Genomic DNA, 115343 nt, shown 5'->3' on the forward strand with positions numbered 1-115343 from the left:
GATGGATCAGGCGCAGCGCACCCGCCAGTTCCCGGGCGGCGGCCTTGGCCTCGACCTGATGTTTGCCGTCGGCCTTGTTCACCGCGACCAGATCGGCGAGTTCGAGCACACCCTTCTTGATGCCTTGCAGCTGATCACCGGTCCGGGCCAGGGTCAGGAAGCAGAAGACGTCGACCATGTTCGCGACCGTGACCTCCGACTGACCCACCCCGACGGTCTCGACCAGGATCACGTCGTAGCCCGCCGCCTCGAGCAGCGCGATGGTCTCCCGCGTCGCCTTGGCGACGCCGCCGAGCGTGCCCGCGGTGGGCGAAGGCCGGATATAGGCGTCGCGTTCCACCGACAATCGCGCCATCCTGGTCTTGTCGCCGAGGATGGAGCCACCGGTCCGGGTCGAGGACGGGTCGACCGCGAGCACCGCGACCCGGTGGCCCTGCCCGATCAGGTACATGCCGAGCGCGTCGATGAAGGTCGACTTGCCGACGCCCGGAACGCCCGTGATGCCGACGCGGTTGGAGGGCGCGCCCCCGGCGCCCGCCTCCGGCGAAACCTTCAGCAGCAGTTGCTGCGCCAGCGCCCGGTGATCGGCCCTGGTGGACTCCACCAACGTGATCGCCCGCGCCAGGGCGGCCCGCTCGTTGGCGCGGACCGCCGCGGCGAGGGCGTCGACGTCGATCGTGCGGCGCGCGGCCGCCTTCGGGGTGGCGCGCGCCGCGGAACCGGCTTCGCTCATTCCGTCGCGGCGGAATCCGTGGCGCCGCTGCCGAGTTCGTGACCGAGTTCGGCGCCGAGCTTCTTCAGCAGGTCGATCGCCGCGTCCGCGATCACCGTGCCGGGCGGGAAGATCGCCGCGGCGCCCGCCTGGTAGAGCTCCTCGAAGTCACCGGGCGGGATCACGCCGCCGACGATGACCATGATGTCGGGGCGTCCGACATCGGCCAGTGCCTGCCGCAGGGCGGGCACCAGCGTGAGGTGGCCCGCCGCCAGCGACGACACCCCGACGACGTGGACGTCGTTGTCGGCCGCCTGCTGCGCCACCTCTTCCGGGGTCTGGAACAGCGGGCCCACGTCGACGTCGAAGCCGAGGTCGGCGAAGGCCGTGGCGATCACCTTCTGTCCCCGGTCGTGGCCGTCCTGGCCCATCTTCGCGACGAGGATGCGCGGCCTGCGGCCCTCGGCCTCGGCGAATTCCTCGACCAGCTCGCTCGCCTCGGTGATGTTGGTGACCTTTCCTGCCTCGTCGCGGTACACGCCGGAGAGCGTACGGATTTCGGCCTGGTGCCGTCCGTACACCTGCTCCAGCGCATCGGAGATCTCGCCGACGGTGGCCTTGGCTCGTGCCGCGTCGATCGCCAGCGCGAGCAGGTTGTTCGCCATGCCGCCCTCGGAGGAGGCCGCGGCACGGGTCAATTCGGCCAGTGCCCGCCGCACGGCGTCGGGATCGCGCTCGGCCCGCAGCCGCCGCAGCTTCTCGATCTGCTCGGCGCGCACCCGCGAGTTCTCGACCTTGAGGACCTCGACCTGCTGGTCCTCTTCGACCTGGTACTTGTTGACGCCGATCACCGGCTGCTGGCCGGTGTCGATGCGCGCCTGGGTACGCGCGGCGGCCTCCTCGATACGCAGCTTCGGGATGCCCTCGCCGATCGCCTGCGCCATGCCGCCGTGCGCCTCCACCTCCGCGATATGCGCGCGGGCGCGGTTGGCCAGCTGGTGGGTGAGCCACTCGACGTAATACGAACCGCCCCACGGGTCGATCGGGCGGGTGGTGTTGGACTCCTGCTGGATCAACAGCTGGGTGTTGCGGGCGATGCGGGCGGAGAAGTCCGTCGGCAGCGCCAGCGCCTCGTCGAGCGCGTTGGTGTGCAGCGACTGGGTGTGCCCCTGGGTGGCGGCCATCGCCTCGATGCAGGTGCGCGCGACGTTGTTGTAGGCGTCCTGCGCGGTGAGCGACCAGCCGGAGGTCTGCGAATGGGTACGCAGCGACAGCGATTTCGCGCTCTTCGGGTTGAACTTCGCGACCAGCTCGCTCCACAGCAGGCGCCCGGCGCGCAGCTTGGCGACCTCCATGAAGAAGTTCATGCCGATGGCCCAGAAGAACGACAGGCGTGGCGCGAACTTGTCGACCTCCATGCCCGCGTCGATGCCCGCGCGGATGTACTCGACACCGTCGGCGAGGGTATAGGCCAGCTCCAGGTCGGCGGTCGCGCCCGCCTCCTGGATGTGGTAGCCGGAGATGGAGATCGAGTTGAACTTCGGCATCTTCGCGCTGGTGTAGGCGAAGATGTCGGAGATGATCCGCATCGAGGGCTTGGGCGGGTAGATGTAGGTGTTGCGGACCATGAACTCCTTCAGAATGTCGTTCTGAATGGTTCCGGCCAGCTGCTCGGGCGCCACACCCTGCTCCTCGGCGGCGACGACGTACAGCGCCAGGATCGGCAGCACGGCGCCGTTCATCGTCATCGAGACGCTGACCTGGTCCAGCGGGATGTGGTCGAACAGCTGGCGCATGTCCAGGATCGAGTCGATCGCGACGCCGGCCATGCCGACGTCACCTTGCACGCGCGGGTGATCGGAGTCGTAGCCGCGGTGGGTCGCCAGATCGAACGCGACCGAGAGGCCTTTCTGGCCCGCCTGCAGATTGCGCCGGTAGAAGGCGTTCGAATCCGCGGCGGTGGAGAAGCCCGCGTACTGGCGGATGGTCCACGGCTGGTTTACGTACATCGTGGGGTACGGCCCGCGCACGAACGGCGCGACGCCGGGCACGCTGTCGAGTGGATACCCTTCGGCGGCAACGGCGTCCCGGTCGGCTTTGGTGAACACCGGCGGCACATCGATGCCTTCGGGCGTCGACCACACCAGTTGCTCGGGTGCGTACCGGTTGGCCACCGCTGCCGCGCGCACGTACTCCGTCACCTGCGCCGCGTCCACCGCGGCGGGCTCCGGCGCGCGCTCGGCCAGCGGCACCTCGGCGAAACTGCCGATCACGTGTTTGATCTCACGAGTAGTCATCAGGCTCCCACCTTCTCCAGCAGGCCGGACAGCGCGGCTACGGCGTCGATGCGCGCGGCGAGGAATCCGTCCGGGCGCCGCGCGTCGTCGAGGTCGGCGACGGCCTTCGCCGAACCCGCCAGCAGCACCGTTCCCACGCCCGCGGCACGCAATTGCTCCACCGCCGCACCGGCTTCGGATCCGTAGCGCGTATCCGACCCGCACAGGACCGCGATCGGCGCCCTGGCTTCGGTGGCCGCGGCGGCGATGCCGTCCACCGCGAGCGGCCCGGGGTTGATCGACTCGATGCCGCCGGAGGCCAGCAGGTTCGCGATGAAGGTGACCCGCACGTTGTGTTCCGCCACCGAACCGAGCGGCACCAGTAGCGCTTTCGGCCGCGCGCCGTGTCCGGCGAGGTAGGCGTCGGAGCGGTCGCGCAACCGCTCGAACGCGGCGCCGTAGCGAGCGACCCGGCCCGCCTGCCGCGCCGCCTCGGACAACGGCTGTTCGGCCAGGTTCGGGAATTCGTTCACGCCGGTGACGGCGGTCTTGCGGTGCGCGACATCGGCATCGCGGGCGTCCTTCGTCGCGGCGACGCGCTCGGCGAGCAGACCGGACTCCAGCGCGGCGAGGTAACCACCGGCCGCCTCGATCTCCTGGAGGAACTCCCACGCCTTCGCCGCCAGCGCGGCAGTGAGGTCCTCGACGTACCAGGAGCCCGCACCCGGGTCGAGCACGTGGCCGAGATGCGATTCCTCGAGCAGCAGCAACTGGGTGTTGCGAGCCATCCGGTCGGCGAACGACTTCGAGACGCCCAGCTCACCGAGCGGCAGGGCGGAGTCGAACGGCAGCACGGTCACCGTGTCGGCGCCGCCGATGCCCGCGCCGAACGCGGCGAGGGTGGTGCGCAGAATGTTCACCCAGGGATCGCGCCGGCTCATCATCGCGGCCGAGGTGACCGCGTGTTGCGGCGCGCCGCCGAAATCCGGTGCACCACAGACCTGCGCGACCCGCGCCCAGAGCTGCCTGGCGGCACGGAGCTTCGCGATGGTCGCGAACTGATCGTCGGTGGCCGCGAACCGGAACTCCAACTGTTCCAGCGCGTCGGCGACGTCGACGCTCTCGGTCAGCGCCCGCAGATAGGCCAGGCCCGCGGCGACGGCCGCGCCCAGTTCCTGCGCGTCGGAGGCGCCCGCGTCGTGGAAGACGGTGCCGTCCACGGTGATCGCGCGAACCGTTTCCGGCCGTCCGGCGGCCCGGCCGGCCAGCGCGACGGCCTCGGCGAGACCGATATCGGGAAGGTCGGCGAAGCGGCTGGTCAAGGGTGCGGCGCCGAGGGAGACGCGGATGTCCTCGCGAGCGGGCGCGGCGTAGCCGTCGAGCACCGCGAACACCTGGGCCGCCGCGTCCGCGACGTCACCGCCCGCGTCCAGCGTGAGGGGGGCCAATTCGAACAGCAGGCCGTTCAGCGTGGTCGGCAGATCCGCCACCGGCACGCCACGCTCGCCCACGCCGAGCCAGATCGCGCTGATCCCGTTCTCCAGCGCGGCCAGGATCTCCCGGTTGGCCGCCGCGGCGTCGCGCTGGGCGAACTGCGCGCTGACGAACCAGCCGCGGTGTACATCCCGGGTGGCGTCGCGGCCGCGAACGAAGGGGAAAGTTCCCGGCAGGGGCTGCTCGGGCAACTCGTCGCGCCGGGTGTAGAGCGGGGCGACGGTCAGCCCGTCGTAGGTGGTCTCGTCGAGCAGCCGCTCGGGCTCCTCGGGAAGTTCGCCGACATCGACGCGGCGAGCCTTGGCCAGCACCCCGGCAACGCCCTTGCGCCACGCAGCGTATTCGGGCACCGGATCGGCCCCGGAATCTGAAGCAATCGGCATAGCTTGCTGTTCCTCTTCCTCAACACGGGCGCACCGGCAGTGTGCGCCCGATACCCTCACATTCGCCCAGCTCAGCGACTACTTCGGTTAACGGGCATTCGTCCCGCTCCTCTGATGCTAGCGGGCGGATTCCCAGCCGGTTGATCCTGCCCGCCACTACCAACCGGTAACCTGTCGCGGATGACCAGGCTGCTCCGGGACCCGCGTATCGTCGCGCTGATCGTCGGCACGGTGGCGTTGTTCGGCGCGGCCCTGCTGGTTCCGCTGCCGTCGCCCCGTCAGGTGCAGGATTGGGCGACGTCCGTCGGCCCCGTCTTTCCGCTGCTGTTCTTCCTGGTCCACGCCTTGGTGACGGTGGCGCCGATCCCACGCACCGTCTTCACCGTGAGCGCCGGACTGCTGTTCGGCCCGCTGCTGGGCATCACACTGGCGGTGGGGGCGACGACCGTCAGCGCGGTACTGGCGATCCTGCTCGTGCGCGCGCTCGATCGCGATCAGGTGGCCGCCCGGCTCACCCACCCCGCGGTGCGCGCGATCGATGAACGTCTCGCACGCCGGGGCTGGCTGGCGGTGGGCTCGCTGCGGCTCATCGCGGCGGTGCCGTTCTCGGTGATCAACTATTGCTGCGGGTTGTCGTCGATCCGGTTCTGGCCCTATCTGCTCGCCACGGTGCTCGGCGTACTGCCCGGCACCATCGGGACCGTCATCCTCGGTGACGCGCTCACCGGGACGACCCATCCGGCGATGCTGGCGCTGTCCGGCGTCTGCCTCGCCGTCGGTCTGGGCGGTTTGGTCGTGGACGCGCGATGGAAGACAGAGTCACCTGCGCCGACTCCCGCCGCCGAGCCCGTCCCGGCCGCCGACTAGGCCCGTGCTCAGTCCGCCGCCAATTCCACCGGTACAGCGATCACGTCCACCATGGCCCCGTTGCGCAGCACGGTGACGGGCAGTTGCACACCGATCGCCTCGGCGAACAGCTGTCGCTGGATGCCCTGGGCGTCACGCACTTGCGACCGCGCCACGCTCAGCACCAGATCACCGCGGCGCAGCCCGGCCTGTTCGGCGGGGCCGCCGCGGACCACCTCGACGATGCGCACTCCGGCGGCCTGCCCGGTGCGCGCGGCGACCGGCTCGGGCAGCGGCGCGGGCACGCCGACCAAGCCGAGGTAGGCGCGCCGGACGCGTCCCTCGGCGTGCAGCGTGCCGATGATCCGGCGCGTCGTCGCGTTGATCGGGATGGCCAGGCCGAGCCCGATGCCCGCGACCGCGGTATTGATGCCGACCACCCGCCCTGCCGAATCCGACAGGGCGCCACCGGAATTACCGGGGTTCAGCGCGGCGTCGGTCTGGATCACGTCCTCGATCACCCGCCCGGCGCGGCGAGACGCCACCGGAACCGCGCGCCCGAGCGCGCTCACCACGCCCGCCGTCACCGAACCCGCCAGGCCGAGCGGGCTGCCGACCGCCACCACCAGCTGACCGACCACCAATCGGTCGGCGTCCCCGAGCGGCACCGCGCCCGGCGCACCATCGCGAGCGCGCAGCACGGCCAGATCCGACAGCGGATCCACCCCGACCACTTCGAACCGGGATTCCACTCCGTCGGCGAAGACCACCTCTCCCCCGCTCGCCACGCCGACGACGTGCGCATTCGTCAGCAGGAATCCGTCGTCGGTGAAGACCACCGCCGATCCGCTCCCCCGCCTGGTCCGCACGCTGGCCACGTGCGGGGTCACCGACGCCGCCACCGCGATCACGGTGCGGGAGTAGGCATCCATCGCGGCGTTGTCCACGCCGACCACCACCCTGTTTGCCGGAATTGCACTCCTGACGTCCAGGATCCCCCCGCGGTGTGGACGACGCACCGTGTTCGCCGCAGGCGCAAACCCGACTGCGGCCTGCCGGGCGTGTCGCCGAATGCGCCGCGGCCCGCAGGTTACGCCGAGGGCACCCGGTCGAGGAAGCCGTGCACATTCGTGATCCGGCCGTCGGCGCCGAGGGTGATCACGTCCGAGCCCGCGACCGGGGCGCTGCCATCGGCCGTCGAGACCAGCTCCCAGGAGAACCGGGCGATGTCGTGGTGGCCGTCGACCTCGCCCACACGGCGGAACTCGAAGCCGGGGAACTGCGCCTGCGCTCCTCCGATGGCCGCCGCCAGCTGGGCGTGCCCGCTCACCTCCGCGAGCGGATCGGTGTATCCGCCGTCCTCGGCCCAAGCGGCCGCGACCGCCGCGGCCCTGGCTTGCTCGTCGGCGGCATTCCACGCGGCGAAGTATCGATCGACCGCTTCTTCGTAGCGCGACATGATGACTCCTCCTGTGCGGTAATGGTTTACAGTCACCGATCCGGGGTTCTCCGATCGGCTGACCCCAACCTTGCCGTGCCGCGCGCCTCGCGTCGATTACGCGCGAGGTAATGATCGCCGGAAACGAAGCGGTCGCCACGCGGGCGGGGATTCAGCGCAGTAGGCCCTTCTTCCTCAGGTACGCCAAGGGGATCACCGCGGCCATCAGCGCCAGCACCGCGGTGACCAAAAAACCTAACTGCCAGGAGATTTCGGAGATGCCGGTGAGATGCACGGCGTAGCAGCCCGCGATCAGCGTGGGCGGCAGGAAAGCCGCGGTGACGACGGTGCACGCCCTGAGGACCTCGTTCTGACGCGCGCCCAGCCAGGTCGTCACGGACTGCTGGAGGTAGCGGGCCTTGTCGGATTCGACGCCCGCGTGCTCCTTCACCCCGTCGATATCGGCGAGCAGGAGGCCGATGGAATGGTTCAGCTTCCCGTGGCCGGACCCGGCGTCGGCCATCAGGTGGCGCGCGGTGCGGGCCAGTTGCAGCTGGGTCTCGCGGGTGCGCGCGATTATGCGCGCGGTCGCGTCCAGCCGTGACATGGCTTCGCGCAGGTCAGCGATGTCGGTGCCGCTTCGATCATGGCGTTCGGGCGCCTGCTCGATCTCCTCGTGCATCGCCTCCAGCGCGTCGCCGGCGTGGTGGAGCACCCGCTCCGACGCCTCGTTCAGCGCCCACAGCAGCGCGTACATCACCCCGTGCGCGGAGCCGGCGAGTTCCGGGCTGCGGCGCATTTTCGCGACCGCCTTGTCGAAGGGGACGAAATGCTCGGACGGCTGGAGCGTCACGAGGAATTCACCGCCCAAGGCGAAGACGATCGTCGCGTGTTCGATCGTCTCGCCGCGCTGGTAGCAGGCGACCACCGGGAAATAGAGGAAGTTGTCGGACTCCCAGACCTGCCTGCGGGCGACGGTGAAGTCGATCCCCAGCCGTTCGCGGAGCACGGCAGCGGTGTCGGCGTCGTCGGCGGCGAGTGGAATCCAGTGCTGCTGGAGCACTTCGGTGTCGAAGTGGTCGGCGGTCACGGCGCTGAGAAAGGTCGTCATCGACTACCGCTGCCCGGGGAAGAAGCGCAGGAGCGAGGCCGCCTGCTGCGGACGCTCCGGTTTCCGTGACCGAGGCGATGTTTCGGCTTTCTCGAGCAATGTGGCCATAGCGGGGACTCCAATACTTACTATCGTGCGGGGCTGGCACGCCCCTCCGGGACAGAGGACGCGCGCACGGGGCGGGCAGCGTCGAGCCACGACGAACCCCGTCGCGCCGTGGACGAAGGACCAGCGCATCGGCCGGACGCGCACGCGCCGCCGTTACGCGTCGAAGAGCTGACGAAGGTGGAATGCGATGCCGCGTCGGACGATCGGGGCGCCGTTGCCCGCCCGCCGATCGCGTACAGATCAACGACGCGGCGGCGCAACCCGTTTCTCGAGGGCGGCCCGGCTGTAGACGTCGATACTGTCAACCGGCATCTGCCGCTCACCTCGCTTCGTTGGTCGACCGGCGCACGAATTGCGCCATCCATCATTAGAAACCCGCCTATCGGGGTACGTCAATCAGTTGCGCAAGTATTCGACAACGCGCCACCCGGTGGAAATCCAACGGCCGGATGACGGCCAGGACAGGGGTTTTCGGTCCTGCGCCGCACCGGCCGGTCCGGTGGCGACCGCGCGGTTGCACAGCCGGACACGGCCGTGTCACCCTACCGACAGCTATGGAGGCGGACGTGACCGAGCACAGCGAGCCGCCGGGCCCCATCCCGGAAGGCCGATTACAAGACGCCGCAGCGGTTTTCGGCATGCTCGCGGCCACCGCGCGCCTGCAGATACTCTGGCTGCTCGCGCAAGGCGAGCGCGACGTCGGCAGCCTCGCCGCCGCCATCGGCCACTCCGTACCCGCCGTGAGCCAGCATCTGGCCAAACTCAAACTCGCCGGGCTGGTCCGCGCCCACAAAGACGGCAGGCGTCAGGTCTACGCCATCGCCGACCCCGACATCGCCGACCTCGTCCGTCTGGCCTTCCGACACCACCGCGCGCATCACGACTGACCCGGCGTCACTCCCTCCACCCCGTAGTCGCGAGCGGGCGCGGGGATGACCTTGCCCCCACCGCACGCAACCGCCAGACGTCATCGCGCGGGTACATCCCGTCCGGCACCAACGTCCGTTCTTCGGTGGCCGTGTCCGACGTCGCGCGCGTGACAGCGCCACCCTCGACTCGAACCGCACGGCATCACCGAACAGTCGGCGCCGAAAGGGGCGCACCCCTACCGGTTCTCGGGCCCTAGTGGTTCCGGTAGTACTCGGCCAGGGCGTCGAACGCGGCTTTGGGCTCCCACGGGAGATCCGGGTAGGTATCGCCGCTGCGGTCCTCGAAGACTTTGACCACGCCGTAGCTGGCCAGGTCCAAGTCGTCGCGCGGGTCGCCGTCCGGGCGGTGCACGTGGTCGTAGAGCGCGAGGACGAACACGAACGCGCTGTCGACGCCCTCGGCGTCGAAGACCTCCAGCAGCTCGCGCAGATATTTCGCCTGTCCGGCCTCGTCGCGGGCGTACTCCCCGTTCAATCGGATCGGTCCGCGGATGTCGTCGTATTCGACGATCTCGAGCCCGTGCGCGCCGAGATCGCCCGCGCCCGCGAAGGTCGACGCACCGAACTCGGTGATCGCGAGCGGCTTTCCCGACGCGACGAGCGTGCGGACGCCGTCGCCGAATCGGTCGGCGACCTCGGCCGTGCGATACAGGTCCACCGACACGATGTCGAAAGCGGTCCAGTCCACGCGCTCCAGCGGGATGGACGCGTAGGTGATCCGGCCACCGAAGCGCGCCCGGACAACAGCTACGGCCTTGTCGAGGAAGTCGTTCACACGCCTGCCCGCCTCGACGACCCGCTCTCCCAGGTCATGTGGCCGGCTGGTCAGCGAGTGCACGCGCTCGTCGAGGCTGTCGCCGGGGAGGAACCCCTTGTGCATCAAGCTCAGTTCGGCGCCGGTCACGAACACCACTTCGGCGCCCTGCCGTCGAATCCGCTCCGCCCGCTCGGCGCAGTCCGCGAACAGGGTGAGCATCTCCTCGATTGTCGATTCGAGAGGGTACGGCGAGAACCATATTTCGAGACCCAGCTCGGCCGCACATGCCGCGGCGAGTTCCAGCCGCGCGGGATCGCCTCCGATGATCCGCACCGCGTTGCAGTGCAGATCGTCGCGAATGATACGCAGCTCGCGTGCCACGATTTCAGGGTCGAAATGCCGGCGGGAGATTCGCCCGTCGCGGATGAAGCCGGTCTCGTAGCTGATGCCCTTGGCGCGCACAGGCACCGTCCTTTCATCTCCAATAGAGTACGTAGAGTACCTTAAAGGGGTTGCGCGCGCGGAGCAAGCACGGTCTCGGAACGTAGGATCGGCACCGACTGCGAAGAGGAGGCATGGTGGACGATGCGGCGCGGCAGCCGGGCGCCGGACAGACGCGCAGGCGCGGACCCGCCCTCGAAGAGGCGATTCTGCGGTCCGCGGTGGCCGAACTCGTCGAATCCGGTTACGCCGCACTGACCATGGACAAGGTCGCCGCCCGCGCCGGGACCAACAAGAACGCCATCTACCGGCGCTGGCCGAACCGCCTGGCCCTCGGCATCGCCGCCTACCGGCAGCTGGCCAGGACGACGCCTCCACCCGATACCGGAAACCTGCGCGAGGACGCGCTCGAGCTGCTGCGCCGGGTCAACCGCCACTGGAGTTCGCCCTCGGGCGCGATCCTGCGTGAACTCATCGCCGCTTCCGGTGGCGCGTCGGAACTCCTCGCACAGCTGCCGGACCAGTCCGGCGATGCCGCCGCGGCCCCCTGGCTCACCCTACTGGGCCGCGCGGTGGCCCGGGGAGAAGCCGCACCCGAAGCGCTGCACCCCCGGGTCGCCACCGTGGCCCTGGTCCTGCTCCGCAACGAATTCGTCGTGCGCGGAGCCCCGACCGCACCCGATGACGTTCTGGTCGACATCGTGGACGAGGTCTACTTGCCGCTGATCCGCCGGCGCGATCCCGCCACACCGGCGGACGCCACTCGTCCACCAGAGCGTTGCTGAAGTGGTCGCCCGTCCAGCTCGAGTACTCGGCATCGGGCCGGTTCGGCGCGACGAACGCCCGTGCCGCGTTTCCGCGCAGCTGGCGGGCAGGTTCGCCGTTCGCGCAGGACAGCGAACCGATGAGTAGCTTTTCGCCTACTTCCGGCGCCCCGTCGCGGGCGCACCCACCGAACCCGCCAGTAGGGTTGACCACGACGTTGCCAGGCCTAATGCTCTTGTTTGGCCGAACAACTCGAAACCGGACATTCGAACGATCCTCATCGTCGTAGCGCCGAGTTGTGGCGGCGACGACGCCGGTGCGGACCTGCTCCGGTGTGCAGAACTCGAGGGGAGATTCGCGTGACCTACCGCCTGACCGATATCGATTGCGTGAGTGCGCGGGGGCACTCCGCGCTAGGGGGAACCCTGGCGATACAGGCGGTCTGGCGTTACGACCGTCCGGTCGACACGGCGGCGCTGGAGCGTTTCCACGAGGCACTGCGGCACGGCAGGCTGGGCAGAGCGGTCGCGCCCGCGATGATCCCGGCCGCCGGGGACCGGTGGACCACCCGCACCGAGTTCAGCCCGCTCGAGGTCGCGCAAGCGCCCATCCCCGCGGGCGATCTGGAAGCCTGGATCGCCGAGCAGGGGCATGCCGAGTTGCGCACCTTCGGCGGACCCGCGTGGCGGCTGGCGGCGACCCACCTCGACAACGGGGGAAGCGCGGTGTCACTGCTTGTTTCGCACACCCTCGCGGACGGCCAGGCGTTCTGCGCGGCGGTCATGGACGCGGTCGCGGACAAGCGGCTCGAGCTGGCGTACCGTAGCGACGAATTCGGTCGGATGCGTCTGCTGGCCGGTGATCTTCGCGATGCCGCGCGGCGAGCCCGGTCGTTGCCGTCGGCTGCCGTTCTGGCGTTGCGGTTGGCCGTGACCGGGCGGGGCGGCAAGACCGGGCCTACCGACGAAGACGCGCGGGACTTCCGCCTGCCGACGGTCACCGCGACGGTCCCGGCGCAGCTCTGGCATGCGGCGGCACGCGGCCGGGGCGGCACCGGCACCACCTTGGCGGTGGCGATGATGGCGTCCGTCGCCACCACGATCGGCCGCACCGACGACGAGGGCCGGGTTCGCATGATGATGCCGGTCAGCACCCGCACCGCCGACGATCTTCGTACGAACGCGCTGACCTCCATCGCCTTCGAGGTGGATATGCGCGACGGCGAACCGGCCGACCTCGCCCCGCTGCGCGCGGTGATGAAAGAACAGCTCAGCGCGGCCACGGCCGGCGGACCGGATGTCCCACCGCTGGTCCCGGTCGCGGTGGCGCTGCCGCGCGGCCGCTACGCGGTGCTGGCGCGGCAAGCCGCCACCGACGCCATCTCGACGGTGTGTTCCAGCCTCGGCAAGCTCGACTCCGAGATCCTCCGCATCGACGGCCGCCCGGCCTCGGCGATGATGCTCGGCCTGGTCAATCAGAGCTTGAACTCGCGGACCGTCGTGACCGAACGCGGCGGCAATCTGTACGTCGCGCTGGTCGAAACCGGGGAAAAGATCACGCTACGCGTCATGGGTTTCCACCCGCCGACCCTCCTGGACGCCGAGCGGCTCACCGAGCTGGTGCGGGCCGCGCTCGCCGAGTACGAGCTCTCGGCGACCTTCTGGTAGCGGCGGGGGTAGCCTGCCGCCCCAGCGGCTCCATGCGGTCGCTTGTCACCGTGATGTGGCACGATCTGGTGAGTGACCAGCAGACCCGCCGCGACGCAGCACCTGCACGATCTCGCGCGGCTGCGCCGCGTCCGCGACCGCATCGACCGGGAGTACGCGCAGCCGCTGGACGTGGAGGCGCTCGCGCGCGACGCGCACATGTCGGCCGGGCACCTCAGCCGCCAGTTCCGGCTCGCCTACGGCGAGTCGCCGTACGCCTATCTGATGACGCGGCGCATCGAACGCGCGATGTCGCTGCTGCGCCGGGGCGACCTCAGCGTCACCGAGGTCTGTTTCGCGGTCGGCTGTTCGTCGCTGGGCACCTTCAGCACGCGCTTCACCGAGCTGGTCGGCGTGCCGCCCAGCGTCTACCGGCGCGACGCCGCGCGCACGACGGCGGGGATTCCCTCGTGTGTCGCGAAACAGGTGACCAGACCGATCAGGAATCGAGAAGCGCCGGTTACCGAGCCGCAATTAGCCTGACTGCCATGGACATCACCATTCACGCGAGCTTCCTGCCGCACGACGATCCGGACGCGGCCCTCGCCTTCTACCGTGACCTTCTCGGCTTCGAGGTGCGCAACGACGTCGGATACGAAGGGATGCGCTGGCTCACGGTCGGCCCCGTCGACCAGCCGGGCACGTCCATCGTTCTGCACCCTCCGGGCGCCGACCCGGGCATCACCGATGACGAGCGCCGCACCATCACCGAGATGATGGCCAAGGGCACCTATGGCGGCATCCTTCTGGCTACCAAAGATCTCGACAGCGCTTTCGAGCGGCTGGTGGCCGGGGACGCGGAGATCGTCCAGGAGCCGACCGAGCAGCCGTACGGGGTCCGCGACTGCGCCGTCCGCGATCCCGCGGGCAACCTGATCCGCATCCAGCAACTGCGCTGAGCCGCCCGGCGCGCGGCCGTGCCCCGCGCGATGGCCACCGTCGCACCGAGCAGCACGTCATCCGTGACGAACACGTCCGCGTGCCTGCGACTCGGTGGGCGGTGCGTCGGCTTCGGAGCCGCCACCCACGACAGCCGCCTCAGGACCGGTCCGCCCCGGAGACGGCCGCGACCCGCCGCTGGTCCGACGTCTCGGACCGGGCGCATCGACAAACACTCAGACGGATCGGTCCACCTGGTTGAATCGAGCCAGGCGACGCCGACCCCGGGCCGCGCAGACGGCCCCGCCCGACAAAGGGAGACACGATGAGCACGGCCACGACGACGGACACGCGGTCGCCCGCGCCGCACGCTGCCGACAGCCACGATCTGATCCGCGTGCACGGCGCGCGCGAGAACAACTTGAAGGATGTCAGCATCGAGATCCCGAAGCGGCGGCTGACGGTGTTCACCGGCGTCTCCGGCTCGGGCAAGAGCTCCCTGGTGTTCAGCACCATCGCCGCGGAGTCGCAGCGGCTGATCAACGAGACCTACAGCGCCTTCGTCCAGGGCTTCATGCCGACGCTGGCCCGGCCCGATGTCGACGTGCTCGAAGGGCTGACCACCGCGATCATCGTCGACCAGCAACGCATGGGTTCGGACCCGCGCTCCACGGTCGGCACCGCCACCGATGCCAACGCCATGCTGCGCATCCTCTTCAGCCGGCTCGGGAAGCCGCACATCGGCTCGCCGCAGGCGTACTCCTTCAACGTCGCCTCGATCAGCGGAGCGGGCGCGGTCACGACCGAGCGCGCCGGGAAGACCGTGAAGGAGCGCCGCAGCTTCAGCATCACCGGCGGCATGTGCCCACGGTGCGAAGGCAGGGGCTCGGTGTCCGATATCGACCTCACGCAGCTCTACGACGATTCCAAGTCGCTCACCGAGGGCGCGTTCACCATTCCCGGCTGGAAGTCCGACAGCTTCTGGACGGTGCGGGTCTACGCGGAGTCGGGCTTCGTCGACCCGAACAAGCCGATCCGCAAGTACACCAAGAAGGAGATGCAGGACTTCCTGTACAAAGAGCCGACCAAGGTGAAGGTCGAGGGCGTCAACCTCACCTATGAGGGGCTGATCCCCAAGATCCAGAAAACGTTCCTGGCCAAGGACCGGGAGGCGATGCAGCCGCACATCCGCGCCTTCGTGGACCGGGCGGTCACCTTCACCACCTGCCCCGAGTGCGACGGCACCCGGCTGAGCGAGGCGGCTCGATCATCGAAGATCAAGGGGATCAGCATCGCCGACGCTTGCGCGATGCAGATCAGCGACCTGGCCGAATGGGTCGGCGGCCTGGACGAGCCGTCGGTGGCGCCGCTGCTGGGCGCGCTGCGGCACACCCTCGACTCGTTCGTGGAGATCGGGCTGGGCTACCTCTCGCTGGACCGGCCCTCGGGCACGCTGTCGGGCGGTGAGGCCCAGCGCACCAAGATGATTCGCCACCTCGGATCCTCGCTCACCGACGTCACCTACGTCTTCGACGAGCCGACCATCGGCCTGCACCCCCACGACATCCAGCGGATGAACGATCTACTGCTGCGGCTGCGCGACAAGGGCAACACGGTGCTCGTCGTGGAGCACAAGCCGGAGGCGATCGCTATCGCCGATCACGTCGTCGACCTCGGCCCCGGTGCCGGTGCGGCGGGCGGCACCGTCTGCTTCGAGGGCAGCATCGAAGGGCTGCGGGCCAGCGGAACGGTCACCGGCCGCCATTTCGACGACCGGGCGTCCCTCAAGGAGACAGTGCGCGAACCCACGGGCGCGCTGGAGATCCGCGGCGCGAAGGCGAACAACCTGCGTGACGTCGATGTCGACATCCCGCTGGGAGTGCTGGTCGCGGTCACCGGTGTGGCCGGGTCCGGCAAGAGCTCGCTGCTGCACGGGTCCATTCCCGCGGGCGAGGGCGTGGTGTCGGTGGACCAGGCGCCCATCCGTGGCTCGCGGCGCAGCAACCCGGCGACCTACACCGGACTGCTCGACCCGATCCGCAAGGCGTTCGCGAAGGCCAACGGCGTGAAGCCGGCGCTGTTCAGCGCCAACTCCGAGGGAGCCTGCCCCACCTGCAACGGCGCGGGCGTCGTCTACACCGACCTGGCGATGATGGCCGGTGTCGCCATTCCCTGTGAGGAGTGCGAGGGCAAGCGGTACCAGGCGTCGGTGCTGGAATATCACCTCGGCGGCCGGGACATCAGCGAGGTGCTCGCGATGTCGGTGCTCGAGGCCCAGGAGTTCTTCGGCGACGGTGCGGCGCGCACGCCGGCCGCGCACGCCATCCTCGCCAGGCTCGCCGACGTCGGGCTGGGCTACCTCAGCCTCGGCCAGCCGCTCACCACGCTGTCCGGCGGCGAGCGGCAGCGGCTGAAGCTGGCCACCCACATGGCCGACAAGGGCGGCGTCTACATCCTCGACGAGCCGACCACCGGCCTGCACCTCGCCGATGTCGAGCAGCTGCTGAGCCTGCTCGACCGGCTCGTCGACTCCGGCAAGTCGGTCATCGTCATCGAACATCATCAGGCGGTCATGGCGCATGCCGACTGGATCGTCGACCTCGGCCCCGGTGCCGGACACGACGGCGGCCGGGTCGTCTTCGAGGGCACTCCCGCCGACCTCGTCGCCGCCCGCTCCACCCTGACCGGCGAACATCTCGCGGCCTACGTGGGCGCCTGAGCGGGGTTCGCGCGGGGCGACCGTGTACGCACCCTCAGCGGCCACGAGTCGTCTCGCGGACCGTCAGTTCCAGTTGTCGATCTTGACGTCGTAGGGCTCCGGCGCGCCTTTCCCGGTTTCGATCAGCGACTTCGGACTCAGCAGAAAGACCGCACGCGCTTGCCCGGATCGAACTCGGCGACCCTCATGTCGAATCCACCGGCGCCTTCGCGCGGTCACACCGAGCGCGCCGTGCTACCGAATGCCGTTATCGGCCAGTGGGATACCAGGACAGCAGGCGCAAGTTCAGTTGGCACGGTCGGTGCCCGAACATGCGCGGGCGGCCTCGGCCGGCGCTCGTCAGGAGACACCCGCCAGGCACGCCAGCGACACCGCCGTGACACCCTGCCGTACCTGCTCAGCGGTACCGGGGTGGGTGTAATAGTCGACCCAGAACAGGTCGGCGCCGCGGCGGACCACAGCCGAACCGTACGCCGTACCGCGCTCGCCCTCGGCGCTGTAGGCGCTGCACGCCTCGTCCCCGAGGGCACCATCGCTGTGCAACTGCCCGGCCGCCGCGGTGCCTCGACAGGAGGTGGCCAGAGCGGCCCCGGCTCGCTCGGCGCCGGAGTCCCACCCCACCTGGCCGTAACGCAGCACGCGCACGTCCAGGAGGCCGTACGCGTCGGAGCCGGAAGGACGGCTATCCGCGGTCCGGTAAGAGCATGCGGCGTCCGGTCCGGAGGAGTAGCTGCCCCCGGGAGAGGGAACGCCGTCGGGCACCAATTGCTCGAACAGAGCGGGTCCGATCGCCGCGCAGAGGTCGGCCGGGGCGGCGGCGGGTGGATGGGCTCGTTCGACTCGAGCCTGAATGGCCAGGGACGCGGCGAATCCCAGGACGACAAGGATCCCGACGGTCAACGGCAACAGACAGCCCCGCCGGCGGCCTGCTGTGAGCATCGGATTCTCCATCGTCGGTCGGGTACGCGCCAGTGCTGGTTCGGAGACCGGCCGCCGTCACGAGAATAGCCACGCACACGGGCTCAGTGCAGATCCGGTCGGCGACGCCTTCGGGCACACCCTTCTCTGCGCCCGGTGATCGTGCCGCCGATGTCCGCCGGCCTGCCAACCGGTGGCACTGCGGCGGAGAAGAATCCAGGTGTATCCACGAATTCCGTTGCGGGCCCGCGTTGAGCCGATCTCGCCGCCTTCAGGCTCGATGACCGGCAATACGATGTCCGCACTCGCTGCTCTGCACAGGCTTGCCGCAGAACGCCTTTCTCGACCGGACAGCCGCCGGGATCACCCGACCTGATCCGGGATCGCCGGACTGGGTGTCACCGTGCGGTCGTCGCCGGCGAGAGTGAAGGTGATCACGACCGGACCGCCGGAGGGACAGCAGTTCGCGTCGCGACCCTCCAGCCACCGGTACTGCACTCGCACATCGCGGTCGCCCGAACCGACCACCGTCGTGTAGGACGTCGCTTTCGCCGTCGCGGTGCCGAGATAGCCGTCGTGATCGAAGAACAGCACGTGCCAAGGGGAACTCGCCGTTCCGCCGGGTGTCGCGGCCAGTACCCACAGCAGTTCGGGGCAAGCTCCCGCGGACGCGTCGGTGGCACTGTCGACGACGTACGGCGTGCCGCCCGGCGCCGGCCCGAGCGAGGTCATCGCGCGGGCGACCACACTCGACCCGGGATCGACGCATCGCCCATTTCCGCTGGCAGCAGGGAGTTTCGAGGGCGGGGCCTCGGTAGTGGTGGCACCGCCGCGCGCGGGCGTCGTCCGAGTGGCCTCGACGGTGGACCGGCCGGGTTCGCTCGTTCCGGTGGCCGGCGCACCCGATTCGCCCTGACAACCCGCGACAGCCACGCTCACCGCGATCGCCGTCACCACCGCACCGATGATCGTCTTCATTCGCCTCCCTTTCGAATTCCCGACAACTGGAAGTCGGTATCGCACGCACGCCGTTACATCCGCGATTTTCCGGGCATGTGTTCGGCATGATCACCATCTCTGCCCGGTCCCGGAGGCCACTTGCCGACGAATGCTGCGCGGCACCGTGTTCGGCGAGGTCTGCGCGGTGATCGGTAGTGTCGACCGGGTGAGTAGCTGGGTGCGCCGGAAGTTCCAAGGTATCGGACGAATCGATCGAGCGATCGGCGGCGCGGTCGCCGAACTGCCTGCTTCGACGGTCGACCGAGGGCTGCTGCGGATCACCAACAGCGCCGATTTCAGCGGGCTGTGGCTGTTCATCGCGACGCTGCTCGCCACCCGCCAGGGCGCACCCCGGCGAGCCGCGCTGCGCGGTGTCGTCTCCCTCGCCGGAGCCAGTCTCGTCGTCAACGTCGGCCTCAAGTCGCTCATCGCACGGCGCAGGCCGGCCGCCGAGCTCCTTCCGGTGCACCGGCGACTCACTCCCGCCCCCACGTCCTCCTCGTTCCCTTCGGGACACAGCGCCTGCGCCGCGGCGTTCGCCACCGCCGTGGCCCTGGAAAGTCCGCGGACCGCACTGGTCGTCGCCCCGCTGGCCGCCACCGTCGCGTACTCGCGGGTGCACACCGGCGTGCACTGGGGTTCGGATGTGCTCGTCGGCGCGGCCGTCGGTTCCGGTGTCGCACTGGCCACAAGGCGCTGGTGGCCGGTGCGTGAATCCGACGAGGCGCAAGCCCGCCCGGTCCGCGAGGTACCCACCCTGGTGGAGGGCAAAGGCCTTGTGGTCATGGTGAATCCGATTTCGGGCGATCCGAATTACGATCCCACCGATGACGTCGCGGCAGCGCTGCCCGCCGCCACCGTGCTGCGCACCCGACCCGATCTGGACTGTGCCGAACAACTCGAACAGGCCATCGCCGAGCACGGTGAACCGGTGCTGGCGGTCGGCGTCGCCGGCGGTGACGGCACCGTGGCCGCCGTGGCCGCGGTCGCGTTGCGCCACGAGTTGCCCTTGGTCGTCATCCCCACCGGCACGCTCAACCACTTCGCCCGCGACCTCGGCGTCTACGACCTGCGCGAGGTGATCGACGCCACCGGCGTCGGCGAGGCGGTCGCGGTCGACATCGCGAGCGTCGAATGCGAGGACGAAACCGGTACGCGCACCAGGCATCTGATCAACACGGCCAGCCTCGGCGCCTATCCTGACCTGGTGCAACTGCGCGAGAAGTGGCAGCCGCGCTGGGGTAAGTGGCCTGCCTTCGCCGCCGCGCTCGTGGTCACCCTGCGCCGGGCCGAGCCGATCGAGATCTGCCTGGACGGGCGCTGGCAGCGGGTGTGGTTCCTGTTCGTCGGCAACGGTCCCTATCACCCGCACGGCGCCGTGCCCGCTTTCCGCGGCCGGCTCGACGCGGGGCTGCTCGACGTGCGCTGGCTGCGCGCCGATCTGCGGTGGTCGCGCACCCGCGCCGTGCTGGCGCTGCTACTTTCGGCGATCGGCCACAGCAAGGTATACGGCGAGCGTCAGTTGCCCGAACTCTTCGTGCAGCTGCCCACTCCGGAGGCGCTGGCCACCGATGGTGAGGTGGTCGGCAAAGCCTCCCGCCTGCACTTCGCCATCGCGGGTCAGCTCGCGGCCTACCGCCGGGACGAATCCAATCCGCTCTGGGCCGACCGCAGTCGCCCCCACCACCGCCGGGCACCCTGGGTTCGCGACATATTCCGGGCCCGCAGGCCGTTTCAGCGACGAGCGGGCGAAGACTGAGCAACGGGTCCTGGGGTGGGTGGCGACCGCAATTCGCTCCCTGCCCCACGCCGGACCCGCCGGGGATGTCTACTCCGACAACGAAGTTGCCGGGCGAGATGACGGGCCGTGACCAGGCGGATATCGCGTGGTCGGCGGCTACTTCATGAAGCGCAGCAAGCCGAGGTTCGGCTCGAGCGCGCCGTCCTGGCCCAGGGACAGGAAATCCGCCTCGACCGCGGCCCGTTCCAGCGCCCCCGCGCGCACCGCGTGGTACCGCACGACCGACCAGAGGAAGACATCGAGGTCGTCGAAACGGGTCTCTCCTTCGACGACTTCCTCCTCGTGGAACCAGATCGCGATCTGCCCGTTGGTGAGCACCACGTACAGGTTGCCGCCGCCGTCCGCGCCGATCGAGTACACGTCGTCGTCGGTGAGCTCGGTCTCGTAGTCGGAATCCCGGATCGCGCAGTCGTTTCCGGCGAAGTCGAAACCGTAGGACCAAGAATGGATGTCCAGGAACTGCGGCATCCGCCCGGATCGCACCCGTCGATCGAAAGCCGCGAGCGCCGCCGCGTTCGAGGGCGCCAACCGTTCGAGGAAGGGTGCCACTGGCCGGGTCTGTTCCGGCACGGTGACCGGCGGCCGATCGGCGAACCATCGCGCCAGGTCGGCGTCCAAGTCTCGCTCGGCGTAACCGGCCAAGTCGTCACGGGTAACTGTCACCGCCGAATCCTAGAAGCCGCCGACGACATTCGCCGAGCCGCCGACTTCGGGTCCGAGACGTTTTCCGTCCTACCTGGCGGTCCGGCAACGGGCAAGGCGCGGCACCCGGCGCACCTCGGGTTAAGCTGCTGCACCTATGGCACTCAGCGCGACACTGCACAACTTCGCCGTCCACTTGGCCGACGTCGATCGCGGCGTCTATCAGGAGTTGGAGTTGCGGGTGGCGCGTCACCCGTCGGAATCCGCGGAGTTCATGCTGACGCGCGTGCTGGCCTACTGCCTCGAGTACGAGGAGGGCATCGCGTTCAGTGACGGCGGGGTCTCCTCGACCGACGAGCCCGCGGTGCTGGTCCGCGACCTCACCGGGCGCGTCATCGCGTGGATCGAAGTCGGCGCACCGGACGCGGAGCGGCTGCACCGGGGCAGCAAACTGGCCGAACGCGTCGCCGTCTACACCCATCGCGATCCGGTCAAGGTGCTGTCGCAACTTACCGGCAAACGCATCCATCGCGCCGAGGCCATACCGCTCTACAGCTTCGACCGCGACTTCATCGATGCCGCCGTCGCCGCCGTCGAACGGCGCAACACCGTCACCCTGTCGGTCACCGAGCGCCTGCTGTACCTGGACCTCAACGGCACCGGCCTGAGCACCTCGGTCGACGAGCACCGGCTCCCGTGATCTTCCGGCCGACTCATCTGATCCGGCGTTCGCACTCCTCGAACTCGGTTCCCGCTTGGACACAGTCGTAGAGGCCGCTCTGCCTGTCGCCACTGGTGGGAGGCTCGCCGCACAGCATCCCGCAGCGCTGGTAGTTCGGGACGGCGGTGCCGTCGGGCCAGTGGCAGGCATCGCTGTCGCAGGTGTAGCCGCGCGTGTTGGGGTCGCGCGGGATCGGGTCTCGGCTGTAGGACCATACGAACGCGTCGGTGCCCTGCACCTGTGTGCAGTAGACGGTCCGCCCGTCGGCGAGGTGGCCGACCGCGCCGGGATCCTGGCAATAGTCGTTCAACGTGACGGTTGAGCCATCCGGCGCTCCGGCCGGCCCGCTACCGGACGGCAACGGTGCGGCCGCGGAGGTCGCGAACATCGCCGCCAGGAACGTCCCTCCGCCCACAACGCCCAGCAGAACTCGGCGCGCCACCCCCCGCTCACCTGGTCGAAACATGCTTCCCTCCCTTCCTCGAGGCCCAGCAGGCTACCGGACTATACGCTCCTCCCCCGCTAGCTGCCGCACAAGTGGAACACCACCGAGACCCATACATTTCGCCGCGGCCATGTGCGGGGCGATCGTCCGTCGAGGACGATCAGAACAGGAAATACCGCTGCGCCATGGGCAACTCCGTGGCGGGTTCTTCGCGCCAGACCTCGCCGTCGATGCGAACGGTGAAGGTGTCGGGCTCGACCTCGATTCGCGGCATGGCGTCGTTGTGCGGCAGGTCCGTCTTGGTCACGCCGCGCACGTTGCGGACCGGCACCAGCTCGCGCTGGACCCGCAACCGGTCGGCGAGGCCGTCCTCGATCGCCTGCTCGGAGACGAAATGCAGCGAGGTGGCGGCGGCGGTCGCCGGGGCGGCGCCGAACATGGGGCGCGGCAACACCGGCTGCGGGGTCGGGATGGAGGCGTTGGCGTCGCCCATCGCGGCCCAGGCGATCGCGCCGCCCTTGAGCACGGCGTGTGGGCGGACGCCGAAGAACGCGGGCTCCCAGAGCACGAGGTCGGCGAGCTTGCCGACTTCGACCGAGCCGATCTCGTGGTCCAGGCCGTGCGCGACGGCCGGGCAGATGGTGTATTTCGCGACGTAGCGCCGCACCCGGGCGTTGTCGGCCGCGCCGTCGCCCGGCAGGGCGCCGCGGCGGCGTTTCATGACGTGCGCGGTCTGCCAGGTGCGCAGCACGACCTCGCCGATGCGGCCCATGGCCTGCGAGTCGCTGCCGATCATCGAGATGGCGCCGAGATCGTGCAGCAGATCCTCCGCCGCGATGGTGGACGGGCGGATGCGGCTCTCGGCGAAGGCCAGATCCTCCGGGATCGACGCGCTCAGGTGGTGGCAGACCATCAGCATGTCCAAGTGCTCGTCGAGGGTGTTGACGGTGTGCGGACGCGTCGGGTTGGTCGAGCTGGGCAGCACGTTGGGGTGGGCGGCGACGGTGATGATGTCGGGCGCGTGCCCGCCGCCCGCGCCCTCGGTGTGGTAGGCGTGGATGCCGCGCCCGGCGATCGCCGCCAGGGTGTCCTCGACGAAACCCGCCTCGTTCAAGGTGTCCGAGTGCAGCGCCACCTGCACCCCCGCGGCGTCGGCCACCCTGAGGCAGGCATCGATCGCGGCGGGCGTGGAGCCCCAGTCCTCATGCAGCTTGAATCCCGATGCCCCGCCGCGCAATTGCTCCCACATGGCCTCGGCGCTCACGGTGTTGCCCTTGCCGAGCAGCACGATGTTCAGCGGCCAGGCGTCGGTGGCCTCGAGCATGCGCGCGAGATGCCACGCGCCCGGCGTCACGGTGGTCGCCTTGCTGCCCTCCGCCGGACCGGTGCCCCCGCCGATGAGGGTGGTGATCCCACCGCCGAGCGCCTCCTCCATCAGCTGCGGGCAGATGAAGTGCACGTGACAGTCGATCGCGCCCGCCGTCAGGATGCGGCCGTTGCCCGCGATGATCTCGGTGGACGGGCCGACGACCAGGTCCGGGTGCACGCCGGTCATGGTGTCGGGGTTGCCCGCCTTGCCGATCGCGCTGATCCGCCCGTCGCGAATACCGACGTCGGCCTTGATGATTCCCCAATGATCGATGATCACCACACCCGTGATCACCGTGTCGGGAGCGCCCTCGGCGCGCGTCGCGCGGGACTGGCCCATGGATTCGCGCAGTACCTTGCCGCCGCCGAACACGGCCTCGTCGCCCGCGCGCCCCGGTCCCCCGCTGCGGTCCTCGGTGATCTCGATCAGCAGATCGGTGTCGGCCAATCTGATCCGGTCGCCCGTCGTCGGCCCGAACAGTTCGGCGTACCGCGCCCGGCTCAGCTCACTCATCGCGTCCTACCTCCTGAGCCCGCGCACTCGGGGCACACGCGCTAGTCATCCAGACGGCCCGGCGGGGTCGGGCTGATGCCGTGGACTTCACGGGCGCCGCCCAGCGGCACGAGCCATACGCGTTGCCCGAGACCGGGTTCGAAGCGCACCGCGGTCCCGGCCGGGATATCGAGACGATGGCCGTGCGCGGCCGCCCGGTCGAACTCCAGCGCCGCGTTCGCCTGCGGGAAGTGCACATGGCTGCCGACCTGCACCGGCCGGTCACCGGTATTGATCACGTCCAGTTCGAGGCGCCGCGCACCGGCGTTCAGTTCGATGACGCCCTCGGCGCAGAAATACTCGCCGGGGATCACGCCGGGCCTCGGTCCGGCTCGAGGCCGCTCGGGTATCGCATACGGCCGCCTAGCCGATCGGGTGGTGCACGGTGACGAGCTTCGTGCCGTCCGGGAAGGTCGCCTCGACCTGGACGTCGGGGATCATCTCCGGCACACCTTCCATCACGTCGTCGCGGGTGAGAACCGTCCGCCCCGAGGACATCAGTTCGGCGACGGTGCGGCCGTCGCGCGCGCCTTCCAGCACGTGGTCGGTGATCAGCGCCACCGCCTCGGGATGGTTCAGCTTGAGCCCGCGCGCCTGCCTGCGCCGGGCCAGCTCCGCGGCGTAGCTGAGCAGCAGGCGCTCCTGCTCGTGCGGTGACAGTCGCATCCGGGCTCCTCACCGGTTCGCAGGGGCGGGTGACGGCCATTCTGGCACGCCCGTTCCGCCCTCGCCGGAGGAGCGCTCAGGAACGGTGCGGCAGATTCTGCAATCGCACCTGACCGCGGGCCACGGTGCGCCCCTGCTCGTCGGTGATGACGACCTGCCACAGCTGCTGGAGCCTGCCGCGATGCACCGGCGTCGCTTCGCCGAACAGCGTGCCCTCGCGGACCGCGCGCAGGAAATCGGTGTTGTTGTTCACGCCGACCACCGTGCCCTGGTCGCCGAGCCAGACGCCGCCCGCGATGCTGGCGAGCGTCTCGATGACGGTGCAGTACACGCCGCCGTTCTGAATGCCCGCGGGCTGGTAGAGATGCGGCTTGACGACCCACTCGCCGCACACGCGGTCGGGACTCAGCTCGGTGTAGCGCAGGCCGATCAGGTCGGCGAAGGTGCCTTCGCTGTAGGCGTTCATCTGCTCGGGCGTGACATCCGCCAGCGAGCCGACCTGCGAGGTTTCCTGCTGTGTCATGTATTCACTGTCGCACAGCGTCCGCTCCCCGCCGTCGCGGCCTCACGTCGGGTCCGCACAGGTGCCGGCCTCCGTGCCCCACACCCGAGGTCGGCTACCAGTGCGGCCTCACCCGCCCGCCAGCGTGACCGTCCGGCCGTTCAGCGGCTGGGTCGGCCGGTTGCTGTGCGCGAACAGCGTCCGGTATCGGTCGACGTCGTCCGGAGTCACCGTGACCGGACTGCCGAGCACCGTCCACGGGACGCCCTCGCTGCACGGCGGCGTGGTGAGCGAACCCTGATAGCGGTATTGGTCGGTGGCGGCAGGCAGCATGGAACGCAGGTCGATCGGGCCCGGCACGACGGTGTCGGCGTCCGCCGCCCGCGGCGCGACCGAGAGGATCGGCGCGAAGGCCGACGGTCCCGGCGCCGCGCGCAGCAGCACACCGAGTACGGCCACCCCGCCCGTCGCGCTCTTGTGCACGAAGTGCGCTTCCATCGCGGTGCCCACCCCGTCCACGGTGTGCTCGCTCGGCAGGTGGAAATGGAATTGCGTGAGCTCGAACGGCACGCCGTCGACCACGATGCGATTTCCGTTGCCCGCGGGGAGATTCGCCTGCACGGTGTGGCCGGTGTTGCGCAGCGTCACCGCGGACGTCGAGTGGTAGTCGACGGTGGTGTGCTCGTGCGGCTCGAGCCGGGCGTGGCCGGGCAGGTCGACGGGTGACTGCTGATGGCCGCTCTTGCAGGTGACGAAGTCCCGGTCCAGGTCGGCCCAGTGGTCGGGGCCCTCGGCGTCGTAATCCCAGTGCGGCGCGGCGTGCGGGGAGGATTCGCTCGACAGCTGCTCGCCGGAGCCGCAGGCGGGAATCACGAGTACCGCGACGGCGGACAGCACCGCTGCGATGGGACGGGATGGTGTATTGGTGGGCAAGCTGACAACCCCTCGAACTTCCGGAGAGCCACCGTGAACCCGGCGAGAGGGCAAGCGGGCATCATCGACGGCTCGGAGCCGGCGCGCGACGCTGCGCACCGATGATCGCGACACGGCACCGGGCCGAATCCACGGCGCGGCGGTGACCCACCGAGGACGACCGGACGACGAATACCCTTGCTGTGCAGCGGGTTCTACGTTCGTGTCGGCGTCAGACTAGATCCGGGAGGGGGCGGCACGCCAGAGCGGGCGACGTAGTTCACAGGAAGACAGAGCGGCGGGCCCCACCGGAAGTGGAGCCCGCCGCGGCAAGGGATCGGGGGTCACCGCAGCCCTCGGGACTCGCACGCGATCCATACGCCGCGTTCGAGTATAGGTCAGGCTTACCTAACCAAGCAAGACCCGGTTCGCCGCACGGGGAGCCCGCGCTCGGCCATCGCCGCCAGCAGTCCCTGCCCACGCCGGGCACCGGTGAGGGAATCGGTCCGCGCGAGATCGGGAACGTAAGTCGAAGCGCCCGCTACCGATTCACCGACGAGAGACCAGAACCGCCGGGCACTCAAACCGGAGCAGCGGGTCATGTTCTGCTGGACGACGGTCAGCGCGGACGCGCAGCGATGCGCGAGCCAGACGTACATCGCTTCCGCGCACGGCAGCGTGACCACACCGGGGGCGCCCGCCAGCGGGTCACCGTCGATCACGCGAATAGTGGTGTCCGACAAGCCCGCCCAGTCGATTCCGCCATCGTTGTCGGTATGGATCCAGAGGTTCTCCAGCCCAGGATCCCACGCCCGGCCCTCCGCGACGAGCAATGCGACCACTCGCCCGGCGATCGCGTGGATCAGGGCCGTCGCCACCACTTCCGCCGCGATGTCGGCGCTGATCATCTCCGCCGCGTGCCGCCGGTACATGAGGTCGACGCGCCCTTCACGCACGCCGTCCGCCAGCTGCCACCAGCGCCGTTTCCCCTGTTCCGCGATCGCGGCCACGGCGTAGACCCGCGGATGCTCCGGTTGCAGCGCGCGAAGCCGGGCACCGGCGCGTCCGAACGCCGTCGTCGAGCGATGTGGCGTGGTGATGAGCTCGGTCATCGAACCTCCTCGGGGATCGGCTCCGTCGCGCGGCGCGGCGGACACTCGGCCATGCCCGTCTGTAGCGAAAGATAGGTTAGGCTTACCAGACCTAGCAACCGTATCGCTGATTTCAGGAGCAGCTCGTCGCCGTGACCCCCCTTGCCACCGTGAGGCGGCGACGTCTTTCCGGACTTCTCGTCTCGACCGTTCTGCTACTGCTCGCCGTGCTCGCCGGCGTCGCGGTCGGCGCCCGTTCGCTCGCGCCGGGGACCGTGTACGACGCCGTGCACCACGCACTCACCTGCCCCGGCGGGCCCTTCGCCTGCGCAGCCGGTTCCACCGAGGAGCAGATCGTGCGCGGCCTGCGTCTACCCCGCACCGCGCTGGCGCTGGTCTGTGGCTCGGCCCTGGGTATCGCGGGCGCGCTCATCCAGGGCTACACCCGCAATCCGCTCGCCGACGCCGGATTACTCGGACTCAACGCGGGCGCGGCGTTTCTCGCCGCGCTGAGCACGTATCTGTTCGCCTTCAGCGCACCGGAGCAATACATCTGGTTCGCCTTCGCCGGAGCGCTGATCGCCGGCGTGGTGGTGTTCGCGACCTCGTCGGTGGGCGGCGGCAAGGCGAGCCCGCTGAGCCTGGTACTCGGGGGCGCCGCGGTCACCGCGTTCCTGCAGGCGATGACGAACGCCGTCGTGCTGTTCGACGCCTCCGCGCTGGACACCTACCGGTTCTGGGTGATCGGCACGGTCGCGGGCCGCGACGCCGCGGTGTTCTGGCAGGTGCTGCCGTTCCTGGCGGCGGGCATGCTGCTGGCGGTGCTGGCGGCGCCGGGACTGAACGTCCTGGGCTTGGGCGACGACGTCGCGCGCGGACTCGGCGTGCACGTCGGCCGCAGCCGTGCGCTCGGCCTCGCGTCGGTCGTGCTGCTCACGGGCGCCGCGACGGCGGCGGTCGGTCCGATCGCCTTCCTCGGCCTGGTCGTCCCGCATCTGGCACGCGCGGTCACCGGGCCGGACAATCGCTGGCTGATCCCCTATTCCGGGCTGTTCGGCGCGTTGCTGCTGCTGAGCGCCGACGTGGCGGGCCGTCTGGTGGCCCGGCCGGGCGAGCTGGAGGTCGGGGTGATGCTGGCCGTGGTCGGCGTGCCGTTCTTCCTCGCGTTCGTGCGTCGGCGAAAGTTGGTGAATCTGTGACGGTCTCGCCGCGAACCACGAGCGCGCGTCCCGCCCTGCGCGTCGGCCCGGTGTCGGCGGTGCTGCGACCGCGGATGGTGCTGGTCGTCGCGGTCCTGATCGCGCTGGCGCTCGGGCTCTTCTGCCTGGAGATCGCGGTGGGCGAATCCCATCTGCCGCTCGGGCGCGTGCTGGACGTGCTCACCGGCGGCGGCACCAGAGCACAGCGGTTCATCGTGCTCGAATCGCGGCTGCCGCGCGCGCTCACCGCGCTCGTGGTCGGCCTCGCGCTCGGGCTCGCGGGCGCGATCACCCAGTCCATCCTGCACAATCCGCTGGCCGCGCCGGACATGCTCGGCATCACCTCCGGCGCGAGCCTGGGCGCTGTCGCCGTGCTGGTCGGCACCGGCGGCGCGAGCACCGGACTGGCCGCTTCGGTTGGTGCGCCGCTGGCCGCGCTCGCCGGCGGTCTGCTCACCGCCGTCGCCATCTACCTGCTCGCCTGGGGCCGCACCGCCACCGGCGGGTACGGCGCCACCGGGCTGCGGCTGGTGCTGATCGGCGTCGGGATGAACGCCCTGCTGACTGCGGGGATCAGCTGGCTGCTCACCCGCGCCAGCCTGGGGGACGCCCAGCGCGCGCAGCTGTGGCTGAACGGATCGCTCAACGCGGCCGACTCGGCGCACTTGGCGCCCGCCGCGATCGCCGCGGGCGTCGCCGCCGTCGTCGCGCTCGCCTCCGCCCGCACCCTCGCCGCGTTGCGCCTCGGCTCCGACACCACACGTGCACTGGGAGTGCGCATCCAGACGCAGCAGGCCATCCTGATCGGGGCTGCCGTGGTGGCCGCCTCGGTGGCGACCGCCGCCGTCGGGCCGGTCGGCTTCGTCGCCCTCGCCGCGCCGCAGATCGCACGGCGCCTGCTGCGCACCCCGGGCGAGCCGCTCGTCGGCTCCGCCGTCGTGGGCGCCATCCTGGTGGTCGGCGCGGATGTCGCCGCGCGCACGCTGTTTCCGGTCGAGCTGCCCGTCGGCGTCGTGACCGCGGCATTCGGCGGACCGTTCCTGCTGTACCTGCTCGTGCGTATGAACCGGAAGGCAACGCTGTCATGACGATCGCAGACATCACCACCCCAGAAGCCACGAGGCGGGCGAGCGCTCCGGGGCACCGGCTCGGCGCCGAGCAGGTCACTCTCGGGTACGGCGACCGGGTGATCGTCGACGGGCTGAGCCTGACCATCACCCCCGGTGTGGTCACGACCGTGATCGGACCCAACGGTTGCGGAAAGTCCACCGTGCTGCGTTCGCTGGGCCGTCTGCTGCGCCCCCGAGAAGGCCGAGTCGTCTTGGACGGCAAAGCCATTTCGACGATGAAGACCAAGGATGTGGCTCGCGTCGTCGGCATGCTGCCGCAGTCGCCGGTCGCGCCGGAGGGACTCACCGTCGCCGATCTGGTCGCCCGCGGACGCCACCCGCACCAGTCCTGGTTCCGGCAGTGGTCGGGGACGGACGAAACCGAGGTGACGACCGCGCTGGAACAAACCGGTATCGCCGACCTCGCCGACCGCGCGCTCGACGAGTTGTCCGGCGGGCAGCGCCAGCGCGCCTGGATCTCGATGGCGCTGGCCCAGGGCACCGACATCCTGCTGCTCGACGAGCCGACCACGTATCTGGATCTGGCGCACTCCATCGAGGTGCTCGATCTGGTGGACCGGTTGCACGCCGATCTCGGGCGCACCGTCGTCATGGTGCTGCACGATCTCAATCTCGCGATCCGCTACAGCGACCAGTTGGTCGTCATGCGCGACGGGCGCGTCGTCGCCGCGGGAGCACCGGGCGAGGTGATATCGGTCGAGCTGCTGCGCGCGGTGTTCGATCTGGACGCGACGGTGCTGGAGGACCCGGTGTCGGGCCGCCCGATGATCGTGCCGATCGGGGCGCGGCATGTGCGCGGAAAGGTCGGCGGACCCGCCGACACGGGGGGCGAATCGGCGCCCTATGAGAAATGACACACCAGCTATTTCACGGTTACGACACCCTGTAGTACGCATCGGCGTCGTTGAGTACCTAAAATTGTGGGATGGCAGGTCTTGGTGAACTCGAGAAAGCGGTCATGGACCAGTTGTGGTCGGCCGACGAACCACAAACGGTCCGGCAGGTGCACGAGGCGCTCGCCGCACGCCGCGAGCTCGCGTACACCACGGTGATGACCGTGCTGCAACGCCTCGCGAAGAAGAACCTCGTGGTGCAGCGGCGCGACGACCGCGCGCACCGGTACGCGCCCGTGCACACCCGGGACGAACTCGTGGCCAGTCTGATGGTCGACGCCCTGCAGCAGGCCGACGCGGCGGGCAGCCGCGCCGCCGCGCTGGTGCACTTCGTGGAGCAGGTCGGCAAGGACGAGGCTGCCGCCTTGCGCGAAGCACTCGCTAAGCTCGAAGCTACCGAGGACGAGGACTCGGCGCCGCCGCCGCAGTAGACTCCTCGGGCGCCCTGGCCCCACAACGCAGTGAGCTGAGTCGATGAACGCAACCGCGCCGGTCTTCGCCGGACTCGCATTGCTTCTCGCGGGGCCTGCCCCGGCCTTGCTCAGCCGGGCGACCTGGACATACCGGACGCCCCGCGCCGCGCTGGTGCTCTGGCAGGCCATCGCGCTCGCCGCCGTGCTCAGCGCCTTCGGCTCCGGGCTGGCCATCGCCGCCGAACTGCTCGTGCCCGGCCCCGACGGTCGCCCGACCACCGCGCCGACCCGGGAGATCGACGCGCTCGGCCTGCCGCTGTGGCTGGCCTACGTGTTCGTCTTCGCGCTCACCCTGCTGGTCGGCGCCCGGCTGATCTACGCGGTCATCCGGGTCGGCGTGCATACCCGCAGGCGGCGGGCGCGCCACCGCATGCTCGTGGATCTGCTCGACCAGAGCGGTCCGCACCGGCGCGCGGCCGACATCCGGGTACTGGCCGCGACCGAGCCCATCGCGTACTGCCTGCCCGGTCTGCGCCAGCGCGTCGTGCTCAGCGAGGGCACCCTGACCAATCTCGCCGACGCCGAGGTCACCGCCATCGTGAGCCACGAACGCTCGCACCTGCGGGCCAGGCACGATCTCGTACTGGAGGCGTTCACGGCGGTGCACGAGGCATTCCCGAGGGTGGTGCGCAGCAAGGCCGCGCTCGGTTCGGTCAAACTGCTCATCGAACTGCTCGCCGACGACTCGGCGGTCAAGGTCACCGGCCCGAAGCCGCTGGCCCGCGCCCTCGTCGCGTGCGCGAAATCCACCGCGCCGCAAGGCGCGCTCGCCGCGGGCGGCCCGACCACGCTCATCCGCATCCAGCGACTCAGCGAGCGGATCGGTGACATCCGCATCGCCACGGCCGCCTACCTCGGCTCGGCCGCAATACTGGTGGTGCCGACCCAGGCCGTGGCCGTACCCTGGCTCGTGGAACTGAGCCGCCTGTTCCACAGCTGACTCCCCGGCACGTATCCTGGAAACTCGGCCCGCCTCCGGTCGGCCGCACCCTCTCGCTCCACCCGGCGCGCGTCATAGCCCGCGCCCAGCGCGGTGAACCGCATCGTGCACCGCTCTTCACCCCACCGAACAGCGCGTTCCGCTGGCACGCGCCGTGCGACGAAAGGCACATCCACCTCGTGACCCCCTCGACCACCGTCGCCGCGGCGCCCACCGCGACCTTCGCGGAACTGGGCCTGCCCGCCGTGCTCATACAGGCACTGCGACGCGACGGCATCGAGACGCCGTTCCCGATCCAGGCCGCCACGGCGCCGGACGTCCTGGCAGGCAAGGACGTACTCGGCCGCGGGCCGACCGGTTCCGGAAAGACCTTGGCCTTCGGCCTCCCGATGCTCGCCCGCTTGATGGGCGCTTCGGCCAAACCGGGCCGCCCACGCGGACTCGTGCTGGTGCCGACCCGCGAACTGGCCGCGCAGATCGAGCGAGCGCTCGACGAACCGGCGCTCGCGCTCGGCCTGCGGGTGGCCTCGGTGGTCGGCGGTGCCCCGATCAAGCGTCAAGCCGACCGGCTCGCCCGCGGCGTCGATCTGCTCATCGCCACGCCGGGCCGACTCGCCGACCTCATCGCGCAAGGGTCCGCCGACCTGTCCGAGGTGCTGATCACCGCCCTGGACGAGGCCGACCACATGGCCGACATGGGCTTCCTGCCGCAGGTGACCAAGCTGCTGGACCGCACGCCGCGCGACGGCCAGCGCCTGCTGTTCTCCGCCACGCTGGACGGCGAAGTGGACAAACTGGTCAAGCGCTACCTGCGCGCCCCGGTCACGCACTCCACCGCGCCACCGTCGGCGGCGGTCAGCACGATGTCACACCATCTGCTGTTCGTCGGTGACAAAGTGGCCAAACGGACGGTCGCCACCGAGATCGCCGCACGCGACGGGCTGACCATCATGTTCGTCCGCACCAAGCACGGCGCCGACCGGCTCGCCAAGCAGCTGCGCGGCGCGGGTATCCCGGCGGGCGTGCTGCACGGCGGCAAGGCGCAGAACAACCGCACCCGCACCCTCGCCGCGTTCGCCGACGGTTCGGTGCCGGTACTGGTCACCACCGACGTCGCGGCGCGCGGCATCCACGTGGACGGGATCTCCCTCGTCGTGCACGTCGATCCCCCGCCGGAGCCGAAGGCTTACCTGCACCGGGCCGGGCGCACCGCCCGCGCGGGCGAGGACGGCGTGGTCGTCACGCTGGTGATGGACGAAGAGCGCCGCGACGTCGAGACGATGGCCCGCAAGGCGGGCGTCGACGTCGACGGGGTCGTGGTCCGCCCCGGCGACCGCACGCTGATCGAGATCACCGGCGCCCGCAAGCCATCCGGTATTCCGATCGCGGCGGCGGCCGCACCCGTGGCCGCCCCTGCCGCGGCCTCCGCGAAACCCGCTCGGCGCAAGCCGGGCAGGCGCGGTGAGCAGACGGCGTCCGCCGGCCGTGGCGCCGGTGCGGCGAAGCAATCCGGGAGCCGGTCGGCCGCCGGGACGGGGCGTGGCGGCGAAGCGGTCACCGCGCCCGCGCGCCGCCGAGGCACCGCGAAGGTGACCGCGAGCAACCCCGTGGGGCGCGGCGCGGGCTCGGCCAAGGGCACTGCCACCCGCAATTCCGGCGCGACAAGCGGGTTCTCCGGCCGCACCGCGGCTTCCGCGTCCGGCGACACGGCGGGCCGGACGCGGCGACGCGCCGTGCGAGCCCAGCAGTCTCCCGCGAGAGGCAATCGCACAGCAAACTAGTTGGGTGTCGACTCATCCGGCCGCCGCCGTTCTCTGCGCACTGCTCGCCGCACTGCTGTTCGCGGTGGCCGCCGTCGCGCAGCAGAGCGCGGCGTCCGTGGTGCCGGAGAGCGAGTCCCTGATCCGCTCGCTGCTGCGCACTCCCCGCTGGTGGGGCGGCGTCGTCGGCGACGCGGGCGGATACGCCATGCAGGTCGCCGCGCTCGCCTTGGGCGCGGTCCTGCTGGTGCAGCCGATCCTGGTGAGCGCGCTGGTGTTCGCGCTGCCGCTGTCGGCCCGGCTGAACGACCGTCGCGTGGCGCCGCGCACGTGGGCGACCGCGCTCGCGCTGACCGCCGCACTGGCCTGCTTCGTGCTCGTCGGCGATCCGACCGAGGGAAATATCAATGCGCCGCTGCGACACTGGGTCCTGCCGCTGGGTCTTCTGGTCGGCCTGATCGCCGCCGCCACCGCCGCTGGGATCGCCGCGCGCAGGCCCACGTGGCGCGCGCTGCTGCTCGGCGCCGCGAGCGGCTCGCTCTACGGGCTGGCCGCCGCACTCACCGACTACGTCACCGGTCTGTTCGAACACGGTCTCGCGGACGTGCTCGGCGGCTGGCAGACCTGGGCGCTGATCGCGGCCGGCGTCACCGGCGTCTATCTGCAGCAGCGCGCCTATCAAGTCGGGCCGCTGACCGCTTCGCTGCCCGCCGTCTCGGTCGCCGAGCCACTGGCCGCCGCGTTCATCGGCATCGCCGTGCTCGACGAGCGGTTGCGTGCGGACACCGCCGGACTGTTGGTCACCGCGGGCGCGGTGCTGGTCATGGTGGCCACCACCATCGCGCTGTCCCGCTCCGAAGCCACCGTTTGAAACCGCGCCGGCCCACACGAAAGACACCGGCCGGGGTCCGGAAACGTGCCGCCCCACGAGCCAGGGCATCGCTACGAAGCGGCCACGTCCTACCCCGCCCGATTCCTCTCCCCAGCGTTCGCCCGAGATCGCCGGGAAATGCGGCAGCACCTCCGGGAGAACGGCGCGCTGCGGTCGGCGCGCGGATATCATCGGTCGAGTGCGCTTTCTCCCCGGCCATCAGCCGCCGTACGACCTGACCTACGACGACATCTTCCTCGTCCCGAACCGGACGGACGTCGCGTCGCGCTTCGATGTCGATCTCTCGACGTCCGACGGGTCGGGCACCACCATCCCGATCGTCGTGGCCAACATGACCGCGGTCGCCGGGCGCAGAATGGCCGAGACGGTGGCCCGGCGCGGCGGTATCGTCGTGCTTCCGCAGGACCTGCCGATCACCGCGGCCGCCGACACCATCGCGTTCGTCAAGAGCCGCTCGCTCACCGCCGACACCCCCGTCACCCTCGACCTCGACCGCTCGGTCTCCGAGGCGGTCGCCCTGATGCACAAGCGTGCGCACGGCGCGGTCGTGGTGGTCGACGGCGGACGGCCGGTCGGCGTGGTGACCGAGGCCGCCTGCGCCGACGTCGATCGCTTCGCCCGGCTCCGTGAGGTCGCGGCCACCGATTTCGTGCGTGCCCCCGCGAGCACCACCCCGCGCGACCTGTTCGACCTGCTGCACGCCGAGCACGCCGATTTCGCCGTGCTCACCGCCGAGGACGGCACCCTGGCCGGGGTGCTGACCCGCACCGGCGCCCTGCGCGCTGGCATCTACCAGCCCGCCGTCGACGCCGCGGGCAGGCTGCGCGTCGCGGCCGCGGTAGGCATCAACGGCGATGTGGCCGCGAAGGCCAAGTCCCTCGTGGATTCGGGCGCCGACCTGCTCGTCATCGACACCGCCCACGGCCACCAGGCCAAGATGCTCGAAACGCTCTCCGCCGTGCGCGATCTCGGGCTCGGCGTCCCGCTGGCGGCGGGCAACGTCGTCTCCGCCGAGGGCACTCGGGATCTCGCGGAGGCGGGCGCGGACATCGTCAAGGTCGGTGTCGGGCCCGGCGCCATGTGCACCACCCGGATGATGACCGGCGTCGGCCGCCCGCAGTTCTCCGCGGTGGCCGAATGCTCCACCGCCGCCCGGGAACTCGGCGTGCACGTCTGGGCCGACGGCGGCGTGCGCCATCCCCGCGACGTGGCGCTCGCGCTGGCCGCGGGGGCGTCCAACGTGATGATCGGCTCCTGGTTCGCAGGCACCTACGAGTCCCCCGGTGACCTGCGCGTCGATCGCGACGGCAACGCCTACAAGGAGAGCTTCGGCATGGCCTCCAAGCGGGCCGTCGCCGCCCGCACCGCCTCCGACAGCGAATTCGACCGGGCGCGTAAGGCGCTGTTCGAAGAAGGCATCTCCAGTTCCCGGATGCGGTTGGACCCCGAGCGCCCCGGCGTCGAGGACCTCCTCGACCACATCTGCTCGGGCGTGCGCAGCGCGTGCACCTACGCGGGCGCGCGAACGCTCGCCGAATTCCACGAGAAGGCCGTACTCGGCGTGCAGTCCGCCGCCGGGTTCGCCGAAGGCCGCCCGCTGCCCGGCGGTTGGTGAGCGCCGACACGCGTATCGCACCGGCACCGGCCCACGACGCTTCGCGCGTGGGCCGGTAGCATGGTGGTTGCCGGACACCGGCACCACGACACATTCGCGAAAGGATCCAGTTGTCACCCGCGTCCGAGGGCGCCGCACAGGAGGGCTCCTCTACCGAGCCGGGTGACCGACCCGGCGTCCTCCTCCCCGCAGTAGTCCCATTCCGCCAAGGCCGTCTCGCAGCACCGTGCAGGTGGTGCTGACGATGTCCATCGCGCTCACCGCGCTCAGCCTGATCGGGTTCATCGCACTCACCGCGGGCACGGCCCTGTTCGTCGCCGCGGAATTCTCCCTCACCGCGCTCGAGCGCAGCACCGTCGAGGCGCACGCCCGCACCGGCGACGTCCGCGCCCGCATGGTCCGCAAGGCGCATCGCACCCTGTCGTTCCAGCTGTCGGGCGCCCAGCTCGGCATCACCATCACCACGCTGATCACCGGGTACATCGCCGAGCCGGTGCTGGCCAGGCTGCTGAATCCGCTGTTCACCGCCGCCGGGCTGAGCGAAGCCGCCGCGAGCGGTATCGCCCTGACGCTGGCGCTGATCCTGGCCACCTCGCTGTCGATGATCTACGGCGAGCTGGTGCCCAAGAACATCGCCATCGCCAAGTCACTGGGCACCGCCCGCGTCACGGCCGGACCGATGATCGCCTTCTCGGTGGTGTTCAAGTGGATGATCCATTTCCTCAACGGCACCGCCAACTGGGTCGTGCGCAGGCTCGGCGTCGAACCCGCCGAGGAGTTGCGCTCGGCCCGCTCGCCGCAGGAACTCGGCTCCCTGGTGCGCACCTCCGCCCTGCGCGGCGCGCTCGACCAGCCCACCGCCCAGGTGATGGACCGTTCCCTGCAGTTCGGCGAGCGCAGCGCCGAGGAACTGATGACCCCCCGGGTGAAGATCGAAGCCTTGGACAAGGACGACACCATCGCCGACCTGATCGACGCGGCAGGCCGCACCGGCTACTCGCGCTTTCCGGTGATCGACGGCGACCTCGACAACACCCTCGGCTTCGTGCACGTCAAGCAGGCCTTCACCCGCCCGGTGCACGCGCGCAGGACGATCCCCCTGTACCGGCTCGCCCAGCCGGTCCCGATCGTGCCGGCCAGCTTGGACGGCGACGAGGTGCTCGAACGCGTCCGCGCCGACGGCATGCAGGTCGCCCTCGTCGTGGACGAGTACGGCGGCACCGCCGGCATGGTCACCATGGAGGACATCATCGAGGAGATCCTCGGTGACGTCCGCGACGAGCACGACGAGGAGGAGCGCGACGTGCGGCGCGTCTCCGACGGCTGGGACTGCTCGGGCCTGCTGCGCATCGACGAGGTCTCCCGGGCCACCGGATACGACGCCCCCGAGGGGGAGTACGAGACGCTGGGCGGCCTCGTGCTGACCAGGCTCGGTCGCATCCCGGTGACGGGTGACGAGGTCGTGTTGCCGAATCCTCGCTCGCAGCAGTGGACGACGGCCGACAGCCCCGACGCGGGCGGCTGGATCGCGCGGGTGGAGCGCATGGACGGACGGCGCATCGACCGGGTCCGGCTGATCCCGGTCGACGCCGACGCCCTCGCGACCAAGGAGCACAGCCATGGGTGACCTGCTCGGCGTCCTGCTCACCGTGGTGCTGCTGGGTGGCAACGCCTTCTTCGTCGCCGCCGAGTTCGCGCTCATCTCCGCCCGCCGCGACCGATTGGAAGCGCTCGCCGCGCAGGGCAAGCGCAACGCGAACACCGTCATCCGGGCGGGCGAGAACCTCTCGATGATGCTCGCGGCCGCGCAGCTGGGCATCACCATCTGCTCGATCCTGCTCGGCCGCGTCGGCGAACCCGCCGTCGCCCACCTGCTCGAAGGTCCGTTCGAGCTGCTCGGCCTGCCCGAACAGCTGCTGCACCCGGTGGCGTTCGCCCTCGCGCTGGCCATCGTGGTCATCCTGCACATCCTGTTCGGCGAGATGATCCCGAAGAACATCGCGCTGGCCGGACCGGAACGCAGCGCGCTGTTGCTGGTACCGCTGCACCTGATGTGGCTGCGGCTGGCCCGCCCGCTCATCGCGCTGTACAACCTGGCCGCCAATCTGTCGCTGCGCGTGCTGCGGATCGAGCCGAAGGACGAGCTCGAGGCCACCGTCTCGACGGTCGAACTGGCCGAGATGATCGGTGAGTCCCGCTCCGAGGGGCTGCTCGACGAGGAAGAGCACCGCCGGCTCACCCAGGCCCTCGGCACCAGCGACCGCGTGGTCGCCGACGTGATGGTGCCTCGGGACGCGACCCGATCGATCCCTCTGCGCGGTAACGGGACCACGCTCGGGGACATCGAGTCCGCCGTCGCCGAGACCGGCTTCTCCCGCTTCCCGGTGCGGGCGAACGACGGCTCACTGGTCGGGTACCTGCACGTCAAGGATGTGCTGGACAAGGTCGCCGACGAGAGCGCCGGTCCGGGGACGCCGATCCCGCGCACCGACATCCGCCCGCTGCCGACCGTCGGCATGAAGACCACGCTCTACGAGGCGCTCGCCCGGCTGCGCCGCACCAACAGCCATCTCGGCCGCGTGGTCGACGACCGGGGCAACACCACCGGGATCGTCGCCCTGGAGGACTTGGTCGAGGAGTTCGTCGGAACCGTCCGAGACGGAACGCACCGGGTGGGCGAATGACGATCGGCATCACCGGCTCGCGCGAGGTGCGGTGAGCATGCGGGTGTTGTCCGGTGCGCGGTGGCGGGCGTCCGCCGCCGCGCACCGGGCCCGGCTGGACGATCTGGTCGGGCCCTATCTCGAGCGGCGGGCACAAGGGTCCTCGCACCCGGTGATCGACTTCTTGTTCACCTACTACGGACACAAACCCGCCCAATTACGGCGGTGGCATCCGGGATACGGCATCGGCTTGGCGGATGCCGCCGAGTACGACGGTGCCCGTGGGTATCACCGTGCCGACGAAGCGACCGACTCGACTACCGGCGATCCCGCCGGGCGGAACGTCTACACGGCCGATCCCGCATACCTGGTCAAACGCAGGGACACCGTCGCGTTCGTCGCGAAACTGCTGCGCGCCACCGCGTCCCGCCCCGCCCAGCTGTCCTGTTTCGGCCTGCACGAATGGGCCATGGTGTATCGGACCGACGATATCCGCCACCAGAAGGTGCCGCTGCGGCTCGGGCGCGTGGGCACCGACGCGGTGGTCGACTCGATGTCGCTGCGGTGCACGCATTTCGACGCCTACCGCTTCTTCACCCCGGACGCCGTCGGCCGCAATGCCGAGCTGCTCACCCGCGACGACCAGATCCACCGCGAACAGCCGGGCTGTCTGCACGCGAACATGGATCTGTACAAGTGGGGCTTCAAGCTGGTCCCGCTGATCCCTTCGGAGTTGTTGCTGGATTGCTTCGAGTCGGCTTGCGCCGCACGCGAACTCGACATGCGCGCCAGCCCCTACGACCTGTTTGAGTTCGGCTACGACCCGGTGCGCATCGAGACGCCCGCCGGACGAGCCGAGTACGTCCGCGCCCAGTCCGCGTTGGCCGAACGCGCCGCCGAACTGCGCCGAACCTTTCTGAGCGTCTGCGACGAATTGCTGGCATCCGCCGCTGTCGCAGACGAGTGCTCGGAATCGATCCACCCGCGCTGACGCCGCCGCAGCCCAACGGAAAACTTCCCGGATCCGTGCGGATTCGACGAAACCCTCCTCGGAAGTTACCGCGGATTACTACCATTCACTCAGTTCAGTGCTGACTGTCCCAGTCACTCTGGTAGCCAAACTCGACGACGAAGTTGGGGGGTCGCGACGATGCGCCCACTGGCCAGGCTGTGCCGTGCCAAAACGCTCGCTCTGCTCACCATCGGCATGGTCACGGCCGTGCTGCTGCCCGCGAGCGCCGCGGCCGATCCACCTTCGGAGATCCGGAACGCCGTCCAGGAGTTCCTCGACGTCGGGCGCACCTCGGTGCCCCGCGCCGACTGCGGACCGGGCGCCGCACCCGAGAACGGCCTGCAAGGCGACGTCACCGCCGCCGACCGCGACAGTGGGCGCAGTACGCAGGGCTACCGATGCAATATCTCGTTCGTCGGCGGCTATGCGGGCCGCGGTGCGGGCATCACCTCCACCAGCTTCGAGCACTGCGCCTATCTCGGCTCGTTCTTTCCCGGCGACCTGATCGGCGAGGCGCGCGGCGTCCAGGTGCTCGACGTGTCCGATCCGGCGCATCCGCGCCCGACCATGACGCTGACCGAGCCCGCCATGCTCGCGGGCACCTGGGAGAGCCTCAAGGTCAACACCGAGCGCAAACTGCTGGTCGGTACGGGTGTGCCGGTCGGTGAGGGCGTGGGCTATCTGTCGGTCTACGACGTCTCCGATTGCGCGCATCCGCGACTGCTCAATCCCGGCCCTGGGACGAATCTGCTGATGCCGCTGCCGATCACCACGCACGAAGGCGGCTTCTCCCCCGACGGCAACACGTACTGGGCCTCGGGGATCGCGCCCGGATTCGTCAGCGCCGTCGACCTGACCGATCCGGCGAACCCGCACGTCGTCTGGCAGGGACTGACCGGCATCGAGGCACACGGCTTCGGCATCAGCCCCGACGGCAACCGGATGTATATCTCCGCGCTCGGCGGCTTCACCGTCCTCGACATCAGCGCGGTGCAGCGCCGCGACCCGAACCCGCAGGTGCACCACCTCGGCCGGACGTTCTGGACGGACGGCTGGGCGACCCAGCACAGTGTCCCGGTCAGCTACGACGGCAAACCCTACCTCTACACCGTCGACGAGGGCGGTTCCGGCGGCGTCAAACTCATCGACATCTCCGACGAGACCGCGCCCGAGGTGGTCGGCAAGATCAAGCTCGAGATCAACCTGCCCCAGCATCTCGACAGCAATATCGGCTCCTCCATGGGCGGTTCCGCCTTCGCCTACGAATCGCACTACTGCGCCGCGGACCGGCAGGCGAACCCGACCGCCCTGGCCTGCGGGTGGATCTCCTCGGGCATCCGGGTCTTCGACATCCGCGATCCCTACGCCATCCGCGAGATCGCCTACTACAACCCGCCCGCCCGCACCGGGCAGAACCTGAGCCTGTGGAACTCGCCGCACGCGCTCGCCTCGATCATCGGCGTTCCGCTGATGAGCGCGCCGTCGGCGCTGCGCGCCGTGCTGGAGGGAGAGTTCGATCCGCTGGATGCCACCACCGCGCGCACCGGCCGGCTCGCCTTCGGCGACGTGTCCACCGACTGGTGTCTCTCTCCGCCGGAATGGCGCGGCACGCAACTCTACGTCGCGTGCTCGGACAACGGTTTCATGGTGCTGCAACTGGACGACGACGTGTATTCGCCACCGCCGGACCAGCACTCGATCGTCGGGTCGTAGCGATGCGGCACTGGACGCGCGTCGCGGCCTTGGCGTCGGCGGCCTTCGCGCTGCTCGTGCTCGGAGCCGCGCTGCGCCCCGTGATCTTTCCGGAAGGCCGGTCCGCGACACCGATTCTCACCGACGTGGAGATCGGCTTCGTCCAGGACATGACCACCCATCACCAGCAAGCGCTGCTCATGGTGCAGCGGCTGGATCGCTCGGTCGATCCGGCGATCGCCCGGCTGGCCGAGCAGCTCGACCGCACCCAGCGCCTGGAGATCGGCACCATGCTCGGGTGGCTGCGCCTGGCGGACGCGGCCCCCGGCTCTGCGCATCCGATGGCGTGGATGCACAGCGCGGACGCGTCAGCGCATCGGCATCCGACAGCGCACAGGGCCGCCGCGCCACCCATGCCGGGGATGGCGAGCGCGGCGGAATTGGACACCTTGGCGTCGGCGCGTGGCCGCGACGCGGAAATCCTGTTCCTGCAGTTGATGCTTCGCCATCACCACGGCGGCATCGCGATGGCCGAGGCCGCCGACGGTCTGCTGCGTTCCGGGCCGGTCAAGGAGATCGCCCGGTCCATGATCCACGGTCAGGGTCAGGAAGCGGGGGTGATGGGCATGCTGCTCGCCCAGCGCGGGGCTCCGGTACTGCCGTGACCGTCGGTCACGACGCCACATGCAACCCGAAACCGGTCGCCCCCCGCGCCTCACGCCCCGGCTCGAGACGCAGGCTCCGGTCGTAGTCGCCCCCGGCTTGCGGGCGGTACCGAATCGGCTCCAGCCGCGCCAGCTCCGACATCCGCTGCCGCAGGTCGAGCGCGACGTCGCCGAAACGCGGGGAGTCCAGCCGGATGGTGTCGTGCACCAGGAACGGCCGCAGTACGTCCATTCCGGTGTAATACAGGATGCCGTGGTGGATCGGGAACAGCAGATCCTCGACCGGGCCGTTGATCCCGCGATCGGAGTACGACGGCTGCTTGCCCCCGACCGCGACCACGAGCATCGCACGCCTGCCCGCCAGGACGCCCGCCCCGTACCTGGGCACCGCCTCACCCCCGGCACCATAGGCGAACCCGCAGGTGAGAACCCGATCCACCCAGCCCTTCATGATCGCGGGCATGCCGAACCACCAGAGCGGGAAGTGCAGCACGACAGCGTCGGCCCACAGCAGTTTCTCCTGCTCGGCGCGGATGTCGGGGCTCAGCGTCCCGTCACGGTAGGCCACGCCCGAGGCCAGCATGAAGTTGGCCTCCTCGACCGCACCGAAATCCTCGGTGTCGGCCGCGGCCTTCCAGCCCATCGCGTAGAGGTCGGTAACCCGCACGTCGTGCCCGTCCGCCCGCAATTGCCGCACGGCCACGTCTTTGAGCGCACCGGTGAGTGAATCCGGCTTCGGGTGCGCGTACACGATCAGTACGTTCATTCCGGCTTTCGTCACATCCCGGCGCAACAGCGTTCGGAACAGCGGATATTCCGCCATCCCCTCGACCTGCGCGGACGCGCGGCGGCAGACGGACTGCCGCGATGGTGTGGAATGTCCCGGCGGGAAAGACGTCGAGCAAATGCGCATAGGCCCTGCGCACACGGTTTCGACCAGGGGGCGAGGCACCCGGTCGGCCTCGGCGAGTTCCCCCGATCAGCACATTTTCGAGCGGGCGGCGGGCGAGATCGACGGCGTGTGCCCGGATCACGCGGCGCGCCGGAACGGCTGGCTCGTAGGTGATCGGCAAGATCATCCTCGCCGGCGGCGTGACAGGTTGCCCGGAGACCATCCGGCGACGCCGGGACGGTATGGTCGGCTGAGCCGGGTCATGATCGTCGGCCGGGAGAGGTTGGGCAGCGGATGATTCGGACAGATGCGTTCACGGTGCCGGGTCACGTGCGTGGCTATCCGGGAGTGGCGTTCGGCGGCTACGTGGCGGGCCTGCTCGCCGCAGCGAGCGGCGCCGCGCAGGTGCGCGTCGACTTCCGGCGCGCGGTTTCCGTGAATTCCCCCGTTGTGCTGGCCGCCGACGGCTCGGGCGGCGCGTCGCTCACCGATCAGGAGGGCACGGTGCTCGCCGAGGCGTCCGAGTCGATGGTTACGGTGACGCCGCGCCCCGCGCCCGCTTGGGCGGAGGCACGGGCGGCGACCGCGACCGCCGACGTGCTGCGCAAGATGAGCCACTGCTACGGCTGCGGAGCCGCTTGCGCACCAGGGCGAGGCTTGCGCCTGTCGCCCTGGGCCATGCCCACGCACGACATGGTCGCCGCCGCCTGGACACCCGATCCCCTGCTCGGCGGACCCGGCGGCTTCCTCTCCACCGAAAACGTCTGGGCCGCACTGGATTGCCCCGGCGGCTGGGCCGCGATGGCCCTGCGTGACCTGCGCCCGGGAGCGGTCACCGCCGCCCTCACCGCCACCCGGTTCGAACCGGTTCGCGCAGGCGATCCCTACCTCTCCTACGGCTGGCCGATCTCCGCGAACGGCCGGAAACACACCGTCGGCGTGGCATTGGCCCGCACCGACGGCACGCTCTGCGCCCTCGCCGAAGCCCTCTGGATCGAGCCCCGCCAGCCGCTGCCGTTCGAATGGTGATCCACCCCACCCGGACCTGTCGGTGGCTATCGGTAACGTCCGCGCCATGCCCTCGTCGGTACACGAAGTCCTCATCGAATTGGTCCGCCGCAGACCAACTTTGGTCGCCGAACTGCTCACTTCCACGCTCGGCCTGGCACTTCCCGAGTTCGATCATGCCCGCGTCGACTCCGGCGACCTACCGGACATCGAGCCGACCGGGTATCGCGCGGACCTGGTCGTCACCCTCACCGACGCCGACGTCCCGGTTCTCGGCATCGTCGTGGAGGTGCAACTACAGCGCGACGACGACAAGGCCTGGAGCTGGCCCGTCTATCTGACGACCCTGCGCGCTCGCCTGCGCTGCCTTGTCCCGCTCGTCGTCGTGTGCCCGAACGAACGTGCCGCGGGGCACTGCCGCCGCCCGATCACCGTCGCGCCCGGGTTCACCCTGTCGCCGATGGTCCTCAGCCCGGCCGACGTGCCGGTGGTCAGCGACACCCACACCGCGCACGAGCGCCCCGACCTGGCCGCCCTGTCCGCCATCGCCCACCGCAACGACCCCGAGCGCGACTCGATTCTCACCGCCCTCGCCGCGACAGCACACGACTCCGCGGACGGCAAAAGGTACATTGACCTGGTACTGGCCGCACTGCCGAAAGCAGCGGCCCGGCACTTCCTGGAGATGCTGATGACGACCGACACGTCCCCGTACTACAGCCAGTACTTCAAGCAGCTGTACGCCGACGGCATGGCCGAAGGCGAAGCCATCGGCCATGCCAAGGGCGAGGCCAAGGGCGAGGCCAAGGCGTTGCTCACCATGCTCGGTGCCCGCGGACTCGCCGTTCCCGCGGTACTCACCGCCGAGATCGAGGCCTGCACCGATCATGCGCGCCTCACAGAATGGATCACCCGTGCCGCGACGGCGAGCGCGCTCGAGGAGATCTTCGGCGACCGGACTCAGTGAGTGTCGACGAAGCGGTACCACTGGCCGTCGAAAGCGGAGTACTCGATGCCGTTGGTGGCGGGCGGGCCGAGGTGTGGTGGGGTGGCCGGGTCGCGGAAGAAAGCGAAGCCTTCCGAATCCGAGTCGCCCGCCTGGGTGTAGAACAGGCAGCCGCCGTCACGGGGCGTGACGAAGGTGATGGTGTAGACGCCGAGGCGGGTGCGCTGGCCGGGGTGGGCACAGTCGACGGCTTGGTCTTCGAGGATGCCGCGAGACAACCGCCAGCCGGTGTCCTCCGGGACGTCGTAGAGCGTCAGCGCCACCAGGACGCCGATCAGCACGGGCGAGGCGAGGCTGTAGAAGAAGGCCCGGTAGCGCAGCAGGCCGAGCAGCCCGAACAGGACGGCGATTCCGCCGAGCACGCCGAGAACCACCCACAGCACGACGAGGGTGGGAAACGTTCCCTCCGCGGCGAGTTGCCAGAACAGCGCCGCGCAGCAGAGCGCGACCAGGGCGGTCAGCAGCCCCATCCACAGCACGAACCAACGAGGAATACGCGACCGTGTGCGCACGGAGCCTGCGGAGTTCACGTGTTCAAGATACGAGGGGCGGGGGCTTCGCGCGCGGGATCGGTGCCGAAATCGTCCGGCCCCCCTGACGATCCCCATGACGGGGAAGCCGCTTCGAGCGCGAAAATAGCCCGCCGCACCGGTGCACGTCCAATTCGAGCATCCGCGCGGAAGAGTTGCCGCGGTGCGGTGCGGCCGTGTCCACCGAATTCGGACAGCCGATGCTTACCGCGGCGGCGGGCAGCGGGATCCTCAGTGTGAAAACAAACATTCCGGAACGTTTTCCGATTCCGTCCCGAACCGGAAAGTCCCCCGGCCAGCGCTAGCTGACCAGGGGATTCGCTACTCGAAACAGATCGTGCACCGCACGCTCACAGCGGCGGGAAGCCCGCCGATCCGGTGGCCATCCAATTCCAGAACATCGCCGCGCGATTGGCGAGCAATGCCACGATGTCGAGCACAACGCTTCCCATGAATCTTCCTCACAAATCGAACGATCTCGTGCGGCACCCAGGGTAACGGACCGATAAACGGAAGTCGAAACTCCGACCGCCGCGAAAGCGCGAATCCCCCCGGCCGCCGGGGCCGCGGGGATTCGCGACAGGTGGGACTGGACACAGGCCAGCGCCTCGGCCTCACGGCGACGGCGATGCAGGATCGGTTCGGTGTAGCCTCATGAGCCTGTTTCCTCGCCTGACCTGCGGTTTAACACAGCTTCAATCTCCCATTCGGTCGGCCCGGTAGGCGCCGATGAGGGCGACGTCTCCGCTCACGGGATATTCCAGAACGTAAGGGCGGCCGTCGATCTCGCTGGTCTACTTACCCGCGGTGAGTTGGGTGCCGACGCCGGTGGGGCAGAAGAACGCGCCGATACCCGCACCCGCCGCCCGGATGCGCTCGGCGAGGTTGCCCTGTGGCACGACCTCGAGTTCGATCTGTCCGGCTCGGTAGAGGCTGTCGAAGACCCACGAGTCGGACTGGCGCAGGAACGAGCAGATCATCTTACGCACGCGCTTGGCTGCCAACAGCGCGGCAAGGCCGGTGTCGCCGTTGCCGGCGTTGTTCGACACCACGGTCAGATCGGTGGCGCCCTGGTCGATGAGCGCTTCGATGAGTTGCACGGGCATGCCCGCCATGCCGAAACCGCCGATCAGAACGGTGCTGCCGTCGGCGATTCCGGCGACCGCCTCGGCGGTCGTCTCGCAGATGTCCGCCATCACCGCACCTCCCGCATGTTCTCGAGCACGACCGCCAGTTCCTGACCGACACCGATGCAGATCGCGGCAACACCCCACCGCTGCCCGGACTCGACGAGACGGTGCGCCAAAGTGCCCACGATCCGCGCGCCCGAAGCGCCCAGCGGATGCCCGATCGCGATGATACTGCGTGCACGCAGGCGACCCGTCGACCCCTTCCGCCACGGTCACCACCGCGAGCCGGCGGCCGGTGCCGTCCTGGATCTCGACATCGTGGTGGTCCTCGGCCCAGTCATCACCGACAAACAGCAAACCGCATCACTCCCGTCCGATCACCGACCAGAACAACAGGTTCCGCAGCCTGCGGAAGGATCGCGGCCTAATTGCTCCAGTGCTCACACCGCTGCCGGTGGACACGCCACCCCATCAACGCTCCTGCCTCCCGGCCACCGGTGGGGGCACGGTCTGACCACAGAGATCAAATCCTCAGGCGGTGAATCTGGTAATCACTCACCGGCGGCTACAGGCACCGAGTCTGCCTCGAACAACTACTCGGCAGAACCCATTAGGCGGTGGCAGTTGTCGCCGACGGGGTTTCCTGAAGAGGGTTGTGAGATCTGCTGGGGTGCAACGTCGGTACTCGGGCACCGCGGGCAGGATCGAGAACCGCGAGATCGGGGTGTTCCTGGCCTACGCGTCGGTGCACGGGCATGCGCTGATAATCGTTTGCCCGCAACAGCAGCGGCGCCCGTGGCGCCCTACGACTCTCGCTACTGGGCTGTTCCGGATGGCCACCCGCCGCGACGACCCGGTGGCCGCCCGCGCCGACCGGGTCGAACGCACGGACGTGCTGATCGGCGAGTTGCTGGCTGGGTCGTGGCAGCAGCTGTCGGTCGGCGCCGGCGCACACGGTTCCCGCGAATACGACTGGGCACACCGGCAGATCGACGACGCCTGGGCCCGCGGGCGCGGGCACTGGCTTCTGGCCCGACGCGCGATGACCCCCAACACCAAAGGTGAGCTCGAGATCGCCCACTACCTCTGCTACGGGCCCGCTTCTTCCCAGCTGGTGGATCTAGCCCGGACAGCCGGGTCCCTGGCGACGCCGCCACCACCAGGCCCGCTTATCGCACTACCGTCGCCGCGGCCGCCCACTCGAATGACCACGACTGCCGCTGCAGCATCATGCCGTCGCGGTCCGGCGGTCGGCCGTGTCGTAGACGCGCTTGTGCCCGCGGATTCCGGCCAGCCGGAAAGGGCCGCCGCTCTCGGCCTCGATGAGGTGCTCGCCACCGTCGGTGACCAGGGCGCGTTCGTGCAGGGCACGGTATTCGGCGTAGCCGATAGGCACCCGGCGACGGACGGCCTCCTGGTGCGCCGCTGTCCTCAATTGCTCGCGATATCCCGGAACCACTGTGCCACCGAAGAATTCGGCGATGCTACCGGATCCGTAGCTGAGCATCGCGATCGGTTTTCCGCTCAGATCCTCCGAGTGATCGAGCAACGAGGCCAAGGCCAGGTACAGCGAGGCGGTGTAGCTGTTGCCGATCAGACGGTTATAGCTGGTGGTGTGCCGGAGGGCGGCGCGAATGTCGGCGTCGGACTGCCCGAGCCCCGCGCACGCGGCGAGGTGCCGGTGGGCCTTGTGTGCCATTTTCGTGAACGGCTGGTGGTAGCAGAAGGCTTCGAACTCCTCGAGCGGTCGCCCCCCCTGCTCGGCATAGTCCTTCCACGCTCCCTGTACCGCTTGCAGATACGCCTCGATCGAGGTTTTCCCATCGACCAGCGCGGTGGCCCGGTAGTTCGGGCGCCAGAAGTCCATGACGTCGTTGGCGTACAGGCCAGATGTGGAATCCAAGCGCAGTACAGCTGGGGCGGCGCGCACCAGCATCGCTACCGCGGCCGCACCCTCTGTGGCCTCGCCGGGCGATCCGAGATCGTAGCGTGCGATATCTGTGCCGATCACCAGTACCGACTGTGTCGGGTCCCGGTAGACCAAACCGGCAGCCAACTGTAGTGCCGCAGTGGCCCCGTAGCACGCTTGCTTGAGCTCCACCACCCGGGTCGAGGACGGCAACCCCAGCAGTGCGTGGACGAACAGACCGGCAGCTTTGGCCTGGTCGACACCAGTTTCGGTGGCGAGCAGCACGGTGCGGATGGTGTCTGCTCCATGCCGCGCCAGGACCGGCTGGGCCGCGGCTGCGGCCATGGTGACGATGTCCTCGTCCGGGGCGGGCACGCTCATCGAGTCTTGCCCGATACCGAGCCGGTACTTGTCGGGGTCGACGCCGTAGTGGCGTGCCATCTCGTTGTGGTCGAGTACGTAATATCCGGTCGTAAAGCACAAATCGTGTATTCCGACCGGCAGGGTTGGACTCATTTTCTCGACTCCCTTTCTAGGTGTTCGGACCGTTCCCAATGCACATGGGTGCGCATCAGCTCGCCGGGGTTGGTCTGGGCGGCCATCAGGGACAACTCGCCACAGAGCACCGTCGCTGCGGCGATCGCCGCCAGGCGCCGTGCACCAACGCCGATCCTGGCGTCGTCGCGGCAGCCGAGGCGGATCAAGTTGTCCTCGACGAATCCGAGTTCTTTTCCGTTCCCGACGCTTCCGACGATCAGATTGGGCATGGTGCACGAGAAGTACAGATCGCCGTCGCGGTCCTCGGCATAGGTGATCCCCTGCGAGCCTTCGACGATATTGGCTGCGTCCTGCCCGGTGGCGAGATAAAAGGCCAGCAACATGTTGGCGTAATGCGCGTTGGCGGAACGTATTCCGCCAGCGAGTAAGGTGCCCACCAGGTTCTTGCGTACATTCAGGGTGACGATTCGGCCGGCCGTGGTGTGCAGCCGTTCCTCGACGATGTTGCGGGGCACGGTCAATTCGGCGACGACGTTCTTGCCGCGGCCGAGGATTCCGTTGACAGCGGTCGCCTTCTTGTCGGTGCAGTAGTTGCCGGAGATCGAGCCGTAGCGTAGTCCGGGCGCGGTGCGCAGGATGTGGTCCATCAGGCGGTCAGCGGCCAGCGTCACCATATTGTGCCCGGAGGCGTCCCCCGTGTTGAATTCGAAGCGCAGGAACAGCAGGTTGCCCACCACCTCGTCGCGCAGCCCGATCAGTTCGGCGAAACGGCTGCTGGACTCGACGATGCGGCCCAGTTCGGCGAACTCGCCGTGCAGTCGCCGTGCGGCGGTGTGTGCGGTCGCTGCGTCGTCGGCCTCGAGCAGAATGGATCGCGTCATGCGCTCGTCGACGAGGGTGGTCACAATCCCGGCCTCGATCAGCGTGGAGATGCGAGCGCCGCGGCCGACCGAGGGCCACAGCGGAGATTCGTAGGTGGCCAGCGGAACCATCAGCTCGCCGATCGCGGTGTTGCCCGAAATGCGCAGGGGGCCGACCCACTTCATGGGGACGTTGGCGGAGCACTGGTCGGTGGATGCGGTCATTGGCCTGCTCCTGAGATGGATCGGCGGGTGGCGTAGCTTCGGATGTCGATGCCGCGGGCCGCGCAGAACGACCGCAGCTCACCGGAGATCAGCAGATCGCACCGGGTCAGGTCGGCCGGTGTGCGCGCCCCCAGCAGGGTCATGAGCGCGGCAAGCTGGTCGAGCCAGGTCTCGATCTCCGTGGTCAGCGCGGCCAGACCCTCGTCGACCAGGGTGCGCAAGAACGGTCCAGACGCCCCGGCGGCCCGCGCACCCAAGGCCAGCGCACGTATCACGTCCAGGGGCGTGCGTACCCCGCCCGAGGCCAGCAGTTCGATGCCGGCGACTTGGCGGCAGTCCAGCAGGCAGGCCGGGGTGCTCTGACCCCAGTCTGCGAGGTAGCGGTAGTCCGCGCCGGAACGGCGGCCATTCTCGATCAGTGCGAAATTCGTTCCGCCCCTCCCGGAGACATCGGCGACCGTGACCCCCGAGGACCGCAGCGATTCGACCGTCTGGCGGCTGAGTCCGAACCCGACCTCTTTCACGATGACCGGTACTTCGAGCTCCGACACGATCCGTTCGATCCCCTTGCGCCAGTGCGCGAACGACCGATCGCCCTCCGGCATGACGGTTTCCTGCGCCGCGTTCAGATGGATCTGCAGCGCGTTCGCCGCAACCAGTTCCACCGCACGGCGGGCGTCGTCGACCGAGGTCGTGGCATTGACATTGGCCAGAATGAAACCGTCCGGATATTCCAACCGCATCACCTGGTAGGTCTGTGCGACGCCCGGGTCACGCAGGTACGCGCTCATCGAGCCGGTGGCGATGGCGAGTCCGGTGGCGCGGGCCGCGATCGCAAGTTCCCGGTTGATCCTTCCGGTCTCGACGCTGCCGCCGGTCATCGCGTTGATGTACAGCGGTGTCGCCCAGTGCGCGTCGGCCACCGTGACGGCGGTGTCGACTTGGGACCGATCGATACCGTCCAGTGCGTGATGGATGAAGGTCACATCGTCGAAGCCGCTACGGGCTTGCAATTCCCGGCGTTGCTCGACGGCGAGCCGGACATGGTCGTCCTTCCGGGCGGCGATGGTGAGCGGGTGGGTCATGAGACGACGGCCTTTCGGGGGGCGGAGATGTCGACGGGTAGCGCCACGATGCCTGCGGCGTGCCAGGCGTCGCGCAGCTCTGCGGCTCGCGTACCGGTTTCGTCATCGAAGACCGCGAGGCCGCAGTCCCCGCCGCCGGCGCCCGAGGGTTTGCCCGCGCCGCCGAGAGCTTCGGCGCTGTCACAGAGCGTGCGCAGCCGGTGGGTGAAAATGCCGAGGCCTGCGTCGGCATCCAGCTGGGCAAGCAGGGTTCGCGCACAACGGATTCGCTCGAGGAATTCGCTGCGGTCACCGGTGCGCAGGGCGGAGATCGCGCCCAGCGCACAGTTATCGCTGCGGTGGCGGAACAGCTGGTAGGCGAGTTCTCGCGTGCGGGAGGTGGCATGCAGTCCGGCGACCATTGCCCGGGTGGACGCGGGTCGGCCGGTCCAGCCGATCAGGAAACGCAGCCGCTTCGGCACGGTCAGCGACCGCACGCGGCAGCCGGCCCACTCGGCGACAAGTATGGCGCGGTCGATACCGATTCTGTCCGCCAGCTCGAGTACGTGATGGCGGTCGGGCGATCGGTACTCCACCCATCCGCCCCAGGTGCTGGCGGCCAGGTCGCCACCGGAGCTACGGGGGTCCAGTCGGGCTGCTGCCAGCACGGCCAGCCGGAACCGTGCGGTGCGATCGAGTGCACATCCATGGAAGGCGGCGGCGGCGGCAATCGTAGCCACCGTGACCGCTCCACTAGATCCGAGCCCGAATTTTGTTCCACTGTCGTGTAATTTGCTTTTGATACGAATTTCCATGGGCGAAGCTTCGAGACCGCGTTCGGCTAGCAGGTCCGTGACGACACCGAGCGCGGACAGCACATGCTCGAACCCGGGATCGGCCTGGCGCGGTTGCAGCCGTCCATGTACCCGGTCGTATTCGGTGATCTCCGGAGCAAGGTCTGATCGCACCCGCACCGCTACCCGGTCCGAAGCGGATCCGACGGTCACCGACACCCCCCGGTCCACCGCCGCCAGTAGTGCCGGTCCACCCGGTTCCACCACGGAATACTCTCCGGCGACGAACAGCTTTCCCGGAGCCCAACTGGTGATCACGAGCGCACATCCGCCCTCAGCCGGGCCGCCGGTCCGGGCTGGGCCACCGTCGCCCACCGCACACCCTCGACCGCCCGCACCGCCGCGGCGACAGTCTCACTCGCGCCGGTCGAGCACAGCACCTTGACATTCGGCCCCGCGTCCACCGTCACGTAAGCAGGCAGGCCCGTGCTGCGTAACCGCGCCACTTCATCGAACACTCGCAGCGAGGCAGCCGACAGGAAGCGCACCGCCGGCCGCGCCGCTAGCATCGTGGCGTGCATCCCTAGCGCGTTGCGTTCGGCCACAGCGCCGACAGTGTGCAGGTCACCGTGGCACAGCGCGGCACGCATCTCGGTGATATCGTCGCCGACGCTGTCCACCCAAGCCCAATACAGCGGGGACGTGGCGACGGTGTGGCGCATGGCGTCCCGGCTGGACAACGCTTTGCGGCCGGCGTCCACGACGGCGACCACCAGTGCGATATCCATCCTGGTGACCTCCACAGGTTCGGCGAAGCTGGTTTCGTCTGCGGTGGGCCCGCTGCCGTGTCCGGCGTGCCACTGCGCGAATCCGCCGAAGACCGACCGCGCGGCGGAGCCGGAGCCCCGCCGGGCCAGCCGTGACAGCTGCGCCGGGCTGTAGTCGAGGCCATACACAGCGGATGCGGCAACAGCGAGAGCGGCGAAACCAGCTGCGGAGGAGGCCAGTCCGGCCGCGGTTGGGCCCTCGTTGTGGGAGTCGATTCGGGCGTACTCACAGACTCCGGACCGGGCGCGCACCTCGTCGAGGAAGCGCCGGGCCCGGATGAGTGCCTCGTCGGTGGCGCGAATTCCATTGAGTACCAGCTCATCTGACTTCGCATCCGCGTCCAGGGTGACCGTGGTAGTGGTCGGATGGATGTCCAAGGTCATCGACAGGCTGTCGTTGTTCGGGAGGATCAGTTCTGCGTCGCGTTTTCCCCAGTACTTGATCAGTGCAATGTTCGGGTGGGCGATCGCGGTTGCGGAGGTGCTCATAATTCACCTGAAGCTTTCGGCGGAAACGGTCCAGGTCGTGGTTGCGCCTGCGGTGCGGAGGCGGGCTGCCGCTCGGCGCGCGTGCTCCGGGTCGGCAGCCAGGGCCAGCACGCAGCCGCCCAGTCCGCCGCCGGTGAGTTTGGCGCCCACGCATCCCGCATCCACAGCGACGCGGACCAGTAAGTCCAGTTTGGGTGTGGAAAGTCCCAATTCGGAGAGCAGGGAGTGGTTTTCGTTCAGGATCGGCCCGAGTTCGTCAGCCCGGCCCGCAGTCAGCACGGGCCGGGCCGCGTGGGCGAGCGCATGGATGCGCTGCACGAACCGGGTACGCAAAATCGGATTTCGTCTGAACCGTTCGGCCACCAGATCCACAGCCGTGCGGGTCGCGCCGGAATTGCCGCTGTCGGCTACCACGAACACACCTCGCATGCCGACGCTCAATGCCTCGGACGTGCCGTCGGAGAACATCAGGGGCCGTGGGGAACCGGTGGTGGCGGCATCGATCCCGCTAGGATTGCCGTGGGCCACCCGCTCGGCGGTCTGGACCAGCGAATACACTTCTGGTTCGACGACGGGCCGGTCCAGCAGCCGGTCCAGTGCCCCGACGGTTGCGCGCGCGCAGGCCGCACTGGACCCGAGCCCGCGGCCAAGCGGGATGTCGGACAACACCCGCACGGCGATACCGGCGCCGGGTTCTTCGAAGAGAGCTACCAGTGCCGCCAGACCGGAATTTGCCGGAAGAGCGTATTCCGAGCCGGTGGTCGTGAAGCGGATCCGCGTGGAGGAGTCGCCGGGCTCGGTGTGTCTGGCCGTGGCACGTACCGCGAGTCCTGGTAGCGGGAGCCCGATCGCTGGTGCCCCGTAGACGACGGCGTGCTCGCCCAGGAGTATCACTTTGGCGTGGGCATGACCCACTCCGATGCGTGTGGCTGGTCCGGGCACTTGCTTTCCGGGGCCGGACGGGAGCGATGATTGGCTATTGGTGGTAGGGCACACCGGGAAGTCCGATCGCCGAGGATTGCTGTGGTTGCCTGCTCTCGGTGCGGCGGCTGTGGTGCCAGGCCGCCAAGGCGGCCGGCGTGCTGACGGGCAGCAGTACGAACAGCGCGGTCTTCATGTCTCCTTCTTTCGATTGCTGTCCCTGACCAAGCAGTAGCGGTGGGGTGCCCGGCCCGAAGGGCGTTGGACTTGTTCCTCGCGGACGGCCGTCAGGTGATGCCCGAGTTGCCCCGGCGTTTCGACGTCTTTCGACAGAACGGCGCGCCTGACAGCCGGCCCGGTCGCGAGGTCGTGGGAGTCCGTTGCTCGAGCCCACCGCAGGATCAACCTCCACCGGGGTTACCGAGCCTTCGAGTTCTTCGATAGCACGAGGTCCTGCGGTGTACTGGAGTCACGGACGGCTGATGAGATGTCGGACCATCGAGTCCTGTGATCAGGGTGCGCTGGCGACGAACTTCCCGTGCAACAGATACGGAAGTGCGCACGGCAATACCACGCGACCGTGCTCCTGGCTGAAATCACCGTTGACGATGCTCAAGAATGATGTCCTCGCCACGCCGTCGTAGACCTGGCAGAGCACCCATCCGTCGTCCTCGGCTGTGGCACCGGGCCGTGGCACGAACACGGGTTGTCCGGTAACACTGCCTGCGCCGTAGTCGAACGTCCAGTGCTGACGAGTTTCCGCGTCGACCTTGACGATTCGCTGCGAACCCGCAATCCCGCGTGACGTGACCGTGGCATATATGTAGCGCGACCGCCGGCCGTCGTACACCTCGTTGCTGTAAGGCACTTCGCAGTCGAACGGCGCCAATTCGTCCTTGGTCACCCGGCCGTCCCCGGTCAGCCTGATCCGGTACAGCCGGTTGACGAAATCCGGGTGACCGGCGTCGTGGTCCACCGCGGCGGTGAATCCGCGCAGAGCGGCGTCGTTGTTGTGGACATTCATGTCGAGCACCACGTCGTCGCCGTCATCGAATGCGTTGGCGATGTGCACCGGGTAGCACGCTCCCGTGTGATATTTACGAACCGTGTTCGTCTTTCGGTCGATGACGAAATAGATGGTCGGCTTGTCGCCGTGCCAGATGAAACCGTCGTTCAGTGTGCCGATTCCCAGGTTCGCGAGAATCAACCTCGGGATGGATCCGAAAACCGGCCCGGCCGGCACCACGATCTTGGACTCGGTCAGCCCGAAGTCGTGTGGCATGTAAACCCGCGACAGTGGAATCCGGCGTGATCCGCGACCACGTCCGTTCGCGCTGACCGACCACAACCGTAGACCGGGCGGAGCGGTGCTGATCTCGAGGAAGCACCGTTCGCCGCTGTTCGGATCGAGATGACTTTCGCCGATGAGGTAGACCTGTCGAGGGGGTAGCGCCCCGCCGAAGTCGTCCGGTCCCAGCATGGCGAGATCAGTAGTGCGTAGCGCATACGGTGCCCCTGCACCGCCGATCAAGATGAGCTTACCGCCGACCACGCAGGGGACATGGTTCGGCGAGTCCTTGACCGGTGCGTCCTGGCGCTCGCCGAGCTTGGGGAAATATGACCGCAGTCCCCGAATCCCGGTGGCAAGCCTGGATGCCAGTGGCATGCTGGGCACCGTGCCGAAGGTGCTGGACAACAATCGTCCCGCCGCATGCTCCCGTTCATAGACGGATGTCCGGACGATGTCTCCCCGGACCTCCACGCCGTCGTCGGTAAAGGTATAGGCACAGGCATACCCGTCCGCGTCAGCGAAGGCATTGCCCAGAGGCAGCCCGTAGGCCCGGCCGCCTACGGGGCCTACCCGATAGTGCACCCCGCGGAGTTCCGTGGGCACGTTCCCCCGCAGTTCGGCGGAACGGATATGGACAGGCCCGGCCTCGATTTCGTACAGCTGCCGCCATGGACTAATGGCAGGGATCACTCCGGTCATGACGTTCTCCGATCCAAGCCCTGAGGCATGTCGTCGGGAATCCAGCTCCCGTGGAAGGCTGTGGGCACCCGAACCGGCAGTTTGACAACCGCGACCGGATCCGATGCCGGTGCCTGTGCGTCGTAAATCACGAAATTCGTTCTGCTGGTCGCCAAATCCGTGACGTAGGTCATGATCCAGCCATCGTCTTCCGCACGACCGCCCGCAGATGGAACGAAGACCGGCTCGGAGGGGTGTTGACCGGCCACATATTTTCTCATCTCGATTTTTCCAGTATCCATGTCCCGCTTGATCATCGAGATGGGTTCGGTGCCGGGAGGCTCCTCCAGCTGCAGCGTGTAGGAATAGCGGTTCCGCAAAGTCGAGCGACGATCGTTGATGCGGGGAAATTCCTCGTAGTAATCGTCGAGCTGGTGGTGTCGGACAACGCCGGTGTCCAGATCGATGACCCAACGCCACAGGTAAGACTTCGGCCTCTCCTCGACGGCCAGTGTCTCGTCCATGACCCGACCGTAGCGAGTGCCATCCACAATGATGCGCCCTTTGTCTTCATACGCGTTCAGGGTGTGCAGAATGAAGCATGGATCGGTCTCGAACCATCGGATATCGCTGCCTGTACCGTTCCGGGGCAGTACACCGAATCTCGTGGGGTACGAAGACTTCCATTGGTATACCTTGCCCATGAACAGTTGCAGAGGAGTGGCCATTCGAGCCGGCGAGTCGAAAAGGACTACATAATTCTCGGTCAGTGCCATGTCGTGCATGATCGGCGTTGCTTTCACCGGAATCCGCTCGACCTTCTTGACCAGAGCGTCCGTGCCGACGACGACGTATCTGACACTCCGGGTGGCCGGGCGATAAGTAATGGCATGCAACTCCCCCGTGTAGGGATCCGGCTTGGGATGCGCAGAGAAACCGCCAGGTAAGGTCCCCTCGAAATCGGTGTAGCGCAGGGTATCCAGGTCGTAGCTCAGCTCGACGGGAGTGCAGCCTGCTTCCACGAGCGCCAGCGTGTGCCCGGCATGGCCGATCACATGGGTGTTGACATTGTCGACCACGCTGTGTCGAGGGCCGGGAGTGCGAGCCTCGCCCAATTGCCTGGTAGCACGTTTCGAACGCACCCAGCGGTTGCGGTACCACTCGGCCCGGCCATCTCGCAACCGAACCCCATGCACCATCCCATCTGCCATGAAGGCTCGATAATTCCGGGATCTGGGAGGCTTGACCGGGTTCGGCCCGATCTTAACGAAACGACCGGAGAGTTCCTCCGGGATGGTCCCCTCGATCTCGAGTCCCTCTGCGGTCGTCTCCTCGTACACGGGGGCGACAGCGCCTGTCATCCACGGACTGATCGGGGAATCGGTGCCATTCATGGCGCTCCTTAAAGTGGCTGATGCGTAGTCAGTTGCGAACGAATGGCAGGACACAAGGGAGTCGTGCCGACACGATGTGGAATCCGAAATGTCGAGTCCATGCCCAATTGCCGCTGGTGTCCGCGGATTCCGCAGTGTCGATAAGCATCGGATCACCGATCCCGGTGGACGGAAAACTGCGCCAGCGTTATCAGGTCGGACGCCGCCGACTGGTCCGGCAGCACTTCCAGGGCTTTGGTGAGGTGATCATCGGCCAGCTGTTGCGCTGATGCTCGCGCGCCGGCCGCCTCGATAAGCTCAGCGGCCCGGACGACATCGTCCTGCGACATGGGCGCGTCGGAACGGTACAGATCGGCCAATTCCGCACCGGCCTCGGTATCCGAACACAATGCGTAAACGACCGGCAGCGACTGCTTGCGCCCGGATAGATCGCTACCGGCCGGTTTACCGGTGATCATCGGATCCCCCCAGATGCCGAGAAGGTCGTCGACGATCTGGAATGCCAGCCCGAGTTCGCGGCCGAAGGTGTCGAACAGCGCTATCGTCGTCGGCTCCGCCTCAGCGCACAGAGCGCCCAGTGCGCACGAAACTCCCATCAGCGAACCGGTTTTGCCGGTCGCCATCCGAAGGTACTCTTCCGGCAGCACCTGCTCGCGGCTCTCGAACGCGCAATCCTCGTGCTGTCCCGCGCACAGTTCCACCGAGGCCGCTTCCAAATACGTCACTGCCCTGCAGGAGATCGCCGCGGGGAGATCGGTGGCCAGCAGCCCGGCCGCCGCGATGTGCAAGACATCGCCCAGCAGTACGGCATCGGGCATCCCCCAGACGCTCCAGACCGTTTCACGACCATGGCGGGTGCGGTCACCGTCGATGACATCGTCGTGCAACAGCGTGAAGTTATGCAGCAGCTCCACCGCCGCTGCAGCGGGTTGCGCGGCGTCGCGCGGCCCGCCACACGCGGCCGCGGCCGCGAACACCAACGCCGACCGCAACGCCTTTCCGGAGGCCGCCGACGCGGGATTCCCCAAGCGATCCCACCAGCCGAAGTGATATCCCGCCATCCGCCGCAGTGGGTCGGGCAGGCCCCCGATCACCCTGGCCAGCAGAGGGTAAGCGGCGGCGCGAGCGTCGACCAGTAATTCCGCTGCTGTCGTTCCTTGCCTCTGGCGGATCGGTGGCATCCCTGCTGACGCCGCCGAATTCCCCTGCGCTACTATCGATGCCGGCATAGTTACACCTCTCAACATGTTGCCCCCCGATGATGATCAGTTGTGGAAGTTGGCGGTCACACTCGGAACGGGGCGCCACACCACAGGGGTGCGGAGGTCGTCCATGTCGCGTCCGTCCGGACAGCACTCGCCGCACGCGCCGTTGCGATGGAGATGCGAAAGAATGCGGAACGGCCGCCGCTTCCCGAGGCGGCCCTAAATTCACTGCGATAATTTGATGAGGGCCGTTGAACAATCTTCGTGATGTGGATCGGTGGATTTACCGAAACCATTCCGCATAGCATCATCGTCGATTTAAATTCGAGCACCCCCGCTATGCTACCTTTGTAGCATAGACGAATAGATCATTCGGAACAACACATTTGCCGATACGGATAGGTTACTTCTCGACGATCGGACGCCGTTGCTTTGCGGCGCGACAAACATAATGGCTATCGAAGTTATGTGGGCAGCGGCGGTCCGCCCCTGGATGAGCGTGACGAAGGATTATCCGATACCGGCTCGGGCAGCGGTGGCGAGGTGGCGTCGTATGGCGCGGAATGCCCACCGCGAAAATGTGCGACGAGGGGCCTCCGAGTCGAGTAACGCTGGTCAGCGGTGACCGAGGATCCGCTCCGCCGCGAGATGCCCGCTGATCAGCACCATGGGAACCCCGACGCCAGGACGGGTACCGGCTCCCGCGTAGACGATGTTATCGCCACGGATATTGCCGGCGCGAAACGGCCCAGTCTGGGTCAGGCTATGAGCCGCCGTAAATGGAGTCCCGGCCGGCAGGCCGAACCGAGCCCAGTCGACCGGAGTAATCGTATGTTCTACCTCGACGGAAGACGCAAATTCTGGATATCCGGACTCCTGGACTACAGACATGATTTCGTCACGGTATTGCCGGCCGATCCGCGACCAATCCAGTTCGGCCGTGGTGTTCGGTACGGGGAAGAGCACGTAGTAGGAATTTTTGCCCGATGGCGCGAGTGCTGGGTCGGACTTCGTGGGGCAGGTGATGAGGAAGGAGGGGTCGGTCATCAACTGGCCGTGATCGAGCAGTTGTCTGAACGTCGAGCGCCAGGCCCGCCCGAAGTGGATGTTGTGATGCGCGGCGTCCGGGTAGTTCGCGCTGGAACCAACGTTGAGCACGAAGCAGGAGGGCGAGTATCGCAACCGGCGCGGCCGTTGGCCGAGCAACGTTCGACGCGCGTACGACGGGTCGACATTCAGCAATACCACATCCGCGGGAATATGCTCGCCATCGGCGGTGAGGACACCTGTGGCGCGTCCACTATGGGTGGCCACCCGGGAGACGGCCGTGCCGTAGCGGATAGTGACACCATTCTTGACAGCCAACGCCGCCAGCGCTTTCGGCAGTGCATGGATGCCCCCGACGGGAAAGTAGACCCCCTGCACGCAGTCCATGTAGGTGATGATCGCGTAGATGGCCAAGGCCCGATGAGGAGACATCCCGGCGTACATGGCCTGGAAGGAGAACAATTTCTGAAGGTGTGGGTGCTTCATGTAGGACGATACTTTGCGGTCCAACGTCGTGAACGCGCCCATACCGACGAGACGAGCCAGGTTGGGAGTGAGCAGATCGAAAACACTGTCGTGGTTGCGGTTGATGAAGTCATTCATCTCGGCGCGATAGAGGCGATGTAGAAAGCTGACGAACTTCTCGTAGCCGCGCGCTTCAGCACTGCCACAGACCCGCTCGATCTCGGCGGCCATCTGTGGGACATCGGAGTAGACATCGAGGTGTGAGCCGTCGTGATAATGGGCCCTGTACGCCGGGACGACCGGGTGCAATGTCAGCCAGTCGTCCATGCGTTCGCCCGCACAGTCGAAGAGGTCCTCGATCAAGTCGACCATGGTAAGGACGGTGGGCCCCGTGTCGAATGTGTAACCGTCTATCGACAGCGTGCCGGCCCGCCCACCGGGATGATCTTCGCGTTCGACCAACGTCACCTCTCGACCGGCCACCGCCAGTCGGACCGCAGCGGCCAGTCCAGCCAATCCTGCGCCCACGATCACCACGCGATCGGTCGGGCCAGTTACCGTGCGCATGTCACGGTCTCCTCTCATAAGTCAATGGCCGGGTTCTCATGTGGTGACTCAGCCACCGCAGTGAGCCCCCGGATCGTCGGATTCCATCGGCCAGTCCGGGGTGCGTGACCAGGATGATCGTGTTTACGACCAGAAGATTGACCAGAAGGAAGAACACCGCCTCCTCGATGGGCAGTCCGGCGACTCGGACGCCGATCGTGTGGTCCCAACTCAGCTGCCAAGCGCCGGCGTCAATGGCCACCCCATCGGCGACCCACCACACAGGAGTCAGCGCGAGCCCGGCCATGCGCAACTTTCGAGCCGAGCGCAGCAGGTCGGCGCCAAATCCTGCCTGCAGGGCCAGCGGAACACCGAACCACACCATCATCGAGCCCAGGTATAGACATTTCGGACTAATGCTTGTCAGGAAAACACCGACACCGATCACGGCCAGCCAGAAGCAGACACTGAGCTTATGGGACATATTTCGCGCTACCGCTTCCTCCTGTCGTGACTGCCCCATGGTGATAATCAGCGTCCAGCAACCTGTGACCACCGTTGTGCCCACCATGAACATGTATTCCTCGAAAGGTACACCGAACAGAGTTCCCAGGACGCTGCCCTGTGGATACCACCACACGCTATTGCGAATCAACCAGCTGTCCCACGGCGTGGTATACACAACCGCAAATGCGGCCAGGCATATCATCGATACTATTGCACGAGCGACGGGAAAGCGATCGTCCCGAGAGTAATACCGGGCGCGAAGGATCGTGCCGACGATGGCCGCGATGACGCACGGTGCAATAAAGAGCCCAACGAATTGATAATAGGTCATGAGGCTTATTCAGCTCCATTCCTGAAGAATTCAAGTGCGAGGACGGTCGAGATGGTGGCTGCGAAGGTCTGGAACTGATTGCGATAGTGGGTGTGAAGTACCGCCGAGTTTTGAGGTTGGCGATCACTCGTTCGACGACCGCACGGATCTTGTTGATCTGCTTGTTGAATTCCTTCCCGGTCCAGGAGCTTGCGATATTTCGGTTTGCGGGCAAGCGAGGAGCATCAGCTGCTAACCTGTGGAGCTGCGTCACCCAAGGCTAGTTCAGACCGAAGTCGAATCAAATGCTCGTTCAGGTAAAAAGCTCGCGCACGATCTATCAGAGTGGGTGAACGCGCAGGCCAAACCATCGCCCGCAGGAAGTTGATTGCCAAAGTTGTTGGTCGGCAGGCGATCTGGTTGAATAGGCGCGTGGGAGCTGCCCCTTTGGTGTTGCGTGATGGTGACCGGCAGATCCTGCGGGCCTGGAGGCACACCGCCGTTGGCAGTTGCTGCGGCCGTTGATCGCCGAGGTCTTGGTCGGCGATGTTCCCGACCCTGCCACCGCCGGTGCGCCGACCGTGCTGGTCGACGGCACGATCTGCCCGACCTCCGCAGAAGTTGCTGGTGTCGGTGCGGCCGCCGTACGGCCACGGAATCGGCGCCGCCACTGCCGTTTTCGTTACATGCGACCATGTGGTGCGACAAGGCGTGGACAACGTCCGGCGTCGTAGCATCGGCTCGCTCGGCGACACCCCTGCCCACGAGATGTGGGCGGTCCACCAGGACCCCGACCGTCTGTCGCCGCAGCAGCGGGGGTGCGCTCGCCGAACTCCGGGACGACAACCACGACGTTCCCGGGCAAAACTGATGAAAGAACGACTACGAGAAACGATCTCGATTGGATGCAAGAATGGGACGAACTACTCACTGGCTGGATCGCCTCGGCCCCCGCGACAGCAGTATCCGCGAGATTGCTGACCGCCCGCGCACCGTAACCCCTTACCGCCCTGGAATTCTCAGCACCCTACATCAAGGCGTGTGCAACGCCCGCGCCGAAGCCGTCAACACCGACCTGGGGCTCCAGATGCCGCCTCCGTTGCGGCGAGGCCGGGCTGTCGCAACTTGCGCACCGAAACCTACAGTGCGGGAACCGATTCCGCGATCGCTCACGCGGCCGTCGCGATCCCAGCAACATCTGTGCATCCCCGCCGGGGATCCTCGGACCGTTCGACACCGTCGACGACCACATCATCATCGATCGCGGGCAAAGTGTGCATTATCGTGCAGGCACACCATCGTCAATAACGAAGTCGCGCCAGAGTATTAGGCGAGGCACGACGTGTCTCATTGAGGGCCGTCGCGAACCCGCAGCAATAACAGAAGAGTCCATTTCCTCCTGTGCTCGCTACCATCGCATCGGATTTACGTACTACACTGCTTTCCATAATGCTGTTCCAATCCAGAATGCCGGGGTGCTGGTCCATGGAAAACGTAGTAATAAAGCGAAGGCACGCGCATCTGCTCGATGCGAGTGGAATCAACGAGCCGCATCTGCGGTCGGCGTACGAGACCTGCCGCCAGCTACATGCGCGCTTCGGGAAAACGTACTATCTGTCAACGTTGTTGTTGCCGCCGGCGAAGCGACCTTATGTGCACAGCTTGTACGGGTTTGCCCGATACGCCGACGAGATTGTGGACAACGGCGACCCGAGGACGCGGGAACGGGACATGCTCGCGTGGTCCGACATCGTTCTGCGGGACCTGCGCGAGGGTACCTCACGGGATCCGATATGCCAGGCGCTGCTGCATACCATGCACACGTGGGATATTCCGGTGGACCACATCGAGGCGTTCCTCGCCTCGATGCTCATGGACCTAACGGTCACGGAGTACTCGACCTACGCCGACCTTCGGAAGTATATGTACGGCTCAGCAGCGGTGATCGGATTGCAGATGGTGCCGATCCTGGAGCCTCTCGAGCGACACGCCCATGAACATGCGGTCGCGTTGGGGGAGGCTTTCCAGCTCACCAACTTCGTGCGAGATGTGGCCGAAGATCTCGCACGTGGTCGAGTCTACCTCCCTCTAGAGGACCTGGACCGATTCGGAGTAACCCGTGAGCGCCTAGCTGCCGGCGGCATCGACGAGTCACTACGTGAGTTACTTCGGTTCGAGATCGACCGAATACGAAAACTGTACGACGATGCAGAAAAGGGAATCGACTCGCTAGCAGAATCTAGTCGAGATTGTATTCGGGTCGCACTGAAGCTGTATCGCGGGATAATAGAGGAAGTAGAGAAAGCTGACTACCGCGTATTAGACGGTCGCGTTCGCGTCGGGCTGGGGCGTCGAATCCGTGTCGCTGGCGGGGGGTATTTCCGGGCACGTAAACATTTCACGGTATAAGACCGTGTCTCATGTCGCTGTGATTCCGTTCCGGTGTATCGGGATGTGTTGTCTTGCATGATGCCTCGTCGTGATCGATGAGTTGTCCAGGCGGCTGGTTCCCGACGAGCTGTGGGAGCTGGCCGCGCCACTGCTGCTGAAGTTCAAGCCCTCGCATGTAGGGTGGCGGGACGGCGCTGGTGGACCAGCGGGCGGTGTTCACTGCGGTGGTATACGTGCTGACCAGCGGTTGTGCGTGGCGAATGTTGCCGCCGTCTTTCGGGATGACGGCGCCGACGGCGCATCGGCGGTTCACGGTATGGACCGAAGCAGGGTGTGGCGGCGGCATCGGGCGGTGCTCGACGAGTTGGGCGGGCAGGAGTTGGTCGACTGGTCGCGGGCGGTGGTCGACGCGGCGAGCGTGCGGGCGAAAACGGCGGCGATCTGACCGGACCGAGTCTGGTCGACCGCGGCAAGCCCGACTCCAAGCTGCATGTGTTGTCCGATGCGGCGGGCATGCCGCTGGCCGTGGCAGTTTCGGGGCCAACGTGCACGGGTGACGGATCCACTGCCGCAGCTCGAGCTGGTCGTAGACTTTGTCGGCATGCAGTTTGCCTGGCCGGCGCCGCCGCGGGCCGCGAGGCGAACGCACCGCGGGGATCGCTTTCACCAAGGGTTTCAACGCTTGCGAGTCCTGACGGCAAGCGTCAGGAAGTTCAGGAAGTGGGTTCCCTTGCGGTCGTAGCGCAGCTTGAGCCGGTGGTAGCCGGTCAGCCACGAGATGGTTCGCTCGATCACCCAGCGGTGGCGGCCGAGTCGTTCGGTGGATTCGATGCCTTTGCGGGCGATGCGGTCCGGCATGCCGGCCGCTGCGGCCCTGCGCATGCATCCGAACACGCTGCGCTACCGCCTTGCGCCGGTGCCGTATCAGCGGGATGGAAACATGCGTATGGTCGGGCCGGCATTGGAATAGTCGATCATTTTGCCACAGTATTGGCCATCGACCGTAGTTGAACCCGCACGTGGGCTCCACGGAAATGCTCACTGCAATGCACATGCACGAATGCAGACAGTGACTTTCCGACGTCCATCGGAGTGTTTGTAACTGTGACTTGTCACCATAGCAGGGTCAAGTATATGTTACCCGGAACCATATTCTGCACTACGGTTCAGTGTCATCAATCTCCATATTAGGATGACTGTTATCGATCATCATTCTGAAGCTCGTTGATGTCGCCATTTGTTCATCGAAACAATCGGATTGCCGCATCGACTTATCGCCTATTGCGCTATGAGCCCGGAAATCAGGAGGACAGGGTGCGGGTACGGAGATCCAACGCTGACATGCGAAGTGAGGTCGTAGCATTCTTGACTTCGCACAGCGGCGTGGTTGTCGAACAATCTTCGATCGCTGCATACAACGAGGTCGAGGCAGATGTAAAATTATCGCCCGAATCACGTGCGATCTGTCAGGAATGTCTGCGTACTATATATCTGGAAAGCCTCTCCTTATTCGAGGAGGGAAAGAAATTCGAAGAGTGCAACCTGGAACCTTTACGTCAGGTCGGGAGGATATATGCGGAATCCGGATTCTCGGGCGAGAGCGTGACCAGGGTGTCGAGCGCCGTTTGCAGGGAAGGTATCCAGTACCTCCTGGCGCAGAGTCCCACCCAACTGGTTGCTGGCATCATAGATTTCACGGTTTTCTCCAGGAACGCTGTCCAGATCTCCGATCATGCGCTCATCTCGTCTTATCATGAGACGCTCCTGGAGCGCGGGAGGGTCGCCTCTCCCCGCGAACTAGCAGGACAAATCTTGATTCAAGGGTACTCCGCCGATTATTCCGCTCCCTCGGAGCCGGCTATGTCCGAATGTCGTTCCTACGGCGTCCTGCTCCTTGCATTTCATGACATGAATCCGGGAAACCATGCCGGTAGAAGACTACGCGGAATTTCGAATACGTTCGAGTGTATGGACGTGCTGTGGACCGTAGTGGGAGAAAGTTTGGCGATACTTTTTCCGAACCATGTCGACAAGGAAACGGCCGATACGCTGCACCGTCGGATAAGCGTGGTGATCGAGCTCCCGCTCGTCTCCGCCCTGGTCCCCGAGGTTCCGCTCGAAGACATTCCCGAAGCAGTGGTTGATTGCACGGAAAGTATTTCGATCGTGCGAAGTCTGAAGTACCCTCCGGGCTGCTACGACGCTCGGCACACCTTGTTCGAAAGGATCGTTCTCAGCGCCGACCCGGAAATGCTGGGTAAAATGAAACGGTTGATCCAGGAGATCACCTCCGATACGAAGCTTGCAGAGACGCTGGCGGCGTGGATCACGAACAACGGACATCGGGCCAGGACTGCCGGAACGTTGAATATTCATCCCCGAACACTCGACTACCGGCTCCGCAGAATACGCTCACTGGTCGGCCTCGATCCCACCGATCCCTCTTCTATGCCACTGCTTCGCTGCGCCTCGATCACCTGGCTGGCGGATTGAGCTCTCACCCACACTGATAATTTTTGCCTATGCTTTCTACCTTGACGAGCATTTTCTCGGACTTCGGCCCGAGCTAGTCTCGGATCAAGCGGCCATCACGAGTTGGCCTGTTACGCCACGTTTGCCACGGTGCCGGCTCATGTCCGGTGCAACGGCCCACCGCAGGTGCTCGTGGGACAGAATAGAAAGGCGCCGGGAACAATGGTATGCGAAGTAGGTCCAACGCTCATTTCGGCCGAGCGCGACCACCCGTGCCCCTTTCCGCAAGGAAGAAGTATCGCCAAAACGCACGGAATAGTACTGCTGTCCAGTCATGTTGTCGAGCCACTGGGGTTTACGGGGTATTCTTGATCCACAATGCGTCGATCATTCGGTCGAGCAGTTTCCACGACGAGGAGAGTTTCCGCGAATCGCACAATCGGCCGGAGCGATGGACGGCGTGCGCGAATTCTCGTGTTGTGGTGCCGGGCTGCGAAACTCCGGGACGGTTTATGAACAGGATCCCGGTGAGCGATTCCGCGGACCCTCCAGCAGTTTGTGGACGAGAATCATGTCAGAAGGAGCCTGTGGTGAGTGCACGCAACTCAATTCGGCGACTCGCTCCCAGCGAAGCGTTGTTCTTCGATTTGGGAGTTTTCGTCGGGTACTCGGTGCGAGTTCGTGGCGTGCTGGACATACCGGCGTTATCCGCGGCGTTCGAGGCGTTACGACGCTCGTATCCTGTGCTGGCTGCGCATGTGGAGATCGTCGACGGACATCATCTGCTCGTCGAATCGCCCGGGCCGCTGCCCGGTGTCAGCGTGTATGCCGGCGATCCCGGCCAGCCGCTGAGCGGTGCGAATCTCGATTGGGGCCGCGCCCTTTCCGGGCTGCATGTCGTATACGACGGCGACTGCGCAAGTGTGACCTTGGTGACCCACCACTGTATTGCCGACGGCCACCATTCGGTGGCGATGCTCATCGATCTGTGGTCCCTTTTTACCGACACCGTCGGTGGAAGAACTCCCGACACGGTGCTTCATGATTATCCCGAATCCATGGAAAAACTGTTCGCCGACCGAGGCATCAGCCCACCTGATATCGGCAGTGCCGAGCCCGCGAGATCGGCAGGAATCCAGCTTCCGGCGCCAGGTTGCACTGAGCCGGATCGTACGATGACGCAACTACGTTGTCATCTCAGCGCACGAGTCACGGACGAGCTCATCGCGTTCGGACGCCGTCATGGAGTAACGGTCAACGGTCTGGTATCGGCCGCAATTGTGCGGACCGAAGCAGATGTCAGAAACTTGCGGCTCGCCGACATCACCTACAGCTACCTGGTGGACCTTCGGACCCACGTCACACCTCCGGTGGAGTTCACCGCCGGAACAAATGTGATCGGCTTCGCCGTCTACCGGGCTCCAGCCGGGTCGATCGAACTCATCGATCTGGCACGCGGCATCAATGAACAACTGCGCACCGATCTTGCCGATGGCCGCATCCAACGAGAGGCTCTCATCGCCGCGAACAACCCGGCGCCTCCGGAATGCGGCGAGGTGCGTTGTAGCAACGGGGGCGTAGTTCCACCACTACGATCGCCCGCCGGACTCGAACCCGTGGATTGCCGACCGGTGCCAACTGGATTCCCATTCCCGCTCTACACGATTCACCGATTCTCCGGCCGCCTGAGCATCGAATTGTTTGTGCCGGCCGGCGAATCCGGCGACGACATCGACGCAGCCCGGCGACGGATCGCAACACTCGAATCCCACCTTCGTTGTCTGGTGTGACCACCCCGGCTTCGGTCGGCTGACTGCCACCGGACTCACACCGCTCCCACTGGCGCAGCCCAGCCAGGGAACAACAATGTGTCACGGGGATCGATACAGAGGCCCGACGGTGAGCCAGTGGAGCGAATCCGAGCTGGCCGTCCTCGGCGCGGCCACCGAGTTGCAGGTCGCTTCCCGCCGCGGCGACAGCACCCTGCGCCGCTACGTCACCATCTGGGGCGTGCGGGTCGGCTACGCGGTGTACGTGCGCTTCGCCTACGGCAGCGACAGCGCACATGTCGCCATCGACGCCGCCTACCACGCCGAATACGACCGCTATGGTCCGAAGATCGTCGGCAGCGTCGTCGGGGCGCACGCCACCGAAGTCACCCTGCGCCTGGACCCCGTCAGCTAGAACCGCCCTCGACCATTCTGGAGGAACTGCTCATGCGAGCGACCTACATGTACGCCCCCGGCGACGTCCGCGTCATCGACGTCCCCGACCCGATGATCACCCAACCCGCCGATGCCCTCGTGCGGATCGTGCGCAGCTGTATCTGCGGCTCGGACCTGCACCCCTACCACTCGATCACCCCCAGCGACCACGGTGTCCCCATGGGCCACGAAGCCCTCGGCATCGTCGAGGACATCGGCGCCGACGTCACCACCGTGCGTAAGGGCGACCTGGTCATCACGCCGTTCGCCTACTCCGACGGCACCTGCGACTACTGCCGCGCAGGACTGCAGACCTCCTGCCATCACGGCGGATTCTGGGGCAGCGAGCACGTCGGCGGCCTGCAGGCCGACGCCGTGCGTGTTCCGCGTGCCGATGGCACCCTCGTCGCGATCCCCGCCCGAGAAGACCCCGCCCTGTTGGCGTCTCTGCTGACCTTGTCGGATGTCTACGGCACCGGCCACCACGCGGCCGTACGCGCCCGGGTCGGACCCACCACCTCGGTCACGGTGATCGGCGACGGCGCGGTCGGGCTGTTGGCCGTGCTGTCGGCCCGCCGGCTCGGCGCCGAACGAATCATCCTGATGGGCCGCCACAAGCAGCGCACCGACCTCGGCCGCGAATTCGGCGCCACTGACGTCGTGGCCGAACGCGGCGAGGAAGGCATCACCGCAGTGCGTGAACTCACCGGCGGCGACGGCACCCACGTCGTCATCGAAGCCGTCGGCCACATGCCCACCTACACCCAGGCACTCGGAGTAGTGCGCCCCGGCGGGGTGATCAGCCGCGTCGGCGTTCCCCAATACGACGACGCGCCAGTCGGATTCGCCTCCCTGTTCGGACCCAACATCACCCTCACCGGCGGCCCCGCCCCCGTGCGCGCCTACATCGACACCCTGCTGCCCGCGGTACTGGACGGCACTGTCGACCCGGGCAAGGTCTTCGACCGTCGGATCGGTCTGGACGAGGTCGCCGATGGCTACCGCGCCATGGACAACCGCGAGGCGCTCAAAGTCCTGATCCGCCCCTGACCAGCCGGCACCGCTCGACATCGAACAGGAAGGGAACCCTGTTATGAGTGAGGTCGTCGTCGTCGGCGGCGCCGGCCAGATCGGTCAGGCCATTGCCGCCGCGTCGGCTCCGGCAAGAAAGTGCTCTTGGCCGACCTGCACCAGAACGATGCCGACGCTGCCGCCGAAGTACTCGGCGATGCCGGATTCGACACCGTCACCCGCAATCGTCGACGTCTCCGACCGCGCCTCGGTCCACACTCTGACCGAGACCGCGACCGGGCTCGGTGCGATCACCGGCCTCATCCACGCCGCCGGAGTTTCGCCGAGTCAGGCACCGCACGCGGCGATCCTGGCCGTCGACCTCTACGGCCCGGACCACGCGGCGCCGGCTACCGGCGCATGCTCGAACTGTCTCCCGTCGGCCACGGCGGCACCCCCGGCGAAATCGGCGCCCTCGGCGCGTTCCTGATGGGACCCACCGGCGCGTTCATCACCGGAAGCGACATCCTCGCCGACCGCGGAGTCACCGCCTTTGGCGTTGGGGGTCAGCGACCGGCGGGCCAGCAGCCATCGTCGCCAACCCGGCCGGCCTCACTGATGGTGGGCACCGTGGCCACCGCTCAGTCGAACATCCGAGGACCTTCCGAGCCGTCTCCGCAGCTACGACGCTTCCATCCCTGCGGGGGCGCGTCGGCCACGATCTGGCCGGCGCGGCTGCTACCGCCAAGCGACATGACGACCGGCGCGCTGCTGGGCACCGCCACCACATACCCGATCCGCCGCCGCTCGAGCCAGCTCCAGAACTTCGAATCACCACCGCAAGCCTCATCAGCGCTCACCCACCGCGCAGCCCCGGCATCCAGCGCACGAGCCAACATCCGCTGGGCCAGAACCTATTTCGTCGCGAACTGGACATCCTCGGGCACCCCCGCACCGAGACAACGATCCCGATCGGCGATCCACGACTTGGGCAAATACAACTCCCGATCGATCAGCGTGCCCCCCTTCACGCTCGTATACGCGCAGAACACGCCGAGCTGACAATTCTCCATCCGACCCGCAGTCCCCGAGTACTGCCGTTGCACCCCAGCAGAATTCACGCCCTTCTTCAGAAATCCGGTCTCATCGACCACCGGCACACCGTCCGGATCACCCAAATGCTCCACCGCATACACCCGCGCGTCATCACGCCCCCTCGACATCCCACGCCGCCGCATTCAGAAGACGCTGCCTCCCGATCGGCGTGAACTCACCCGCGACCTCGGCCAACGTCCAGCCGTTCTTCCCCGCCAACGGCGCCAGCAACCCCCGCACATACGCCCGCGCCTGCCGCCGCGGCTCGGACCGCACGAACCGGCCCGCCACCCGTTCGAACGCCTCCTCCGACCCCGCCGACCGCGCCACCCAATCCTCATCAACCACCACGAAACCATCTACTAACCAACAACATCACGAATTGATGCTGTAGTACTGGCTAGAGCGTTGGACCCTCGACGAGAACCTCGCATCGCGCGAAGATGTTGTCGAACGGCTCGCTCGGATGGCGATGGCCGCGCTCGCGAGCGCGACCTGAAAGCCCGCAAAGGCGATCGATGATGAAAGCGCGACCGCCGCGACGAGGATTTCGAGCAGCGGCATCGTCTCGGCCATCACATCGACAGCCGCCGGTCGATTTGTTCGATCATCGACAAACACTCTTGCGCTCGTAGCGGGCAGCTGATCAGCTTATGTGATCGACCTTCAGCGCGGCGAACGCATCGGACAAGTCCGCGACCACCGTCAATCGGTCCAGCGCGGCCTTTCCGACGAAACCGCGACTGCACAATTCGCCGATCCATTCGAAGAATCCCCGGTAGTGTCCGTGCGGATCCAACACCACTACGGGCTTGTCGTGCATGCCGAGGTCAGCGCTGGTCCAGATCTCGAGAAACTCCTCGAGCGTTCCGATGCCGCCGGGTAGGGCCAGAAAAGCGTCGGAGCGATCGGCCATAATTTGCTTGCGTTCTCGCATGGTGTCGGTGACGAGTAGCTCATCGGCGTGAATATCGGCCACCTCGTGCTGGATCAGCTGTTTCGGGATGACGCCGACGGTGTGCGCACCGCCGGCGCGTGCGGCGGTGGCGACAGCGCCCATCATGGCGACACGACCACCACCGGAGACCAATTGCCAACTCTGATTGGCGATCTCGGTACCGACCGCGGTGGCCAGCGCCAAGTACGCGGTGTCGACCGTGCTCGCCGAGCAGTATACGCACACCGAATACCGCCGCGCGGGCCCGCTCACCGGGTGCTCCGAGTATCAGCCGAGACTTCACGCATGTGCCGGTCACTCCCTGTGAGAAAGATGGCTTGAACTCCTCAACCGAACAAGCGGGTGAACGCCGCGTACTGTTCGCGACCGTGCTCGGCGTGAACTTGCGCGATGCGTTCGGCGAGTTCGGCTGCGGCGGGTTCGTCAGGGGTGATCCCTGCCAGGTCACGCGGGTCCGTCGAGGTTTCCCGACACCACTGGACGAGCGCCTCGAATCCATTGATGGATGCGACGAATCGCCGTTGTCCCGTGTGCCGCCATGCCGCGGCGAACTCGTCCAGCATTCCATCTCCGAGCATCCGCCACGCTCGGTCCCGAAGCCGGTCGAGGTACGTCGACGCATCACGCAGGCCGAGCACGCAGGCGGAGAGCCGAAAGTCAGACCGTCCCCGGTACTGCGCGAAGTGGCGGAGCACCGAGATCGAGCCGCCCTCCACGACTACGTGCTGGTGGTGTCGGACCAGTCTGTGGACGTAGGCCGAGAGCGACTGGGCGGCCTCGGCTGCCGGATAGTCGCCGTCCGGTACGACTCGGTCACTCAGGTGAAATCTGTTCGCGGCTCCGGTGAATCGGGCGCTCGTCGACGGAAGATCCACATAGCACTGGATGCGGTCGGCGACCACCACCGGCGCTTGCCGCGCATCGGCAAGTTCCATCGCCACCTCGGTCTTGCCCGAACCGGTGGGGCCTGCTATCAGCAGCACGTCCGCCGCCTTCGGGTACATCCCACTTTCCGCCGATTTCATCCCCGGGCGGAAGGGGGACATCGAGTCCTCGACGAGTGATGCGCCCTGCTGACTCGAGTTGTTGCCATATTGATCACGCTCGAACATAAATCACCGATTCACTAGTTCGGCTGCACAGCTTGCGCGGCGAGCGGCACCGCTGTACACCCACTTTGATACGTCAGATTCCGAGGGGCGTAGCCGTCGGCCCAGATATCGAATCCCCCGCACGGCGGAGTGCGTCGACACAACCTTCCCACGCGTGTGCCAAACCTTCCATGAAGCTAGCAGGAATATTGCCGAGAGAAATCCATGGTTCGCTGCGCGGAAAATAACGTTTCCGGCATCGAACCTATCCTTGAGGTACAGGCACACACAATGCTCACAATGTGAAGATCTGGGCCGGAAGTTCATCCGAGATGTCAATCCGAGCCGAACGATCGGGTGTCATGTCAGCACTCGATCAGCCCTTCCGAGCGGAGAACCTGGACGCTCGCGACGCAGACGGCAGCCTCACCGGGTCGTGGCCGGTGTTGTCGACCCGCCGCGCGCCCGCGCCGGGACTATGCGCCAGGAACACTCCGATCTGGCAGTTCTCCGTACGACCGGCCGTGCCGGAGTACTGACGTTGCACCCCTGCGGATTTGACGCCCTTCTTCAGAAACCCGGTCTCGTCACCGGCCAGGACGGCCTCGGAGTCGCCGAGGTGTTCGACCACGTAATCACGCACATCGTCACGGACGGCATCGACGTCCCAGTCGGCGGCACGCAGCAGTCGCTGCATCCCATCGGACCGCCCTCACCAGCACGTTCCGCGAGTGTTCACCCGTTCTTACGTTCCAGACCGGCGACCAGCCCCGACACATACTCACGCGCCGCCCCCGCGGCTCGGCGCGGATGAACCGTTCCCCGACCATCACCATCAACGAAACCAGCTCGGCCACAGCATGATCCAACGCCAAGCAACGGTTCTACGGCGCTGTCGCCGCGGACGGGGGCATTTACATCGGGAGGTGTGGCCAGCGGTCGGGTTGCAGTGGCGGCCGGGTCGCTGTCGTAGATCCGGCATCGTGATGGGCGCTGGTTGCGTAGCCGAGCAGGCGGCCGGAGAACCGTTCTTCCACCGACGCCAGATACAGTTTTCCCTCCTCGGTCGGTATTTCGGACACATCACCGCACCACAGCACGTTCGGCGCGACGGCGGTGAATTGCCGGCGCACCAGATCCGGCGCCACCGGCCGTTTCCCCGGCCTGGTCGGGCTGTGTCTACGTTTGACTTTCCTTGCAACCCAACCGCTATCGGCCATGATCTGCGCGATATATTGTCGGACGGGGACTCGCCAGTCATGCGGCGGCAGTGATAGTTACTCAACACAGACGACTGTTGTTGTAACCGTTGACAAAGCGCGGACCGCGCCGGGGTAACCCATTGACGCGAACCCCGTCTCCTGCCACCCTCGATAGGAGTTGAGACAGCGAGCCGCCGATGTTCGCGCCATCTTTGTTCGTGAAGTTCGCCCGTTGGCAAGTTGCGAGCCGCAGTCGCGATGTCGAATATCGGAACTGAAGATTCAAGTGTTGCCCAGTCCAAGGTGACGTGCTCAGACTACGACGAATTCACATGCGGTCCACTTCTCACTATCGGCGGAGGATCCGTGCCCGGGGAGCCATTTTCGTCTCTCCAGCCACTTCCATACCAAAAATGTCATCCCTCTTTTCGTGACCCAAGACCAAGTGGAGTTTTCATGGGTAACCCGAAAGATCTTACGGCGATCAGAGCAGCTGAGCGGCCCGAATACGGTGAAACCGACGACGTGTTCGACACGGCTGTAATCGGGGCGGGTATCGTCGGCTTGACCAATGCGTTGCAACTGGCCAAGAGGGGCATGCGGATCGTCCTGCTGGATAATGTGCGCGACCGGAAGCGTAGCTATAAGGTGGGTGAATCGTTTCTGGTTTTCACCAGCACATTTCTGCGCACCGTAGGCGATCTCGACGATTTTGTCAGTGACGAGTCATTCGTCAAAATGGGAGTCTGGTTTACCAGCGGAGCCGAGCATCGAAAGGACTTCCGAGGAACCACGGAATGGGCGATAAATGCCGATCCGCACCCGCCACACTACCTCTACGAGCTGGCGACGGACAAGAAATGGTTCCGCTGCATGTTCCTGGATATGCAAATTGTCCGGCCGGAGGCCGAGGATGTGATGCGTGCAGCAGTTCACGCTCATCCGAACGTCACGTTCCTGGACTCGGCGCGGGTCCAGGAGATACGGCTCGCTGACACAGATCAGTCACGGCCACACAGCCTGACCTGGAGTGAGGGCGGACCCAACGGGCGAGCCGGAACCGTGCGAGCCAAGTGGGTGATCGACTGCTCCGGACGCCGCCGTCTGCTGGCTCGGAAGTTCGGGCACCGAGCGGAGGTCACGGAAGGCCGCGACGGATTCGAGACGACCGCAGTGTGGGCCCAGTTCAAGGGCGTCACCGACGCGAGCTTCGAGGATTGCTGGACGCATCTACTTCCGCACGGTGCGGCTGTCCGCCGTGACCTCTATACGGTTCATCTGTGGGGCCGCGGCTACTGGATCTGGGTGATCCGACTGTCGAAGGACCGGATCAGCATCGGGGCCACGTTCGACAAGCGGACACCCCCATCCGGCAACACCCCGCGCGAGCAGTTCTGGGAACTCATCCGGCGCTACCCCGTGCTGGACAAGGTGATCAGCGAAGACACCCTGCTCGAGTTTCAGACATTCCGCAATGTTCAGCACTGGACCGACACCTTCGCCAGCGAACGCCGCTACGCGATGGTGGGCGATTCGGCCAGCATCATCGACGCATATTACAGCCAGGGTATCGCGCTGGCCCTGGTGACCAGCTGGCATCTGGCCAACGTTATCCAGCGTGACGTCCAGGATGGTGAACTGGACCGGCCGTACATCCAGCGAATCAACCGGGCGACCCGCCAGGATTGGCACGTCCTTCGCAACATGGTCCGCGAGAAGTACACACCAGCGATCGAAGACCCCCGCTTCTTCCTCCTCTCACACATCCTGGACATGTTGTTCTTCTGGGGAATGGGCAGTACCCGCGCCAAACTTGCCCACTGGCTGGTGCAAACCGAGGGCGACACAAGCCGCGAGACCTCCGAACTGCGGCGAGCGCGCGCGCTAATGCAGAAGCAGCTGTTCTACACACGCGCCCCCTACTGGGCGAAGCTGCCTCCGGAGGCCGTCCAGCGTCTTCAGCGGCATCTGCAAACCCGGCTAGCCGAGCGCGCCCGCTGGCGGTTGCAACACGGGATTCGACCGCCCACACTCACCAGCTGGCTCAGCGTGACCTCGCCAGTGCCGAAAATTTGGAAGCTTCCCTTCGCCGGGGACGCTGCTCACCTGGACATCAGCGGACGCGACCTCGTGCAGCCAGCCGCTCAGCGACCGCCGGGCACCGCGACCTGGTTCGACCGGCTACCGATCTCCGCCAACACCCGCCTGGACTGGGTACTGCGGCTGCGCCCGCTCGCGCTGATGGGAGCCTTCGCTGCCGGGTATGCCTGGGACTGCGCGGACACAGCTGTGCAGAAGCTGAGGGTCCGGCCTCCGCGGTCCAATGTCGCGGAGGCATGATGAACACAACGGCGCGGCACCGGACGCAGGTGGTGTATCTCCGCACGGGATCGCCGCACCAGGAGTACAGCGGTGTCGCCGAGACCCTGGCGGAGCGGGGCGTGAAAGCCCGGCTGGTGCACTTGGACGACCTGGACGATATGGATTGGTCCGGCGTCGGCCTGGTGAACGTCCGCATGTGCAGGGGCTACCACACCACCCCCGGCTTCCTGGCCAGATTGGAGCGGCTACACACCCTGCTCCAAGAGCTTCCGCAGGGACCAGTACCCCTGGTCAACCATCTGCCGCTGCTCAGGGACGCTATCGACAAGGGCCGCTACCTACGGGCCCTAGCCGACAAAGAAGGAATCACCCTTATCCCCACCCGCTGGCTACCAAGTGGCACCGATCTGCGGATCGAGGACCTCATGGAAGACACAGGATGGGACGACCTGGTCATCAAACCGACGGTATCGGCCGGCTCGTGGCGAACCATCCGGGTCTCCCGCACCGGCCCCAGCACCTCCGACAGCCACTTCGTACTGCGATCCGCCCGGAACTGCACACCACCCTACGAGGCTCGGGTGCGCGAACTGCTCGCTACCCGCAATCTGTTCGCGCAGCGCTTCCTGCCATCGGTACTCGACCAGGGAGAACTCTCCATGATCTTCCTCGGCGGCCGATTCAACCACGCCGTCCGCAAGACTGTCGGACACGATGGCGGCTGGTGGGCCCACGAACGGCACGGTGGCATCAACCACCCCGTGCAGCCCACCGAAGAGGAGCACGCCTGGGGCCACCGGGTCTACCAAGCGATCGAACGGTGCTACGGCCGCCTGCTATTCGGGCGAATCGACGGCATCCGAGACGAGAGCGGAACCCTGCGGCTGCTGGAATGCGAACTGGCCATCCCTCGCCTGCTACTACCCGAGGGCCGGGCCTTCGACGCCTACGCGGACGTGATCATCCGCGCGCTACGCGATCCGGCCAACGAGAACAACCAGTCGCCCATCCCGCGGTAGAGCTCGAAGGAATCGCACATGACAACCGGTTCTGGCGCTGGTCGCGTAACTGTGCCCTCACACGGCTGGTCCGCCAAGTACGGATATCGCCGAGGCGGTCGCCGAACTCGATCGAGATGTGTCGGTGGATTCCTCGATCGTGCGCGCGCATCAGAATGCCGCTGGCGCTTGCCGCGGCAGGGTGGTCCACACCGGCGAGGACCGGTTGTATACCGAGGCAGGCGCCGAGCCCGCTGACCACGCGATCGGTCGACCCAGTGTCGGGCCGACTACGAGGATCCACCTAGTGCCTCGTCAAGCAACCTTGGGTAGGTAATCGGGTCGCCGGATCTTGGAGTTGACGGCGAAGTCGCGCTTTGGTTTTGCGTGCTGGTTGTACCAGCGGATGTAGGCGCCGATCGCGGCGTCCTGTTCGTCATGGCCGCGGTGGTCGGTTCCGTTCAACGCGAAGTAGCGCAGAGCCGCGAATTCAGCTTCGATCCAGTTCAACCACGATGAATAGGTCGGCAGGAACACCATTTCCACGTCGTTGACCGCGGCCCAGGGGGGTGCATGTTGAGCGGTCCGAACTCGTCCACACACACCACCCGCCCGCTGGTGGGCTGGTGGTCGTAGAGATCCAGAACCCGGTTCATCAATCGACACCGCCGCGGACCTGCCTGTCGGCTCGGTCAACCGGGTGCGCACGACCGACAAGCCCGGGCGGCGTGGTCACCGAGCTGTTCGACCGCGCCCCTCACTACCAAATCCGCCAGCGCATGATCATCGGGGCGGCGCCGAGGGGTGAGGCACGCCCGGCAGATCATTTGAGACGAGCGCTATCGTGTTACCGGAGGGTAGGTAAATTCTGGTACTCGGGCGTGCGGCGAGGCGACCGAACGAACTTCATCGGAGAAGACCACGGTGTTGATGCAAACACTCTGCCCCGCAAGCAGATTCGTCTCGATGCAGATCCGGTCGCGGGTCGGCGGAGCGGTCGCGACGCTTGCGGCCACGACGCTAGTGCTCATGATGGTGCCGACAGACAGGACGGTGGCCTTTGCCCAACCTGTGGACGCACAGTCCATCTTCGGGTCCTACGAGCTCGTGGCTACAGCAACAATTGGCGATGACGGAATCACCCACCCGGGTCCTTGGGCAACTGGAACGCTGGTGCTGACCGACAACGGACACCTGTACCGAATGACGGGAGGTATCGGTTCTGCCAGTGCGCCGGACACGATCTGGACCGCCGGAACCTACGAGATCTCCGATGGAAAGCTCGCCGAGCGAATCGAGCGGTCCAATCTCCAGCCCTTGATCAACACGAGGGTCGAGCACGTGGTGAGTATTGCTGGGAACGATCTCACTCTCACAGAGCGCAACAGCTGGAGCACGATCAGGATGACGTTCGCGAGGATCGCGCCACATGAAACCACAGCTCCCGCCGACTGGGCCGGAACCTACGAACTCCGCTCCGCATTCTTTCGTGTCGGGGAATCGATCACGTTGCCCGGCGTGTACAACGATGGAGCGATAACATACATGCCCGACGGCACCATGTTCGTCGTCCTCGACCAAAAGGGCATCGCCACGCCGCCGTACCCATTATCGGTCTGGTACACGGGGACATACGATCTCAATCAAGTATCAAAGGTCGTCAGTCACCATGTCCGCCACGCCAATCTGGCGTCGCGGGAAAACGCAGACCTCCGTCGAGCCTATCGAATCAACGGTCCTGTCGTCACTTTGGTCGACGATACGAGCCTGCCCATGCCTCCCGGATCGCTGGCGCCGTTGTATCTCGACTGGAAGCGGGTCGGATAGTGTCACGCGCAATTCTGGCGGGCGTTCTCGTCGGCTGCACACTCGCCGCGGCAATGCTTTCGTCCACCGCCCGGGCAACGGACGACCTCCAGCCTGCCGGGCCGCTGAAAGTCCTCGCCCACGTGCCACAGCCCGGAAAACCGGAAGGTATCGCCGTAGACCCGCATGACGGCAGCATCTGGACCGGCTCCAATCGGGCCAACTCCGAGGCGGTGCTCTGGCATTTCGACCGAGACGGCAACCTACTGCGAACCTACACCGTCCTCGACCATAGTGAGGCCTCGCCGTACGGCGTCAACGGTGTCACCCTCGACGGCAGCGGATACGTCTACGCCCTCGACTACTCTGGTTCGCGCGCTGTCCGACTCGACCCGCTCACCGGGTCCCAGAGCCTCTACGCAACCTTCCCCGACCTGCCGGAGTGTGGTGCCGGGCGGATCACCGAATGCGAACCACGGTCACCGGGCGGAGACCGCCCGGCCTGGCCCAATTGGGCGACTTTCGACCCGGCCGGCAACATGTACGTCTCCGACCTCGATCAAGCGACGATCTGGAAGGTCCCCGCCGGTGGGGGCCTCGCTGAAATCTGGTACCAGAATGCGCAATTCGCATCCTGGTACTCCCTCAACGGTATGCAATTCGACGCCGAGGGCCGGCTGACCTTCGTGCACACGCTGTCCACCGAACTCGACAACCTGGCCCGCGGCGCCATCTATCGACTCACCGTCACCCCCGACGGAAACCCCGGCGTCCTGACCGAGGTGACCACCACCGGCATCGCCGCGGATGGCCTGGCCATCGACTCTGTGGGCAACCTGTATGTGCCGGTCACCAACCAGTTGCCCGTGCAGGGCGGCCCCGCTTTGATCGCAGACGCCATCGAGATCTACAGTCCCGCTGGGAAACGCCTCGCTACCGTCGCGCCGCCGAACTCTCAAGAAGTTCCTGTCCCCCTCGATGCACCGGCATCGGTCGCTTTCAGCGGAAATCACCTGCTCATCACTAACCACGCCAACAACAGCCTCGACCCCGGGCACTTCGCGATCATGGATCTCCCGACCAACAAGACCGGCCTTCCCCTCAACTATCCGATCCTGCCCTGACCGGACAGGCGTGGCGCTTCTGCCCCGATCTCGACGGACTCCACCGAACCCGCCTGCCGCGAGCCGTGCACGCAGTCGGGCGACACCCGAAACCGATCCCCGAGACGACGTCCTCGACACCGGCCACACTCGCGTACGCCTCCTACACCGTGGGCAGGAAGTGAACCACCGCGCCAGCATCCAGCTGCGATCGTGCACGGAGATCTGGTGCGGTCGGAGCGCATTGGCGCTGGCTCGACATCACGACCCAGGGCGGTGGCCAACACGTTCGATCCCCCGTCAACTCGCTGCTGCGATCCAGCGCACGCATCCGCGGTGAACCACCCGAGCGGCACCTTCGCCGACAAGGCCGTTCCAGCACGGCCATCACCGCCGCTGTTTGGGCGCGGCCTCCATCTCGTCGGGGATCCCGAGCCGCGCGGCAGCGATCACGGCCGGCAGTTCAGGACTCCGGCAGATACGATCCGATCCCCCAGCGCGACCGCTACTCGGCGATGTAGTAATGCCGGTTCGCCGGAACTCCTGGAACGTTTGGCGGCGGCGGCGGCGCGGCCACAGTTGTGGACATGCCATGCGCACAGTGGAGTGGCCCGGCCGATCACACCTCCATCAGAGGATAGGTGACTCGTCTTCGGTGGACCGTTGCGAAGCTTGTCATCGCCGCGGGTATGAGCCTCGTCGCGCCCATGATGTGCTGCACATCGATGCCGCGCACGAGGAGCGCGTCGGCGAGGAGGCGCCGATGACATCGCCAGAAGACGGCTTCAGCGCACATGATGACGGTGACATGTTCCGCGGCCAGCGCGATGAGTTCATCGATCGCCTCCTCGAACGAGGCCGTCTGCATGTAGTCGGCGTACCCGCGGCACGATGTGTTGTGCCTTCCGGTGTTGATCGAATCCTCCGCCGGCTTACGTAATCCGCCCAGCCCCGGCAGCTGCTGGCAGTCGATACCGGTCGCAGCAAGCGATCCCGCCAGCCGGTCGATGTGAAACTGCGGATTGTGCCTGGACTTTGGGCACGGTCCGGATGTCTGCCACCGCGATGTACCGCTGCGGTCGGTGTGCGAGCATCATCTGCTGCCGTTCGTCGGCACCGTGCACATTGGGTATGGACTCGGAAAGCCCGCGTGACACGCCCCGGCGCATGGCGCACGGCTACGCCGAGTTGTTCACCCCCGACCAGGATGAGCTCGTCGTAATCCTCCGCGCTGCGGCATCCAGTTAGAGCTGGGTGCGGCGTTCGTCGACTGGGTACTGCACCGAGCCGGTCGGACGGCGGTCGTGGTCGTGGACCGCCTGTGCTGTCCGCCACATGGCGAGTGAGGCCGTGAGGTTCGGGTCATGTTCGGCTGCCGGGCCCACTGGTGAGTTTTCGGGTGTCCAGGTGTGGGTGGTGGCGCCGATTTGGGGGCTAGGTTCTGGACTGGGCCGCGCGTACCCGCAGGTGTTCGCCGAAGTCGGCGTCGTAGCGCACCACCGGCGGGATCACCGGCATCCATCCCAGCGAGCCGCCGTGTATGGTTCGATGGCCGATACCGCCACATCAGTACGACGGCTTTGTCTTCGGCGGTGTCGAGTTCCCGGGCGGTGACGGCGTCGGTGAGGGCGGTGATCGGGGGTCGCGCCCGGCGAGGACGAGCATGGCACGCGGTCGTCAAGCAAATCTGCCGAGTGCGGTCCTACCATGGAGCTGCGTAGTCGGCAAGCGGTTCACCGCTTGTGATAATCCTTGGTGTATGTTTTGACCCGAATGGGCATTCGCACCGACTTCGGCGTGCGCTAAGCTTGAATATCAGAAGCTTCCCGATGGTCACAGCTCAACTCTCCACGGCAGGTGCTGTGTGGAATTATATATTGTATCTTGTTTTCCTGAATCGCGTAGATGCATTCTGGGTAGGTGCAGTGGGATGCATGCTATGTCCGCGGTCCACTGCTCGTCGCGAATAAATCACTTTCCCTGTCCGGACGAGGTGGACGAGGCTCTTCATGTGCAGCGAGGGGCCCCTGCCTCTCGTCGCAAGAAGGGCTGATATGAAAAAAGGAAGACTTCAGTACGACCCAAATATCGACCATATACTTGTGACAGCGCGCACATATGAAGAATATCGAGATTTATTCGGAGTGAGCGAAGACGACCTTTCGTCGGGCACAATCCTGGATTGCCCTGGCGGGGCCAGCAATTTCGGGCTCACGGTACGGGCAGACGGCGGCCGGTGCATCAGTGTAGATCCGCTATACGAAATTCCGCCGAAAGACTTTGAAAAGCTGTTCGATGCGGAGTTTCCCAAGCTGCGCGCCTGGGCGTCCGCGCAGCCGAACAGATTCCGGTTCTTGCAACACGACAGCGCCAGTCCTTGGCGACACTGGCGTCACGGAGCCGAACAGTTCTTGGCCGATTACGAGCGATCTGCGTCAGACGAGCGGGGCGACTATGTCGCCGCCAGCCTGCCGGAGTTGCCCTTCGAAGATGGCGAATTTTCTCTGGCGCTTTCCGGCTTCCTGCCGTTCTCCTACACGAATCGATTCGACCTCGACTTCCACATCGCGGCTGTGGCAGAACTTCTTCGGGTTTGTCGCGGGGAAGTCCGGTTGCATCCGCTGAACGAGATCACAGGCCAGGAATATGAGCACCTGGAAAAGCTGATCGCGCATTTACGCGAGACGTCTCTGCCATTCGATCGTGTCATCTCGGAATTGCAAGCCACATGAAGGTGTTGCGAGACTGACGCAAAGGCCGATCTCCTTCCGCGCAGTTAACCTGACACATCGGGCCTACACATTCCAGGACTTCTGCATTCAATTCTTCGGCCGGTCGTAGCCGATTTATATTTTCGGGAGATTACATGAGGGTGCGGGAGTTATTGGTCAAGGCCCTTGTCGGCGAGGGTATCGACACAATATTCGCATTGATGGGCGCGGCGAATCGGAATCTGATGTGTGACCTGGGGATGCCCGACAGAGCGAGGGTGGTCCAAGGCCGGCACGAAGCTGCTGTCGTCAGCATGGCCGACGGATACGCGCGGTTCAACAGACAGGTCGGGGTGGCGCTGGTGAGCGCAGGACCGGGCCTGACCAATACCGCGACGGCGCTGGCGGTTGCCCGGTCTCACCGCTCCCCGGTCCTGGTGCTTGCAGGTGATGTTCCAATGCAGGACACGAACAATCCCCAGTGCCTGGATCAGCTGGCCTTCGGCCGGGTCCTAGCCGGTGGCGCCGGGAAAATCGCGTGCTCGGACTGCTGGCACATCGAGTGGGCCAGAGCGATTGCCACCTTGAGGGAGGAGTTGCCGTACGTGCTGAGTCTGCCGGTCGACGTTCAGGAATCGCTCGGACCAGATGTGTTACCTGCAGAGGATATGCCAACCCCCACAGATGAGGTTGTCCCAGGCCTTGCCGCAGCTGCTGGGTTGCTGGTCGGGTCAGGCCAAGTGGGAATCGTTGCTGGTGCCGGGGCGGTGGACGCGAGCGATGAGCTGTGCAGACTGGCGGACCGGCTCGGTGCTGTGCTGACCACCACTATCCGGGCAGCCGGGCTGTTTGCGGGGCATTCGATGGATGCCGGCGTCCTCGGCGCGTTGGGCGACGGGCGTGCGCTGCAAGCACTCATGCGGTGTGACGTAATCCTTGCCGTAGGAACCAGCTTGCACAGATTGGCGGTTCCAGACCTGCCCGAGCAGGTTCGAATCGTCCGGGTCGATACGGACGCTGTTGTGGCGATCTCAGCCCCGCCGACCCACTCGGTCCTCGAAACGACGGTACTTCACGCGACCACCCTCCTGAATGAAATGCTGAGCGACAAACCGCGCGAGGAGGCGTCGCCCTGGATCCGTCGGATCCTCACCCGTCGGTCGCCGATCGACGACCGGCCATGGCTCGATAGGGAAGACGCGGTCGACCCCCGCCACGCACTCGCCGATCTCGCGGCGCTGCTGCCGAACCGACGTGGAGTCGTGATCGGCGGCGGCCACTGCGCGATGACCGCATGCCAAATGATTACACCGACCCGGCACGACGAGTGGACGTGCGCTTCGATCGACTTCGGTGCCATCGGTCAGTCGTTGCCAATAGCCATTGGTGCCTGTTTCGCCCGGCCCGACCTGAGGATCTTTCTGATCACCGGAGACGGGGATCTGATGATGAGCGTGGCCGAACTCGATACCGCCGTCCGTCACCAACTCGCCCTGACCGTGATTGTGCTCAACGACAACGGTTTCGGGCAAGAGCGGCACGACCTGCAAACCCATGGTCAACCAACCTGCTATGCCGACTACAGGTCCCCGGATTTCGCCTCCCTCGCCACCGCTTTGGGCGCTCGGGGGCACCGCATCGCAGGACCGAACCAACTATCCGACCTTGAACAAGCCTTGAACCCCGCGCAGGGCGTGGTCGTTATCGATATCCAAATCACGCCCGACTATGTGAACCCTTCATCGCGAATGCTCGGCGCGATTTTGGCCGGTAAATCCACCGTACTCGAGTACACAAACTGAGAAAGAGGCGTAAACCCCATGCACGATGTACAGAGGGTAGTCATAGCGGGTGGAGGAACAGCGGGCTGGATGACAGCGTGCTATCTCAAGGCGGCGTTCAGCGACCGGGTGCATGTGACACTGGTGGAATCAGAGGACGTGCCCACGATCGGAGTCGGTGAGGCTACATTCAGTACAATCCGGCATTTTTTCGAATATCTAGGTCTGGAAGAAACCGAATGGATGCCACCGTGTCACGCCACGTACAAGCTGGCGGGTCGATTCGAGAATTGGCGTGAGCCGGGGCACTACTTCTACCATCCGTTCGAGAGGTTGCGGGTGGCGGACGGCTTTCCGATCACCGAATGGTGGTTGCACAACAAGCCCGGCAGCCGTTTCGATGAGGACTGCTTTGTAGTCGCATCACTGTGCGATGCGAACCGTTCGCCGCGGTATCTCGACAACCTTTTGTTCGAACAGGACTTCATAGAGGGCGGTGTCGAACGTTTGTATCGGACGACGCTGGCCGAACAAAATTCTCAATTTCCGTATGCCTACCACATCGATGCAGCCCTGCTGGCGCGCTATCTCACACAGTACGGCACGGCCCGCGGTGTCATACACGTTCTCGATGACGTGGTGCATGTCGAAACCGACGAACGAGGTTGGATAGACTGGCTGGTAACGAGGAATAATGGTGAACTGCACGGTGATCTGTTCATCGACTGCACCGGATTCCGTTCATTGCTTTTGAATAGCACTCTCGGTGAGCCATTCATATCGTATCAGGACACATTGCCCAACGACAGTGCGGTGGCTTTTAGAGTTCCGGTCGACGCACGCGTGCGCGGTATCCGTCCATACACCACCGCGACCGCCCACGACGCAGGCTGGATCTGGAATATTCCCCTTTTCGACAGGATAGGAACCGGCTACGTATACGCATCCGATTATTGCTCGCCCGACCAGGCAGAGCAATCGCTACGAGATTTTGTCGGGCCGGATGCGGAAGGACTCGACGCCAATCACATTCGCATGCGCATCGGCCGAAACCGCCGCTCATGGGTCAACAACTGTGTTGCGGTCGGGCTGTCCAGCGGATTTGTCGAACCCCTGGAATCCACGGGCATTTTCTTCATCCACAATGCCGTCGAGCAATTGGTCAAGCATTTTCCCGCCACCGGCTTCGACGAGCGGCTCCGCGATTCGTACAATCGGCAGGTGGCGGGCGTGATGGACGGGGTGCGTGAATTTCTCGTATTGCACTACCATGGTGCAAAACGTCAGGACAACGAGTACTGGAAGGACACCAAGACCAGGCCTATTCCCGACGGGCTTGCCGAGCGTATCGCAACCTGGCAGGTCAGGCTTCCCGACACGGATTCGATCTTCCCCTACTACCACGGGTTCGAGGCTTACTCCTACACCGCGATGATTCTCGGTCTGGGGGGTATACCGGTGCAAGCGTCGCCTGCTCTGCAGTTGATGGACGATACAGTCGCTGTGCAGGAACTACGGTCGATTTCCCAGCAAGCGGAAGATCTTGTCGCGAAATTGCCCACTCACTATAACTATTTCGCCGGCCTCCGCGGGCTGCCGCCGCAATAGGGGAAGGTGCGTGTTTGCGATGACCGATAGAGCGACCACATCACCGACAATCGACTCGTCCGAGTTCCGGGCCTTGATGGCTACCTTTCCCAGTGGCGTGACGGTGGTAACTGCCGATGATGTGAACCGAAAGCCGTGGGGGATGACCTGCTCATCGGTGTGCAGCGTCACCGTGGAGCCGCCGACCCTACTGATCTGTCTACGGAATGAAAGTCCGACCTTGGCAGCAATTCTGCGGACGTCCGGCTTCGCATTGAACTTGTTGCACGATCGCGGCTCGGCCGTCGCCGAACTCTTCTCCTCCGGCAACGACGAGCGGTTCGACCGCGTTCGATGGGAAAGCGACGGACGTACCGCAGGGCCGCATCTCGTCGATGCCGCCCACGCGGTCGCGGACTGCCGGGTGAGCATGACGCTCCCGGTTCGCGATCATGTTGTCGTTTTCGGTGAGGTGTTCCGGGTGCGCACGTTCGCTGATGCCACGCCGGCTCCGCTGCTGTATGGCTTGCGTAGCTACGCACGCTGGCCGGATGAGCGGATTGCGCCCGGGGCTTGAGAATTCCGAACAGACCGTACAACTGTGAGTCCGGGGACGGTATCGTGCCGACGCCGTCTCGAATTGGGATCGAAAATGAAAATTCAAACCACCGCTGTCGAAACCGATGCGCTCCTGCGACTGCACCTCAACGAGTCTCCATATGATCCGCCACGGGCCGTGCGCGAGGCGATCTGGAGTGAGACGGTCCGAAACTCCCACCGGTATCCCGACAGTGAATGCACAGAAATTCGCCGGGCGATCGCCGAATACCATGACCTGCCCGACAGCATGATAGCTACCGGCAACGGCGTCGATGAGTTGGTACTGCTGGCTGCGCTTGCTTATGCGGGCTACGGAACCCGGGTCGCACTGACCGACACCACATTTCTGGGCTACCGATTTTCCTCGATGACAGCTGGAGCGGAAATATGTAGCGTGCCGATCGCGAATTACCGTGTCGATGCGACCGCACTGGCAGATGCGATCAGACAGGGCGCGGGGCTGGCCTTCCTGTGTAACCCGCACAACCCGACCGGAACTCTGCTCACGGTCGACGAAGTCGAGGAGATAGTGAGCGCGGCGGAGTCCGCAGGAAGCGTCCTGGTGATAGACGAGGCGTACATTGAGTTCGCGCAGGGAGAATCCTCGATCGAACTGGTGCGAGCTGGACGACAGGTGGTGGTTCTGCGTACTTTCTCCAAAGCGTGGTCTTTGGCTTCTCTGCGAGCTGGTTACGCCGTCGGTTCGGCAGCACTTATCAAACAGATGTGGCACGCGAGGCGTTCTTTGCCATTCAATGTCAACCGTCTGGCTCAGCGAGCTGTGCCGCTGGCTCTGCAGCATCAAGGATTCCTCGACTCGGTACGAGTGCAAACTGCCGAGGCGCGCGAAACACTGTTAGCTTCGCTGATAAAGGCCGGAGTCGATTTCGTGGACTCCGTCACCAACTTCGTCATGATTTCAACTGGAGATGCCGATAGCACCGAAGTCACCCGGAGACTCGCCGAAGAACACGGCGTACTGGTACGTGACCTAGCCCTATTCGGTGCCTCTGGCTGGATTCGCGTCACGGTCGGCACTACAGAGCAAGTGCAACAGTTCTACACTGCGTTGCTCGCGGTGACGCAATCGAGCCACCGATGAGGCTGGCGGCGATGGCTGCTACCTCCGGTCGTATAGGGGGAGCGCTGCTGGTGGTGCTACTTGTAGCGGCGTTGGGCCGTCCGGTCGCCCGGTGGCTCCGCCAGCCCTCCGTCCTTGCGGAGATCGCCATCGGCATCGGCATGGTGCCTGCTGCAACCGCTGTCGCCGGGACCCACGCGGTGCAGATTCTCATGCCCAGTGAGCTGGTCGTGTCGATGCGTGTTGTCGGTCATGTCGGATTGGTGCTCTTTCTCGTTGGGATAGCCCATCACCTGAGGACTGCAACGCTCGCCGCGCCTGGCCGTGCGGTCGTGTTTACGACCCTCGGTGCGCTGCTACTCCCTCTCGCCGCCGGCAGCGTACTGGGCGGGGTGCTGCTGGCATGCGGAAGTCCAACCGTCCGCGGCAACGCCCCTGCACCTGCTGTGGTGCTACTCATTGCGGTGAGCCTGTCGGTTACCGCTGTTCCGGTTCTTGCCCGCATATTGGCCGAGAAGGGGTTGATCGGCACGGCCGTGGGCGGGCTGGCCATGTCCTCTGCGATCGCCATAGATATCGTCGCCTGGCTGCTCGTGGCGCTCGCAGTGGGGCTCTCGGGGCATTCCATGGGTGGTGCACCCGCGCTCCGGGCAATCGTGGGACTTTCCGTGATTACTGTGGCACTCGTCGTCGGGCGGATACTGCGCACAGAAACATCCGAAATGCTGTGCCGACGCTTCCCTAGATATATAGCTGTCGCTATTGCGTGCGCCGCCCTGGCTGCCTCGAGCGTATTACAGCAATACGGATTTACCGAGATTTCCGGTGAGCTGCTGGTTGGTTTTATGATCCCTTCGGGTGCCCACTCCATGCCATGGCACCTCCCCGTTGGCATGATTACCTGTCTCGGCCGACACCTGGTCCCGGTCTTCTTTGTTGCGACGGGAACCTCGATTTTTACGTCAGGGACATATTTCCCCTGGATGCCGGCTGCTCTGGCGACGCTGCTCTCCACGGTCGGGAAGTTGGGCGGCTCTTATCTCGGAGCCAGGATCGGAGGGCAAAGACCGTCCGCTGCTTTGCGGCTGGGCATACTGCTCAACACCAGGGGCCTGACCGAACTAGTCGTAGTCCAGGTCGGATATAACGCTGGAATTCTCACCCCCACGGTTTTATTGGCGCTCATAGCGATGGCGTTGGTGACCACAGCGATGACTGGGCCCGTGTACGCGCTCATCGAAGTCCTTGACACCGAAGAGAACAGCGGCCAGGTATCACGACGCCGACGGCGCCGACACTCGAGTATTCGCGGGGAAGAATTCTGTCCACCTAACAGGCTTGAGACGCAGCTGTCTCGAGATTGAACTCCCAGTGAAGAAACTCATGAGAGAAGATTTCATAAATGAACGATGATCGTATCGAAAGTGTTGTTGTCCTGGGCGGCGGTACTGCAGGCTGGATGACCGCCGCGTACCTCGGTAAGGATTTTGGGAAAAGCGTTAAAATCACCGTTCTCGAAGCGCCTTCGATTCCCAAAATCGGTGTCGGAGAGGCCACCGTCCCCAACTTGCACAGGAACTTCTTCGAATTTCTCGGATTCGAAGAGGAAGAATGGATGCGCGAATGCAACGCCAGCTACAAAATGGGTGTGAAATTTATCAACTGGCGCACATCCGGCAGAGGTGAATCGACCACGAGGAAGATTAATGGTAGGGATGACCATTTCTACCATCTATTTGGGATACTACCTCACTGCGATAAACTTCCCCTCTCGCATTACTGGGCTCTCAAGCGGTTGGCCGGCCAAACCGGTGAGCCGTTCGACTACGCCTGCTTCCGGGAGCCGGCGATAATGGATAAAAATCTCGCCCCCCGATTTATCGATGGAACGAAGTGGACGAACTATGCATGGCATTTCGATGCCAATCTGGTCGCTGATTTTCTATGCAAGTTTGCGGTGAACAAGCTCGGCGTCGCGCACGTCCAGGATGTCATGACCGAGGCTGTTCTCGACGAGAACGGCTACGTCACGGCACTGCGCACGGAGTCCGGCGCGACGATCGAAGGCGATCTGTTCATCGACTGCTCCGGGGCCCGCGGTCTTCTCATCAACCAAGCGCTGCAGGAACCATTCGTGCATATGGGCGACTATCTCCTGAACGACAGTGCCGTGGCCGCCCAGGTGCCGCACGACGACGAGGCCGATGGTGTCGAGCCCTATACCTCGGCAATCGCCATGTCTTCCGGCTGGACGTGGAAGATTCCGATGCGTGGCCGCTTCGGTACCGGATACGTGTACTCCAGCCGTTTCCAATCCCGTGACGATGCCACCCAGGAATTCTGCCGGATGTGGGGTCTGGACCCGGAGGTCCAGCAACTGAACCACATCAATTTCCGAGTAGGACGCAATAGGCGTGCATGGGTGAATAACGTGGTCAGCATCGGGCTGTCATCATGCTTCTTGGAACCGTTGGAGTCCACCGGCATCTACTTCATCTATGCTGCCCTGTATCAGCTGGCCAAACATTTTCCAGACAAGCGTTTCGCACCGATCCTCAGGGATCGATTCAATGCCGAGATAGAGACGATGTTCGATGATTCACGCGACTTCATCCAAGCGCATTTCTCGCTTGCGCCACGAAATGATACCCCGTTCTGGCGGGCGTGCAAGGATCTGGTTCTCGCCCATGACATCACCGAGAAGATGGCGATGTATCGGGCCGGCTTGGCGGTGAACATGCCTATCGCGGATGAGGACACCTACTACGGCAACTTCGAGGCCGAATTCCGAAACTACTGGACGAATGGAAGTTACTATTGTATATTCGCCGGCCTCGACTATCTTCCGGAGCGTCCGCTTCCATCAATGGTGGCACGCGCTGCCGACTTCGAACTGTCGGAAAGAATTTTTGCCGAAATCGACGGCGCAAAAATACACTTGCTGGATACCCTACCCTCCACGCACGCATATCTGCGAAAGCTCCACGGAAAATGAACGCCTGGACGTGCGGCAAGCAGTCGGCGCTTCCGGCACTGCACCGCTATCCGCGGGACTCACGCAACGCGGGCCGGCTCGCCGAAGCGGTGCGGGTGCGGCTGGAAATCGAACTCGTCGCGGCCCGGGATGCCGAGCTGGACGGGCAGCCGATGGAGGAGCCGGCCGGGCGGTTCGCCACGGTCCGCCGGTTCTGCTCGGGCCCTACAAACGCCGTTCGCGTCGACGAAGGGGCGACATCGACAGCGTCACAGTGACCGGACCGATCCGCATGACCGCGCCCGCCACGCCGCTGTTGTCGTGGGACAGGGCAGCCGCATCAGGAAGCTCTGCGCCTCGGGAGGTATTGAGGCGACCGGAGTCGGATCGGAGCCGGTCGATAATGCCGGCAGCCTGGTTCTGGGCTGTCCGGTCGATCCGGCGCGGCGGACCGAGCAGGTCGTCGACTGGGAACCGGCTGGTGCCCGGAAGGCCCCCGAGCGGGTGTTGCGACGATAGCTGCCACGAAAACCGATCCGCTACAGGCTGTCCTGCGGTCGGTCATGCGTCCCACGGCATCGCCTACGACGACGAAGTGAAGTTCGTCCGAGAGGGGCGCCACCTCCCTCGCCCCCGCGCTGAGGTACGTCCGCTCGGCAGTGGTCGCGCGCACTATGCGCGCCCTCCATGACTCGAACGCACGACGCTCACGCTGGCGCCGGAGTAGCACGTCAAGCCTGTCGACCGCCGCGCATAGGCGTGCGGTCCGACCGATGGCTCGCCCGCCTACGAATCCCGCGAAACAGGGTTTCTACCCCATCGTCACCGCCGAAGCCTCGGCTTGCAGCAGCCTGCCATTCCCACTCGATCTCGAACCGCTGCCCTGACACAGTCCAAGCAGCGGCGAGGCTACACCGACTCGTGAACACACCGATCTGCTCCCGGTCCGTGGTCGACCAGGCCTGCGTTCCCCCACGTCGGTTCGTGATGCAGGTGACCGCAGCATCTGCCACTCTACGAGCCGGTGTCGTCGACGACATCGGCCTGCTCCCTGTCTCACCAGATGCCGCCGAGGGGTTATTCCGGCTCGTCGACCCGGCCTACGAACGACGCGCCTTGGCCGTCACTTCGAACCTGCACCCCTCCGGATTCTACGAGATCACACCGAAAACCCTCGCCGCCGCCACGGTCGACCGGCTCCTGCACCACCCGCACGTCGTCGTCACCGACCGCGACAGCTACCGACTCGCCCAAGCCACCACCGGGCAGCGGAGAAGCCACTGCGCTGACCTCGGTGGGGAAATAGCCGGCCACCTGCGGGGACGATTTCCGGCCGCCGTACGGTTGCCCGCCACCCTTCCGGCCCTCCAGTCGCTAAGCCGCGGTAAACACGTAGTCGCCGAATCTGTCGCATAGCTGGTCGAACGCCCGTGCGCTGCGAAAGGTCTCGGCATCCTCGATGATCTGCCGCGGCTCCAGTTGCGCCGGCCCGTAGAACAGCGCCCCTGGCGCGAGCCGTCCCGCCGAGATGGCAACGAGCGCCGGCAACAAGAGGCGACTCGCGGCGTTCTCCGGCCGCAACGCGGACTGTGACCACACCGCACCGGCCGCTCCCCAGAAGCCGATCGGCGCGAACGCGACAACGGACCGAGCCATGCCACGCGACCGAGTTCCAAGGCAAGCGCACCGCCGAACGAATGCCCCCTGCGATATGCGCGCATTCGATGCCGAGTTGAACCAGGAGGCCCGAGAGCACGTCGCGTAGTCCTCGACCGACACCGTGCCGTCGCGGACGGGTGAAAGCCCGAATCCGGGCAGATCCACAGCTATGGTCTCTCGATGCCGGGCGGCGTCCACCAACAGGTCGTCCCACGCGCGCCGACTGCTACCGATCCCAGGGATGAGCAGCAGTGGTCCCCCACTCCCGCTCCGAGCGTAGGCGATGCCGGAGTCGCTGATTCGGTAGCCGGTCGGCGACTGCATGGCCACTGCCCCGGACCGGCCGACTGCTACGCCGATACCTGCGCGGCCGATGCGTAGAGCGCCTCGATCTCGGCCTCGTACCGAGCTTCGATCGGTCGGCGGCGCAGTTTCAGCGTGTGGGTCAGCACGTCCGAACCCGGCTCCCAGAACGTGGGCAGGACTCGGAATTTCTTGATCTGCTCGGTGCGGCTCAATTTGGCGTTGCCGTTCTCGACCGACGACCGGACGAGCGCTTGCACCTGGTCGTCTTCGGCCAATACCGCGGGGTCGGCCGGGATTCCGCGCGCGGCGGCGTACTGGGCGGCCGCGTCCTGGTCCAAGACCACCAGCGCCACGTTGTAGGACCGGTCGTTGCCGATCGCGACGGCTTGACCGATCAGCGCGCTGCCCGCCTTGACCGCCTTCTCGATATTCGCCGGCGACATGTTCTTGCCATAGGCATTGATGATCAGTTCTTTCTTTCGATCGATGATCCGAACATAACCGTTGGGATCGATGGTTCCGATATCACCGGTATGCAACCAGCCATCGGCATCGATCGTCTCGCTGGTGAGGTCCGGACGGCCCAGGTACCCCTTCATGACGATCGGACCGCGGACCCACAGCTCGCCATCGTCGGCCGTTGTGATCTCGACCCCTGGTAGCGCCTTGCCTATGGTGCCGAGCCGCAACTCACCTTCCGGAGTCATCGTCGCGAAACAGCTCAACTCCGACATTCCCCAGACGTCGACGAGCGGCACGCCGATGGCATTGAAGAACACGATGAGGTCCTCGGGTGCTGGTGCAGCTCCGGTCTGTACGAACCGGGCCCGTGCCAGACCCAGCCTGGCTCGCATCGGCGCGAACACCTTCTCATCCAGCGCCTTGTACGTCTGCTCCTGCTCAGTGGTCACGCTAGCCGCTTGCTTGGCGCGCACGTAGTTCTCGCCCAGCATGATCGCGTTACGAATTCCCTGCCGCCGGCCCTCATCCGGCTCCGCTGAGATCATCGCTTCGATCCCGGCCCGCATCTTGGTCCACATCTGCGGTACCGCGCTGAACAGCGTGGGTTGCACCTCGACCAACGCGGGCAGGAGCTGTTGGCGGTCGGCGATGGTAGTGATCTCGACACCGACATAAGCGTTGAGATAGTGGCAGCCATATCGGTCGGCGATATGCGCCGATGGCAGGAACGAGACCACCGAGTCGCCGAACTTCGCCTGCATGATCCGATTGGTTGCGGTCAGCTCGGCGAGCATGTTCGCGTGTGTGATCTGCACGGCCTTGGGATCACCGGTGGTTCCGGAGGTATAGATGAGCGTGAGCACGTCGTCGGGGCGAACTGCTCGCCACGCTGCGTCGAAATCGAAGTCGGCCGGTTGCTCCGACTCGAGGAGCGCGAGGGCGGACGTGTTCGGCGGATTGCCATCGACACAGATCACGTGCTCGACGCTGCTGCCCCGCGCGGCGCGCCGCAGCACCGGGACGAATTGTGCTTCGCAAACAACGACACGCGGCTCGGCGCTGCTCAGCACGAACGCGATCTGGTCGGCCGACGAGGTGTTGTAGATCGAGAACGGGATGGCGCCGAGATGGTAGGCGGCCGTATCCACGAGATGGAATTCCGGTCGGTTGGTCATCATCAGGGCAACCGTGTCACCACGGCGCACACCCAGCGCAGCGAACCCACCGGCGATGGCACCAATCCTGGCGGCGTATTCGCGCCAGCTGATGCTGAGCTCTCCCCCTAGCGTGCGCACCGCGATCGCATCCGGGTCCTGCAACGCGCTTGCCTGGAAGGCTTCCACGAGTGTCTTGGGTGCGGGGCTATCCGACATGGTTTCTCCTGCTCCGCCGGCCGAGGCGGCCCGCCCCCAATCGAGCACACGGGCTAATTTCCCAAGTCATATTCATCGCGGCACGAGGTTGAACAGAGCGGTGTTGGGCGGCATGGCGAGTTCATGCGTGCCTACGCACCTCCATGCACTAGCGTCGAACGCCGCCAGCCACTCCTCGCGGGTCGGTATGTACGTATCCATCAGCTGGTGGGCCAGTTCGAAGCCGAGCGTGAACAGGGGCGGTCGGTCGGTCCACGGATTCGCTGTGCGATAAGTGTCCACAAGGTAGAAGTTGCGCGCTCGGGGCGCGAGTTCACGCAACCGATCCAGTGCGCCGATGCAATTCTGAAACGGCCAGAGGTCGTGGCCGGTCAGATAAGAAATGATGGTATCGGCATCGGCCAACCGCGGATCTGGGTCCAAACTACGTGCATCGCCCTGGAGAAGATCGATGCGGTCTGCAAGGCCGGCGTCCTGGACAGCTACTCGAGCGTCGGCTAACGCACCTGCGGATAATTCTATGCCAAGGCCCCGCCGTGTGCTGTCCAAGATCAGCAGGTCAATGAGTCGGGTAGCGCGACCACAGCCCAGATCAACAATATTGCGCGGATTCGCACGACCAACGATTCGGTGGAAGGCAGGATCGATGAACAGGCGCCCGATATCTGCGCAACCCTTCGCAATCGCGGACGGATCGCGCGCCAGGGCGGGTTCTTCGGACCAGCCACTTCTGGCAATTGTCGCGGCGTGCACGAACACTGAACTGCTGCCCTTGGTCGCCCAAAAGAATATTCCCTTTACCTGGTATATTTCCGCAAAGTTGGGACCGGCGGATATAGTCGTCGGGTCCATCGTGACAGTCACGATATCGCTGACCAGCAACGCACGGGCGATCTCTTCAACAATACCAGCATCGAGCGACTGTTGGCCGCAGAACTCGTCGAGTCCAACCGGGCCCTCACGGATGGCATCCAGCAGGCCTAGCTCCCAAGCGGCAGAGATTGCGTTCGCAGTCAAATAGGCATTGTAGAGGTTCGCACACACACCTGTACGAATATCTCCTATTGCATCGCTTTTCATAACCACATCTCCGATATCTCAGTTATCGAATCCGCTACTATTAGTCCGATCCCGGGCGTGGCTAGAATCGGAAATTCACTGTATCCAACAGTAGTTCACGTTCGAGTGAATTCGAATGCTCTATCGAGGCAAAATCATGTACCCGAGTTGTCGTGATCGGTGAACACGAACCGACCGACCAGCCCTACTCTCAGACCTACAGTAACCATAACGGCCAACCCAGGTCCGAGCCGCTGACAAGGCAATTTCCGACGACCGAGACATGCCGCGGCCGAAGCGCGAGGAGAAGGTGTGGGCCAGGATAGATGAGCCACCCGGGTGGCGGGTTGATCATAGGCCGGTGTCCGGTGATGCTCCTGGCGGTGGCTCGGAAGCCGGATGTCTTCGTCAGGGCAATGACCGCGGAGGAGGGTCGCGCGCTGGCGCAGATCGCTGGCCGGAGCAAGCAGCCGATCCGGATGCAGCGGGCGGATGGTGGCGATGGTCGACGCAGCATCAGCCGGCCGTGGCTGGTTCACCACCCACCGACCGCGCCGACTACGCGCCGATCTACCAGTGCACTCAGGGCGTCCGGCACGTGTTCGGTGCCTTGAACCTGCGTCACGGCGACAAGGTCGACGCGATCGACACCTACGTCGGCGGGCGCGGCCCGCACGCAAGGCCTCGTCCGCGACTTCGCCGTCGAATCCAAGATCCGACACCCGGACTACCTACCGAACGTTGCCTGACATGGCTTTAGACGTGTCATGGCGCCAGTTCTCGCCCAGCAACCATGGTTTCGCAGCGAACAGCTCAGTCGGCACGTCGTCGCGTGCCGCGCTACGACCGCTGACGATCCAACAATGCAACGAAACCATCGTGCCTCAACCCGCCAGCCAAGAGATTGATGCACAACGGTACAGCGGCATGTAGGAAGGATCGGTAGGGTCGAGGCCGGTAAGAGAGCGAATGCTGCGGAGTCGGTAATCCAGGGTTCTCGGGTGAATATCCAGTATTCTGGCTGTCTTGGCACGATTCCCGCCGTGCTCGATCCATCCCGCGAGAGTGTCGGCAAGCTTAGTTTTAGAGACAACTTCTTGCATCAAGTCCGCTGCTTTCCTGCGCATTCCCGGGTCGGCACTGAGAATTAGCCTGTCGAATAATAGGTGCCTTGTATCGTAACATCCGGGGGGATGCTTCAGGCGGAGTATAGTTGAAATCGTGTCCACGCAATCCTTCACTGCGTCAGGAATATCATTCATCGACACTGGTGACGCTAAAGCGGATGCCAGTGGGAAATTGCTTCCGTCGGCTACCTGCCGATGTAGTGCATCGGCCGCTGATTTGTCGATAGTGTTCGGTACAAGTAGTATCAGACGCTCTTCGGTCAGTGTCCATAGAATTCCGGCTCGTTCCAGTACATTCCCGACACGGCGTAAACTCAGCCCATTCCCGCGTATTGCATTGCTGTCATAAGGTGCGCAAACCAGGACGGTGTAGAAACGGCAGTCGGACATGCCTAAACTCGCCAAGATGGAGTCGGCTATGCCGCCTTGCGTCAGTGCTTGACCTGCTAGTTCATGCGGAGAACACATCTTTCCACTGGCTAGCAACGTCTCATGATACGAGGCGATCATCATGTGGTTGAAGCTCGGGACCGCTTTGCGTGAAAAAGCATTGAATTCTATGATACCGGCAACCAGATGGGTGTTACACTCCGAAAATATGTATTGCATTCCGCGCCTGATGCCGGCGCTCGGCGCTCTCAGCACTTCCGCGCTCGAGAATCCGGAGTTCGCGTACATGCCGGCGACCTCGCGTAATGGCGCAAGGTCACACTCTTCGAATTTTGCCCCTCGTTCGAATGTGGAAATGGCTCCAAAAAATATGGCGCGTAGACATTCGCCGCTGGCCTTGCGTAATTCCACTGGCAATAGTGCGTGCGACTCAACCTCTGCATCAGCGCCGGACAGAGATTGCTCGATAGTCGTAGTGCCATTCTTCGTCAAGAATGCGACTGTCTCGTCACGCACACTTTCGTTCGATCGACGTCGTTGCATCCGCACTCCATATTGCCATTCTGACCACTCCTTACGCCGATCATCTGCGATAGGAGTTGTTTGCTATCATCCAATGATGTGACAAATTACCGGCCGCATCGACGGGGCGCTGGCGAAAATTAGTCTAGCGAAGCAGTGCCCACATCCCAAAAGTGGAACTTACGTTTACCTCGATCGAACAAAGATGTAGCCGTACGATAGTGAGAACACACAGTACAAAGCGGTCGGTATTAACCTCGATCTTTCGCCGGGCTTTCGGTCCGGCGTGATCGGGTTCGGATTGGGTTTTTGCTGCCCACCGGCAGGGGGCGGGCAACCGGGGATGGCCCGGTCAGCGGGTTGGCTGCCGGGTTCCACGGGCCCGGAGTGATTCGTCCTTTCGTCTTGTGGGGGCGGTTGAGGCTGGTCAGCCGGGTTGCAGGCGACCGATCGTGGTGGTGGCCAGGTGGGTGTGCGGGGCGTGCCGTGGCAGGCGCAGCCAAACGCCTCGGGCGTGGCTGGTGATGGGGCTGGGAGTGAGAACAGCTGCAGGCGCAGGGTTTCCGGTTCCCAGCGGCGGGCAGGGTGGTCGTGCATGGCAAGAGCACTGGGGTACCGGTGGCATCTGCGCGAGCGCATGGCCCGGCTGGCGCAGCACTTGCGCACACGAGTCGATCCCGCATCGACGATGACGAGACCGAACAGGTTCTGCGGGCCGGTCTGGGGTGGTCTCCACAGGGTGGTCGTGTGCTCGATGAGCACCTCGCGGCTCATCCCGGCGCCTTCCACGCGCCCGATCCTGCGTTTCCCACCGTGTTCAACCGCGTCGCCCACAAGCTCGCCGACCGCGGCTATCACGTTGTACTCCTGCGTTGCGTCGGGGGCGGGAAGACGGCCCGCAAGTTCGACGGGTTCACTGCCGAAGGGCGGCTGTGCAAGTGGTGCTCGGATCGGGACCGTCGCGTGGTGTGCTGCCGCTGCGGTGAACCCGGTTTCCCGACCGCCACCCGGCCCGTAGGCCCGATCTGTCGCAGCTGCTACAACCACGATCCCGGCCGCAACGAACCCTGTGCGCGATGCGGCAAGCTGCGCCCGCCAGGTCCGGGTGCCGCGCGGGCCGGTCGCGGTCGCGTTCGGTGGTGATCGTAGTGCGCCGCCCACGCACGACCCCGTCGATCCCGGCCAGCCGCATCAGCCGCGCGACCTGGTCGCGGCCCAAGTTGTGGCCGGCGCGGCAGGCAGCGCGCCAGAGTTTGCGCATCCCGTACACGCGCCGGTTGGCCGTCCACAGGTCGAACCTTCGGCGTTCTCCACCGCCCAGGTGCGTTTGGGCCACTGCCGGGCCCAGGCCAGCAGCTTCCGATAGCCAGGGAAGCTGGCATCGATATGGATCGAGCCGGTCGGAGTTCGTCGCGGGGTCGACAGTGGTGGCGGTGTGGGTGGACTTGTGCGGATCGACGCCGATCAGCATCATCTCGGTTCCTCGTCTTTGCCGGGTGGGGAATCCCCGGCCGACATGTCGACTTCAAGAACCTCTCGCAGCAGCTTGTCGTCACACCTCTGTCGAGTCAGACCGTGAACGGAGACCGAGCAGGTGGACACATCACGGGCAAGTCAACCGCAAGGCGGCAGACGGTTCACGAGTCAACCGTCCCGGTCTCCTGCGGCACGCTACGGGGCAGCTGAGCCCGACGTCCAAATTGATGTGATGTCAGTGCACCTGGAGCAATGGCGGGTACCGCGGGGTGTTCTGGCTGAATCGGTGCGAGCTGTTTGTAAGGCTGTCCTTGGGCTGGCCGCACGTCTTCCTGCCCCTTGTTGGGCCATAGCGACGCCGCTCGCTCGGCCTGCGCCGCGATCGAAAGCGCGGGATTCACACCGAGATTCGCGGAAATGGCGGCACCGTCGGTGACGTAGAGGGTCGGGTAGTCGTACACCCGGTGGTACGGATCGATGACGCCGGTCTCGGCACTGTCGCCGATCACCGCACCGCCGAGGAAGTGTGCGGTCAGCGGGACGTTGAACAGCTCGCCCCAGCTGCCAACGGCGATGCCGCCGACTTTCTCGGCCATCCGCCGGGTCGCCTCGTTGCCGACCGGAATCCAGGTCGGGTTGGGCTCGCCGTGGCCCCGCTTCGAGGACATGATCCGGATGCCACCTGGCCCGCGCTTGGTGAACGTGGTGATCGAGTTGTCCAGGTGCTGCATCACCAGGGTGATCACCGTGCGCTCGCTCCACCGTTTCGGGATGAGCGTATTCAGCAGCAGAGCCGGCCGGGCGCGGCTCTGGCCCAGAAATTGGCGCCACCGCGGTACGTCAGTGCCCTGCGGGCCTGCGCCATCGGTCATCAGCGTCTGCAGCATGCCCATCGCGTTGGAGCCCTTGCCATACCGGACCGGTTCAATGTGGGTATCCGGCGTCGGGTGGATCGACGAGGTGATGGACACCCCGCGAGTGAGATCCAGATTTGTTGACACCGTGAGGGTTTGAGCGCCTACGATCGACTCGGAGTTGGTGCGGGTCAACATGCCCAGCCGCGCGGACACGTCACGGAGCCTCCCGGTGTCACGCATCTTGAACAGCAGCCGCTGGGTGTTGTACGTGCCCGCCGCGAGGATCAGGTACTTGGCGGTGAAGGTACGCTTGCCGCGCCGCATCCGACCGTTGGTGCGACGGGTGGCCACCTCCCACAGACCGTCGCCGCGCTGCTGGAAGCTGGTCACCGTGGTCAATGGAAGTACATGGGCCCCAGCGTGTTCGGCCAGAGCCAGGTAGTTCTTCACCAGGGTGTTCTTGGCGCCGTGCCGGCAGCCGGTCATGCACTCGCCGCATTCGATGCAGCCGGTACGCGCCGGGCCTGCACCACCGAAGTAGGGGTCCGGCACGGTCTTGCCCGGAGTCTTCTCGCCGTCGGGCCCGAAGAACACGCCGACCGGCGTCGCGACGAAGGTGTCGCCGCAGCCCATGTCGTCCGCGACCTCCTTGACGATCCGGTCGGCGTCGGTGAACGTCGGGTTCCTGACCACACCGAGCATGCGCTGTGCCTGCTCATAGTGCGGCATCAGTTCGGCTCGCCAGTCGGTGATGTTCTTCCACTGTGGGTCGTTGAAGAAGGGGTCCGGCGGAATGTACAGCGTGTTGGCGTAATTCAGGGAACCGCCGCCGACGCCGGCGCCGGCCAGGATCATCACGTTGCGCAGCAGGTGGATCCGCTGGATGCCGTACATGCCGAATTTGGGCGCCCATAAGAACCGTCGCAAGTCCCACGAGGTCTTGGCGAAGTCGGCGTCGGAATACCGCGGGCCGGCCTCCAAGACTCCGACCCGGTAACCTTTCTCGGTGAGCCGGAGGGCGCTGACGCTACCTCCGAATCCCGAACCGATAATGAGCACGTCATAGTCAGGCGTCATGGCGGCTTTCCTAACAATCAGTCGACGGTGGTGAGAATGGCGTGCGGCACGGCAGCAGCACGCAGGGCACGAGATCCTCCGCACTTGTCGGCGAGATGCCCGGGGGGTGGCCGCCCATACGCTGGCATTTAGGCCATACTCGGTGTCGTTGGCCCGCTCGACGACCTCGTCGACGCCTGCGACCGGGTAGACCGAGACGAGCGGTCCGAAGGTCTCGTCGCGGTAGCATTCGGCGTCGGCGGGAACGTCGGTGAGCACGGTCGGCTCGTAGAACAACGGGCCGAGGTCGGGGCGGACCTTGCCGCCGACGATCACGGTGGCACCCTTGGCCACGGCGTCGTCGACGTGACGAGCCACGGCTTTGACCTGCTCCTCCGATATGAGGCTACCCATCTCGATGCCGAATTCGTAGTCAGCACCGCTTTCCGGTGAACGCTTCTATCACCGGTCGGGTCGGACGAGTGACTGCGTCCGGGATGGCGATCAGGTCGGCGAGCCGCATGAACGTGGCGGTGGACGGAGCAGGCATATGTACCCCCTACGGGCTGGTGGGTTGGCTGTATGCCGAGCGGCTAGGGAATGGGGTGAGGGCGCCGGCCGGGACCAATTGGTTCGCACGGTTCCGGTCATTCCTCGGACTTCTGCCATAACCTTCGGCTGGGTGCGCGGCGCCGCGAGACGCGTGTCAGCCTTGGTGGGGTCCTTGGTTCATCTCGTAGGTGCCGGACAGCGCGGCGACACGCTGCCAGATGCGGTCGAACCGCTCCACGTCAGCGACGGGTCTGCCGATTGCTGCCAGAGTGAGCTGCTGCTGAGCCTCGGTGGTGGAGGGTTTGTCGTGCAATCCGACTGCCGCAGCGTTGAAGTCGCGGACCAGTACGTCGAAAATCTGGTCCACCAGGTCGGCGTCGACGCCGGCGATCTCGGCTTGTTCCAGGATCAGCTGCCCGTACACGACCAGCGTGAACAGTTCGGTCAGGGCGAGCCCGAAGTCGAGATCGCCCTGCTGGTCGGCATTCGGGGCGGCCTCGCTGAGCAAAGTGACCAGGGCTTCGGCCTGTGCAGTGAAGCGGGACACGTTCGGGATGGCGGCCGATGCGGCGTATACCGCGCGCCAGTCGTGGAACCGGACCGTCGCCAGTCCGCGGGCGGGTCCCTGGCGAAACAGGAACTCGTCGTCGGCGGCATCGAGCCGGGTCGGCACTGACGGATAGGGCTGGGGGTCGAACAGGTAGGCAGGCATGAATTTCGCGATCAGCGCCAGGTTCACCGCGACCGTGCCCTCGAGTTTAGGCAGCCCGTCGATGTCCATCTTCGCGAGCAGCAGATACTGGTCCTTCTCGAACCCCTTGGCGGCCACGACATCCGACAGCAGCCCGATCACCTTCTGCGCCTCGGTGGTCACTTTCATCTTGGTGATCGGGTTGAACAGCAGATACCGGCGGTCGCCGGGGTTTGCGGAGCGGAAGTAGTCCACCGCACGGTCGGCGAACAGCCGCATCCCGATGAGTCGGGCGTAGGCGTCGACGAACTCGCGGCGCACGTGCGGGAAGTCGGTGACGCGGTGCCCGTATAGAATCCGGTTGTGCGCGTGGGTGATCGTTTCGTACAGGGCGTGGGTCGCCGCGCCGATCCCACCGAAGCACAGGTTGAACTTGCCGATGTTGACCGTGTTCAGCGCCGCATTGAACGCATCCTGGCCGGTGTGCAGGATGTCCCGCGCGGTGACCGGGTAATCCTGCAGGGTGAACTCGGCGACGAATATCTGCGACGGGACGATGTTCTTGACCACGTGGAAGTTCGGGTGCCCGGAGTCAGCGTAGAAGAACACGTACTGTTCGGGGCCCTCGATTCCGGCCACGCGCCCGAACACCGACACGGTGCTGGCACAGTTGCCGTTGCCGATGTAGTACTTCGACCCACTCGCGCGAAACCCACCGGCACCGTCGGGGGTCAAGACCATGTCGGTGGAGTAGATGTCGGCGCCGTGTTCCTTCTCCGAGAGGCCGAACGCCGCGACACCGCCATCGGCAAGGGCGCGCGCCGCCCGGGCGCGAGCGGCGTCGTTGTCGCTCTGCCACACCGGGCCCAGCCCGAGCACGGTGACCTGCCACGGATACCAATAGTTGAAACCGTAGAAGCCCAGAATCTCCGAAAGCGCCGCCACCCGCGCGGTGTCCCACCGCTTGTCCGGATCGCCGGCGCCGTCCCGCGCCGGGGTCAGGAACTTCGCGAACAGGCCCTCCTTCGCGACGAACGTCAGAAAATCCGCGTAGAAGACCTTGCCGTGATAGTCCTGGATCAGCCGCTGCTTGCCGCGGTGTTCGAACCAGTCGATCGTCGCACGCAGCAGCCGCCGCGTCTGCGGATCGAAATGCTCCGGATCATACTTCACCGGATTGAGCAACAACTCGTCGCATGCTGACATCATCAGTGTGTCCTTTCACGTCGTAATCGAAACTCATGGAAACCTTTTCTTTCAGGACCGCGTTCGGTCGACCGAGGTCATCCGGTCGTCGGCGGGATCGAACCGATGGGTCTCGCGACGGTAGGCGGTCATCGTGCTTTCACTTTTGTCGCCTGTTCCGCACACGCCCAGCGACTTCTACCGCTGCGGGTATCAGGAGCGGAGACAGCACCAGCCCGAACAGCGGCGCGAGGATTTTCACCAGTTCGAGCACGAACGAACCCCCGGTTCCAGGGCCACCGCTGTCGGCCCGACCATACTGACGTAATCAACACGCACGATCACATGCTCCGAAGACGAAACTGATTGAACTGTCGTAAGCGCCTGTACCGACTGTCCGATCTCGTTGATGAACAACGTCGAAGTCGTGTCGGAATCTCGGACAATCCTTCCCAGCTGCGAATTTTCAAGGCAAGTAACTAGAAGATCTTGCGCAGTATTTGCAGCGTCCGCTCGCTGTACGGGGGATATATCAACTGCAGATCCGGATGGAAGGTCCTGCGCAACACCGCTTTCCGGTGACTGAGCGCTTCGAAGCCCCACTGGCCGTGGTACGCGCCCATACCACTGGCGCCGACACCGCCGAACGGCAACTGCGGCACCAGGCAGTGCATGGCGACATGGTTGATCACCGCACCGCCGGACGGGATCTCGTCCACCAGGCGCTCGCCCACCACCGTCGATTTCGTAAAGTAGTACCCCGCAAGCGGTTTCGGTCGCGAGTTCACGAACGAGATCGCACCGTCGAGGCTTTCGTACGACAGCACCGGCAGGATAGGTCCGAAGATCTCCTCCTGCATAACCGCATCAGCGGGATCCGGATCGACGATCACGGTCGGCTCGATCGACAACGACGCCTCGCTGACCCGTCCACCCAGCACGATCGTGCCACGCGTCTGCGCGAGATAGGCCACCAGTCGAGCGAATTGGCGCTCGTTGACGATCCGGCGGCCGTCTGCGTTGCCCTCCCGCTCGAACAGCTCGATCGCCGAGACAACCTTGTCCACCAGCCGATCCCGGATACGGTGATCGGCCAGCACGTAGTCGGGCGCGATGCACGTCTGCCCCGAGTTCCCGCACTTGATCCAGGCGATCCGGCGGGCCGCGACATCCAGGTCGGCGTCGGCGGTCACGATCACCGGGCTTTTACCGCCGAGTTCCAGGGTCACCGGTGTCAGCGTCGGCGCGGCCGCAGCCATGATCTTCTTTCCGATTTCGGTGCCGCCGGTGAACAGTACGTGGTCGAAACCCTGCGCCAGCAACTCTTGGGTGACCGGGGCGTCGCCCTCAACCACGACGACCGCCTCGGAGTCCAGATACTCCGGAACCAGCCGAGCCAGCAGGGCCGACGTGACCGGCGCCAGCTCGGACGGCTTGAGCACCGCGCAGTTGCCTGCGGCGAGTGCCGCCACCAGCGGCGAAAGAGTCAGGTAAACCGGATAATTCCACGCGCCGATGACCAGAACGACGCCGAGCGGCTCGTACTGCACCCAGGCCGAACCCGGACGCTGCACCAGCGGCAACGGCTGCCGACGCCGACGCATCCACCGGCGCAAGTGTTTCAGAGCGAACACGGCCTCACCCCTGGTTGTCGATATATCGCCGAACCAGGTTTCGGCCCTGCTGCGTCCGAGATCATCAGCCAGCGCGGCCGCGATCTGATCCTCCTGCTCATCCAGCAGCCGGATCACGTTCCGGAGTTGCTCCTCACGCCAAGCGCGGTCTCGAGTCCGGCCCGAGGCGAACTCGCGGCGAACCCGTATCACCACATCGGGGATGTCGGGCAAATTGGAGACCGCTGGTGCGGTAGTCGGTGTAGACATCTCATTACCTCTGAGAAGTTCCGTCGCGTCTCCGGCGACGGAATCAGGCCGTGTTCAAGTAGGAGTTCCGTGCCTGCGGCGCTGGCACGAAAGTGTTTGTCGTGCAAAGTGCGTCGTTGACCGGAATGAGTGAGGTCCCTCAGCTGTCGTAGTCGACTGCGACCGTTGGGGTGGTGGGATGGGATTGACAGGTCAGGATGAAACCGGCCTCGACCTCGGCTGTGGCGAGTGCGAAATTCTGCTCCATCGATACCGATCCTGCGGTGATTCTGGCTTTGCACGTGCCACACGCGCCGCCGAGACAGGCATACGGCGCATCGATGTTGTTCTTCAGCGCGGATTCGAGAACGGTCTCACCCGCGCCGAGTTCCACGGTGTGATCCGCGCCGGACAGGGTGATGGTCACTTCGGAGTTGCGGAAGTCATCGACGTGTGTGTGCCGGTTCGTGGCGCGGAACAGCTCGAGGTTTATCCGCTCGGTCGGCACCCCTACGGATGCGAGGTCATCGCGCATTATCGTGACGAGATCGTGCGGGCCGCACAGGAACCACCGGTCGATCGAAGTGAGGTCGCTGGCGAGCAGCCGCTGAACCATCGTCGAGTCGATACGGCCACGAAGAGAGACGGGGTGGCGCGCCTCGGCGGAGCGGATGTGGACGATGCGTAACCGGTCGGCATATCGAGATTCGAGCTCATCGAGTTCGGTGGCGAACATGGTCGACTCTGCGGTTCGGTTGCCGTAGAAGAGGGTGAAGCGGCTCTCGGTCTCGATGTCCATCGTGGTGCGCATGATCGACAGGATGGGCGTGATGCCGCTGCCTGCCGCTACCGCGACATAATCGCGCCGGGCGAGTGGATCGAGGGGTGCGCCGAAGCTACCCGTGGGTGTCATCAGCTCCAGGACGTCACCGGCTCGCAGCGTTTCGACCGCGAAACTCGAGAAAATCCCACCCGCGATGTGCCGCACCCCGATCGCCAGATCTCCCGAGGTGGCCGAGGTGCAGATCGAGTAGTTTCGCCGCACCTCCTGCCCACCGATGCGGTGTCGAACGGTCAGATGTTGGCCCGCCTGGAATTGGAACTGGTCGCGAAGGTAATCGGGAACGTCGAAAGTCACTTTGACGCTGTCGGGAGTCAGGGGCTCGACGCTTTTGACAGGGATCGGGTGGGTGCTGGCATGGCGAGCGGCGGAGGAACGCGGCATTCGGACCGGGAGCAGTGCGGCTAGTTTGCCGTTGAGGCGTTTCCACTCGCGGTACTGCGCGGCGTCGAGCTGCTGCCCGAAGACGGTGCTTACCGCCGAGTCGCGCTCGAGGTACGCCTCCTCATTGCGTCGCCAAGCCGCGACATAGCGGTAGAAGGGGATGGAGGGGTGCAAGTGGTGGACAAGATGGTAGTTCTGCGACAACAGCAGGGGAGTCAGGATCCACTCCGAGCCGACGCGGTTGCGGGTTGCGCGATAGCGGTTCTCGCGTTGCGTGTCCTCCAGGTCGTGATGGGGTAGCCAGTCGAACCACCACGCGAGCACGAACATCGCCACCCGCCCGGGAACCAGGTAGATCACCGCGAGCGTCCACAGATGTCCGGTGAGCGCGGCCGCCACGATGACCGTCAGGGAGAAGGTCATCAACGCCGCCGTTTCGAAAACCTCGGCGCGTGGTCGCCGGCGCAGGTTACGCACCAAGAAACCGATATATGGCAGGTCCATTGCCGGGAAGCGGATAGGCAGCTGCCACCAGGGCGCGGCGCTGACGAAGTGATCGGGATCGAACTCACCGTCATTGGTGTTGCGGTGGTGCTCGATATGGATGAACGCGAACGACTTGAATGAGATCAGAGGCGAGACGAAAAACATTGCCACGCGACCGAAGGCGACGTTCACCCAGCGACGGGAGCTGATCGAGTAATGCGAGGCGTCGTGCAACACGGTGAACAGGACGAAGATTGCCGCGGAGCTCGCGGCGATGGTGGCGATCGCAGGCAAAACGTCGGTGAGCGCGGCCCAGGTCGACGCGCCGAAAACCGCAAGAGCACCTGTGAAGATGCCGACTATCGGCCAGGACAGCGTAGGAACCCGCTCGCCCGGATCAGGCAAGGCGTGCTGCGAGGCGGCTGCTGGGGGTTGGGGGTCTCGAGTCGCCGTCGACATCGGACTCCTCCTTCGCGCTTCGGGATGAGATGCCTCACAACCTATAAACGGCCGCTATCGGTCAACAAGGCCATCTCAGCCCTCTCCGGTGTGCTGCAAGCACATTCCGACGCGCTTGGGCTCCGTCAGTGCGGCTAAGACTCGCGCAGCACCGAGGCCCCCAGCACGTCGCAGACGAGGAGGGCGGCATGCAGTTCGGCGATCTTGACGGTCGCTGGCCGGCCCCTGCGCTCTTCGGCACGACGCACCCTTTGCAGGACCGTGTTCCGGTGGATTCCCAACGTGCGTGCTGCGGTCGCCAGACTCCCCTGCGCGTCGAGCACAGCCAGGAGTGCGGCACGCTCGCCGCGCTCTTTCTCGCCGTCCCGTGCGAGTGCGCCGAGCTGAGCGGCGACGAAGGCCCTCGCCGCATCCAGGTCGCGCGAGATGGCATCCACCAGCGCGACATCGCTGAACTGGGTGATCGATGGCGCCCCGCGCCCGGACAGTTCGATGACCCGGCGTGTGCGGAGCGCCTCGAGGTGGGAGGTGCGGAAGCCGGCGGCTCCCGGATGGGGCGAGCCCACCGCGATGTGAACGTTTTCGCGTTCGCCGGACCAGGTCGCCATGCCCGTGAGCGAAGTCCTCGCCTCCCCCGTGATCGATGCCCATCCCCACACCACGAGTGGGCCGGCCGCCACGACGAGCGAGTGACCAGCCCCGAGAAACCTGCCAACCTTCCTGGCGAATCCCTCGAGGTCGACGCCGCGGTCGTCGACCCAGCACACGAAACCGATCTGCCGACCGGTGAGCCGGTGGCCGAGCACACGTTCGGCCCGAGCGATGTCGACACGTTCACCAGCGAGCAGTGCCCGCACGACATCGGCGCGCTCGGCTCGTGCCTGGTTCTGGCGTCGGTCGAGTTCAGCGACGTACTCAGCAGCCACCAGACTGGAGATGCGGTCGATGTATCGAAATCCGTACCGCTCGAGATCGATGAACGTCCTCAACGCGACAGCGGGATCGTCGATCCATTCGGTGAGCGATTCGGAAAGCTTTTCGGTGAAGTACTCATGACCCAACCGATAGAACCGCAGCATCACATCCACGCTGTGCCCCCGTGATGCCATTGCTCGCGCGTGTTCGAGCGCCGTTACCGGCGCCTCCGCAGCCGCGACATCAATCCCATGACGAACCATCGAAAGTACCGCTTCGAGATTCGACGAGCACGATCCCAACGTCAGGCCGCGAAGCTCGGCATCCCCACCGACCTCCGGTATCCGCTCGACCAAATACCTCAGCATGTCGTCAGCCAGGCTGGACACATTCGCCAGCAGAGACGCAGCGATATCCCTTCCGACCGCCGCACTGTGAGCCGGCTCTTGGGCGTTCATATCTGCACACTAACCTCGACCGACTGCTACAGCCGACCGTTCACGATCGACGCAGCAACGGAGCGTTTCCTCGCAGGAGCCAGTGCCGGCGTTGCGGTGACGGGGCGTCGACTGGATCGCATCAACGAGGTGGTGAGCCAAATCGAGACGCGCGGCGGTCGCACCGTCGGGATTTCTCTGGATGTCACCGACCACGACGCGACCGTGCACTGCATCGACCAGGTGACCGAGGCTCTCTGTCTACCAACGATCCTCGTCGATAACGCGGGAGTACCGGACGCCCAACGCGCACATCGCCGCTATACAAGGACCTGCACATGAGGTGATCCCTATCCCCTACCAACTCAGCGCCCCCTGACTCCCGACACCACGGCCGAGCTGGCCAGGAGGGGTGTGCCTTGATTGTGCCCACGAACGCTGGGTCGCCTCGAGGTGGCCTGTCAACGTCGGTCGAATCGTGACCCGGCTTGTTCGCTTGGGTTCAAGGGCGGTTTCGAGTCATCGTCGCAACACGTGAACGGATTTCATCCTGCCAGTTCAGACTCGAAGAGTTCTGCTGCGGTTCGCCACCCAAGGACTCTGCGCGGTCGGGTATTGATTCGATGCTCGGCCTGCCGGAGGTCTTCGACGCTGTGCAGGGACAGATCGGTGGTCTTCGGAAAGTACTGACGCAGGAGCCCGTTCGTGTTCTCGTTGGTGGCGCGCATCCATGGCGATCCGGGATGAGCGAAGTAGATTCCCTCTGCGAAGAGGTCGGCCAGTAGATCATGGCGGGCCATCTCGGAGCCTTGGTCCCAGGTCAAGGTCAGTCTGGCTTGCGCGGGGACTGTGGTCAGCATTCCGAGAGCTGCGGCTGCGAAGGCTTCTGCGTTGCGTCCGTCGGGTAGGTGGACCAGCCGCACGAATCGGCTGCGGCGATCGACCAACGTGGCGATGGCCGAGCCGTTCCGGGCGCCGACGATGAGATCGCCTTCCCAGTCGCCGATGCGGGTGCGTTGATCGACGATGGTGGGGCGGGCCTCGATCAGGTTCGACGGGGTGATGAAACGAACCGACCGGACCTCTGCGCGGCGACGCCTGCGTCGCAGGGAGCGCCGAGTCCGCACACGCTTGGTCAAAGCCCTGGACAACCCGGACTTTTCGGCGTTGTAGAGAGCTTGGTAGATCGTTTCGTGGCTGACATGCCAGCCCGGCTGCGCCGGGTATTCGCGGCGCAGCCAGACGCTGATCTGCTGGGGGCTCCAGTCCAGTTCCAGCTTGGCCTGGACGACGGCCCGCAACTGAGGATCGGTCAGCAGCCGGCCCGGGCGGCGCCGGCGAGCACGGTGGGCGGCCCTGGCGTGCGCGAGGTCGGCGTCGTAACGGCCGCGGTCGTGACCGTAGGTGTTGCGGCGTACTTCGCGGCTGACCGTTGAAGCGGCCCTGCCGAGCCGGCGCGCGACCTCACGGATCGAGAGTCCACGTTCTCGCAGAGTGGCGATGCGTTGACGTTCGAGCAAGCTCAGGTACCGGTCCGAGCGAACCTCGCCGGAGATCCGCGAGGGAGGTAGTCCGCCGTTCTCCTGCCACCACCGGTAACCGGTTTTGCGACCGATCCCGACGCGCTTCGCTGCCTCGACCGGACCGACACCGGAAAGGATCAACTCCCAGTACTGCGCCTCCAACACCAATCGTCGCTTCGCGCCACGCGTCCTAACCACTCGCACACCCATCTTCTAGCAGGAGTGTTGCGACAAGATCTTGAACCCAAGCGGAACCAGAGGGTCAGTATTCAGCCGGACGCGACAACCCTACCGATCACAGGACATCCGCCCTGCTCCTGCCACCGGCACACCGAGTGCCAACGTCTCCTGAAGTAGGTGACAACCGGCACGACTTCTGTTGCCTGCGAACACGCAGGGTGGCGCGAAGCAACAAAGGTGCGCTTCAATAGATGTCAGGAGAATCAGCAGAAAGGTCACGAAAAAGAGGTGGCTCCATGCTGTTTCATACCCGTATCGCGGTAGCTGGTGGTTCGTACCCGGTATCCGCCTCCACCGTTCCGAGACAAGTCGCGTGCACGGTTGAGCCATTTCCCGCGGTCCAAACCTCTCACCAGCAACTCCAGGCAGACCACACCGACGAGCCGGATCCCTGAAGTCTCCGGCTACCGAGCTACAACCCCACCGCACTTCTACAGACGCTACTTTCCACTGACCGAGCATGCGTTCGATGCACCCATGCGCCGCAATCATCGCTCACGGCACCAAATCAACCATGGCCCTCACCCCGCCGCAGCGTGGTACAACTCGCGATGCTCCGCCCACGGACGCGACCGCTCCTCCGGACTCATCGCCAACAACTCCCGCAACTTCCCCCACGCCACCTCATCGACCGGCGTATACACCTGCATCCACGCATGCGGCACCGACGGCAACGACATACTCGTCAAAAACATCTCCAACTCCCCCACCGCCAAATTCCGCACCGCCTTCGTCCGACTCACCGGCACCGCCACATCATTCAACGCCCACAACGACGCGAAACTCTCACTCTCCGCACACAACTCCGCAATGAACCCCTCCCACTGCGGATCCCCCAGGTTCTTCGCATACGCACCCCGCAGATACCCCACCATCCGGCGCAAATCATCCCAATTATGCCGGTAGGCGTTGCAGCACTCCGGAGTCAGAAACACCCGCCGCGCCACATTCCGCTCCCCCGCCACAAACCCCGGACACAACGCCTCATACGAAGAGTTGTGCGCCAACACGTCATACCTGGCACTCAACACCACCCCCGGCAACGGCTCCAAATGATCCAAAATAACCTGCAACTCCTCCGGCAACGCCGACCCCGAAGACACCGAAGGCACCGTCGGCACATCCGCCAACCGATACAAATGCGCCTTCTCCGCCGCATCCAACGACAACGTCCGCGCCACCGCATTCAACACCTGAACACTCACATTGATGCTGCGGCCCTGCTCGAGCCACGTGTACCACGTGATCCCTATCCCGGCCAATTGAGCGACTTCTTCCCGGCGGAGGCCCGGGGTACGTCTGCGCGGTCCAGGCGGTAGTCCTACGTCTTCGGGCGAGATCCGGGCTCGACGGGACTTCAGGAAAGCCCCGAGTTCGGCACGCCGGGCCTTGCGGACCGCCTGGACGTCGACAACATCGGTCATCCTGAGATCCTCCCGTACCGTGCCACAGGTATCCAGGTGCTGGTAATACCAGTTTCGGAGGCGGGCCGGGCGGCGATGTTCGGTTCGATTTCGCTGGGTACGCCTGTGGAGTGGTGCGGCGGAGTGAGGTGCTCGAAGGCGTCACGGCGTTCCTGGCCACGGCGGTTGCCGGGCTGCTGCTGGTCGTGCCGCTCAGCTTCGGGCGAACCTGCCGTTGTACGCCTTACCAGGTGAACCGGCTGGTCCTCAGCGTGCCGCGGGAGGCGGCGATCGGGGTGTTGGTCGCTGCGGTCACGGCGGTGGTCGCGGTCAGCCTGGCCCGGCCGCGCACCGCGTGGTGGATCGCGCTGGCGGGGACGCTGCTGCTGTTCATCACGCACACCCTCGAAGCGCACAGCTCCTCGCCCGACATCCTGACGACCACCGCATACCTCGACGCGATCAGCAGCGGGATCCTGCTCGGCGCGACGGGCGTGGCGGTGCTCGGCCGCCGCGTACCGGGGATGGGGTTCGTCGTGGGCGGCGCCGGGTCCTTCGTGGTCATCACGCTCTCGCAGGCGTCGGGACTGCTGGGCAATCCGCACCGGGCGACGTCCGAACCGCGCGTGTGGTCGGTGTTCGGAACGCAGCCGCTCTGGCTGCTCCCGGCGGTCGCCGTGCTCATCCTGGCGTGCCAGCTGGTCACCCGGCAGCGGTTCACGCCGGAACCCATCTACCCGGAATTGCCACTCAGCCCCGTCGTCGCCGCGATCGTGCTGGTGATGACCGAATTGGCCGTCGCGGAGTGGCGCTTCCGCCACGGCGACGGCAGCATCGGGCTCATCGTGACGGCGGTGTGCACCGTGCTGGCCACGACCGTCGCCGCGTGGCTGCTGCCGCGCCGGGACGGGATCACGATCTTTCTCGCGGTCGCGCTCAGCGCCACCGGCAGCGCGGTGGGCAGCGGGCCGCGCCCGGCATGGAGCGTGCCGGTGCTGCTCGGTCTGATCCTGCTGGGCTACCTCGGCGGAATCCGATGGTCGAACCCGCTGGCCGGCGCCGGATTGCTCGCCGCTGTCGCGTTGCTGGCCGCCGTTGCTCCGGCCGGTGGCATGCGCAACCTCGCCACGGCCGTGCTGGCCGTCGTCGCGGGGTACTGCTGCGCTTACATCCAACCCCGAACAGCGGGCAGCATCCTGGCGATCGCCATCCTGTGGCGGCCGTCGACCGTGGCGCCCATTCGCACCGAATCATTCGACTGGACGATGGTCTCGCCGCACCATCTCGGCGACCGGGGCCCCATCACCGTGGTCTCGGGTTCGGCATGGGCCGGGTTCGCCATCGTGGTCGGCTGCGGGATCGGACTCGTACTCCGTGCTTTCCCCAAAGGCAAAGCGGCTGCGGATCTTCGCGTTCCGGCCGCCGAGGCGGGAGATACCGCCGCTGTAGCGGGGCGGGATGCCGAGAACATCGGCGACTCGCCATGAGCGCGTGCAATGGAGTTCTAAACCGTCGGAGCGATCGAGGCTTGGTGTGGAACCGCTCGACCGAACGGCATCTGGGGAATCGGGGGTGCGGGCGGGGTGAATCGCAGAATCTCGGGAAAACCCCGAAATCCACCGGGAATGGGGACTTCTACCGGGACATCGGGTGCGCCGCGAAGGGATGGCTGCGCGATGGCGGGCGCGGCGGCGAGTACTGCGGTGGCGGCGACAACCCCGGCTGTCATGACCTGCCACGAACGATGTGACGGGCGTCGAACAGGTCGAACATCGGCTTCGAACGCCATGCTGCGGTCCTCCGATCTACGTCGGTAGGCCCGGTACGATCCATCCGATGCCACGGGGATGTCACCGAGCCTCGAATTGATTCGAAACACCACGGTGCTTGGGTCCACTGGATCCGGGACTCATGCTCCCGCACTCGATCGAAGGGCGCGCCTCGGACACTCCCGAACCAAGTAACGAAACAATAACGCGGCGCGGGCAGAAGCGGCCGGTCGTGAGCCGGCCGCCTGCGGTGTCCGTCAGGCTTTGACCTGCGCCGACGAGCGAGCCGGGTTGGCTTGGCCGGCTGCCTTGGGGTCGCGTTCGTCCTGTTTCGCGCGCACCCCGGCCTCGACCCGGTCGCCGAGGTTCTTGTCGACATTGCGCCAGTACTCGAAGGCGCGTTCCAGCACCGGTGCGGTGACACCGTTCAGCAGGTGCCCGACGATGTTGTCGACCAGCCGCTGGCGCGCCGCGTCGTCGAGCACGTCGCGGACCAAGGTTCCGGCCTGACCCCAATCGTCGTCGTCCCGGTGCAGCGTGTAGGCCGAGCGCACGAGGTCGCCGTCGGTGTGCCAGGTCGCCGGCGGACCCGCCGCCGCGGGGTCGGCATGCGGGCCGCCTTTGGAATTCGGCACGTAGACCGGGTCGCCGGGGTTGTGGTGGCGCAGCGCGCCATCCTTGCTGTACGACCGGACAGTGGTGGCGTGCGGTGTATTGACCGGCAACTCCTTGTAGTTGACGCCGATGCGGTACCGGTGCGCGTCGGGGTAGGAGAACCAGCGTGCCATCAGCATCTTGTCCGGGCTCGGGCCGGTGCCCGGCACCGAATTGCTCGGCTCGAATGCCGCCTGTTCGATCTCGGTGTGGTAATCCGCCGGATTGCGGTCGAGGGTCATCTTGCCGACGTCGATCAGCGGATAGTCACCGTGCGGCCACACCTTGGTGAGATCGAAGGGGTTGAACCGGTAGTCGCGCGCCTCGTCGAACGGCATGATCTGCATCTTCAGCGTCCAGCTCGGGAAATCGCCGCCTTCGATCGATTCCCACAGGTCGCGGGTGTGATAGTCGGTGTCCATCGCCGCCATCTGATCACCTTCGTCCTGGGTGAAGAACTCGATGCCTTGATCGGACTTGAAGTGGTACTTGACCCAGAAGCGTTCGCCCGAGGCGTTCACCCACATATAGGTGTGGCTGGAGTAACCGTTCATGT

At 65.7% G+C, this 115343-nt stretch carries 95 protein-coding genes and 10 pseudogenes (2 of these 105 running past the window's edge); 48 read left to right on the forward strand and 57 right to left on the reverse strand.

Annotated features, from left to right (window positions below):
• The 3 genes in view from meaB to NG1_RS02115 are tightly spaced (each overlapping or abutting the next) and all read right to left on the reverse strand, a layout consistent with a single transcriptional unit that may run on beyond the window.
• Positions 1 to 733, reverse strand: the 5' portion of a protein-coding gene (gene meaB, locus NG1_RS02105) for a methylmalonyl Co-A mutase-associated GTPase MeaB (protein ID WP_062967412.1). 311 nt of this gene lie to the left of the window's left edge; the window shows 733 of its 1044 coding nt (coding positions 1-733); it begins with the start codon at positions 731 to 733; its stop codon lies beyond the left edge, outside the window.
• Positions 730 to 3009: a methylmalonyl-CoA mutase gene (gene scpA, locus NG1_RS02110; RefSeq protein ID WP_062967414.1), complete on the reverse strand. Its 2280-nt coding sequence runs from the start codon at positions 3007 to 3009 to the stop codon at positions 730 to 732. The genes meaB and scpA overlap by 4 nt, the downstream gene beginning before the upstream one ends.
• Positions 3009 to 4865, reverse strand: a complete 1857-nt coding sequence (locus NG1_RS02115; RefSeq protein ID WP_062967416.1) for a methylmalonyl-CoA mutase family protein — start codon at positions 4863 to 4865, stop codon at positions 3009 to 3011. The genes scpA and NG1_RS02115 overlap by 1 nt, the downstream gene beginning before the upstream one ends.
• Positions 4866 to 5045: 180 nt before the next feature.
• On the opposite strand from NG1_RS02115, the gene NG1_RS02120 reads away from it, so the two are divergent.
• Entirely contained in the window at positions 5046 to 5732 is a 687-nt protein-coding gene (locus NG1_RS02120) for a TVP38/TMEM64 family protein (RefSeq protein ID WP_062967418.1), read from the forward strand.
• 8 nt (positions 5733 to 5740) lie between these two features.
• Here NG1_RS02120 and NG1_RS02125 read toward each other — a convergent pair whose 3' ends face one another.
• From NG1_RS02125 to NG1_RS02135, 3 genes are all read right to left on the reverse strand, one after another.
• Positions 5741 to 6643, reverse strand: coding sequence for a S1C family serine protease (locus tag NG1_RS02125; protein WP_174315391.1), 903 nt, complete (start codon positions 6641 to 6643; stop codon positions 5741 to 5743).
• A 158-nt stretch (positions 6644 to 6801) separates the two neighbouring features.
• Positions 6802 to 7170 carry a nuclear transport factor 2 family protein gene (locus NG1_RS02130; RefSeq protein WP_062967420.1) on the reverse strand — a complete coding sequence of 123 codons (369 nt, stop codon included), beginning with the start codon at positions 7168 to 7170 and terminating at the stop codon, positions 6802 to 6804.
• A gap of 151 nt (positions 7171 to 7321) precedes the next feature.
• Positions 7322 to 8260, reverse strand: a complete 939-nt coding sequence (locus tag NG1_RS02135; protein WP_084498636.1) for a CorA family divalent cation transporter — start codon at positions 8258 to 8260, stop codon at positions 7322 to 7324.
• A gap of 674 nt (positions 8261 to 8934) precedes the next feature.
• Here NG1_RS02135 and NG1_RS02140 point away from each other — a divergent pair.
• A complete protein-coding gene (locus NG1_RS02140; RefSeq protein ID WP_245659757.1) occupies positions 8935 to 9255 on the forward strand; it encodes an ArsR/SmtB family transcription factor in 321 nt (106 codons plus the stop codon).
• A 235-nt stretch (positions 9256 to 9490) separates the two neighbouring features.
• Here the strand turns inward: NG1_RS02140 and NG1_RS02145 are convergent, their stop codons facing one another.
• Positions 9491 to 10516 (reverse strand): glycoside hydrolase family 113 protein, encoded by a 1026-nt coding sequence (locus NG1_RS02145; RefSeq protein ID WP_062967426.1) that lies wholly within the window; start codon positions 10514 to 10516, stop codon positions 9491 to 9493.
• Positions 10517 to 10629: 113 nt separating this feature from the next.
• Here NG1_RS02145 and NG1_RS02150 point away from each other — a divergent pair, with 113 nt between their 5' ends.
• The 5 genes from NG1_RS02150 to NG1_RS02170 all read left to right on the forward strand — a co-directional run bounded on the left by NG1_RS02150 (position 10630) and on the right by NG1_RS02170 (position 16564).
• Entirely contained in the window at positions 10630 to 11280 is a 651-nt protein-coding gene (locus NG1_RS02150) for a TetR/AcrR family transcriptional regulator (protein WP_062967428.1), read from the forward strand.
• 339 nt (positions 11281 to 11619) lie between these two features.
• Positions 11620 to 12927: a hypothetical protein gene (locus NG1_RS02155; protein ID WP_062967430.1), complete on the forward strand. Its 1308-nt coding sequence runs from the start codon at positions 11620 to 11622 to the stop codon at positions 12925 to 12927.
• Between the two features lie 72 nt (positions 12928 to 12999).
• Positions 13000 to 13449, forward strand: a complete 450-nt coding sequence (locus tag NG1_RS02160; protein ID WP_062967432.1) for a helix-turn-helix transcriptional regulator — start codon at positions 13000 to 13002, stop codon at positions 13447 to 13449.
• 5 nt (positions 13450 to 13454) lie between these two features.
• Complete coding sequence (locus NG1_RS02165; RefSeq protein ID WP_062967434.1) at positions 13455 to 13865, forward strand: VOC family protein; 411 nt, start codon at positions 13455 to 13457, stop codon at positions 13863 to 13865.
• Between the two features lie 305 nt (positions 13866 to 14170).
• Positions 14171 to 16564, forward strand: coding sequence for an ATP-binding cassette domain-containing protein (locus NG1_RS02170; protein WP_062967436.1), 2394 nt, complete (start codon positions 14171 to 14173; stop codon positions 16562 to 16564).
• 339 nt (positions 16565 to 16903) lie between these two features.
• Here the strand turns inward: NG1_RS02170 and NG1_RS02175 are convergent, their stop codons facing one another.
• Positions 16904 to 17503, reverse strand: coding sequence for a hypothetical protein (locus tag NG1_RS02175; protein ID WP_157113814.1), 600 nt, complete (start codon positions 17501 to 17503; stop codon positions 16904 to 16906).
• Positions 17504 to 17845: 342 nt separating this feature from the next.
• On the reverse strand, positions 17846 to 18460 hold the full coding sequence (locus NG1_RS37790) for an LppP/LprE family lipoprotein (RefSeq protein ID WP_062967441.1): 615 nt from the start codon (positions 18458 to 18460) through the stop codon (positions 17846 to 17848).
• Between the two features lie 187 nt (positions 18461 to 18647).
• On the opposite strand from NG1_RS37790, the gene NG1_RS02185 reads away from it, so the two are divergent.
• A complete protein-coding gene (locus NG1_RS02185) occupies positions 18648 to 20240 on the forward strand; it encodes a bifunctional phosphatase PAP2/diacylglycerol kinase family protein (protein WP_245659758.1) in 1593 nt (530 codons plus the stop codon).
• 138 nt (positions 20241 to 20378) lie between these two features.
• Here the strand turns inward: NG1_RS02185 and NG1_RS02190 are convergent, their stop codons facing one another.
• Positions 20379 to 20945: a hypothetical protein gene (locus NG1_RS02190; protein ID WP_062967443.1), complete on the reverse strand. Its 567-nt coding sequence runs from the start codon at positions 20943 to 20945 to the stop codon at positions 20379 to 20381.
• Between the two features lie 136 nt (positions 20946 to 21081).
• Here NG1_RS02190 and NG1_RS02195 point away from each other — a divergent pair, with 136 nt between their 5' ends.
• Positions 21082 to 21624 carry a YaeQ family protein gene (locus NG1_RS02195; protein ID WP_062967445.1) on the forward strand — a complete coding sequence of 181 codons (543 nt, stop codon included), beginning with the start codon at positions 21082 to 21084 and terminating at the stop codon, positions 21622 to 21624.
• A gap of 13 nt (positions 21625 to 21637) precedes the next feature.
• On the opposite strand, the gene NG1_RS02200 is transcribed toward NG1_RS02195, so the two are convergent.
• The 7 genes from NG1_RS02200 to NG1_RS02230 form a co-directional block, all read right to left on the reverse strand.
• Positions 21638 to 22111: a hypothetical protein gene (locus NG1_RS02200; RefSeq protein ID WP_157113815.1), complete on the reverse strand. Its 474-nt coding sequence runs from the start codon at positions 22109 to 22111 to the stop codon at positions 21638 to 21640.
• Positions 22112 to 22250: 139 nt separating this feature from the next.
• Positions 22251 to 23972: an urease subunit alpha gene (locus NG1_RS02205; protein WP_062967450.1), complete on the reverse strand. Its 1722-nt coding sequence runs from the start codon at positions 23970 to 23972 to the stop codon at positions 22251 to 22253.
• Between the two features lie 41 nt (positions 23973 to 24013).
• Positions 24014 to 24325 carry an urease subunit beta gene (locus NG1_RS02210; protein WP_040866550.1) on the reverse strand — a complete coding sequence of 104 codons (312 nt, stop codon included), beginning with the start codon at positions 24323 to 24325 and terminating at the stop codon, positions 24014 to 24016.
• Between the two features lie 49 nt (positions 24326 to 24374).
• Entirely contained in the window at positions 24375 to 24677 is a 303-nt protein-coding gene (locus tag NG1_RS02215; RefSeq protein ID WP_062967452.1) for an urease subunit gamma, read from the reverse strand.
• A gap of 76 nt (positions 24678 to 24753) precedes the next feature.
• On the reverse strand, positions 24754 to 25143 hold the full coding sequence (locus NG1_RS02220) for a PaaI family thioesterase (protein WP_245548945.1): 390 nt from the start codon (positions 25141 to 25143) through the stop codon (positions 24754 to 24756).
• Between the two features lie 165 nt (positions 25144 to 25308).
• Complete coding sequence (locus tag NG1_RS02225; RefSeq protein ID WP_062967454.1) at positions 25309 to 26076, reverse strand: carbonic anhydrase; 768 nt, start codon at positions 26074 to 26076, stop codon at positions 25309 to 25311.
• Between the two features lie 419 nt (positions 26077 to 26495).
• Positions 26496 to 27203 carry a hypothetical protein gene (locus NG1_RS02230; protein WP_062967456.1) on the reverse strand — a complete coding sequence of 236 codons (708 nt, stop codon included), beginning with the start codon at positions 27201 to 27203 and terminating at the stop codon, positions 26496 to 26498.
• 131 nt (positions 27204 to 27334) lie between these two features.
• Here NG1_RS02230 and NG1_RS02235 point away from each other — a divergent pair, with 131 nt between their 5' ends.
• The 13 genes from NG1_RS02235 (at position 27335) to NG1_RS02295 (ending at position 42116) form a co-directional block, all read left to right on the forward strand.
• Positions 27335 to 28381, forward strand: a complete 1047-nt coding sequence (locus tag NG1_RS02235; RefSeq protein WP_062967458.1) for a FecCD family ABC transporter permease — start codon at positions 27335 to 27337, stop codon at positions 28379 to 28381.
• A complete protein-coding gene (locus NG1_RS02240; RefSeq protein ID WP_062967460.1) occupies positions 28378 to 29469 on the forward strand; it encodes a FecCD family ABC transporter permease in 1092 nt (363 codons plus the stop codon). Before NG1_RS02235 ends, NG1_RS02240 begins: the two co-directional genes overlap by 4 nt.
• Positions 29466 to 30365, forward strand: coding sequence for an ABC transporter ATP-binding protein (locus tag NG1_RS02245; protein WP_062967462.1), 900 nt, complete (start codon positions 29466 to 29468; stop codon positions 30363 to 30365). The genes NG1_RS02240 and NG1_RS02245 overlap by 4 nt, the downstream gene beginning before the upstream one ends.
• A 71-nt stretch (positions 30366 to 30436) precedes the next feature.
• Positions 30437 to 30835: a BlaI/MecI/CopY family transcriptional regulator gene (locus NG1_RS02250; protein ID WP_040866505.1), complete on the forward strand. Its 399-nt coding sequence runs from the start codon at positions 30437 to 30439 to the stop codon at positions 30833 to 30835.
• 43 nt (positions 30836 to 30878) lie between these two features.
• A complete protein-coding gene (locus NG1_RS02255) occupies positions 30879 to 31817 on the forward strand; it encodes a M56 family metallopeptidase (RefSeq protein ID WP_040866504.1) in 939 nt (312 codons plus the stop codon).
• A 179-nt stretch (positions 31818 to 31996) separates the two neighbouring features.
• Complete coding sequence (locus NG1_RS02260; RefSeq protein WP_062967464.1) at positions 31997 to 33598, forward strand: DEAD/DEAH box helicase; 1602 nt, start codon at positions 31997 to 31999, stop codon at positions 33596 to 33598.
• Between the two features lie 4 nt (positions 33599 to 33602).
• Entirely contained in the window at positions 33603 to 34448 is an 846-nt protein-coding gene (locus tag NG1_RS02265; protein ID WP_062967466.1) for a DMT family transporter, read from the forward strand.
• 199 nt (positions 34449 to 34647) lie between these two features.
• Positions 34648 to 36084 (forward strand): GuaB1 family IMP dehydrogenase-related protein, encoded by a 1437-nt coding sequence (locus tag NG1_RS02270; protein WP_062967468.1) that lies wholly within the window; start codon positions 34648 to 34650, stop codon positions 36082 to 36084.
• 244 nt (positions 36085 to 36328) lie between these two features.
• Positions 36329 to 37711: a hemolysin family protein gene (locus NG1_RS02275; protein ID WP_062967740.1), complete on the forward strand. Its 1383-nt coding sequence runs from the start codon at positions 36329 to 36331 to the stop codon at positions 37709 to 37711.
• Positions 37704 to 38768 carry a hemolysin family protein gene (locus NG1_RS02280; protein WP_062967470.1) on the forward strand — a complete coding sequence of 355 codons (1065 nt, stop codon included), beginning with the start codon at positions 37704 to 37706 and terminating at the stop codon, positions 38766 to 38768. Before NG1_RS02275 ends, NG1_RS02280 begins: the two co-directional genes overlap by 8 nt.
• Positions 38769 to 38805: 37 nt before the next feature.
• A complete protein-coding gene (locus tag NG1_RS02285; protein WP_062967742.1) occupies positions 38806 to 39738 on the forward strand; it encodes a hypothetical protein in 933 nt (310 codons plus the stop codon).
• A 159-nt stretch (positions 39739 to 39897) separates the two neighbouring features.
• Entirely contained in the window at positions 39898 to 41472 is a 1575-nt protein-coding gene (locus NG1_RS02290; protein ID WP_062967472.1) for an LVIVD repeat-containing protein, read from the forward strand.
• 2 nt (positions 41473 to 41474) lie between these two features.
• Positions 41475 to 42116 carry a DUF305 domain-containing protein gene (locus tag NG1_RS02295; protein WP_062967474.1) on the forward strand — a complete coding sequence of 214 codons (642 nt, stop codon included), beginning with the start codon at positions 41475 to 41477 and terminating at the stop codon, positions 42114 to 42116.
• Positions 42117 to 42123: 7 nt separating this feature from the next.
• On the opposite strand, the gene NG1_RS02300 is transcribed toward NG1_RS02295, so the two are convergent.
• Positions 42124 to 42882: an NAD(P)H-dependent oxidoreductase gene (locus NG1_RS02300; protein WP_062967744.1), complete on the reverse strand. Its 759-nt coding sequence runs from the start codon at positions 42880 to 42882 to the stop codon at positions 42124 to 42126.
• 420 nt (positions 42883 to 43302) lie between these two features.
• Here NG1_RS02300 and NG1_RS02305 point away from each other — a divergent pair, with 420 nt between their 5' ends.
• Together NG1_RS02305 and NG1_RS02310 are read left to right on the forward strand one after the other, a co-directional pair.
• Complete coding sequence (locus tag NG1_RS02305; RefSeq protein WP_062967476.1) at positions 43303 to 44037, forward strand: PaaI family thioesterase; 735 nt, start codon at positions 43303 to 43305, stop codon at positions 44035 to 44037.
• Between the two features lie 46 nt (positions 44038 to 44083).
• Positions 44084 to 44983, forward strand: a complete 900-nt coding sequence (locus tag NG1_RS02310; protein WP_062967478.1) for a hypothetical protein — start codon at positions 44084 to 44086, stop codon at positions 44981 to 44983.
• Here NG1_RS02310 and NG1_RS02315 read toward each other — a convergent pair.
• The 3 genes and pseudogenes from NG1_RS02315 to NG1_RS38025 form a co-directional block, all read right to left on the reverse strand.
• On the reverse strand, positions 44977 to 45552 hold the full coding sequence (locus NG1_RS02315; protein ID WP_157113816.1) for a hypothetical protein: 576 nt from the start codon (positions 45550 to 45552) through the stop codon (positions 44977 to 44979). The genes NG1_RS02310 and NG1_RS02315 overlap by 7 nt on opposite strands.
• A 698-nt stretch (positions 45553 to 46250) precedes the next feature.
• Positions 46251 to 46748, reverse strand: a pseudogene (locus tag NG1_RS02320) (3-oxoacid CoA-transferase subunit A); the annotation flags it as partial.
• The gene (locus tag NG1_RS38025) at positions 46748 to 46927 is read right to left on the reverse strand and encodes a hypothetical protein (protein ID WP_217275311.1); all 180 of its coding nucleotides are present in this window, start codon (positions 46925 to 46927) and stop codon (positions 46748 to 46750) included. The pseudogene NG1_RS02320 and the gene NG1_RS38025, both read right to left, overlap by 1 nt.
• A gap of 392 nt (positions 46928 to 47319) precedes the next feature.
• Between NG1_RS38025 and NG1_RS36300 the strand changes: the two are divergent.
• Positions 47320 to 47448 (forward strand): annotated as a pseudogene (locus tag NG1_RS36300) (IS701 family transposase); the annotation flags it as partial.
• A 462-nt stretch (positions 47449 to 47910) separates the two neighbouring features.
• Here NG1_RS36300 and NG1_RS02325 read toward each other — a convergent pair.
• The 12 genes from NG1_RS02325 to NG1_RS02375 form a co-directional block, all read right to left on the reverse strand.
• Positions 47911 to 49107 (reverse strand): hydroxymethylglutaryl-CoA synthase, encoded by a 1197-nt coding sequence (locus tag NG1_RS02325; protein ID WP_062967482.1) that lies wholly within the window; start codon positions 49105 to 49107, stop codon positions 47911 to 47913.
• Positions 49104 to 50174 (reverse strand): hydroxymethylglutaryl-coenzyme A reductase family protein, encoded by a 1071-nt coding sequence (locus NG1_RS02330; RefSeq protein ID WP_157113817.1) that lies wholly within the window; start codon positions 50172 to 50174, stop codon positions 49104 to 49106. The genes NG1_RS02325 and NG1_RS02330 overlap by 4 nt, the downstream gene beginning before the upstream one ends.
• A complete protein-coding gene (gene fni, locus NG1_RS02335) occupies positions 50171 to 51259 on the reverse strand; it encodes a type 2 isopentenyl-diphosphate Delta-isomerase (RefSeq protein WP_062967484.1) in 1089 nt (362 codons plus the stop codon). The genes NG1_RS02330 and fni overlap by 4 nt, the downstream gene beginning before the upstream one ends.
• Complete coding sequence (locus tag NG1_RS02340; protein ID WP_084498637.1) at positions 51256 to 52407, reverse strand: phosphomevalonate kinase; 1152 nt, start codon at positions 52405 to 52407, stop codon at positions 51256 to 51258. Before NG1_RS02340 ends, fni begins: the two co-directional genes overlap by 4 nt.
• A complete protein-coding gene (mvaD, locus tag NG1_RS02345; protein ID WP_174315385.1) occupies positions 52347 to 53348 on the reverse strand; it encodes a diphosphomevalonate decarboxylase in 1002 nt (333 codons plus the stop codon). The genes NG1_RS02340 and mvaD overlap by 61 nt, the downstream gene beginning before the upstream one ends.
• Positions 53349 to 53351: 3 nt before the next feature.
• Entirely contained in the window at positions 53352 to 54263 is a 912-nt protein-coding gene (mvk, locus tag NG1_RS02350) for a mevalonate kinase (RefSeq protein WP_210749892.1), read from the reverse strand.
• A gap of 61 nt (positions 54264 to 54324) precedes the next feature.
• Entirely contained in the window at positions 54325 to 54465 is a 141-nt protein-coding gene (locus NG1_RS36305; RefSeq protein WP_157113819.1) for a hypothetical protein, read from the reverse strand.
• A gap of 315 nt (positions 54466 to 54780) precedes the next feature.
• Positions 54781 to 56259, reverse strand: a complete 1479-nt coding sequence (locus NG1_RS02355) for a carotenoid oxygenase family protein (protein WP_084498639.1) — start codon at positions 56257 to 56259, stop codon at positions 54781 to 54783.
• Entirely contained in the window at positions 56256 to 57632 is a 1377-nt protein-coding gene (locus tag NG1_RS02360) for a carotenoid oxygenase family protein (RefSeq protein WP_084498640.1), read from the reverse strand. The genes NG1_RS02355 and NG1_RS02360 overlap by 4 nt, the downstream gene beginning before the upstream one ends.
• Positions 57633 to 57784: 152 nt before the next feature.
• The gene (locus tag NG1_RS02365) at positions 57785 to 58861 is read right to left on the reverse strand and encodes a polyprenyl synthetase family protein (protein WP_245659759.1); all 1077 of its coding nucleotides are present in this window, start codon (positions 58859 to 58861) and stop codon (positions 57785 to 57787) included.
• Positions 58862 to 59452: 591 nt separating this feature from the next.
• Positions 59453 to 60916, reverse strand: a complete 1464-nt coding sequence (crtI, locus tag NG1_RS02370; RefSeq protein ID WP_062967495.1) for a phytoene desaturase family protein — start codon at positions 60914 to 60916, stop codon at positions 59453 to 59455.
• 1 nt (position 60917) lies between these two features.
• Positions 60918 to 61733 carry a lycopene cyclase domain-containing protein gene (locus NG1_RS02375; RefSeq protein WP_084498641.1) on the reverse strand — a complete coding sequence of 272 codons (816 nt, stop codon included), beginning with the start codon at positions 61731 to 61733 and terminating at the stop codon, positions 60918 to 60920.
• A gap of 1464 nt (positions 61734 to 63197) precedes the next feature.
• On the opposite strand from NG1_RS02375, the gene NG1_RS02380 reads away from it, so the two are divergent.
• Together NG1_RS02380 and NG1_RS02385 are read left to right on the forward strand one after the other, a co-directional pair.
• Positions 63198 to 64121, forward strand: coding sequence for a phytoene/squalene synthase family protein (locus NG1_RS02380; RefSeq protein ID WP_062967750.1), 924 nt, complete (start codon positions 63198 to 63200; stop codon positions 64119 to 64121).
• Positions 64122 to 64191: 70 nt separating this feature from the next.
• A pseudogene (locus NG1_RS02385) lies at positions 64192 to 64640 on the forward strand (transposase); the annotation flags it as partial.
• Positions 64641 to 64778: 138 nt separating this feature from the next.
• Here NG1_RS02385 and NG1_RS38035 read toward each other — a convergent pair.
• Positions 64779 to 64964 (reverse strand): annotated as a pseudogene (locus tag NG1_RS38035) (transposase); the annotation flags it as partial.
• Positions 64965 to 65468: 504 nt separating this feature from the next.
• On the opposite strand from NG1_RS38035, the gene NG1_RS35125 reads away from it, so the two are divergent.
• The 4 genes from NG1_RS35125 to NG1_RS02415 all read left to right on the forward strand — a co-directional run bounded on the left by NG1_RS35125 (position 65469) and on the right by NG1_RS02415 (position 69829).
• Positions 65469 to 66596, forward strand: coding sequence for a PucR family transcriptional regulator (locus tag NG1_RS35125; RefSeq protein WP_168434041.1), 1128 nt, complete (start codon positions 65469 to 65471; stop codon positions 66594 to 66596).
• 569 nt (positions 66597 to 67165) lie between these two features.
• Positions 67166 to 68365, forward strand: a complete 1200-nt coding sequence (locus NG1_RS35130; RefSeq protein ID WP_168434040.1) for a phthiocerol/phthiodiolone dimycocerosyl transferase family protein — start codon at positions 67166 to 67168, stop codon at positions 68363 to 68365.
• A 109-nt stretch (positions 68366 to 68474) separates the two neighbouring features.
• Positions 68475 to 68759 carry a DUF2255 family protein gene (locus NG1_RS02410; protein ID WP_245659760.1) on the forward strand — a complete coding sequence of 95 codons (285 nt, stop codon included), beginning with the start codon at positions 68475 to 68477 and terminating at the stop codon, positions 68757 to 68759.
• A gap of 32 nt (positions 68760 to 68791) precedes the next feature.
• Positions 68792 to 69829 carry a zinc-binding dehydrogenase gene (locus NG1_RS02415; RefSeq protein WP_062967507.1) on the forward strand — a complete coding sequence of 346 codons (1038 nt, stop codon included), beginning with the start codon at positions 68792 to 68794 and terminating at the stop codon, positions 69827 to 69829.
• Positions 69830 to 69913: 84 nt separating this feature from the next.
• Here the strand turns inward: NG1_RS02415 and NG1_RS37795 are convergent, their stop codons facing one another.
• The 7 genes and pseudogenes from NG1_RS37795 to NG1_RS02455 all read right to left on the reverse strand — a co-directional run bounded on the left by NG1_RS37795 (position 69914) and on the right by NG1_RS02455 (position 74082).
• Positions 69914 to 70105 (reverse strand): hypothetical protein, encoded by a 192-nt coding sequence (locus NG1_RS37795; protein WP_210749890.1) that lies wholly within the window; start codon positions 70103 to 70105, stop codon positions 69914 to 69916.
• Between the two features lie 234 nt (positions 70106 to 70339).
• Positions 70340 to 71233, reverse strand: a pseudogene (locus tag NG1_RS39190) (IS701 family transposase); the annotation flags it as partial.
• A 27-nt stretch (positions 71234 to 71260) separates the two neighbouring features.
• Entirely contained in the window at positions 71261 to 71506 is a 246-nt protein-coding gene (locus NG1_RS02435) for a hypothetical protein (RefSeq protein ID WP_157113822.1), read from the reverse strand.
• A 25-nt stretch (positions 71507 to 71531) separates the two neighbouring features.
• Complete coding sequence (locus NG1_RS02440; protein ID WP_062967515.1) at positions 71532 to 72095, reverse strand: LOG family protein; 564 nt, start codon at positions 72093 to 72095, stop codon at positions 71532 to 71534.
• A 74-nt stretch (positions 72096 to 72169) separates the two neighbouring features.
• Positions 72170 to 72847 carry an isopentenyl transferase family protein gene (locus NG1_RS02445; protein ID WP_063910248.1) on the reverse strand — a complete coding sequence of 226 codons (678 nt, stop codon included), beginning with the start codon at positions 72845 to 72847 and terminating at the stop codon, positions 72170 to 72172.
• 535 nt (positions 72848 to 73382) lie between these two features.
• A pseudogene (locus NG1_RS02450) lies at positions 73383 to 73770 on the reverse strand (transposase); the annotation flags it as partial.
• Positions 73771 to 73848: 78 nt separating this feature from the next.
• Complete coding sequence (locus NG1_RS02455; RefSeq protein WP_062967517.1) at positions 73849 to 74082, reverse strand: hypothetical protein; 234 nt, start codon at positions 74080 to 74082, stop codon at positions 73849 to 73851.
• A 510-nt stretch (positions 74083 to 74592) separates the two neighbouring features.
• On the opposite strand from NG1_RS02455, the gene NG1_RS02460 reads away from it, so the two are divergent.
• From NG1_RS02460 to NG1_RS39195, 3 genes and pseudogenes are all read left to right on the forward strand, one after another.
• The gene (locus NG1_RS02460) at positions 74593 to 76476 is read left to right on the forward strand and encodes an NAD(P)/FAD-dependent oxidoreductase (protein ID WP_084498646.1); all 1884 of its coding nucleotides are present in this window, start codon (positions 74593 to 74595) and stop codon (positions 76474 to 76476) included.
• A complete protein-coding gene (locus tag NG1_RS02465; RefSeq protein ID WP_062967521.1) occupies positions 76473 to 77477 on the forward strand; it encodes an ATP-grasp domain-containing protein in 1005 nt (334 codons plus the stop codon). The genes NG1_RS02460 and NG1_RS02465 overlap by 4 nt, the downstream gene beginning before the upstream one ends.
• A 124-nt stretch (positions 77478 to 77601) precedes the next feature.
• Positions 77602 to 77772, forward strand: a pseudogene (locus tag NG1_RS39195) (IS5 family transposase); the annotation flags it as partial.
• Here the strand turns inward: NG1_RS39195 and NG1_RS02470 are convergent.
• On the reverse strand, positions 77772 to 78002 hold the full coding sequence (locus NG1_RS02470; RefSeq protein WP_157113823.1) for a transposase: 231 nt from the start codon (positions 78000 to 78002) through the stop codon (positions 77772 to 77774). The pseudogene NG1_RS39195 and the gene NG1_RS02470 sit on opposite strands and share 1 nt — an antisense overlap.
• A gap of 420 nt (positions 78003 to 78422) precedes the next feature.
• On the opposite strand from NG1_RS02470, the gene NG1_RS02475 reads away from it, so the two are divergent.
• Complete coding sequence (locus tag NG1_RS02475) at positions 78423 to 79283, forward strand: hypothetical protein (RefSeq protein WP_157113824.1); 861 nt, start codon at positions 78423 to 78425, stop codon at positions 79281 to 79283.
• Positions 79283 to 80386, forward strand: coding sequence for an SMP-30/gluconolactonase/LRE family protein (locus NG1_RS02480; protein WP_174315384.1), 1104 nt, complete (start codon positions 79283 to 79285; stop codon positions 80384 to 80386). Before NG1_RS02475 ends, NG1_RS02480 begins: the two co-directional genes overlap by 1 nt.
• A 598-nt stretch (positions 80387 to 80984) precedes the next feature.
• Here the strand turns inward: NG1_RS02480 and NG1_RS35135 are convergent.
• The gene (locus NG1_RS35135; protein ID WP_084498647.1) at positions 80985 to 81374 is read right to left on the reverse strand and encodes a DUF488 domain-containing protein; all 390 of its coding nucleotides are present in this window, start codon (positions 81372 to 81374) and stop codon (positions 80985 to 80987) included.
• Between the two features lie 73 nt (positions 81375 to 81447).
• Between NG1_RS35135 and NG1_RS36310 the strand changes: the two genes are divergently transcribed.
• The 10 genes and pseudogenes from NG1_RS36310 to NG1_RS38045 form a co-directional block, all read left to right on the forward strand.
• Positions 81448 to 81519, forward strand: a complete 72-nt coding sequence (locus NG1_RS36310; RefSeq protein WP_245659774.1) for a GTP cyclohydrolase I — start codon at positions 81448 to 81450, stop codon at positions 81517 to 81519.
• A 990-nt stretch (positions 81520 to 82509) separates the two neighbouring features.
• A complete protein-coding gene (locus tag NG1_RS02490; RefSeq protein ID WP_062967529.1) occupies positions 82510 to 83097 on the forward strand; it encodes a class I SAM-dependent methyltransferase in 588 nt (195 codons plus the stop codon).
• Between the two features lie 134 nt (positions 83098 to 83231).
• On the forward strand, positions 83232 to 84878 hold the full coding sequence (locus NG1_RS02495) for a thiamine pyrophosphate-binding protein (RefSeq protein ID WP_062967531.1): 1647 nt from the start codon (positions 83232 to 83234) through the stop codon (positions 84876 to 84878).
• An 18-nt stretch (positions 84879 to 84896) separates the two neighbouring features.
• Positions 84897 to 86465, forward strand: a complete 1569-nt coding sequence (locus tag NG1_RS02500; RefSeq protein ID WP_084498649.1) for a tryptophan halogenase family protein — start codon at positions 84897 to 84899, stop codon at positions 86463 to 86465.
• Positions 86466 to 86484: 19 nt separating this feature from the next.
• Complete coding sequence (locus tag NG1_RS02505) at positions 86485 to 87021, forward strand: flavin reductase family protein (RefSeq protein WP_062967535.1); 537 nt, start codon at positions 86485 to 86487, stop codon at positions 87019 to 87021.
• Positions 87022 to 87096: 75 nt separating this feature from the next.
• Complete coding sequence (locus tag NG1_RS02510) at positions 87097 to 88146, forward strand: pyridoxal phosphate-dependent aminotransferase (RefSeq protein ID WP_062967537.1); 1050 nt, start codon at positions 87097 to 87099, stop codon at positions 88144 to 88146.
• A complete protein-coding gene (locus tag NG1_RS02515) occupies positions 88143 to 89489 on the forward strand; it encodes a cation:proton antiporter (protein WP_062967539.1) in 1347 nt (448 codons plus the stop codon). Before NG1_RS02510 ends, NG1_RS02515 begins: the two co-directional genes overlap by 4 nt.
• A gap of 38 nt (positions 89490 to 89527) precedes the next feature.
• Positions 89528 to 91120: a tryptophan halogenase family protein gene (locus tag NG1_RS02520; protein ID WP_062967541.1), complete on the forward strand. Its 1593-nt coding sequence runs from the start codon at positions 89528 to 89530 to the stop codon at positions 91118 to 91120.
• The gene (locus NG1_RS02525; protein WP_062967546.1) at positions 91117 to 91377 is read left to right on the forward strand and encodes a hypothetical protein; all 261 of its coding nucleotides are present in this window, start codon (positions 91117 to 91119) and stop codon (positions 91375 to 91377) included. The genes NG1_RS02520 and NG1_RS02525 overlap by 4 nt, the downstream gene beginning before the upstream one ends.
• A 721-nt stretch (positions 91378 to 92098) precedes the next feature.
• Positions 92099 to 92368 (forward strand): annotated as a pseudogene (locus NG1_RS38045) (ATP-binding protein); the annotation flags it as partial.
• Positions 92369 to 92473: 105 nt separating this feature from the next.
• On the opposite strand, the gene NG1_RS02540 reads toward NG1_RS38045, so the two are convergent.
• From NG1_RS02540 to NG1_RS02580, 11 genes and pseudogenes are all read right to left on the reverse strand, one after another.
• Positions 92474 to 92923 carry a hypothetical protein gene (locus NG1_RS02540; RefSeq protein ID WP_157113825.1) on the reverse strand — a complete coding sequence of 150 codons (450 nt, stop codon included), beginning with the start codon at positions 92921 to 92923 and terminating at the stop codon, positions 92474 to 92476.
• Positions 92924 to 93108: 185 nt separating this feature from the next.
• Complete coding sequence (locus NG1_RS02545; protein WP_062967554.1) at positions 93109 to 94899, reverse strand: AMP-dependent synthetase/ligase; 1791 nt, start codon at positions 94897 to 94899, stop codon at positions 93109 to 93111.
• A 72-nt stretch (positions 94900 to 94971) separates the two neighbouring features.
• Positions 94972 to 95979, reverse strand: coding sequence for an SAM-dependent methyltransferase (locus tag NG1_RS36315; RefSeq protein ID WP_063910240.1), 1008 nt, complete (start codon positions 95977 to 95979; stop codon positions 94972 to 94974).
• An 863-nt stretch (positions 95980 to 96842) separates the two neighbouring features.
• Positions 96843 to 98018, reverse strand: a complete 1176-nt coding sequence (locus tag NG1_RS35160; protein WP_157113826.1) for a PucR family transcriptional regulator — start codon at positions 98016 to 98018, stop codon at positions 96843 to 96845.
• A gap of 1075 nt (positions 98019 to 99093) precedes the next feature.
• Positions 99094 to 99285 (reverse strand): annotated as a pseudogene (locus NG1_RS38050) (IS3 family transposase); the annotation flags it as partial.
• 8 nt (positions 99286 to 99293) lie between these two features.
• Positions 99294 to 99471: pseudogene (locus tag NG1_RS39200) on the reverse strand (IS110 family RNA-guided transposase); the annotation flags it as partial.
• 163 nt (positions 99472 to 99634) lie between these two features.
• Positions 99635 to 101806, reverse strand: a complete 2172-nt coding sequence (locus tag NG1_RS02560; protein WP_281218046.1) for an aldehyde dehydrogenase family protein — start codon at positions 101804 to 101806, stop codon at positions 99635 to 99637.
• Positions 101807 to 102092: 286 nt separating this feature from the next.
• A complete protein-coding gene (locus NG1_RS02565; protein WP_062967763.1) occupies positions 102093 to 103835 on the reverse strand; it encodes an acyl-CoA dehydrogenase family protein in 1743 nt (580 codons plus the stop codon).
• 458 nt (positions 103836 to 104293) lie between these two features.
• Positions 104294 to 105697 carry an aldehyde dehydrogenase family protein gene (locus NG1_RS02570; RefSeq protein ID WP_062967560.1) on the reverse strand — a complete coding sequence of 468 codons (1404 nt, stop codon included), beginning with the start codon at positions 105695 to 105697 and terminating at the stop codon, positions 104294 to 104296.
• Positions 105698 to 105836: 139 nt separating this feature from the next.
• Positions 105837 to 107846 carry a fatty acid desaturase gene (locus NG1_RS02575; protein ID WP_062967562.1) on the reverse strand — a complete coding sequence of 670 codons (2010 nt, stop codon included), beginning with the start codon at positions 107844 to 107846 and terminating at the stop codon, positions 105837 to 105839.
• A 134-nt stretch (positions 107847 to 107980) separates the two neighbouring features.
• Positions 107981 to 109129, reverse strand: a complete 1149-nt coding sequence (locus NG1_RS02580) for a PucR family transcriptional regulator (RefSeq protein ID WP_501193572.1) — start codon at positions 109127 to 109129, stop codon at positions 107981 to 107983.
• Here NG1_RS02580 and NG1_RS38055 point away from each other — a divergent pair.
• Positions 109013 to 109540: an SDR family NAD(P)-dependent oxidoreductase gene (locus tag NG1_RS38055; protein ID WP_157113827.1), complete on the forward strand. Its 528-nt coding sequence runs from the start codon at positions 109013 to 109015 to the stop codon at positions 109538 to 109540. The two genes, NG1_RS02580 and NG1_RS38055, sit on opposite strands and share 117 nt — an antisense overlap.
• 203 nt (positions 109541 to 109743) lie before the next feature.
• On the opposite strand, the gene NG1_RS02585 is transcribed toward NG1_RS38055, so the two are convergent.
• Positions 109744 to 110919 carry an IS30 family transposase gene (locus tag NG1_RS02585; RefSeq protein ID WP_210749888.1) on the reverse strand — a complete coding sequence of 392 codons (1176 nt, stop codon included), beginning with the start codon at positions 110917 to 110919 and terminating at the stop codon, positions 109744 to 109746.
• A 563-nt stretch (positions 110920 to 111482) separates the two neighbouring features.
• Positions 111483 to 112385, reverse strand: coding sequence for a helix-turn-helix transcriptional regulator (locus tag NG1_RS02590; protein WP_062967568.1), 903 nt, complete (start codon positions 112383 to 112385; stop codon positions 111483 to 111485).
• Between the two features lie 113 nt (positions 112386 to 112498).
• On the opposite strand from NG1_RS02590, the gene NG1_RS02595 reads away from it, so the two are divergent.
• Complete coding sequence (locus tag NG1_RS02595) at positions 112499 to 113851, forward strand: hypothetical protein (RefSeq protein ID WP_218018931.1); 1353 nt, start codon at positions 112499 to 112501, stop codon at positions 113849 to 113851.
• 539 nt (positions 113852 to 114390) lie between these two features.
• On the opposite strand, the gene NG1_RS02600 is transcribed toward NG1_RS02595, so the two are convergent.
• Positions 114391 to 115343, reverse strand: the 3' portion of a protein-coding gene (locus tag NG1_RS02600) for a catalase (protein ID WP_062967572.1). 568 nt of this gene lie beyond the right edge of the window; only the last 953 of its 1521 coding nucleotides appear in the window; its start codon lies off the right edge, out of view; it ends in the stop codon at positions 114391 to 114393.

This window comes from Nocardia gamkensis NBRC 108242 (assembly GCF_001612985.1).
Lineage (GTDB): Bacteria > Actinomycetota > Actinomycetes > Mycobacteriales > Mycobacteriaceae > Nocardia > Nocardia gamkensis.

Excerpts from the sequence above, each read along its gene's own strand:
- NG1_RS02415 (WP_062967507.1), top strand. The coding sequence starts at position 68,792 with ATGCGAGCGACCTACATGTACGCCCCCGGCGACGTCCGCGTCATCGAC.
- NG1_RS02465 (WP_062967521.1), top strand. The coding sequence starts at position 76,473 with ATGATGAACACAACGGCGCGGCACCGGACGCAGGTGGTGTATCTCCGC.
- NG1_RS02330 (WP_157113817.1), bottom strand. The coding sequence starts at position 50,174 with ATGACCGCATCCACCGACCAGTGCTCCGCCAACGTCCCCATGAAGTGG.
- NG1_RS02165 (WP_062967434.1), top strand. The coding sequence starts at position 13,455 with ATGGACATCACCATTCACGCGAGCTTCCTGCCGCACGACGATCCGGAC.
- NG1_RS02355 (WP_084498639.1), bottom strand. The coding sequence starts at position 56,259 with ATGACCGGAGTGATCCCTGCCATTAGTCCATGGCGGCAGCTGTACGAA.
- NG1_RS02360 (WP_084498640.1), bottom strand. The coding sequence starts at position 57,632 with ATGAATGGCACCGATTCCCCGATCAGTCCGTGGATGACAGGCGCTGTC.
- NG1_RS02570 (WP_062967560.1), bottom strand. The coding sequence starts at position 105,697 with ATGTCTACACCGACTACCGCACCAGCGGTCTCCAATTTGCCCGACATC.
- NG1_RS02445 (WP_063910248.1), bottom strand. The coding sequence starts at position 72,847 with ATGTACCCGAAGGCGGCGGACGTGCTGCTGATAGCAGGCCCCACCGGT.
- NG1_RS02125 (WP_174315391.1), bottom strand. The coding sequence starts at position 6,643 with ATGGATGCCTACTCCCGCACCGTGATCGCGGTGGCGGCGTCGGTGACC.
- NG1_RS02220 (WP_245548945.1), bottom strand. The coding sequence starts at position 25,143 with ATGAACGCCTACAGCGAAGGCACCTTCGCCGACCTGATCGGCCTGCGC.
- NG1_RS02205 (WP_062967450.1), bottom strand. The coding sequence starts at position 23,972 with ATGAGTGAGCTGAGCCGGGCGCGGTACGCCGAACTGTTCGGGCCGACG.
- NG1_RS02580 (WP_501193572.1), bottom strand. The coding sequence starts at position 109,129 with ATGCTGAGGTATTTGGTCGAGCGGATACCGGAGGTCGGTGGGGATGCC.
- NG1_RS02250 (WP_040866505.1), top strand. The coding sequence starts at position 30,437 with ATGGCAGGTCTTGGTGAACTCGAGAAAGCGGTCATGGACCAGTTGTGG.
- NG1_RS02150 (WP_062967428.1), top strand. The coding sequence starts at position 10,630 with ATGGTGGACGATGCGGCGCGGCAGCCGGGCGCCGGACAGACGCGCAGG.
- NG1_RS02285 (WP_062967742.1), top strand. The coding sequence starts at position 38,806 with ATGCGGGTGTTGTCCGGTGCGCGGTGGCGGGCGTCCGCCGCCGCGCAC.
- NG1_RS37790 (WP_062967441.1), bottom strand. The coding sequence starts at position 18,460 with ATGAAGACGATCATCGGTGCGGTGGTGACGGCGATCGCGGTGAGCGTG.
- NG1_RS02245 (WP_062967462.1), top strand. The coding sequence starts at position 29,466 with ATGACGATCGCAGACATCACCACCCCAGAAGCCACGAGGCGGGCGAGC.
- NG1_RS02515 (WP_062967539.1), top strand. The coding sequence starts at position 88,143 with ATGAGGCTGGCGGCGATGGCTGCTACCTCCGGTCGTATAGGGGGAGCG.
- NG1_RS02525 (WP_062967546.1), top strand. The coding sequence starts at position 91,117 with ATGAACGCCTGGACGTGCGGCAAGCAGTCGGCGCTTCCGGCACTGCAC.
- fni (WP_062967484.1), bottom strand. The coding sequence starts at position 51,259 with ATGACCCACCCGCTCACCATCGCCGCCCGGAAGGACGACCATGTCCGG.
- crtI (WP_062967495.1), bottom strand. The coding sequence starts at position 60,916 with ATGCGCACGGTAACTGGCCCGACCGATCGCGTGGTGATCGTGGGCGCA.
- NG1_RS02510 (WP_062967537.1), top strand. The coding sequence starts at position 87,097 with ATGAAAATTCAAACCACCGCTGTCGAAACCGATGCGCTCCTGCGACTG.
- NG1_RS02290 (WP_062967472.1), top strand. The coding sequence starts at position 39,898 with ATGCGCCCACTGGCCAGGCTGTGCCGTGCCAAAACGCTCGCTCTGCTC.
- NG1_RS02520 (WP_062967541.1), top strand. The coding sequence starts at position 89,528 with ATGAACGATGATCGTATCGAAAGTGTTGTTGTCCTGGGCGGCGGTACT.
- NG1_RS02300 (WP_062967744.1), bottom strand. The coding sequence starts at position 42,882 with ATGAACGTACTGATCGTGTACGCGCACCCGAAGCCGGATTCACTCACC.
- scpA (WP_062967414.1), bottom strand. The coding sequence starts at position 3,009 with ATGACTACTCGTGAGATCAAACACGTGATCGGCAGTTTCGCCGAGGTG.
- mvaD (WP_174315385.1), bottom strand. The coding sequence starts at position 53,348 with ATGAGCACCTCCGCAACCGCGATCGCCCACCCGAACATTGCACTGATC.
- NG1_RS02460 (WP_084498646.1), top strand. The coding sequence starts at position 74,593 with ATGGGTAACCCGAAAGATCTTACGGCGATCAGAGCAGCTGAGCGGCCC.
- NG1_RS02295 (WP_062967474.1), top strand. The coding sequence starts at position 41,475 with ATGCGGCACTGGACGCGCGTCGCGGCCTTGGCGTCGGCGGCCTTCGCG.
- NG1_RS02305 (WP_062967476.1), top strand. The coding sequence starts at position 43,303 with ATGATTCGGACAGATGCGTTCACGGTGCCGGGTCACGTGCGTGGCTAT.
- NG1_RS02475 (WP_157113824.1), top strand. The coding sequence starts at position 78,423 with ATGCAGATCCGGTCGCGGGTCGGCGGAGCGGTCGCGACGCTTGCGGCC.
- NG1_RS02195 (WP_062967445.1), top strand. The coding sequence starts at position 21,082 with ATGGCACTCAGCGCGACACTGCACAACTTCGCCGTCCACTTGGCCGAC.
- NG1_RS02170 (WP_062967436.1), top strand. The coding sequence starts at position 14,171 with ATGAGCACGGCCACGACGACGGACACGCGGTCGCCCGCGCCGCACGCT.
- NG1_RS02175 (WP_157113814.1), bottom strand. The coding sequence starts at position 17,503 with ATGCTCACAGCAGGCCGCCGGCGGGGCTGTCTGTTGCCGTTGACCGTC.
- NG1_RS36305 (WP_157113819.1), bottom strand. The coding sequence starts at position 54,465 with ATGAAGACCGCGCTGTTCGTACTGCTGCCCGTCAGCACGCCGGCCGCC.
- NG1_RS02590 (WP_062967568.1), bottom strand. The coding sequence starts at position 112,385 with ATGACCGATGTTGTCGACGTCCAGGCGGTCCGCAAGGCCCGGCGTGCC.
- NG1_RS02215 (WP_062967452.1), bottom strand. The coding sequence starts at position 24,677 with ATGCGACTGTCACCGCACGAGCAGGAGCGCCTGCTGCTCAGCTACGCC.
- NG1_RS02200 (WP_157113815.1), bottom strand. The coding sequence starts at position 22,111 with ATGTTTCGACCAGGTGAGCGGGGGGTGGCGCGCCGAGTTCTGCTGGGC.
- NG1_RS02135 (WP_084498636.1), bottom strand. The coding sequence starts at position 8,260 with ATGACGACCTTTCTCAGCGCCGTGACCGCCGACCACTTCGACACCGAA.
- NG1_RS02365 (WP_245659759.1), bottom strand. The coding sequence starts at position 58,861 with ATGCCGGCATCGATAGTAGCGCAGGGGAATTCGGCGGCGTCAGCAGGG.
- NG1_RS02120 (WP_062967418.1), top strand. The coding sequence starts at position 5,046 with ATGACCAGGCTGCTCCGGGACCCGCGTATCGTCGCGCTGATCGTCGGC.
- NG1_RS02505 (WP_062967535.1), top strand. The coding sequence starts at position 86,485 with ATGACCGATAGAGCGACCACATCACCGACAATCGACTCGTCCGAGTTC.
- NG1_RS02495 (WP_062967531.1), top strand. The coding sequence starts at position 83,232 with ATGAGGGTGCGGGAGTTATTGGTCAAGGCCCTTGTCGGCGAGGGTATC.
- NG1_RS35160 (WP_157113826.1), bottom strand. The coding sequence starts at position 98,018 with ATGCAACGACGTCGATCGAACGAAAGTGTGCGTGACGAGACAGTCGCA.
- NG1_RS02230 (WP_062967456.1), bottom strand. The coding sequence starts at position 27,203 with ATGACCGAGCTCATCACCACGCCACATCGCTCGACGACGGCGTTCGGA.
- NG1_RS02375 (WP_084498641.1), bottom strand. The coding sequence starts at position 61,733 with ATGACCTATTATCAATTCGTTGGGCTCTTTATTGCACCGTGCGTCATC.
- NG1_RS02310 (WP_062967478.1), top strand. The coding sequence starts at position 44,084 with ATGCCCTCGTCGGTACACGAAGTCCTCATCGAATTGGTCCGCCGCAGA.
- NG1_RS02545 (WP_062967554.1), bottom strand. The coding sequence starts at position 94,899 with ATGTCGGATAGCCCCGCACCCAAGACACTCGTGGAAGCCTTCCAGGCA.
- NG1_RS02500 (WP_084498649.1), top strand. The coding sequence starts at position 84,897 with ATGCACGATGTACAGAGGGTAGTCATAGCGGGTGGAGGAACAGCGGGC.
- NG1_RS36315 (WP_063910240.1), bottom strand. The coding sequence starts at position 95,979 with ATGAAAAGCGATGCAATAGGAGATATTCGTACAGGTGTGTGTGCGAAC.
- NG1_RS38055 (WP_157113827.1), top strand. The coding sequence starts at position 109,013 with ATGACGAACCATCGAAAGTACCGCTTCGAGATTCGACGAGCACGATCC.
- NG1_RS02565 (WP_062967763.1), bottom strand. The coding sequence starts at position 103,835 with ATGTCAGCATGCGACGAGTTGTTGCTCAATCCGGTGAAGTATGATCCG.
- NG1_RS02275 (WP_062967740.1), top strand. The coding sequence starts at position 36,329 with ATGTCCATCGCGCTCACCGCGCTCAGCCTGATCGGGTTCATCGCACTC.
- NG1_RS02280 (WP_062967470.1), top strand. The coding sequence starts at position 37,704 with ATGGGTGACCTGCTCGGCGTCCTGCTCACCGTGGTGCTGCTGGGTGGC.
- NG1_RS02575 (WP_062967562.1), bottom strand. The coding sequence starts at position 107,846 with ATGTCGACGGCGACTCGAGACCCCCAACCCCCAGCAGCCGCCTCGCAG.
- NG1_RS02325 (WP_062967482.1), bottom strand. The coding sequence starts at position 49,107 with ATGAGTCCAACCCTGCCGGTCGGAATACACGATTTGTGCTTTACGACC.
- NG1_RS02130 (WP_062967420.1), bottom strand. The coding sequence starts at position 7,170 with ATGTCGCGCTACGAAGAAGCGGTCGATCGATACTTCGCCGCGTGGAAT.
- NG1_RS02255 (WP_040866504.1), top strand. The coding sequence starts at position 30,879 with ATGAACGCAACCGCGCCGGTCTTCGCCGGACTCGCATTGCTTCTCGCG.
- NG1_RS02380 (WP_062967750.1), top strand. The coding sequence starts at position 63,198 with ATGGAAAACGTAGTAATAAAGCGAAGGCACGCGCATCTGCTCGATGCG.
- NG1_RS02115 (WP_062967416.1), bottom strand. The coding sequence starts at position 4,865 with ATGCCGATTGCTTCAGATTCCGGGGCCGATCCGGTGCCCGAATACGCT.